We start from the raw sequence: 112,459 nt of genomic DNA on the forward strand, positions 1-112,459 counted from the left end.
CGTGTTATCCGGAGATCCAGATAAGATGTATTCCCGCGGCGACAGATCGATCTCGAGATCCGCGCGTTCTTCGGGCCTGAGATCGCCCAGACGCCGGTTGAGGATGGATTCCGCGGTCGTCACGAGTTGGAGAACGACGGACTGGCCATCGGCGATATGCGCGCGAACGGCCGCGATGACCGTCGGAAGCTTCATCGAGAGCAAGAGCTGGCCGAAGAAGCGCTGTTTCGTGGACTCGAAGCGCGAGCGCGCCGATGCCTTGGCGCCGCTGTTGAGCGTTGTGTTCTCCAGCCCGTCGACCACCGCCGTAAGCTCGAGGGCGCGCTCCATGTTGCGATGGATGATCGCCCAGGCATCGGCGTAGCTGTCGTAGATCGCGATCTGGTCGGGCGTCAGTTCGTGCCGGAGGATCTCATATTCGACCCCGGCGAAGCTCAGCGCGCGCGCAGTGTAGAGCCCCAGCGCCTTCAGGTCGCGCGCCACGAGCTCCATCGCCGCGATCCCACCCTTGCGAATGCCGGTGATAAACTGCTCGCGATTGGTGAAGGCGGTTTCCGGACCCCACAAGCCAAGTCTCACCGCATAGGCGAGATTGTTGACGTCCGAGGCACCCGTCGCCGAGGCGTAGAGCACGCGGGCGCCTGGAAGATGGTTCTGGAGGAGAACGCCGCAAATGCCTTGTTGCGAGCCCTCCTTCGGGCCGAGCGCGCCTTCGCCGCCCGCGACGCCGCCCATCTCGTGCGCTTCGTCGAAGCCGATCACGCCTTCGAAATCATCGCCGGCCCAGGCGATGACCTGCTGCAGCCGGCTGTGATCGCCGCGCGCCGAGCGGAGCGTCGGATAGGTGACGAACAACACGCCCTCCTCGAGCATGACGGGCTGATCGATCTTCCAGTTGGACAGGGGCTGGATGTCGGCGGCAAGGCCCCCGAGCGCGGTCCAGTCGCGCCGGGCATCCTCGAGCAGCGTCTCGTTCTTCGAGACCCAAATGTTGCGACGCCGGCCTTGCAGCCAGTTGTCGAGAATACACGCCGACACCTGCCGCCCCTTCCCCGCGCCGGTGCCGTCGCCCAGGAAGTAGCCCTTGCGATAGGCTCGGCCTTCCTGGTTCTCCTCGAGACCGACGCCTTCCTTGCTGGGCATAAACCGGCCGGGCAGGAACTGGGACCAGGCATGGCCCGCATAGACGACCGTTTCGAGCTGCGAAGCGGAAAGAAGCCGTTCGGAGACGGTGCGCTCCGGAAGGTTGGGCACATAATCGGGGATCGGCGCAGCGATCGATCCCATTGCGACCGATTCCACGAGCGCGGTCGGATGCTCGCCGGCCGCTTCGAACACGATGCGGCTGGGCCTGTAAGGCAGATAGACGCCGACCTGGTCGAGCAAGGGCGCTGGCGCCTCGAGCGCGGTGTAGCCGACCGGCAGGACATTATTGCGGACCGGTGCATGATAGGGCCTCGGCGCGGCCCGCATGCTCTTGACCGCGCGAAACAGCGACAGCCCGGAGGAGCGCTTCGGCGGCGGCGGCAACGCGGCCGTGCAAGCGCTGCGTTCGGGAACGGTCAGCGCTCCCAGCAATTCGCGGATCGACCCACGCTGGATGGTCGCCGGGCTCGATCCGCCCACGACCTTGTCGATGACAAACAGTCGGACCGCGATCGACGTGCCATGCTTGAGATAGCATTTCTCGAGCCGGACGGAGGTTCGGACGCTGACGTCGCGCAGCGTCGTCTCGAAAAGATCGCGCATGCGTGCATTGGGTCCAAACCAATCCGGCATGACCGCTACCAGCCTGCCGCCCGGTTGCAGGCGCCGCAGGGCCGCCTGGAGATGGCGGACGGCAGCGTAGCTGTCGGCGCCGAGACCCACGGAGCGGGAGAAAGGCGGGTTCATCAGGACGACGCTGGGGCGCGACGCGTCGGCGAGCGTGGAATTGATCATCGCACCGTCGTGGCCGGTGACCACGGCATCGGGAAAGGCGTGGGTCAGGCGCGTGCGGCGCGGCGCGGCATGTTCGTTGAGCTGGAGACCTGCATAATCCCGGCAATGGGCGACGAGAAGGCCGTTGCCGGCACTCGGCTCCAGAATGACATCGTCAGGCTGGATAGCCGCCAGGACGAACGCAACGGCGGCGAGATCGACGGGTGTCGAGAATTGCTGCCATTCGATCTGCTCTTCGCTGCGCACGGTCTGGGTGGGCAGACGGTCGAGCAGGTCGCAGGCCGCGCCGACATCGGCGAGCGAACGCAGCGGATAGGGACCGAACTGGAGATGGTGGGCGAGCGCGTGCTCGAGAATCTCAAAACTGTCGCGCTGCGTCCATAAGCCATCGGCATCGGAGCCGCCAAATCCGGCGACCATCGCGGCGTTGAGATCGGCGCGGGTAATGCGATCAGCGGACCGGAGCCGTTCGACAAGGAGGGTGGTCGCGCGGCGTTCAGCCGTCGTCGCGGCATCAGAAAGGTTGGTCATGTAGGGGTCTCCAGGGCGGCTACCCTTCCGGTAGCCTCAACCCTTCACACCCCCTTCTCTTTGTAGCGGCTGCACGGCCGCGCGTGTTCCCGCGCTTGAAATCCTTCACCGAAGGGGGTGCCCCAGTGCCTGATCGCACAGACCGTCGCCGGGCAGGTAGAATACCGGATGGTATCGGTGGGTCCCTCGCGCGAAGCTGCGCGGGTACGATCTCCCATACAGGTTCAGGGAAAGACCATGGCTGCGACTTTCGACACTTTGTTGGCGAGCGATTTCTCCGCACGATGCGACCGTCCGCTCGACCGGGCAATGCAGATCGCGCGCGATCATGACGGCACACTGACCATAGCGCATGTCCTGGAGCGGGAAGGCGCGCAGTCTGGGCCCGACACGGTCGCGCGGCTGCGTGCGGAACTGCCGCCCACGGCACAGAACGCCGATCTGATTGTGCGGGCCGGGTCTGCCCCCAAGGTTCTGGCGCAAATCGCGGCGGAACGCGGCAGCGATCTGATCGTGACCGGCGTCGCGCGCTACAACAGCATCGGCGATTATCTGCTGGGCACGGCCGTCGACCATATTGTCCGCAATGCACAAGCCCCGGTTCTGGTCGTGCGGCGTCGCGCAGCGGGTCCTTACGAGCGGGTTGTCGTTGCAACCGATCTTTCAGACTGTTCGCGCGCGGCTCTTCTTTCTGCCGCAAGACTCTTTCCAGGATCTGACCTCACCGTCGTCCATGCTTTCCATGTCCCCTACGAAGCCTGGCTGAAATCGGATGACGTGAAGGACTATGTGCGCACCGAAGCTCAGGAGGGCCTGGAGGCGTTCCTTGCCCAGGAGGAGCTTGCGCCATTGGCTTCCCGCATCGAAGCCATTGTCGATGAAGGTGAGACAGGCAGCGTCGTCATGCGCCAGCTTGAGCGCACGAAGTCGCCGCTTCTGGTGTTGGGTACGCATGGCCGCAGCGGCTTTGCCCATGCGACAATTGGCAGCCAGGCGGAGGCCTTGCTGTCGGCGGTGGGTACCGATGTGCTGATGGTACGCGAACCCAGGCCTTGATCGATCCAGTCGCCCAACAGCGCTATCGAGCAGCGCCTCCGAGCCGGGCGACGGTCCGTAGCCATTTTTCCCTGGACGATGCGTCTCCTTCCACGCTCCCGATAATCGAGTAGCGCACCGGCTGAATGCCGACAAAGCGCAGGAGATTGCGATCAAGGCTCTTGAGACTGTGGGCACGAAAAAAGAGGCGATAGATAGGCGCGGGCATTCCCATCGTCACGATGATCCGGGCGGATCGGCCGGTGAGAAGCTGCGCCGACATTCCTGTCGAGCCCTCATCAATCGCAAACCCGGGGCGCAGAATCTGTTCGAGAAAACCCTTCAGGAGGGCAGGAACGTCTCCAAGCCAGAGCGGATAAAGGATGACGAGATGATCCGCCCAGCGAATATCTGTCTGGGCCTTGTGGATAGCATCGACAGGCGCATTGTCACGCCATTCCGCTGCTGTTCGCAGGATAGGAAAATCCAGCTTCGCAATCTCGATCCGGCGCACTTGGTGGCCGGCTGCCTCGCCGCCTGACGCATAGGCATCCGCAAGCGCGTGAACATACCGGGTCCGGTCAGGGTCGGGATGCCCGTCAATGATCGTGATGCGGGTCATGGCGCCTCCCAGGTCGCAACCTGCCATCCACCTTCTTTCCTGCAATTGGGATTATCCCGGAGTGTCGGTGACGACAGACACCGGTGCTTGAGGAGCTCCTCGGCCGGTCTGTTGCATCGGGATCCACGGCGGACGGCATATGCCACGCATTTCGGAGAGCTGGTTAAATGGATGGCGGTCCTCCAATAGGGGGATATCCTGCGCGACGTTTGCGCGAAATGAGGAACCATTTCCCGCTGCCGAGGCGCCAGCAGCTTTCCCCAGAAATTTCTGGAAACTTTCATATTTTGGAAGTATCAGGAATTTTATGTCCTTCCTGGCACGAGCCGCTTCCACAGCCGGACTGGCTGACCGCATCCTGAGCGATCGCCGGCTTGGCGATCTGCTCGGCGGAGGTGACGCACGTCGCTATGGACTCGTGAACCGGGCGTTGAAAGACGGGTCGCTAATCCGCATCAAGCGGGGTGCCTATTTATTGGGACAGCAGTTCCGCAGTGAACCCGTGCACCCCTTCGCCGTCGCGCAGGGACTGGTGCCGGGGAGCTACGTCTCTTTTGAAAGCGCGCTTGCCCATCATGGCTGGATCCCCGAGGCCGTCTTCGTCACAGCGAGTGTTTCGCCGGGACGCAAGAGCCTCTCCTTCGCAACTGCGGACTTCGGCACCTTCGGTTTTCATCCTCTCGCCATCAAGGATTATCGCTTCCTGACAGGGGTCGACCGGATCAAGATGGGCAAGCTCACCGCCTTTGTTGCAAGCCCACTGCGCGCGCTCATGGACCTCGTCGCCCTGAGGAAGGAACGATGGACCGGGATCAACTGGCTGACGAGCAGTCTGCGGATCGAGGAGGACTTGCTCCTTTCGCTGAAGCACAGGGATTTCGCGAAGCTGCGGCCGGTTTACAAACACAAGGCCGTGAATGCCTTCCTCGACGCGCTGGAAAGCGCGGTCATGGAGATGGAAGCGGAAAGGTCAGACCATGATTGACATCATCAAGGAGAAGTTGCGGCGATATGAAGCATCGAACGCGCTCGATGAGGAGAATGCGGTCAAGGAAATATTGCAAGAGATTGCGCTCTATGCACTCTGGCGCGGTGACTTCTTCGATGTCGGCCTGTTCCAGGGCGGCACGTCCTTGCGTATCCTTCATGGCCTGCCGCGCTTCTCTGAAGATCTCGATTTTCTCTTGAGGGCGCCCCACCCCGATTTCGACTGGTCGCCCTATCTCAAGATCCTCGTGGAGGTCTTTGGACAGTTCGGCCTGCAACTGGAAGCCCAGCCCAAGGCCAGGATGGACAAGACCGTACGCCAGGCCTTGATCAAGGACGACTCGATCGCGAGCCAGCTCGACCTCTCCTTCGCCGGCTCCGGGCGCCCCCGCACGATAAAGATCAAGCTCGAAATCGACGTCAATCCGCCCGCCGGTTCCGGCGAAGCCTTCACCTATCTCGATTTTCCGGCCGATCATGAGGTACGGCACCAGGATCTTTCGTCGAACTTTGCACTCAAGATTCACGCCCTTTTGTGCCGCGAATTTCTCAAGGGAAGGGACTGGTTTGATTTCTCCTGGTATGTCGCCAAAGGAACGGTGCCCAATCTTGCCCTGCTCCAGAATGCGCTCGTTCAAGCTGGTCCGTGGGAAAGCGACGAAACCCTGATGGTCGACATGCCTTGGCTCCGTGACGCTCTGGCGACCACAGTCGGCAGGGTCGATTGGAAGGCCGCTTCCCGCGATGTGCAGCGCTTCCTGCGTCCAACCGAGATGAAGTCACTCGAGCTATGGGGGGAACGTTTCTTCCTCGCAAAAGTCGGGAAAATGGCGGAAGAATCCTGATTGCCAAAGATGCGGCCGAACGCAACGCGTGACTACTGCGACCATATTGCAGGAGTTCCCGCTTGCGGCTCCCCAACTTGCTTTTTCAGATCATTTTGATTGTATTTTAACCGGGATGATAGTGAGTGATAAACATGGCGGCCGAGACGAAGGTATTGACCGCGCACGTTCCCTTGGTGCTGGCGGAAAAGGTTGAAACAATGGCCGCGCGGCTCGAACGCTCGCGCGGCTGGGTGATGAAACAGGCACCCGCCGCCTGGGTCGATCAGGAGGAGGAGCGCCACCGGATGACGCTCGAAGCCCTGGCGGATGTCGATACGGGACGGGTGATCGACCATCAGGCGATCCAGGCATGGGCCGACAGCCTTGGGACGGAAAGGCCGCTGCCCTCGCCGGTCAAATGAAGATCCAATGGACCAGCAAGGCATCGTCGGCAATTACGAGATGCGCTACGAGATCGCGGCCGGAACCATCTTCATGCTGCGCATCTCGCATTGCCGCGAGAACCGCAACTTCGAATCGGAGGAGTAGCGGGGCTGGCCCAGGTGAGCGGGGTCGGAGATGCGGCGCGCGGCGGCAAAGTCGCCTTCACATCGCTTCTCGCGAAGAGCGGACGGGGCGTTCCCTATTTCGGGCATTCCCAAGTCACTGGTTCACGGCCCGACAGCGAGGATGCGATCGATCACCCCCGCGGCTGCATCTATCCTCAAATCGGACCGAAGTCCTGAAACACAATCTGTCGCGGTCGGCCGGGCAGCTCGTCCAGAATAGCTCTTACGGGTTCCACCAGTCCCGGTTGGCCAATGACGGCACCATGAATGCAGTCGGAGCCGATCCGTTCAAGGACTTGCACCTCGGCTTCAGGATCGGTGGGAACGTGAGGCGCGAGGTCTCGCCTCGCCGCTTCGCCGCCAGCGAACATCCGCGCGAACGCCCACGGGCCTCCACGATAGCCCCTATGGTTCTTGATCTCGCTCCTTGCCGCGTTGCGCCAGCAGAACCGGCATTCATGCGTCCATAGGATGGTGGCGGACAGGACAAGCACGATCCAGTCGGCATGACCACTTTTGCGCCGCTTCGCCGTGAACATCGCTTCGTTCACGCGTGAAATCGAAACAGAGACGGCGTCTTCGTTCCCGTCAAGCCGGCCGTAATCGCTGGCGTAGGCCAAATGGTCTGCCGCCGCCAGATCGCGGCGCGGCCATAGGCCATGCGCCACGATGCCGGCGAGATTCGCAGTCTGGGTGAAATGCAGCAGGAACCGCACGTCGCGGTTCTCAGCGATCGAGCGGATATGCGCACTGCTGCTCGACTTCATCGCAATGGCTCCACAGCCGCCTCCAATACGTTCGCCCAGTCCTTGACGCCCGGAGGCGCCATGCGGGTAATCTCCAGGTCCGGCCTTGCATAGCGCAAGGTCGCTCGACCGGCCGCGCGTTCGCCCTCCGCATCATTGTCGGCGGCAAGGATCAGCGATGTCAGGTGCTGCGGGAGCAAGATCTGATCGAGGCGCCTCGCACCAAGGCTTGCCCAGCAGGGTAGACCCTGTAGGAGGGTGAAAGCGCGCGCGGTCTCGAAGCCCTCGGCCAGCGCCAGGCAAGGCGATCCATGCCCGCCCCCTTGCCAGGCCCCCTGCCCTGGCCGCCCCAGCATGAGCTTCATGCGGCACTTGCCGGTTTCCGGGTCGAGAAAGATGCGCTGGATGGCGGTCAGCCGCCGCCCTTCACGCACGGCCACGAGCAATGCGGGATGGAACGTAGTCCACGGTTTGGGGCGATAAGGGCAGCGCGGATGGAATCGGAGATCGTCGGCGGGCGGTTCGAGGCGCCGCAATGTCAGGTAACGCTCGGCGAGTGTGCCGTGGATCGGAAGCCCCTCCTCCCAGAGCCGGGCGGCATTGCCCGATGCGCGCGCGGGCGTGTCACGGTAGGAATAGCGTTGTCGGACTGACACCCGGCGCAATTCCCGCAGGACGTCCTCGCGGTCACAGCCTGCAAAGCATGTGACGAGAATGCCGCGATCACCCTGTCGGATCGAAAGACTGGGCGTCCGATCGGCATGCGCGGGGCACAGGCACATGGCGGTGCGGCCATGCCAGGTACCGCCGAGAGTACCTACGAGATCGATGAGTTCCTGGGATGGCCGTCGGGCTGTAAGCGGCATGGGTATCCTCCTGCTTACACCCCCTGCCCCACTCCCTCTTTCGCTCGACCGATTGCCTGCAATGTTCGAGCGGGGTCTATAAGCAGACACCATTCTCCGCCGCGTAGCGGATGCTGTATCGCCCAAGCAGATCAGGCATGCCGGTCGCGACGGTTGCTCCCGCCGCGATCTTATTCATACTGAAGAGAAGGTCGGAAGCGATAAACCTGCCTCTGTCCGATTCGCAAACCCATCGCCCTTTCGAAGGTTTCTGGAGATGAACTTGCGGTCCCTTATCGAAGGTTGTGACGTGAATAATCTATACTTTCCCCGAATTCTGGTGATCACCTGATTCGTTTGGATTTTGGCGCTTGCCCGTGCGCCGGAAATGGTCCGGGACTCACCCTCCAGCGGAAGCCATGTCCTTGCATGATGCCATCAGAGCGGGCCTAATTGACTAACCACCCTCATTTTGGCATAGCTGTCCGGGATTAGGGGTCTTTTTGCGGCCTTTTTCACGAACCAAGGCCAATTCGGGTTGAGAAGGGGGACATTGCCCATGCTGTCGGGTCAGATTCTCGATGCGATGATTACCTCGTGCGAGAATGCAAAGACCGTTCTGCGGCAAGCCGCGATCGATCCCTCCGACAGGAAAACCCTCAATATTTCCATGGGCGCCTCGGTCGCCGCGGAGTTTCTTGGCCGGACGCCCGAAGCCTTGTCCAAGGCCGAGGCCCGCAAACGGCTTCCTGCGCCGAAAACGTCCGCCAATGGGCGCAGATTTTACACGGTCGAGGATTTGATCGCGATTCGCGAAGCGCTCGGCATCAAGATGGGCAAATTGCCGTCCGAACGGGCCGTCGTCGTGGCCGTGCAGAATTTCAAGGGCGGCGTCAGCAAGTCGACCACGGGCAAGCACCTTGCTGATTATCTTGCCTTGCGCGGCTACCGCGTTCTCGTCGTGGACTGCGATCCTCAAGCTTCGATGAGCGTGATGTTCGACGTCAATCTCGAAGCCCTGGTCGATGAAACCCACACGCTATCGAATTTCCTGTCGCCGCGCATCGACGAAGCGGATTCACTGCGCAAGACCATCCAGAAGACGGCCTGGCCCAATATCGACATTTGCCCGGCAAACCTCGGCCTCCAGGATACCGAATGGGAACTGACCGCAACGATCGAGGAAGGACCGACGGCGATCGCCGGCGCGTTCCGCATGCTGCGGATTGGACTGGAGGAAGTGCGACACGACTATGACGTCGTCATTCTCGACCCGCCCCCGGCCATGGGGTTCCTCGGTGTAAACACGCTGACCGCAGCCGATGGTTTGCTGATTCCCGTCCCTGCCCGGCAGCTCGACTATCTGTCGACGATCCATTTCATGCAGACCTGCCGGGAGGCGATGGATCTCGTCTCCAAGTTCGACACGTCGATCGACTATGGCTTCATCCGGGTCGTCTGCACGATGTTCCAGCCCAGTCGCACGAACGAGGCGCAGATGCTCCAGGTCATGGAGAAGACCTACGCCGGGCAAATGCTCTCGACGCCGATTCTGCTCTCGGAAGAGATCAAGAATGCCGGGCTTTCGATGTCTTCGATCTACGAGATCAACAAGCCCTACGGCTCGCATCAAACTTATGTTCGCTGCCGCGACAATCTCAACATGGTGTTCCGCGAGATAGAGAAAGACATCTGCAAGCAGTGGCCGTCGCGGATGGCGCAGCTTGGCACCGATCGGTTGACGGAGGCGGCATGAGCAGCGCGGGGGGCAGACGGCGGAGTCTCTTGGCAAACGCCATCGAAAGCATCGGTACGACACCTCTTCCGACGCCGGCAGCCGACGTCCCCGTCACCGAGGAACGCGCGGTCCGCGAGAAGCCCGCCGAAGACACGGCGACGCCGTCATTCCTCGAACGGCGCGGGATCGTGTTCGACGAGATCACACGCACCGTCAAGCGGCCGACCATTCGCCTCAAACCATCGGAATGCTCGATCTGGCCGGGCAACGCGCGCGATTACGCGGCGCTCAGCTATGATCGCTGTGCCTCCCTCATTGAATCGATCAGGGAGGAAGGAACCAATCGCGAGCCGGTGGTCGTTCGGCGAACGCCAAATGCCGAGCAGTCCTACGAACTGATCGTCGGCACTCGTCGCCATTTTTCGATTTCCTGGCTCCATGCGAACAATCACAGCGAAATCGATCTCGTCGCCCGGATCGAAACGCTCGATGACGAAGGCGCCTTCCGGCTCGCGGACCTCGAAAACCGGGAACGCGAGGACGTCACCGATCTCGAACGGGCGCGCAATTATCGCCATGCGGTCGAAGCCTATTACAATGGCGTCAGGACGCAGATGGCCGAGCGCCTGGCGATTCCCAAGCAGAACCTCCACAACCTGCTGCAGCTCGCGGAATTGCCCGACGAGGTGGTAAGCGCCTTTGCGGATCCCGGTGATCTGAAAGTCCGTCACGGCATGCGGCTGTCGCCGCTCCTCAAGGACGATCGCTATCGCGACGCCATTCTCGCCGAGGCCGCCCTTATCATCGCCGAGCAGGAAAAGCTGCGGGCTACCGGCGCGGACAAGATTGAGGGCAGCAAGGTCTGTGAACGCCTGGCCGCGGCCGTGACACCTGCCAGGCAGGCGCCTTCTCCGAAGGCGAAGCCGTCTCTGACGGCGGCTTCAGGCAAGGAAATCGGGCAGGTTCTCGCCGACACGAAGGCGAAGGGCATCACGATCAATATCAATCCCAAAGGCGGCGGCGCATCGGTCGATGAAATTCTGGACGCGCTGCGTCCGGTTATCGAAAGCGCGAGATTCGCGAGATAATGAGAATGGTCGACACTTTATCGTTTAATTTCATATATTTATAACGGAGTAAAACGCGTTTTACCCGCGTTGCAGGACATGAGATGCCACAAGACTACCGCGAAGACGGTCAAGTAGACCTCTTTCTGCCGCAACTGACGGCACTACCGCTTCGCGACCAGCGCGAGACGATGGAGCGGCCGTTCTTTTCCCTGTCCAAGCGCAAGCGTCTGAAGCCGATCGACTATATCAGTCCCGACCGAAAAATCACGGTCCACGTCTCGGCGAACTCCGAATACGGCCTTGCCACGATCTACGATCTCGACATCCTGATCTATTGCGCCTCGGTTCTCATCGAGCATAAGCGCCGCGGTGCGAACGACATTCCGCAAACCTTGAACGTCGTGCCCTACGACATGCTCAGGACGCTCAAACGCGAGGTCGGCGGGCGAGCCTATGATTTGCTGGGCAATGCCCTCGACCGTCTGCAATCGACGACGGTCAAGACCAACATCCGCTCGGGTGACGCGGTCGAGACCACCTTCTCCTGGATCGACAGCTACAGCCAGCTCAAGGATCGCACCGGCAACGTGCGCGGCATGCGCATCACCCTCGCGAAGTGGTTTTACGACGGCGTCCTGATGGAAGGCGGCGTTCTCGCCATCGACCCCGCCTACTTCTCGCTCACTGGCGGACGAGAGCGCTGGCTGTACCGGGTTGCTCGCAAACACGCCGGCGGCGCAGGGACGGACGGCTTCGCCATCTCCATGCCGACCCTGTTCGAAAAATCGGGCGCGGAAGGTGACTATCGTCGTTTCAAGTTCGAGATGACGAAGATCGCCAGAGAAAATGCGCTGCCGGGTTATGCGCTGGAGATAGAACTGCGCGGGGACGCCGAGCCGTTTCTGCGCATGATCAGGCGCGACCCCACCAGCGAACCGGGAGCCCCCTCCCCTGCCCCGGTTCAAGCCGCACCCGCGCACGGCCGACCCGCGCCTTCCCCGCAAGCCAAAGCGCCCGACGCGCCGGCGATCGCCTTTCCGGAATATGGCCATATCGCCCATAGTGCCTTCGGCGCCATCGCGCGTGCAAACCTGCCCGCACCACAGCGCGACCACGGCATGGTCGCCGATGACTTTCGTTCATTCCTGAGGCAGCGCGAGATCGCATACGACGCCAGTAACATCACGCAGATCTTCGCGACGTTCTGCTCGAAGCAACGCGCCGCGCTGTAGCGCGATACAGCGCCGCACCAGGCAGCGCGGTATTTCAGAAACAACGTCCAGCCCCTGACCCCAGCGGCATTGCCGCGTTCCTGAAGTACCGACTGCCAATGGCCGGCAATGGCGAGCCCCTCCCCACGAGCTTCGCCGCCCCATTGTGAAGTTCATTCAACACATAAGGCGGACTCATTCGTGCCAGCGGTCTGACACCGAGAGGGTGTCCCATCCCCATCACCAGCGACGCTACGCTGTCCGAGACCGCGGTTGCCTGGCCGACATCACCGGCCTTGCTCGTGGCATTGCGCCCTTCCTGAACGCCTGAAATGCGATCAACCCGCCACGTCAACGGGTGCGGCGCCACGCCAGCACCGGGTACATTGGGAACGGGAGCACAACCTGGCGGGAAGCGCAGCTCGTTTCCAATCCGCAGAAAGCATGTGGAATGAACCCAGGCGGCAGGATCGCGAAGTTACTGCGACCGTCGCAACGGGAGGGGAGGGGAGGGAACGCTCCAATGGCCGAGAGCGGCTTTCCGTGACAGACCCACAGGGCGTTCCTGAAATACCGTGCGAAGCAGAAGCGAACAGCTTTGATCCGCCATTGCAGGTGACACAAAATTCCGCAGGCCGGTAATTGGGCATTCTCGAAGTGCCTCGCCAACTTCGCAGCCGCGCCCCAGGCGAGCCTCCAAAAGGGGAACCATCGACGCCTTCCCGAAGTCGCGGTGGACTGCTCTCGTGGCCCCACAACGGCGAAACGTTGTTTCGGCAGCAAACCGGCGAACTCAGTCAGATCCCGCGTTCCTGAAATACCGTGAGAGAGTCGTGACAGCGAATCGGCTTCATGGATGCCAATCGCGCGAGCGCCTCGATCGCGACTGCCAAATGCACTGCTTGATGCTCTTCCCTGAATCCGTGGAAGACCAAATAGTCCCGGAAATCAGCCTGCTAACAGCGAGTAAAACGCGTTTTACCGCCTATTGGCGGCCCTGTGGGGTGTTCGATCAGGCACGGTATTTCGGGAACGGCTCACGGTACTTCAGGAACCGAATCACGGTCCAATGGGAACGCCCCACAGGGTATTTCAGGAACGCAGAGACGGTATTTCGGGAACGGCTCACTTTTCCCGACTCGCCTCGAATCCGTGAGTCGCGCTGCAAGCGCCCACAGCTTAACTTTGTATCCTATCTATTAAAGGAATTAACGGCGCCTGCGGCGCTTCCTCTCTTTAGAAGATTCTTGGAAGGGGAAGGGCACTGACCGAGTGAGTGTCGCGCGGGCCTGCCTAGCATTGCACTTCCCGCGCACCAAGGTAATCCACGGCCACAAATCCTGACCTTTCACATTACGCTGCGCCGAACAGGTCAAACTTCCAACGACTCGCAACTGTCATCACCAGCGGGGTTGGCCGACCAGGCCACATGGCCTTGCACTTCAATGCCGAGAGCGAAAAAGCTTCCTCCACCGCTTCCCTCCAAAGAAGCAGGATGAGTCGCCAGTTACAAGCTTCGCAAGCGGCCAACGGCACGAAGGGCTCGCTGAAAAAGAGAACAAATCACGAAATACCGCAAAAACGCCGGCTAAGGCGCCCTGGAGGGCATCCCGGGCCCCCGGATAGCCCGAACTACGTCGGGGGCCTTAAATCGCTCTGTGCGGGCTTCTGGCGGGGCCGGATTTAGGACGCCAGCGCACAATAATTCACACATATTCCTTCCGCGGGAGGGTTGGATCCACAGTGAGGCCCGGAGCTGAGACTCTGAGAGCCCACTTCAGTCCGATGCCAACGGCACCTGAACGATCCCGGAGAGCAACTTGTCGATCTCCGCCATCTCACGATCGAAAGTATCGAATGTGTCGACCAGCGCCCGACTAGCGGGAAGGGCAGGGGGCTCTTTCGCTGGGCGTCCGCGCTTCGACGCGGCGTAGCCAAATTCGACCGCCAGATCGTGGGGCAGGAACAGGCGCCAGCTCCGGCGCTGCGTGATCTCAACCAGCAGTTCGGCTGTGACTGCGCGTTCGAGCAGCTTGCTCGCGCCCGCGACACTAAGCCCAAGGTGATGGGCGACCGCTTGAGGCGAGAGCAGCGGCTGATGGACGGCGAGAGCCAGGAGCCGGGGCAGGGCGCCTGGCCGGAACTGCGCGACGATCGCCCGCTGCGCGTCGCGATGGAAGCGCTCAAGGTCATGGAGACGCTCGAGACCGTCGCGCGCCGCTGCTTCCACGGCCCGCACGGTGGCCAGCCAGTCCCCGACATCTGGCTTGCGCTTCAATCGGAACGCCTTTGCCCCGCCGGCGAGGCAGGGGAGGGGGGTAGCGGTAAGACCTATATCTCGAAGGGCAAAGGGCAGCCCGAGCCAGGGCAAGGCCGTGCCCTCGATCCGCGCATGCTGGCGCACCCGGTCGAGCGCGCGGATCAAGGCAGGGTGCTCGGCGGCAACCGGAGGCTCGCCGATAGCGGTGGGCAGGGCATCGCGCCAGGCGAGCGGGTCGCGATCGGCCAGCCCCGCGGCCCAGGCGTCGAAACGATCGAACAGATCGACGGTGGTTGAGCGCAGTGGCCGACCCGGGATCTGGAGCCCGCAGCCCCAGGAAAATACGTCGATCTCGTCGATCTCGGCGGACTGTAGTTGGAGCGCCCGCGTATAGCCGGACCAGGCCGCTCGCCTGGCCCATGCTGAAGCCACCGAACTCACGGAAATCCGGACATCGAGGCGAGCAATCGCTGCAGAACACGAAACCATGGCTGCGACCATTTTCGGGGTATAATCGGGGCCGAAACGGGCAGGGGAGGGCACGAGGTTCACACCTAATAGTGAACCGAAATAAACTCTGAGTAAACTATGCTCATACGCCTAGTGTTGATAATGGATCGTTATCGATACCCTATACATTAGAAAGCCGCCGCGCTAAGCCTCGTCGCCATGAGCCATCCCGTCCTCCGCCGCGCGGTTTTTGAAGATGTCGACGAGATCCGCGCGCTGGTCCTCGCGGCCCATGCCCGCTGGGAAGGCGTGACGCCGCGTCCGCCGCAGCCGGTGCGCGCCGACTATGGCCGCGCGTTTCGCGCGCATCGCTTCGACCTGCTGGTTGAGAACGGCACCTTGGTTGGTCTCGTGGAAACCGTGGCCGAGGGCGATGAACTGCTGATCGTCAATGTCGCGGTCCATCCCGACCGGCAGGGGGAGGGGCACGGGGTGCGGCTGCTGCGCCATGCCGACGATCTGGCGCGCGCGGGCAAGCTCAAGGGGACGCGGCTCACCACCAACCGGCTGATGGCCACGAACATCGCGCTCTACGAGCGCCTGGGCTATGTTCGCGAGAAGGAAACCGAGAGCGAACCCGGCATGGTCGCGGTGCATATGGTACGGAGCCTCGCGCCGTGACGGCGGGCCGTGCTCTCGTCGCGGTGGAGTCGGCCGATCTCGCCGGCGAGGTGCGGGCGCTGGTCGGGGCGTTGGCGGTGATGGACGAGGCGCTACTCGACGCGGCGATCAGGGGCTGGTCCCACAACACCCGGCGCGCGTTTCGCTCGGACCTCATTCTCTGGGGAACATGGTGCCGACGCCGGCGCATGGTGCCGGCGCGCGCGGGGCCGGACGATGTCGCCGCGTGGATCCGCGCGCTGTCGGGCGCCGATCCGTCGGAGGAAACCGTGCGCGCGATGGCGACGATCGAGCGCTATATCGTCAATGTCGGCTGGGCTTACCGGATGGCCGGGCTCGATGATCCGACCGCGCCGCCGCTGGTCAGGCTTGAGAAGAAGGCGGCGCGCAAGGCACTCGGCGCACGCCAGCGCCAGGCCCGCGCGATCCGGTTCAAGGGCGACGTGTCCGATTTCGACTGCCCCGCCAGCGGCGTCTGTCTGGCGCATCTGCTGAAGGCCTGTCGCCGCGACCTGCTCGGCCTGCGCGACGCGGCGCTGCTCCGCGTCGCCTATGACAGCGCGGGCCGGCGTTCGGAGCTGGTGGCGATCCGCGCCGAGCATATCGAGCGTGACGCGGAAGGGGCAGGGACGCTGTTCATTCCGTCATCCAAGACCGATCAGGCGGGGGAGGGGGCTTATGCCTATCTTGCGCCCGCGACCATGGTCGCAATCGCCCGCTGGCGCGATGCGGGACATATCGATGGGGGAGCGCTGTTCCGGCGCGTCGAGACGCATTTTGACGGCTCGGTCGCGGGCGTCGGCCGGGACGCGCTCCATCCCAACTCCATCACGCTGATCTACCGGCGGCTGATCCGCGCCGCCCATGCGAAAAAGCTGCTGGGGCCGATGAGCGAGGCTGAACTCGAGCGTTGGGTGAAAGCGGTATCGTCGCATTCAATCCGGGTCGGGGTGGCGCAGGATAATTTTGCGGCGGACGAAAGCCTACCGGCGATCATGCAGGCCTATCGCTGGCGCGATCCCCGGACGGTGCTGCGCTACGGCAAGAAGCTCGCGGCGAAAAGCGGCGCGGGCGCGCGCATGGCGGCGCGATTTGCCGACAGTTCGTGAAAGTGCGTTCGATATTCCGATATTCTATGTTTTGGGACCCAATAGCCATCAAAAGCATATGAACTGCAAATCGCTGTGCAGATTCTGCGAAAATGCAAAGAAAACCGGGAAATTTTGACACGTTCGAGCCGCTCTCGGGCGCGCAACAGGCTGGTCCGGAACGGGCGCCTGTTGACGGGGCGGATGTGAGCCGCCACCCCTCGGCCCGTCCGCCGCCGTTGAGAGCTTCAATCCGGTGACCGCATAGCGCGCGTCATAGGCTCGTAACACGACCCGCCGGAACACGTGATCGCGCACAACGCGCTATACGATCACAGCAACTCTTTCCCGCGCTTCCTCGAAAATGAAGGAGACCCGCGTTTCGCGAACAACCGGCTCGACGACAGCGAAATCCGTGCGCGGTAGAAGCTGATTTTCATCGGCCAGACCGGCTGCGACAATCCGGCTGAAGTCGCTCGGCGACAACCCCCGAACGGCTGCCTGAGGCCGCCTGGAAATATGCCCGGCCTCGTTGAGGATGCCCCGTTCAAGCGGGCCACTCTTGTCGGCAAACGGCACCGGCGCCGCGAAATTCAGGTAGCCGCCAGGCTCGATCAGGGCGAGAAACATTCCTGGCGTCGATGGGTCAGGAGTGACGCGCTCGACCTTAGCGCCCGCGTAATAGCCGTTTGTGCGGCGAATTGAGCTTTGTGATATCTTGCCAAATTTTGCCAAACACGCTAAATCATAGCTTATGTCGACGATGAACATCTCGCTTCCGGCTGCGCTCAAGGCGTTTGTCGACCAACAGGTCAACATGCGTGGTTACGGCACGAGCAGCGAGTATGTGCGGGAGTTGATCCGCAAGGATCAGGACATTCAGCGCCTTCGCGAAATGCTCCTTGACGGCGCCAGTTCTACCCCCACCGCGCCGGTCGATGCCGGATATTTCCAAGGCCTTCGTGACCGTGTGACGCAACGCGCGGGGTCGTGACTGCAAAACCGGTCATACCGCGCGCCAAAGCGCGGGAGGATGTCGCCCTTGCGGTCGAGTATTACGCAGACGAAGCCGGTGCAGATGTGGCTTTCAGCTTCATTGATGCACTTGAACAGGCCTATAGCTTCATCGGGGAAATGCCGGCGGCAGGGTCTCCGCGGTGGTCTCATGAACTGAACTTACCCGGTTTGAGGACCATGGGGCTGAAAGGATTTCCGTGGCTTATTTTCTACCTTGAATTCGAGACCCATGTGGATGTCTGGCGCGTGCTTCATGCCAAGCGGGACATGCCAGCCTGGTTGGCTGATGTAGATGATTAACCGCCGATAAAGGGGACGCTAAGCCACCAACTCGCCCAACGGACGACACAGTTGTCTGACCAAGCGTAAATATCAACTCTGCTCTCTGGAACATTCCAACATCCGCCCCTATCTACTGGAATTATAGGGGATTCAATCATTGGGGGGCATACATGGCACGTCGCGTATTTTTCAGCTTTCACTATCAGCGTGATATCTGGCGCATCAATCAAATCCGAAACATCGGTGAGATTGTCGGAGCATCTGCCGCAGGGTTTCACGATGCCTCACTCTGGGAAGAGGCCAAGAAGAAGGGCGATGCAGCGATCAAGGCCATGATCGACGAGGGGCTCAAGAATACCTCGGTTACTGTCGTATGCATTGGGGCCGCGACCGCCGGACGCAAGTACATTAACTACGAGATCAACCAGTCGATTGCTCGCGGTAACGGATTGCTCGGCATCCAGATTCACGAGTTGAAGGACAAGAACGGGCTGACCGATACGATTGGGGCCACTCCGACCTTGTTGGTTAATGCCGGTACGCCGATCTACAAATATGTCAGTCATGACAAGTTGAAGGAGCGGATCGAGGAAGCCGCAAAGGCGGTAGGCAAGTAATACGCATGGCAAAGACTGCGAAGGCCCGATTCCTTCAGGAATTTCCGGACGCCCTAGCGAACGAGGCTGGCGCCGTGTTCATCGGCGCCGGGGTCTCGATGGGAGCGGGCTATCCGTCCTGGGTGGAGTTGTTGAAGGACATCGGTGAAGAACTGGGGGTCGGATCGAGCGACATTCACGATCTCGCCGCCTTGGCGCAGTGGAGCATTCAGGAAAATGGCGGCGCGACACGGGTCCGCAATGTCCTGAAGGAACAGATCGGCAAGAACCACGATGTACCGGAGTCGCTTCGGATCATTGCGCGCCTTCCGGTCCGGCATATCTGGACCACCAATTACGACCGTCTCGTCGAACGGGCCTTCGAAGCAATAGATAGGCCGATTGACCCTATTTCAGGACCGAAGGATTTGGCGCTTCGTGCAACCCCTGGGGCAGCGCGGTTTTACAAGATGCACGGTTCCATCGACCGGCTCGATGAGGTGGTCATCTCGACGGATGATTACGAACTCTACCGCTCGACACGCGGCGCTTACCTGCCTTTGCTGCAAGCCCATCTCACCAGCATGTCCATGCTGTTCGTCGGACTGAGTTTCACCGACCCTAACGTCCGGCATGTACTATCACTCATTCGGGAGTGTTTTACGGAGGCGCCGCCCGAACATTTTGCGATCGTCCGGCCACCGCAGAAAGGGGACTACAAGACCGAGGAAGAGTTCAAGGCGCGATCCGCCCAGCACCGGCTCTGGGCCAAGGATTTGCGACGCTACGGCCTCGTAGCAGTGGAAATCGACGATTATGACGAGGTTCCTGAGCTTCTGCGCGCAGTCGAGCGGCGGGTTGCCATGAACCGTGTCTGGGTAAGTGGCAGTTGGCCTACCGAACCAGTCGATGGCGAAGCAGTCAGAATTTTTGCAGTCGCAGAGGGTGCCGGCCGTGCAATCGGTAAATTGGGGCGCTCTCTGGTGAGTGGCGCCGGGCTAGTTGTCGGGTCGGCAACGATCTCGGGCTTTCTCGACACGCTGCGTGCTGGCGGCGGATGGGACCTGGAACGCAGGTTGATTGCGCGGCCATTTCCCCAGCCTTTGGCTGGCCACCCTGCAAACCGCGCGCAATGGACCGCCTTGCGCGAAGAACTGGCGCGGCTGTCGGGTGCGGTGATCTTTGTCGGAGGAGCCAAGACGGTTGACGGTGCTGTGGTCATTGCTGACGGTGTGTTGGAGGAGGCCCGATTGGCTGAGGCGGCCGGTGCGTTTCTATTGCCGGTCGGCGCGACCGGAGGGGCAGCCAAGCAGCTTGCCGATCAGTTGATCGGCTCAGATCTCGAATGCGATGGTCCTGGCGCCCAGCGCCCCACCGATGATGAATTGTCTGCTCTCTCGAACGCATCGTCCAGCGTTGGTGATCTTGTCGATCTTGTCGGCACCATTCTCAAGCGAGTCGGAAAGACTGGCTAGCACTGGTCCCGAGACCCGGCGATCAGCTCAGCGGTACATAGTAGGAAGCCCATGTGGTCAGATTTGTCACCAAGGATGAACTTCGTGGATTTGCAGCGAAGCTGACCATCACTGAGCAAGCAAGCTTGCGAAAAGCGGCCGGCTCGCAACTGCTTGGAAGCGCAACCTTCCTGTCGCATTCAAGCAAGGACAAAGAACTGGTCGTCGGCGCGATCCAAGTGCTCGAAGGCCATGGTGCTAAGGTCTATATTGACGAGGTCGATCCGGAGATGCCGCCCTACACCAGTGAGGAAACTGCGGGCATCCTGAAGTCACGAATTCGGCAAACCCAAAGATTTGTTCTTCTTGCAGCGCGAACAGCAAGGACAGCCGCTGGGTTCCTTGGGAACTCGGCGTGGCGGATGGTTATAAGGGTCTGGAAAAGATTGCACTTTTTCCGGCGGCGGAGAATACTTCGGAACGTGACTGGGCATCATGGGAATATCTCGGCCTGTATCACCGGATAGTCTGGGGCGAAATGAACGGCCGACCCGACCCTTTGTGGATGGTACTCGACTACAAACGCTTTACCGCGATCCCACTGCGCGACTGGTTGAGCCGATCGTAACCGGCACATCGGCTCGCAGGCAAATTAACACTCCGTCTGGGTTTCGAATATGGCCTTCTACATGCCGATCTGTTCTTCAATTTCGCGCATGCTACGCTTCCTTGCCATCCGAACCTTCCAGCTGCCCGTCAATAAACCATCAGTCTTGGAACGGCTGCTTTACCAATTGCTGGTTCGTAAGCTGTCCTTCCGGATCGTCCAACCCAGCTGCCCCTCAAGATCTGCGCAACGCTCCGATGAGCCATAGGTAACGCTTTCATAAATCACGATTGGTCGATAATGTGATCGATAGAAAGGCGCTCAATCGATCATGCTCTGGAATTGGCAACTCTCCGACTGGCCCGCTTTCAGCTTCGACCCGGGGCTGTTGCGGGAAACCGAGGAGCGATTCCTCAAGGGTGCCGGGGTCGTCGTCGGATCGATGCACCATCTCGACGGCGATGCCCGGCAAGGGATCGTGATCGAGCTCATTTCGCAGGAAATGGTCGATAGCTCGGCCATCGAGGGTGAGGTTCTGGATCGCGCCAGTGTGCAGTCGTCGATCGCACGGCAGCTTGGCTTTGTTTCCGACAAGCGCCGATCGAACCCTGCGGAGGCGGGCGCGGCAGAGCTTATGGCGGATCTCTATCGGCGATATGCCCAGCCGTTGACCGACGAGCAGCTATTCGACTGGCACAGGATGTTGATGAACGGTCGCCGTGATCTGGCGGACATTGGTGCCTATCGCACGCACACCGATCCCATGCAGATCGTTTCGGGGGCGCTGCATGCGCCTCGGGTACATTTTGAAGCGCCGCCTTCGGATCGGGTGCCGGAAGAGATGGCGCGGTTCATTGCCTGGTTCAACGAGAACTCGCCGCAGGGCGGTGCGCCGATGCCAGCGATCACGCGGGCGGCGATTGCGCATCTGTGGTTCGAGACGGTTCATCCGTTCGAGGACGGCAATGGCCGGCTTGGGCGCGCCATTGCCGAAAAGACCCTGGCGCAGAGTCTGGAGGCGCCGACGCTGACGGCGCTCGCCGCGACGATCAACCGGCACAAGAAGGCCTATTATGCCGAGCTGCAACGGGCCAGCCAGAGCAACCAAATCGATGACTGGCTGAGCTGGTTTGCCGGCATCGTGCTGGAGGCACAGGGACGGACGATCGCGAGCATCCGGTTCCTGATCGAGAAGACGCGCCTGCTCGATCGCCTGCGCGGCAGGATCAACGCGCGGCAGGAGAAGGCGCTGATCCGCATGATGGCCGAAGGACCGGACGGGTTCGTCGGGGGCCTCAGCGCACACAACTATCGCACGATCACCGATGCCGCCTCGGCGACGGCTACGCGCGATCTGGCGGAACTGGTCGAACTGGGCGCCTTGGAGCGGGCCGGCGAGCGGCGCTATGCGCGCTATCATCTGGCGATCGCCACCAACGCGCGCGGTGTCACCGGATAGCCTGCCGCGTTCAGGTCAACATCGGCTGGATATCCTGCTTCACTGAAATGGCGAGGTGGGGGTCGTCATCGTCATCGACACCAAGTGGAAATCCCTGACTACGCGGCCTCTGCGATCAGCGCCATGATCTCAGCGCCGAGGCGCAAATCCGGGACATGGCCGAAATGCTGTACGCGGCGGTGGCCCTTGCGGTCGATCAGCACGAGGGTCGGTGTGCCCTGCATCCCATAGCGCGCCATCGTGATCGGCAGACCGCCCGGCTCGCCCGGCGCGTCGACGCCGACCGGGAAGGCGATGCGATATTCGTGGAGAAAGGCCTCGAGCGATGTCGGGTTCTGGGCTTCGTGATGCTCGAAGACGCTGTGCAGGCCAAGCACGACGACATCGTCACGGCTGAAGGTTTCATGGATGCGGGTGGCTTGCGGCAGGCCGTGACTGACGCAGCCGGGACACAGCATCTGGAACGCCTCGATGACGACCACCCGGCCGCGCAGCGCATCGAGCGATGGCGGCGTATCGGTGTTGAACCACTGAACTGCCTCGATCGCGGGCGCAGGGCTGGTCGGTGCTGTCATCGCATGCTGTCCGAAGAAGGGCGGTCCCGGCGAAACGCGCCGCCGGGACTGCGGTCTATCAGGCCGAACCTTTCACGTCGGCGAGCGAGGCGCCGAAATTGATGTGAAAGGGCTGGCCGGCGATCACCAGCGCCGGGGCCGAGGCGACGCCAGCCGCCTCGGCCTCCGCGATCCGTCCTGGCGCGTCGCCGAGATGGACGACCTCGACGTCATATTGCGCGGGATCGAGCGCATGGGCGAGGCCCTGTTCGGCGCTGACGCAGACCGGGCACCCGGCATGGTAAAACGTCGCTTTCTGGGGCATGATGAGATGTTCCTTCCTTGCTTTCGAGGGTGGAGAACCGAGCGCCCCGTTCGTTGCCGCGAGCGGGGCGCTCACATATGGGCAGGCTCCTTTAAGAAGCGAGTCCAGCTTTCAAGCCGCGCGGATGCGTCGGCTTCGACGTGATCGCCGCAGTCGAGACGCAGCGAAGCGTCGCCGAAAGCCGCGTCCACGAAGGCGCAGTGATGCGGCGTGGCCGCATCGGAATGGACATGGGGTCGGAAATGCGCGCAGGAGACGCACATGCGCTGGACGGGGATTGCGCCGCGTGTCTGGAGCGCCCCGATCATCTTGGTGAGTCCTTTGAGGAAGGCGGCGCGTTCTCTATCATCGAGCACATCGACGGCGCCCAGCAGGGCATCCGGCCAGACCGCCACTTCACTGGCCAGACGCTGTCCCGCATCGGTCGGATGAAGCTGCACCGCACGGGCATCATCGGGATCTCGAAGCTTCTCGACATAACCCTTGCGGACCAGCGCGGCGACGGCGTCGCTCGCGGTCGGATGGGTCACGGCAATCTCGGTTGCGATTGCACCGACGCGCGCGGGGCCACGAGCGACGAGATGAGCGAGGATCTGCATCTGGGTCGGCGTGAGCCCGGTCGCTTCCGCCTGCCGCCAGCCTTCCGCGCGCAGCAGCATCCCGATCCGCGACAGTCCGGTCATGATATGTGCGTCGGCGGTCATCGGTCCTCGGCTCCAATATCGTAGGAGTCCTATATATAATTCGCCGGCAGGTCAAGGAAGGCTGCGTCCGTCCAGAATGAAGGAGGGATGATCGATCCCTTGAACCGACTGGCGCATAATCGCGGCGACTTGCGCAAGCTGGTCCAGCCCCTCTCAAACGAAATAGTCACCGAGTTGCGTCGACGCCAGCGGGCGCAAGATCATGGGTCGCGCCGTGATCTCTGCCGCACAGGGCTGCGGTGAATGACACGAAAGTTTGGCATCAGGCCCTGTAGGAATGTCGAATGCTCAACTCGTGCCTGATCAACGCTGCGCTTTCGACGCTCGGCACGTCGTTGCTCTGGACCATGGTTGCGCTTTATGGCTTGGTTTGGGGCGCCAAGTTCGACAGAACAAGATTTCGGTGCTTCGCTTAATCAGAGAATTGATCGAAGGCTTCGACAGCCTGTGCGGCATACATGAGGCTGGGACCGGCGCCCATGTAGAGGGCCATCCCCATCGTCTCCATCACCTCATCGCGGGTCGCGCCTTTCTTGACCGCCCCTTTGGCATGAAAGGCCACGCAGCCGTCGCAGCGGATCGCCACGGAGATGGCGAGGGCGATCAGTTCCTTGGTTTTTTACGTCAAGTGCGCCCGCCTTGGTCGCAAGCCTACGCCATCGCGTAGAATGCTGCGATCACTTTAGGCGTGCCGAGCCGCACTTCCTTGATGGCGCCGTCCAGTTCAGCGGCCATCTGGGACCAGTCCTGGTGTATATGATCCCTCATGGAAAAATCAGCGCCCGATCAGGGCGAGCAGCCGGAAGGCTGCCGCGATACGATCGCCTTGTGCCCTCACCTCGCTGACCGCGGCCGCAGTCGCCTCGCGTTCGGCATTGAGCAGATCGAGTTGGGGTTTCATGCCCACTCGGACCTCATGGCGGACGCTGTCACGGGCCTGTGCGGCGGCTAAGGCCTGTTGCCCAGCGGCAGTTTCGACGAGCATGGCAGACCGTACGCCCTGGAAGGCGCTGATCGTCTGTTCGTCGACCGCTGATCGCGCCGCGCGGACGCGCGCGTCGGCCGCCCTGACGGTGCTGTCGGATTCGGTGATCTTCGCGGAAACGCGCCCGCCTGAGAACAATTGCCAGCGCGCGCGCACGCCGGCCGTTGCGCCATCGGCGCGATAGTCGGGGAAGAACTGATCGCGGATCGTCGAGCCTTCAGCGAAGGCCCCGACCGTGGGCAGACGTTCGGCCCGCGCGCCTCGAGCAGCCGCACGCGCGGCTTCCAATACCGCTTCGGCCTGGGCGAGGGCTGGATTGTTCCTTCGCGCAATGTCGAGCGCTTCATCAAGCGAGCCGGGCAGGGGGGGATTTGCCGGAAGAGGCTGAAGGTCTCGCGGCGCAAGGCCGGTCAGATTGGTGAACCGTGCGTTGGCCGAGACGGCGACGCCGCGCGCCGCTTCAAGGGCGGCCTGCGCTTCGGCAAGACGTGCCGCGGCCTGCGCGACATCGGTGCTGGGGCTTTCTCCGGCCTTATATCGGAGCCGCGCCTGACGCTGAATCTCCTCCATCTGCTGGGTCATTTGTTCGTAGAGAGACACCATGCGATGTGTGGTCAGCACGTCGCCATAAGCTTGGACCGTCGCGACGACGATCTGGCTGCGCGTCAGGTCCTCGCCAGCGTGCGCGGCTTCGCTGCCGGCTTTCGCCTGCGCGATGCCCGCGCTGACCCTGCCGCCCATGAACAACGGCTGTTCGATGGTGAGTTGCGCCGCGCGCGGTGTGACGTTCGCTGCTGGAAGCCCGAAATAGCCCTGCGGATCGAGGCGGCCATAGCCGATCGACCCACTCAGCATCGCGCTGGGAAGGCCCTGGCCTCTGGCTTCCCTGATCCGGGCATCGGCGGCATCGGCATCGGCACGTGCCGCTTCGATCTCGGGCGCGTGCCTCATGGAGGCGGCAATCGCTTCTTCCAGCGTCGTTGCCTGCGCGGGCAAGGCAATGCTAGTGAGCAGGAAGGTGAAAACCCACTGTCTGGGTTTCATTTGAAGGCGGTCCCCGAACGGACGCCGAACGCCTTGAACAGCTTGGCGGCGGGGCAGAAACCGGTGAAGCTCGCCTGAATCATGTTGAGGCCGGCGAACGCCGTCAGCGCGATCCACCAGGGATGTACAGTCAGCGACAGTACGACACCCAGAAGCACGACACATCCGGCGAACGCCATCACGGCACGATCGAGAGTCATCTTTTGCACTCCTTCGCTCGAGGACAATCAGAAACGCAGCTTGCGGATACCCATCGCGTGCATCGCCAGCCTTTCGTAGAAAGGCTCACTCTCGCCCTTGCGGATCTTGCGCAGGAAATATTTCTCGAAGCCGATCTTGGCCAAATGGACCCATTTGCCTTCCGACGCCCAATTGACGTTGCGCGGTGGAAGCTGGGGTTGGGCGACGAAGGCTACGCCGCTATCGCCGAAATCGGCGAGGCAGACCGCGTTCCATGTCGCTTCTGCGATCGGCTCCTTGCCTTCGAGAATCGATGCGAGGTTGGCCGCGATCGCTGTCACCATGCTCTCGATCATGAAGCCGGTCTTTGGCACGCCCACCGGCACCGGGGTAGGACCTGTCGGCGGGATCGCGACGCAGACGCCCAGCGCGAAGATTTCGGGGAAGGTGGGATTGCGTTGGTGCTTGTCGACGATGACGAAACCGCGCGGGTTGGTGAGGCCTTCGATGTCACGGACGGCGGGAACGCCCCGGAAGGCAGGCAGCATCATCGAATAGCCGAACGGCAGATCGTGGGCCTTCCTGACCGAGCCGTCCTCGTTCACTTCCTCGACGTGCATGACGCCGGCTTCGACCTTGGTTACGCGCGCATTGGTGATCCATTTGATATGGCGGTCGCGCATCTCGCTCTCGAGCAGGGATTTGGTATCGCCGACGCCGTCGAGACCGAGATGGCCGATATAGGGCTCGGGCGTCACATAGATCATCGGCACCTTGTCGCGGATCTTGCGGCGGCGCAGTTCAGTGTCGAGGATCATCGTGAATTCATAAGCCGGGCCGTAGCAGGATGCGCCCTGGACCGCACCGACGATGATGGGGCCGGGATTCTCCACGAAGGCGTCGAAGGCATCGGCCGCGTCGGCGGCATGGGCAGTCTGGCAGACCGAGACGGTATGGCCTTGCGGCCCCAGTCCTTCGATCTCATCAAAAGCCAGGTCGGGTCCGGTGGCAATTACAAGATAATCGTAATTGAGTGAGGTTCCGTCATTGAGTTCGAGTCGCTTTTCGCTGGCATGGACCCGCTTCGCGCCGACCGAGTTGAAACCGATCTTCTTTTTCGCGAACACTGGAGGGAGATGGACCTGGATGGCTTCCGGCGCGCGCCAGCGCACCGCGACCCAGGGATTGGACGGAATGAAGTTGTAGGTATCCGTATCGGATATGGTCATGACATCGGCGCGGCCTTTAACCGCAGCCTTGATCTCATAGGAAGCGATCGTGCCTCCGAGACCCGCGCCCAGCACCACGATCAACGGCTTGCCCATCTGCGTGTCCTTCCTGATTCACTAACATTGACTAATATAAGGATTACACGTTATATGCAATCGTCAAACTGAAGGAGGGCCTCATGCTCGGATTCAAGAAGCGCAATCCTCACCGCGAGATCGGTCCCGCCGAACTGGACGCCATGCTGAAGGAGGGCAAAGCGCTCCTGATCGACGTGCGCGAAGCGGATGAGTTCGCAACCGGCCACATTACGGGCGCAATAAACATGCCACTGTCGGGCTTTTCACCTCGTAATATCCCGGATCCCCAAGGACGAACGGTCGTGCTGCAATGTGCGGGCGGGAAGCGTTCGGGGCAAGCGCTGGACCAGTGCGCGCAGGCCCAGAGCGCGATCGACACCCATCTCGCTGGTGGCATTGGTGCCTGGAAAAATGCGGGATTGCCGGTGGCCGGCGGCTAGGTGCGTAAGAGAGGGCCAGGCAGAGGGGTATGAACGGTATGGGCAAGTGGCTCTGGTTGGCGAGCGCCGCGCTGGCGCTATCGGCGTGCGGTAGTCAGCCGGAGCAAAATGAGGTGGCAGCGACACTGCCTGCGGGCGACATGGTGCGACTCGCCCCCAGGGAGATTCCCGACATGAAGGCGGTGGGCGCGGAGGTCGCCACGCGCGATCAGGCTGAAGTGCTCGCGCGTATTCCCGGCATCCTGACGTCGCTTTCTGTACGTGCCGGCGATACGGTGCAGAAAGGCCAGCGGATCGGCATGATCGTCGACTCGCGGCTCGGCTATGAGACCAGCGCTTACGGCGCGCAGGCGGCTGCCGCGCAGGCCGAAGCCGCGCGTGCCAATGCCGATCTCGCGCGCATCCGCGATCTCTACAACAACGGCGTCTATGCCAAGGCACGTCTCGATCAGGCGGTGGCTGCCGCGCGCGCGGCCGACGCACAGGTCGCCGCCGCCCGCGCGCAGCAGGGCGCGAGCGCCAGCATCGCGGGGCAGGGGGCGGTGATTGCCCCTGCAAGCGGCCGCGTGCTCCGCGCCGATATTCCCGCAGGCTCGCCGGTGGCGCCGGGCATGTCGATCGCGACCGTCACCGCGGGCCCTCCGGTCCTGCGCCTGATGCTGCCGGAGGCGGTTGCCGGGCAGGTCCGCCCCGGTGCGCGCGTGATCGTCAATGAAACGGTTTTCAGTGATTCCGGGATGCCCTCCGGGTCGCGCGAGGGCAGTGTGACGCAGGTCTATCCCGCGATCACTGGAGGTCAGGTTCGCGTCGATGCGGCCCTGCCGGGCCTTTCAACGCAATTCGTTGGCCGCCGCGTGAGCGCATCAGTCGAGATCGGCACGCGCAAGGCGTTGGTGGTGCCGCGCGCCTTTGTCACCACCCGCTACGGGATAGATCAAGTACAGGTGGTGAGTGAAGGCAAGCGTCTCAGCATGGTGCCGGTCCAGATTACGCAGACGGCCGATCCCGCCATGGTTGAGATATTGAGCGGGGTGTCTGCCGGCGACACGCTGTTCGCGGGCCAAGTGCCGACCAAGGCGCCGGGCAAATGAAGCTCGGCATTTCCGGACGCCTAACAAAGGCCACCATTACCTCGCCCCTGACGCCGCTGTTTCTTCTCGCGGCGATCGCCGTTGGTCTGCTGGCTCTTCTTTCCATCCCCCGGGAGGAGGAGCCGCAGATCAGCGTGCCTATGGTGGACATTCAGGTGATGGCCCCGGGTCTGTCCGCCGCCGATGCGACCGAACTGGTCGGCATTCCGCTGGAGACGATCGTCAAAAGCGTCGATGGCGTCGAGCATGTCTATACCCAGGCGCAGGATGATGGCGTGATGGTGACGGCGCGCTTCCTCGTCGGGTCAAACGCGGACGATGCGGCGATCCGCATTGAGGAGAAGCTGCGCGCCAATTGGGACAAAAAGCCCATCGGCATTCCCGATCCCAAAGTGACGGTGCGCGGCATCAATGATGTTCCCGTCGTCGTTCTGACCCTCTCCCCCAAGCCGGGCGCGGCAGGCCAGTGGAATGATGCCAGCCTTTATGAGTTGGCCGCCAAGCTACGCACTGAAATCGCCAAGGTCGATAATGTCGGTCTCACCTTCCTTGTTGGCGGACGCCCCGAGGAAATCCGCATCGCGCCCGATCCTGCCAGGCTGCGCCAATATGGCGTGCCGCTGGGCAGCGTGATTGAAGCGGCGAGCCAGGCCAGCCGGAGCTTTCCGTTGGGCAATATCCGCGAGGACGGAAAAGCAGTCGGCGTGACTGCGGGCCGCACACTGTCTTCGGCGCAGGAAGTCGGGCTTTTGACTGTGCGGTCGGCCGCCGGCGCGCCTGTCTATCTGCGCGATGTCGCAAGTGTCACCCAGGGGCCGCGCGAGGAGCAGGCACGGGCCTGGCGCTGGGCGAAGGCGGATAATGGCAAATGGAATTCGGCGCCCGCCGTCAGCATCGCCTTCGCGAAACGCGCCGGGGCCAATGCGGTCGTGGTGTCCGATGCCATTCTTGAGCGGGTCGAGAGCCTGCAAGGCAAGCTGATCCCCGATGATGTCGAGGTCGCCGTGACCCGCAATTATGGCGAGACGGCGAACGAGAAGGCGAACGAACTGCTGTTCCACCTGGCGCTGGCGACGGTTTCCATCGTCGTGCTGATCGGCTTCGCGATCGGCTGGCGCGAGGCTGGCGTGACTGCTGTGGTCATCCCGACGACGATCTTGCTCACCATGTTCGCCTCGAACCTGATGGGCTACACGATCAACCGGGTCAGCCTATTCGCGCTCATCTTCTCCATCGGTATCCTTGTAGACGATGCTATCGTCATGATCGAGAACATCGCCCGTCATTGGACGATGGACGGCGTTGGCGACGAGGGTGGACGAAGCCGCACCCAGGCCGCGATCGAGGCCGTGGCCGAAGTCGGCAATCCGACCGTAGTCGCCACCTTGACCGTGGTCGCGGCGCTGCTCCCGATGCTGTTCGTCTCCGGATTGATGGGACCGTATATGGCGCCGATCCCGGTCAATGCTTCGGCCGCGATGATCTTCTCCTTCTTCGTCGCTGTCGTAATCGTCCCGTGGTTGATGATCCGCTTTGCGAGGCGGACGCTGGCCAATGGTCACGGCTATGATGAAAGCGGTGGCAAGCTGGGGAAGCTCTATGCCCGCGTTGCGCATCGCGTGATCGACACCCGCAAGTCCGCCCGCAACTTCCTGATTGCGGTCGGCGTGGCGACGCTCGTTGCCTGCTCGATGTTCTATTTCAAGGCCGTCACCGTGAAGCTGCTCCCCTTCGACAACAAGTCGGAGGTTCAGGTTGTGGTCGACATGCCCGAAGGCACGGCGCTCGAAAGCACGGGCCGCGTGCTGGAGGATGTCGCCGGCATCGCGCGGGGTCTCCCCGAGGCGACGTCGATGGAAGCCTATGTTGGCACGTCGGCGCCATTCAACTTCAACGGCCTTGTCCGGCACTATTTCCTGCGCTCACAGCCCGAACAGGGCGATGTGATGGTGACACTGCTGCCCAAGGGTGACCGCAGCCGATCGAGCCATGACATCGCGCTCGACCTGCGCGAGCGGCTGAAGGCGCTCAAGCTCCCGACAAGCGCCTCGATCAAGGTCGTCGAGACGCCACCGGGGCCGCCGGTGCTCGCGACATTGCTGGCGGAGGTCTATGGCCCCGATGCCGCCACCCGCGAAAAGACGGCGACCGAGCTGGAAAAGATTTTCAGATCGGTTCCTTTCATCGTCGACGTCGACAACAGTTTCGGCACGCCGCGTCCGAAGCTACGCCTTGATATCCAGCGCGACCGCATCGACTATTATGGCCTGTCGCCGCGCCAGGTTGCGGACAGTATCGGAATGCTTATGGGCAGCCAGACGGTGGGCTACGCCCCGCGCGGGGACGGGCGGTCCCCGCTCCCGATCACCATCGCGCTCGAGCAGAAGGACAGGAGCTGGACGCAGGCGCTTTCAAGCACGCCGGTCGCACAGGCGCCGGGTGGCCAGCTCATCGACCTGGGCGCCGTGGTTGACGCCCGCACCGAGACGGGAAGCACCGCTATCTTCCGCCGCGATGGCCGCTATGCTGACATGGTGACCGCCGAACTTGCCGGGGCCTATGAAGCGCCGATCTATGGCATGTTGGCGGTCAACGGCGCAGTGGACGGCTATGATTGGGCGGCCAAGGGACTGGCGAAGCCGGAAGTCCGGCTCAACGGTCAACCCAAAGATGAGAGCGTATCTTCGCTTCTATGGGACGGCGAATGGGAGATCACCTGGGTTACGTTCCGCGACATGGGCGGTGCCTTCATGGTCGCCTTGCTGGGGATTTATATCCTTGTCGTCGCGCAGTTCAGGAGCTTTCGCCTGCCGCTGGTCATTCTGACCCCGATCCCGCTGACCCTCGTCGGCATCGTCATCGGCCACATGCTGTTCCGCGCGCCCTTCACGGCAACGTCGATGATCGGTTTCATCGCGCTGGCCGGCATTATCGTGCGCAACTCTATCCTGCTGGTCGACTTCATCCGCCATGCGGCTTCGCCGGACAAATCGCTGCGCGACGTGCTGCTCGAAGCCGGCACCATAAGATTCAAGCCTATCGTTCTGACGGCTGCTGCGGCGATGATCGGTGCCGCCGTGATCCTGACCGACCCGATTTTTCAGGGCCTTGCAATCTCGCTGCTGTTCGGCCTTGCGTCCTCGACGCTGCTGACCGTGTTGGTTATTCCGGCCATCTATGTCGTGCTCAGAGACGATGGGAAACCTGCGACCAGATGATGCCGCTCGATACGTCCCTTGCGCAACTCGCCCAGCATGCCGCCCATGCGGCGAGCGTGCTGAAGCTGCTCGCAAATGAACAGCGCTTGCTGATCCTTTGCCGGCTGACCCAGGGCGAATTCGCCGTGGGACAAATGGTGGAGCTGTGCGGGCAATCGCAATCGAGCGTATCCCAGCATCTGGGGCGGTTGCGCGAAGGCGGCCTGGTCAAGACCCGGCGTGATGGAACGACGATCTACTACAGTCTTGCCGATGATGGCGTTCGCAAGCTTGTCGACATGCTGTGCGACCGTTTCGGTCCGTCCAGTGGAGTATCGTAAACTGCCCGACGCGGCGCGCTGCCCCTCCGTTACTGAAAGCCCTGTCGCTTAGCACCTGTGCATCGCGCGAGTTGGTGGCCGGGTTCACGGCGGCGATGTCGGCCGAAGGGGTGCAGGGCGCGGTTGGCGTCTGTTTCAGCATCGCTCCGGCACTCGCCGCGCAGTTCTCGAAGAAGGACGAGGCGAGCGTCGGGCGCACGATCTAAAATCTGGGCGGCCTCGCTCCGCTGACATTATCCGCACGATCAGGCGACCGGCTTTGTACCGGGCCAGCAATGCCGGCGCGCTATGCACGGAATTGGTTGAAAGACCCGTCCTGGTCGATAGATTGGGAAATGCTGGAGTCCTTAACAAAAGGAAGATCAAATGGCTGAGAACTGGCTTCCATCCCTCAAGACGGCGACGCCGCAGGAAGGGTTTGAACTCGCCACGAAACTTGCCCGCGTCGGCGTCAAGCTGACCCAGCCATCGGCGGACGTGCGTGACAAGCTCCGCGCCACCTATGAACAGGATGCGGCGCAACTGATCGCTTCTTCGCAGGTCATCGCCATCCATTTCCAGACGGTAGCTGCCGCCAATGATTACTGGCGCGGCTGATCCGCTTGTCGCGAAACAGGGCAAGCATCTTGGCAAAATATGCGGTCGGCGATCATGTGCGCTGGAACTCCGAAGCCGGCCATGTGACCGGCAGGATCATCCGGGTTCATCATGCGGATTTCGACTATAAGGGGCATCGGCACCGGGCTTCGAAGGACGATCCGCAGTACGAGATCAAGAGCGACAGAACGGATCACATCGCGGCCCACAAGGAAGCCGCATTGACCCGGATCGGATGATGGCCGTCCAATTCGTCACGATTGGCCACTCTAACCGAAGTCTCGACGAATTCCTTGATATGCTGCGCGCCGCCCAGGTCGGTGAGGTGATCGACGTCAGGCGGTTTCCGCGATCGCGGACCAACCCTGCCTATAATATCGACCGACTGCCCGAAGCCCTTGCGCCACTACAGATCGGCTATCGTCACTGGCCCGTTTTGGGCGGTCGGCGGCCAAGGCAGCCAGGCGTCGACGAGCAGATCAACGCGCTCTGGCGGGTGCAAAGCTTTCACAACTATGCCGACTATGCCTTGAGCGATGAATTCGCCGCGGCACTCGGCCGACTGGAGCGCCTTGGCCGGAATCGTCGCCTGGCCTTGATGTGCTCGGAGGCAGTCTGGTGGCGGTGCCACCGCCGTATTATCGCCGACCATCTCCTGTTGGATGGCTATGCCGTCGATCATTTGATGGGACCTGGTCATAGCGAGCACGCCACGCCCACGCCGGGCGCGGAGAAAACCACACAGGGGAAAGTTGTCTATCCCGCATCGAGTCCGGCGTCACATGCAGATGATGAGACTTGATTTCTGGCAGGCGGATTGACGGGGGAGGTATAATGTCGCGTTATTTCGTTCTGGCTCTGGTCGTTCTGCTTTCGCTGGTTAGCGCGATCCTCGCCAATGCCGTCCATCCGGCATTGGGATGGCCACTCGTCCTTTTGTTGCCGCTCGCTCTTCTGGGAGCGCATGATCTCATCCAGCGACAGCATGCAATTTGGCGGAATTATCCGATTATCGGACATATGCGCTTTCTGCTCGAAACTTTCCGGGCCGAGATCAGGCAGTATTTTATTGAAGGGGAAAAGGATCAGTTGCCCTTCAGCCTGGAACAGCGCTCCCTCGTCTATCGGCGCGCCAAACAGGTGAACGACGCCCAGCCCTTCGGAACTATTCATAATGTCGATATGCCGGGCTATATGTGGATGTCGCATGCGGTACAGCCTACGACGGTCGAGGACCCTGATTTCCGGATTACGATCGGCGGTCCAGATTGCCGGCAGCCCTATCGGGCGTCGGTTTTGAATATTTCGGGAACCAGCTTCGGGTCCTTCGGCGCACGGGCCATCATGGCTTTCAATCGCGGAGCGAAGCTGGGAGGATTTGCCCATAATACCGGCGAAGGGTCTATCAGTCCCTATCATCGTATCCATGGTGGTGATCTGATCTGGCAGATCGCTTCGGGCTATTTCGGGTGCCGCACGGCTGAGGGGGCTTTCGACCCGGAGCGCTTTCGCCTGCAAGCTGCCGATCCCCAGGTGCGCATGATCGAGATCAAGCTCAGTCAGGGGGCCAAGCCGGGCCATGGCGGCGTGTTACCCCAAGCCAAGCTGACACCAGAAATCGCCGAGACCCGCGGCGTACCGCTGGGGCAGGATTGCGTTTCTCCCGCGCGCCATTCTGCCTTCTCCTCACCATTGGAATTGATGGCTTTTGTGGCGCGCTTGCGCGAATTGTCGGAAGGCAAGCCGGTCGGCTTCAAGCTTGCTATCGGCTACCGCCATGAATTCATGGCTATGGTCAAGGCGATGCTGGAAACCGGCGTGACGCCTGATTTCATTGTCATCGACGGCAGCGAGGGCGGCACCGGGGCGGCACCGGTGGAACTGAGCAATCATGTCGGCATGCCCGTTGCCGATGGTCTGAGCTTTGTTCATGCGATCCTTACAGGCGCGGGCCTGCGTGACCGGGTGAAATTGGGAGCAAGCGGCAAGGCGATCAGCGCATTCGATTTGTGCCGGTTTTATGCACTGGGCGCCGATTATGTCATGGCGGCGCGGGCATTCATGTTCTCGATCGGGTGCATCCAGGCGCGTCTGTGCCACACCAATCGGTGCCCCACCGGCATCACCACGCAAGATCCGCTACGGCAAAAGGCGATCGACATTATCGAAAAATCCGATCGGGTCGCGGCCTATCACCATAACACCATGCACGCTTTGGCGGAGTTGCTTGGGGCAGCCGGGCTTGAGCATCCTGGAGACGTGCGTCCGCACCATATCCACGTCCGTGCCGACGACGGGCAGATCGTGCGCGGTGAGCCGCGCGCGGTGCAACTGAACCGCTCCGGGTTTGCCGGAGGCTCCAACTTCTGAGTAAGTGGAGCCGATATGAGCAAGACGACGAACAAGTTTGCACCCGAGGTTCGGACACGGGCGGTGCGCATGGTGCTGGATCACGAAGCCGATCATCCATCACGCTGGGCGGCCATTGTGTCGATCTCAGAGAAGATCGGCTGCGTTCCGCAGACGTTATTTGAGTGGGTGAAGAAGGCCGAGGTGGATAGCGGCAAGCGTGCTGGCGTGCCGACGGAGATGGCTGATCGCCTCAAGGCGCTGGAGCGCGAGAACCGCGAGTTGCGCCAGGCCAACGAGATTCTCCGCAAGGCGTCAGCATATTTTGCCCAGGCGGAGCTCGACCGCCCGTTCAAGCGATGACGGCTTTCATAGACGAGCATCGGGATGTTTATGGGGTCGAGCCGATCTGCAGGGTGCTGCCGATTGCCCCATCGACCTACCACGAGCGTGTCGCGCAGCGACGAGATCCGGCGCGGCTGTCGACCCGTGCCCGGCGTGATCAGGATCTGAAGCCTGAGGTGGTGCGCGTCTTTGCCGAGAACTTCGGCGTTTACGGGGCGCGCAAGGTCTGGCGGCAGATGAACCGCGAGGGCTGCGCTGTGGCCCGATGCACCGTCGAGCGGTTGATGCGGGAGCTGAGTTTACAGGGGGTGATCCGTGGCAAGCCTGTGCGGACCACGATCAGCAACAAAGCTGCGCCGTGCCCGCTGGATCACGTTAACCGGCAGTTCCATGCTCCGGCGCCCAACATGCTCTGGGTGTCGGACTTTACCTATGTCGCGACATGGGCGGGCTTCGTCTACGTTGCCTTCGTGATCGACGTCTACGCCCGCTACATCGTGGGTTGGCGGGTCAGCCGGACTGCTCATGCCAGCTTCGTGCTGGATGCCCTGGAGCAGGCTATCCACGAACGGCGCCCGGTTCATCGTGGCGGACTGGTCCATCACAGCGATCGCGGCAGCCAATATGTCTCTATCAGATACTCGGAGCGTCTTGCCGAAGCTGGGATCGAACCATCGGTCGGCAGCGTCGGCAACAGCTATGACAATGCTTTGGCTGAGACGATCAACGGTCTCTACAAGGCAGAGGTGATCCATCGCAGGGGACCGTGGCGATCCTTTGAGGCCGTCGAATATGCCACGCTGGAGTGGGTGGACTGGTTCAACAACCGGCGTCTGCTCGAGCCCATCGGCAACATTCCACCCGCTGAAGCCGAGGAACTATATTACGCCATGCTGGACGACGTCTCCATGGCTGCGTAACTTAAACCAAATAGCCTCCGGCAAACCCGGAGCGGTTCAAACTGGTTCGAGGTGGTTTGTTTGGTGACGCCGTCCCAGAGGTCTATCGAGGAGATTGGCAGGGCGCTCGAGCAACCTCATTCAATCTTGTCTCGGCGTAAATCCAAAAGGTGCGCCGGGTAAATTGCTTGCCCTGCCCGGGCGGGAGCATCATTCTCTCTTTGGAAGTTCCGCCATGTCGTGCGCGGAACGTTTCAAACTGTATATCGACCTTCCCGCACGCGCAGAATTTCTCCTGCTGGCAGACCTGCTTTGGAAAGAAACCTGTATGCCCATAAAAACGATCATTGCCGGGGTGGCATTGGAGGCTGACACGGACCCCGTGCTTGAGAGGGCTCTGCAATTGGCGCAAGTACATGAAGCGCGCCTGATACTCGTACATGTGCTGGAGAATCTTCTCCTTGTAGAGGAGGACATCGGAACGTGGTCAACGCTTGGTACATTGCGTCAAACGTTGGAAGATAATGCCCGCGCGCATATCGCTCTTCTGCTTGGAGATAGGGACTGTCGGAATGTCGATGTTATCATCGACCATGGACGAGCGCATGAAAGCATCGAAGCTGCTGCACGCGCTGAACAGGCCGATCTGCTGGTCATCGGCCCCGGCAATCCCAATACGCTGCGCGAAAGGCTGTTTGGTTCCACCGCCGACAGATTAACCCGCAACGGACGTGTCCCGGTCCTCGTCGTCAGAAGGCAACCGGATGAGCCATACCGCCGTGTCACGATTGCGATGGATTTTTCACCATCCTCACAACAAGCGCTGGAAAAGGCTGTTGCATTGGCACCGACCTCCATGTTTGAGATCATCCATGTCGTTGAGCTGCCCCTTTCCTTCGAGCAGGCGATGTTGAAAGCGGGCACGCCGGCGAACGAAATCGAAGCATATCGCAGAAGCAAAGCGAATGCCGCACGGTTCAAACTGAACGACTTGCTCGCTGCTATGGGACTTGAACGGCTTACTGGTGGGATCCGCCTTTTTGATGGCACGCCGGCTGACATAGTGGCCGAGCTGTCTCGCGAGGAAACGCGAGATTTGCTGGCATTGGGATCCCACGGACGCAATGTTGTCTCGCAAGTCTTGCTTGGGAGCGTGACCCGGTGCGCATTGCACAGCGCTAATCGCGATATTCTCGTCGTTGCCGCGGCTTGACGGCGGGTCTCGTGCTTATCGTTGTCTTCCCATAATCACGTAAACCCATTAGCCAGGCGCTTTGGATGCTGCGTCTGTCATATCGCCCGCCATCGCACGCAGTTCGATTGTCCTTAAGGCACCGTGCGTGTTGCACTGGCAATGCTGAAATAGATCAGCACGCGGGTAGCATTCGCGCTCGAGGTCATCAGGGGATGCTTGCTGTTGCCGGTGCCCTGCTCAGAATGAATGCAACATGCTGATGAGGCTGCCAGCGATGACGATCAGGATCAGACCGAGCGAAAACGCCGCAGCTCAGAAGCTTTCAGCCTAGTGTGGTGGATTTGAAATACGCATCATTCTAGCGGCTAGGCTTGGAGCGTATTTCAAATCCATCAACCACACTAGAATCGTATATTTGCTAGTGACCCTGATGAATCTGAAGTTCGTTCGGCGCCTACCACATAGTGTGACGAACTTCAGATTCGGGTCACTAGTCTCGGCAGCGATCGGATGGAAACGCGCGTAAGTGCGGAAAATCGTTCTTTTTTATGTATTCTCTTTCTGCCGATGTCGACTGCCTGCCGAGAATCTGATTACGATGCGGGTGACGGCTAAAGGCGGAAATGACCTGACGTACATCTTCAGCCTGCTTCTCCAGAGAACGGTAAATCTGCTGTAAGTGATCCGGGGCGTTGGACGTAATGTCTCCACGTAGGCGAATGAGAAGGTCGATACGCTCGAGGTGATCAGGGCCTTCGCAGTGGCCTAGCGGTTGGGTGTGGGCGATCTTGAACCATGGCATTTTGAGAGCTTCGTAGTGACCGTTCGCAAACCCTTCCATCGCCAGCCTCAGAGCGGCAGCATCCTGCGCGAATGCCCGCGCTTTGCTCCGCCAGAGTGACCTCGAGAACTGGTCTAGCACGATGATGAGTGACAGCCGCCCCTCCGGATCGTCCGCCCAATGATTAAGCTTATTTTCTGCTCCGCGCACCGTGAGTTCCGAAAATCGGGTGACAATCGCTTCGTCGGCGCCGCCCTGCATCCGCCAGGACCAGTGCTTGCGATGGATCTCGAGGCCCACGTCAGCATTGCGCCCTTCTGGAAACCAGAAATCCAAGACGTCACGCCAAGGCTGAGCTGGGCTTGCGGTCACGCCGGCTGCATCGGATGGCGACATCCGATTTTATCGGAACCGTGGATATTCTGCCTCCGACCGTAGCGAAGACTCTGTGGGACAGCGATTTTCTGCAAGAAATGCGCCCGGCGGTCCTGTCGCTGTTCAACATTACCGAAAGGTGGGGCGTATTCTGGATCTCGTGTCCGCATCAAAAGGCTTTGCATCTCGTGAAACCTGTCAGCGTCAGGGCACCAGCGCTTATGATGAAGGCTGGCGATCAGACTGCTGCGTCATCGTCGGGGTCAGAGTGGAATTCATGCCACATGCCGTTCAAGATACCGAACCCGACGGCGAGGCCGACGCCTAGAACCCAACTGAAATACCACATGGTAGTCGTCCTTTTCAGTAATAGTCGGGGTTGGTGTCGACGTCGCGCAGTGTGATGCGGCCGAACAGCACCTTATAGACCCATGCGGTATAGATAAGCACGATCGGAAGGAGGACGACCGTGACCGCTAGCATGATGAACAGCGTCACATGGCTGGACGAGGCATTCCATACGGTCAGGCTCGAGGCCGGGTCGATCGAGCTTGGTAGGATGAAGGGGAACATTGACAGGCCGACAGTGGCGATGATGCCGACCGCGCCGATCGACGAGCCGCCAAAAGCCAAAGCTTCGCGGTCCTTGCGGATGCCGATCCACGCCAGCAACGGCCCGGCAAAACCGAGAACAGGTGCGATCAGCATCCAGGGATATTTGCCGTAATTGTCCAGCCATGCCCCCGGCGCCGCGATGGTGGCTGAAAGCAGCGGATTGGAGGGGCCAAGCGGATCAGCGCCATGAGACAGGCGGAAGCCATAACCCATGGTAGCGACCATTGCGCCGCCAAGTGCAAACAGAAGGATCGAAGCCGCCGCTGCGATTTGGCCGACGCTGCGGGCGCGATCATGGACCGCGCCGCGTTCAATCTTGATCGCAAGCCAACTCGCCCCGTGCAGCAGGATCATCGCAACCGAGAGCAAGCCAGCGACCAGAGAGAAGGGATGGAACAAGCCGAGCAGGCTGCCCTCATAGAAGGAACGCAGATCGCTATCGAGACGGAAGGGAAGACCCGTCAGCACATTGCCGACCGCGACGCCGAAGACCAGCGCGGGCACGAAGCCACCGATGAACAGCGCCCAATCCCAACGCGTGCGCCACGCGGCGTCGGGCTTCTTGGAGCGATATTTGAACCCCACGGGCCGTAGGATGAGCGCGGCGAGGACGATGAACATCGCCAGATAGAGACCGGAGAAACTGACCGCGTAGACAAATGGCCAGGCCGCGAAGATCGCGCCGCCACCAAGGATGAACCAGACCTGGTTGCCTTCCCATGTCGCGCCGATCGAGTTGATGACCAATCGGCGTTCGGCATCGGTCTTCGCCACGAATGGCAGCAATGCGGCGGTGCCGAGGTCGAAGCCGTCCGTCAGGGTGAAGGCGATCAGAATGACGCCCATCAGGAGCCACCAGATGAGCCGGAGCGTTTCATAGTCGATGGGAGGCGCCATGACCTGTTCTCCTTATTCGGCGGGAATGGGGGCGTAGCCATTGGGCGACGCCAGCGCCGGGGCGCGATGCTCGGCAGGCCCTTTGCGGATCGCCGCCAGCATCAGCCGCACTTCGATCACCGCGAGTAGGCCATAGATTACCGTGAAGCCGATGATCGTTGTCCAGAGCTGCGCTACGGTCAGGCTTGAGGCAGCAAGGAAAGTCGGCAGAGTCCCTTCAATCGCCCAGGGCTGCCGGCCGACCTCCGCGAGGATCCAGCCAAATTCGATCGCGATCCACGGTAATGGAATGGCCCACACTGCCGCGCGCAGGAAATTGCGCCGGATGCCTTCGCGTACGCCGAAGCGCTGGATCGATGCCATGTAGAAGGCAAAGGCGAAGAAGGCGATGAAGAAGAAGCCGAGACCCGCCATCACGCGGAACACCCAGAACATGACCGGGACATTAGGTACGGTCGACCAGGCTGCCTGCTCAATTTGCTCCTGCGTTGCGTTGCGCGGGTCCGCCACGAAGCGCTTGAGGAGAAGCGCGTAGCCGAGATCAGCCTTGGCTTTCTCGAATTGTTCACGCGCGGCCATGTCGTTCTGGTTGATCTTCAGTTGTTCGACCGCGTCATAAGCCTTGATACCATGTTCGATGCGATGTTCCGCCCTGGCGACCAGTTCGAAGATGCCCGAGACTTCGCCTGTCAGGCTGCGTGTGGCGATCAGGCCGAGCACATAGGGGATTTTGACCTCGAAATAGGTTTCGCGGTCCGCGACGCTGGGAAAGCCGACGATGGCGATACCTGCCGGCGCCGGCTCGGTATGCCACATGGCTTCGAGCGAGGCGAGTTTCATCTTCTGGTTGTCGGTCAGCGCATAACCACTTTCATCACCCAGTACGACAACCGAGAGCGAGGAGGCGAGGCCGAAGGCGGCCGCCACGGTGAAGCTGCGCTTCGCCACTGCCGTCCATTTGCCCTTGAGCAGATACCAGGCCGAGATGCCGAGCACGAAGACTGATGCGCAGACATAGCCCGCGCTCACCGTATGGACGAATTTCGCCTGCGCGACCGGATTGAACAGCACTGCCATGAAGTCGGAGACTTCCATGCGCATGGTCTCGGTGTTGAAGCGCGATCCGACAGGATTCTGCATCCAGCCATTGGCAACGAGAATCCACAGCGCCGATAGATTCGAGCCAAGGGCGACCATGAAGGTGACGAAGAGATGCCCCAGCTTGGACAATTTGTCCCAACCGAAGAACATGAGGCCAACGAAGGTCGCCTCGAGAAAGAAAGCCATCAGCCCTTCGATCGCCAGCGGTGCACCGAAGATATCGCCGACATAATGGGAGAAGTAGGACCAGTTGGTGCCGAACTGAAACTCCATGGTGATGCCGGTGGCGACGCCGAGTACGAAGTTGATGCCAAACAGCTTGCCCCAGAAGCGCGTGACCGTCCGCCAGATCTCCCGGCCCGTCATCACATAGATGCTTTCCATGATGACCAGCATGAAAGAGAGGCCAAGGGTCAATGGAACGAACAGGAAATGATAGAGTGCGGTCAGGGCGAATTGCAGCCGGGAGAGTTCGATCACCGCCATGTCCATGGCAAGACTCCTTGCATGCCGGCCCGGCTTTATACGATCGCCTTGAGTCGGTTGAAAAGATAATGATTAGCCATTACGCGTAACTGAGTATATGAGCAACCCATCAGATCGATATGGCGCGGCCCTTTTCTGGATCGGGGATAGTGGCGCAGCGGTCCTCATGGCGGCAGCGCTGGCGGTAGCCGTGGCGTCGGCGGGGCAAGGCGAACGTGCGACATTGCTGCTCGCAGTGGGGAGCTTGATTGTGGCGGCTCTGATGCGCGCCGCGACCCAGATTGGGGCGGCCAATGCCGGCGAGGCGGGTGCGGTCCGAGCCAAGACACACTGGCGACGACGGATACTCCCAGGCGTTCTTGTCGCGGCGCCGGGGGATCGCCGGATGCTGGGTGAAGCGGTCGCTGATGCCGTCGATCGGATAGAGGATCTGGGCGGCTTCCACGCCCGCTTTCTGCCTCTCCGCCGGGCGGCGGTGTTGTCGCCGCTGATTATCGCAATCGCAGCCGCTTTCGGCAGTTGGGTCGCCGGTGCGATCATGCTCGCGACTCTCCTTCCCTTCGGCCTGGGCATGGCGCTCGCCGGCACGGTGGCGGCCAGCGCCGCGGCCCGCCAGCTCGATGCGCTCAGTCGATTATCGGGCTTGTTTGTCGACCGCGTGCGTGCGCTGCCCGTGATCGTGGGTTTCGGCGCGCAGGCTCGTATCGGTCGTCACCTGGCAGATGCGACACGCGAGGTCGCGGCGCGCACGATCGACGTCCTCAAGATCGCGTTCGTATCGAGCGCGGTCATTGAATTCTTTGCCGCGCTGTCGGTGGCGCTGGTTGCCCTTTATTGCGGTTTCAATCTGCTGGGGATTCTACCTTTTCCGGCTCCGGAACAGCTGACCCTCGGAGAGGCCCTGTTTGTCCTCGTCCTCGCCCCTGAATTCTATCTTCCTATGCGTCGTATCGCTGCCGCTTATCATGACAAGCAGGTCGGGGAGGCAGCCACCGAACGGCTTGAAGCCATTGCTCCCGCATTCGGACCTTCATCGAAACCCCCGCTCGTATCTCCGCCCTCACTGTGCTTCGACAGCGTGGTGATCGATTATGGCGAAACGGCTATCGGTCCATTCACGCTGGAGGTGGCCGCAGGCTCTATTTTCGCGCTGCGCGGGGCCACCGGAATCGGAAAATCGAGTCTGCTCCATGCACTTCTCGGGCTTGCGCCAATCGGCAATGGGCGCATTCTCGTCGACGGCAGGGACGTGGGCGATATCGCGCTCCCTGGCAGCATAGGCTGGGCCGGGCAATCGGTGGCATTCGTGCCGGGTACGCTCGCCGACAATATCCGGCTTGCGCGCCCCGATGCCGATGACACAGCAGTTGAAGCGGCTGCGCACCGCGCCGGTCTTGGCCCGATGATCGAGACGCGAGGGGAAGGGATGGCTTTGCCGCTCGACCATCGCGGATCGGGCCTGTCGGGAGGCGAGCGACGGCGTGTTGGGATCGCGCGTGTCCTTTTGAAAGACGCCCCGCTCTGGCTGCTCGACGAACCGACCGCGGATCTCGATGCGGGATCTGCGGCCGATATTGCCGGGATATTGGTAGCTGCCGCTAGCGGGCGCACGGTCCTCATGGTGACGCACAGCGCCGAACTGGCCGCGATCGCGGCCAGTGAAATGGTGCTCGCGTGAGCCGCGCGGATATAGAGCGGCTGCTTGTTGAGGCCATCGGCCCGGAGCGCCGCACTTTCCGCATCGCGGGCGGGCTCGCCATGATCGCGACCGCCGCCGGAGTATTGCTGCTTGGCCTGTCGGGATGGTTCATAACCGGCGCCGCGCTCGCTGGGCTTGGCGGTGTGTTGATGGTTCAGGCCTTCAACTACCTACTACCGAGCGCGATGATCCGGCTGCTTGCGATCATTCGCACAGCGGCACGTTATGGCGAACGCCTCACCGGGCACCGGGCCGCCCTGATGGCGCTCGCTGCGGTTCGGGCGCGCCTATTCGACCACATCCTGACCACTCATGACGTGCGGGCGGTATCGGCGGGCGATGCTGTGACGCGGCTCGTTCAGGACATCGACGCGCTCGAAGACAGCCTGATCCGAAAGCCTGCGCTCCCGGCTGCCCTGGTAGGAGCCGCCATCGGCTTTGGCCTCACATGGCTTGCCAGTCCTTGGGCTAGCTTCTCTCTGCTCATGTTGCTCGTCGGACTCGTCATGTGGGCGCACCTGGCGACGCCGCGGCTGCTGGCTACTGCTGCTACCGACATGGCCACGGCGCAGGCACGGCTCAAGGCGAGTATGGTAGATCATGCGTCGGCCTCGCCCGAAATTCTTGCTTATGGCTTGGCGCCGGCCATCGCGCGAAGTCTTGAAGCCGAGACGTCCGCGCTGGACAGGGCGCGTCGCCGCTTCGCAAGGGGTGAGGCGATCATTGATGCGGGCCTCACCTTTGGCGGCGGTATCGCCATGGCAGCCATCCTGTTCCTCTCTCATGCGGCGCTTCCCATGACGGTGCTGGCGGTGCTGGCGACGGCGGGTGCGGTCGAAGCTCTTTCCGGCTATGTACGTGGTGTATCGCGAGGCGCACTGGTGTCGACGGCCCTTGCGCGATTGGAAGATATAGCGGAGCAGAGTTCTTCGCTTGCGCGGACGGAGGGATCACCCACGCCGATTGGACGAACGATCGCCTTTGATCGGGGTGGCGTGCATATCCGGCTCGAAGCGGGTGAACGCCTGGGGATCGCGGGACGATCCGGTAGCGGCAAGACCAGCCTGCTCGAAACGCTGGCCGGGATTCGTCCCGCCACCGCTGATTGTGGCATTAGCCTCGATGACCAGGCTCTTGCCGTGCTGCCGCCCGGAGCGGTGCGTGCGGCTTTTGCGCTGTCGCCGCAGGATGCCCAGCTCCTGTCAGGAACGGTTCGCGACAATCTGCGCGTCGCACGCCCGGGTCTCAGCGACGAGCAGCTTTGGGCGGCGCTGGAAGTAACCTGCCTCGCGGCCGACGTCCGCGCTATGCCGCAAGGGCTTGATCAATGGGTGGGCGATGGCGGCGCGCGCCTGTCGGGCGGGCAGCGCAAGCGCCTTTCCATCGCGCGCGCCATCCTTTCAGCAAGGCGATGGTTGCTGCTCGACGAGCCGAGCGAAGGCCTTGATAGGATGACGGAAGCGCGGCTTGTTCGCGGGCTCGATAGCTGGCTTCGCGAGACGGAGGCGGGTCTTGTCGTCGTCAGCCATCGACGGGCCTTGCTGGCTCTCGCGGGCGAGGGACGCGTTATCGAGCTTGGAGACTGACGGCACCAACTATTCGTGATGTACGATTACAATATTCGAGCGAAGGTCGCCGCCGATCCCCTTGCGCGCGATCCGGCGCCCTTCGTTCCCGGTCGCACGTTCCTGGGCGAAATTCCCGCCAGAGCGCAGAGCAGTTTCGCGGTGTTTTCCAGCATGTCCGGCGCGAGGCTGTAAAGGACGAGCTTCGCATCGCGGCGTGTCTCCACCAGCTCCGCTTTGCGCAGGATGGCAAGCTGCTGCGACAGGCCGGGTTGGCCGATCCCCGTCATGGTTTCGAGTTCGCCCACCGATTTCTCGCCATTCTCGAGCAGTGTCCGCATCAGTTTCAGGCGTACGTCATGGGCGAGCGCCTTAAGGACGTCAGTGATCGTGCCGAGTTCGGTGTCGGTGAAGCTCGTCACTTGCCTGCCTCCGTGTCCTGGTCGGGGCGCGTCCGATGGAACCAGCAGGTATCGCCCGCGGCATCGAGTGCCGAGGCCTGATCCTGGTAGGGCGGGAGTAGTACGTCGTCGCCGGGGCGCCAGCCTTCGGGCGTGACGACATTGGTTTTGTCGACCCTTTGCAACGCGGCGATGACGCGTAGCAGTTCTTCCACCGATCGGCCGATGGTGGCCGGGTAGCAGAGCCTGGCGCGAATGATGCCATCGGGATCAATAAAGAAAGTCGCGCGCAGCGTGGCCGCGTCGGGCGCATCGTCCGCAAGCATCCCGTAGGCGCGGCCGATCACCATCGACGGGTCTTCGACGACCGGAAAGCTGACGGTTACACCGAAATGCTCATGGATCGCGCGTACCCATCCCAGATGCGAATAGAGGCTGTCGACCGAGACCGCTACCAGCGCACAATTAAGCGCCGCGAACCGCTCGCTGGCGCGCGAGAGGGCGATGAATTCGCTGGTACAGACCGGCGTGAAATCGGCAGGATGCGAGAACAATAGCACCCAGCGGCCACGATAATCGGACAGATTCATTTCGCCCATGGTCGACCGCGCCTGGAAATCGGGCGCGGCATCGCCGATCTGGAGCGGCGAGCAAACGGCATTCTCGTCTGCGTTGGAACTCAACTTTTCTACTCCTGGAGGCGGTAAGCCTTGTAGCCCTTTTCTTACACGGTTACATCATACGGGTAAACGATTAAGCGGCGTTTGCGTTTCACAGGAGAGACGTCCACATGTCCGATGCCCAGCTTGTGGTTTGCCCGGTCTGCGCGAGCATCAATCGCGTTCCGGCTGCGAAGATTGGCGCCGCGCCAAATTGCGGACGATGCTCGATGCCATTGTTCCAGGGTCAGCCCATCGATGTCGATGCGACTGCGTTTGATCGCCATGTGGGACGCGGAGACCTGCCGGTTCTCGTGGATTTCTGGGCGAGCTGGTGCGGGCCGTGCCGTGCGATGGCGCCAGCGTTCAAGGCAGCGGCTGCCGATCTGGAGCCTTATGTCCGGCTGTTGAAGGTCGACACGGAAGCCGAGCAGGGCATTGCGGGGCGATACCGTATCCAGTCGATCCCGACGCTCATCCTGTTCAGGGGTGGCCGTGAGATCGCGCGACAGGCCGGCGCCATGGATCGCGCGCGACTCGTCGGATGGGTCAGGCAGGTTCTTGCTACCGTCTGAGGCGTCGGCCGCTCATCTGATAATTATAATTACTCTAAATGATGCTCTGGTACGGGCTTGTGCCAAGATGCCTGCGTACGGGATGGGACTATAATTCCAGTTTTCGGAAGGGATTGAAAAATCCGGTCAGAGCAATTAGGTCCACAAGTATAACACGATTAATATAAATATGTATCTTTTTCCTGTCGTTCTCGCAGTCGCAGGAGACGATAGAATGACAGACGAGGCTGCTCCCACCATGCCCGGGATCAGCGAACCGGCGCGCGCCGCCCCACAAAGCCGGCACCACCCGCGTATCAAAGGCCCGCGTATCAAAGGAAAGATAAGGCCATGACCGACCCGCATATCCGTGAAGCCGCCCGGATCGTCGAGGCCGCGAGCAACGCGCGGCCCGCGGTCATCCGCAGCTTCTTCGACGAGGACACATTCACCGTGACCCACGTCATCTCCGATCCCGCCACCGCCAAAGCGGCGATCATCGACAGTGTGCTGGATTTCGACCCGGCGTCGGGGCGCTCCTCCTTCGCGTCCGCTGACAAGGTGATCGACTATATCCGCAAGGGAGGTCTGGAGGTCGAATGGCTGCTCGAGACGCACGCTCATGCCGACCATCTGTCGGCCGCGCCCTACTTCCAAGAGAAGCTGGGCGGCACGCTGGCGATCGGCCGCCATATCCTCACAGTGCAGGAGGTCTTCGGCAAGATTTTCAACGAGGGCACACGCTTCGCGCGCGACGGCTCGCAGTTCGACCACCTGTTCGATGATGGCGATCGCTTCAAAGTCGGCTCGATCGAGGCGATCGCGCTGCATGTGCCGGGCCATACCCCTGCTGACATGACCTATGTGATCGGCGATGCCGCGTTCATCGGCGATACGCTGTTCATGCCCGACTATGGGACCGCCCGCGCCGACTTTCCGGGCGGCGACGCGCGCACGCTCTATCGTTCGATCCGGCGCCTGCTCTCGCTGCCCGACCAGACGGCCCTGCATCTCTGCCACGACTACAAGGCCCCCGGGCGCGATACCTATGCCTGGGAGACGTCAGTGGGCGAGGAGCGGCAGCGTAACGTCCATGTCCGCGACGGCGTGAGCGAGGACCAGTTCGTCGCCATGCGCGAGGCGCGCGATGCGACACTCGGGATGCCCCGGCTGATTCTGCCGTCCATTCAGGTCAACATGCGCGGCGGCCATATGCCGGAGCCGGAGGATAACGGCACCAGCTATCTGAAGCTGCCGGTCAACACGCTGTAACGCGATGACGCTCGAACCCATCCAATATCTGCTTGGCGCCGGATCTGGTTCGCTCGTCGGCTTCACCCTGGGTCTCGTGGGAGGCGGCGGGTCGATCCTCGCCGTCCCCCTCATGGTCTATCTGGTCGGCGTTGCCTCACCGCATGTCGCGATCGGCACCAGCGCCCTCGCGGTCGCCGTCAGTGCCGGGGCCAATCTCGTGCCCCATGCCCGCCAGCGCACAATCAAATGGCGCTGCGCTGGCATGTTCGCGGCCGCGGGTGTTGCCGGCGCCTATGTCGGATCGACACTGGGCAAGGCGTTCGACGGCCAGAAGCTGCTTTTCCTGTTCGCGCTGCTGATGATCCTCGTTGGCGCGTTGATGCTGAAAAGCCGCGGCGATCCCGGCAATCCCGATGTCCAATGCGAGCGTGAGAACGCGCCCAAGGTGATCGGCTATGGTGGCGCCACCGGCCTATTCTCGGGCTTCTTCGGCATCGGCGGCGGTTTTCTGATCGTTCCCGGGCTTATGGCCTCTACGGGGATGCCGATGCGCAACGCAGTCGGCTCATCGCTGGTTGCCGTCACCGCCTTCGGCCTGACGGCCGCGCTCAACTATGCCTTTTCCGGTCTGGTCGATTGGTGGCTTGCGGCGGTGTTCATCGGCGGCGGCATAGTCGGGGGCGTCGTCGGCGCGGCGCTCTCGCAACGGCTGTCAGCCCACAAGGGCGCGCTCAACACGATCTTCGCCTTGCTGATCTTCGCGGTCGCCGCCTACATGCTGTGGCGCAGCGCGGCTGCCATCTGGAACGGAATTTGAGCAATCCAGAAACTGCCGGACATCGGCTTTCGGCTGCCTCCTGTCTCGCTATGGAAAACGCGGTGCTGACCGGGAATTTCAATCCTCCTTCCCGCCGCGCGGGACCGCCTTCAGGAAATCCTTGAGGTCCATCGGGAAGGGAAAGACGATGGTCGAGCTGCGCTCGTTGGCGATCACGTTGAGGGTCGAGAGATAGCGCAGCTGCATCGCTTCCGGCCGCTGGCCCAGGATTTCGGCGGCCTCGAGCAGCTTCTGCGCCGCCTGCTGCTCGCCCTCGGCATTGATGATCTTGGCGCGCCGCTCGCGTTCGGCCTCGGCCTGGCGGGCGATCGCGCGGACCATCGATTCATCGATGTCGACATGCTTGATCTCGACATTGGCGACCTTGATCCCCCAGGCGTCGGTCTGCGCATCGAGGATCTTCTGGATATCGGCATTGAGCTTGTCGCGTTCGGCCAACATATCGTCCAGCTCATGCTTGCCGAGGACCGAACGCAGCGTGGTCTGGGCCAGTTCGCTGGTCGCCTGCATGAAATTCTCGACCTGGATGGTGGCCCGCTCGGGATCGATGACCCGGAAATAGATCACCGCGCTGACGCGGACGGAGACGTTGTCGCGCGAGATCACATCCTGTGTCGGCACATCGAGCACCACCGTCCGCAAATCCATCCGGACCATCTGCTGGACATAGGGAACAAGCAGGATGAGGCCGGGCCCCTTGACGCCCGTAAAGCGTCCGAGGGTGAACACCACGCCGCGCTCATATTCGCGCAGGACCTTGATCGCTGCTGTGAGGAACAGGAGGATGAGGACGAACGCCGGAATGTAGAAGGCCAGACTACCGAGCATATCCATCCTGATTCTCCTTAGTTTTCCATGGAACTGGCGAAATCCGTATCGGCCTGTGTGACGTCGAGCGTCAGGCCTTCAAGCCCTGTGACACGCACGGGCATGCCGGCTTTCAGATCGGCGGCGCCCGCCGCCTGCCAGCGTTCGCCATGCGCGAAGACATGACCGGTTCCGCCCGCCCAGTCGAGCACCGTGCCGCTGGCCCCGATCATCTCTTCCCGGCCGCTGACGATTTTTCGTCGCCGCGAAACCAGCGCCAGGCGGGCGATCACGACCGTCAGTGCCAGGCTCGCGATGGCCACGCTTGCGACGGCTGGCCAACCGATCTGGAACTGCGGGACGTCGGTGTCGATCAGGATCGCCCCGCCAAGCATGAACGCGACCAGTCCGCCAATGCCCAATATCCCGAAGGATGGCGAGAAGGCTTCCGCCGCCATCAGGGCGATGCCGAGCAGGATGAGGGCAGCGCCGGCGTAGTTCACTGGCAGCGCCGAAAAGGCATACAAGCCGGTAAGCAGACAAATCGCCCCGATCGTTCCGGGGTAGAGCGCGCCGGGGTTCATGAACTCGAACATCAGGCCATAGACGCCGATCATCATCAGGATCAGGGCGACGTTCGGATTGGTGATCGCGCCGAGAAAGCGCGTGCGCCAGTTCGGCGGCGCATCGACCAGCGTGAGATCGCGGGTTGCGAGCTTGGCCTCGTTTTCCCCCACGACGACCCTGCGCCCGTCGAGCTGGGCGAGAAGATCGGCGCGATCTCGGGCGACGAGATCGATGACATTCTGCGCGCGGGCGGCATTCGCGGACAAGCTGGCCGCAGTTTGCACGGCTGCCTCCGCCCAGTCCGCATTGCGCCCCCTGAGTTCGGCGAGCGAGCGGATATAGGCGATGGCGTCGTTGCGCGCCTTGGCCTCGCTCGCATCCTCCACTTTGGGCGCGGCCGTTTCATCCTTTTCGTCCCCGTCGCGGGGCGGCGACAGCGGATTGCCGCTGCCGCCGATCTGCACGGGCGTCGCCGCGCCGAGATTGGTGCCCGGCGCCATCGCCGCGACATGGCTGGCGTAGAGGATGTAGGTCCCGGCGCTTGCGGCCCGTCCACCGCTCGGGCTGACATAGGTCACCACCGGCACCGGCGAACGCAATATCTCCCGGATGATGTCGCGCATCGCGCTGTCGAGGCCGCCCGGTGTGTCCATCTCGATGATGACCAGCGGCGCGCGCTCGGCGGCGGCGCGCTCCAGCCCCCGAACGACATAGTCGGAGGTCGCGGGACCGATCGCACCCTGCAACGACAGTACCGGGGCCGTACGTGCAGGCTGCGCCAAGCCCGGAGCCACCCAAAACAGCAGGCCCGCCAAGAGACCCAACAGAACCAGGACAAACGACGGACAGACGGTGGAGCGGATGCGCGTTATGGGCCTCTCCTTTCCCGGCGATTTACCCGGAAGCGTTCATGCTGGACGCAAGTGTCGCGAACAGCAACCTTATGCGCAACACGCTTCCTTGCTTTTTCGGGCCATGGTAGCCTCTCATCCAGTCTTGCCGCGGGAAGTATAGCAAGAGCGCATGCGACATTGCGGGTTCGATCCCACCATGTCGCTACGTGAGTTTCCGTAGCGTCGTTCCATGCGTGGAACCGACGCGCAACGAAATTACGCTAACAATTTCGCGTTCACTCTGGCGAGGCACGCCGCGCGCCTCCGTCCGGGGTGCAGCCGCACCAAAGCTATCGATGGAGGGGCTGGGAAACGGTCGCTATCAAGCTTTCGGCACAGCGTGGTTCAGGGCCGCCTACACCCAGTTGCTGGGCCGATGAGAAGACCTCGACCATCTTGAGCGTATGGATCTCCTCGTCAGACTGCGTGACGGGATTTTCCCATTTGCGAGCATTCCAGATGGGGCGATGCGCCACCCTCTATCATGAATCGAGATACTTCGCCTTCAGGTCCTTGAGCATGTCGTGCAGCTGTTCGTGACGACCTGAGCCCATCACCTCCTCTTCATGTCGATCAAAGGCGGAGACCAGACCATCCATCACTTCCGGTGCGACGATGCGATCAGCCATCGGGAACAGGACAGTATTTTCCTTCTCGATATGCGCTCTCATGTGGCCGGCATAAGCCGTGGCTGCTTCTGAAAATTTCGCCGGTGACATTGCTGGTTCGGTTGCATTGGCCATTGCCGCAACAAGCGCGCGGCCTTGTTCATGTTCCGACAGCATCACCGATATCGGGCCGCCATCGGCCGGTAGACCGGCCTCAATCATGGCGGGAAACAACAGGCCTTCCTCTTTGCCGTGGTGGCATGTGTCGGCAAATTCCCGTAGAAACCCCAGAAATTGCATGACGTCCGCTGATGCCGCGCTCCCCTGTCTGGCTCCGTCCGAGATTTGATCGAGGATCTTGAGGGCCATCAGGATGGCGTCATGTTCGTGCTTCAGAACATCAATAGCCTGGCTCACCATCGTCTCCCGCTGATTCATTGCATGGATGGGATGATCAAACATGGAATAGACGGTGCTGTCGACCAGATTTTAGAGTCCCACTGGTGGAGGAACCCCTCCGACTTCAGTCGAAGGCTGTCACACGACTTTTCATCATCGCTACCATATCGTGTGGGCGCCCAAGTATCGCTTCAAGGTGCTGCATGGCGAGGTCCGTTTGCGGGTGCGCGAGATCATCCGGCAGGTCTGCGCCGAGATGGGCGTGACCATCATTAACGGCGCCCTGTCGCGCGATCACGTCCATATGTTCGTCGAAATACCACCGCACGTCTCGGTCAGCGACTTCGTGCGCCGGGCAAAGGGACGCTCATCCCGAAAGATCCAGCAGGAGTTCGAGCATATCCGCAAACGTTACTGGGGCCAGCGGTTCTGGGGCAGGGGCTACTTCTCGACCACTTCCGGAAACATCACCGATGACATCATCATGGGCTATCTCGACCGGCATATCCGCAAGGATGGCTTCAGCCCCTCCCCATGATCCTACCGGCGTCAGCCGGTCAGTCATTCAGGACTATTGAGGACTATTGAGCGGCTTGGTGAGGCGCGCGCCAACCATCACTGCCACCTGGAATGCGCTGCCAAGCTGCTTCGCCATGAAGAAGGGTTGCCGCCGCCAGGACGCGTTCCAGCAGTAGTTTCTGGTGTGCCGCCCGGTGCCGGACCGACAGGATCCTGCTGAACAGAAAGAAATGATCATGAAGGTCACGGCAAGAAAAGCGGAAAAATCGGTTTCTGGAGAGCAGACGCGTCTCGGTTATCCGCTGTTTGTCTTTGCCTTTTCGAATGCCGTCGACACGGTAATCACTCCGGTCGACAGGGCGCGGTGTGAAGCGGCTGACTACCCAGCCATGATGCAGCCCATTCACAGCAACCATTCGATCGGCATTTTTGACAGAATGGAGATAGCCCCGCGTTGCCACCGGCTGGTTCCCGGTTCGCTGGTGTGCACATGCACGCCATCGGACGTCCGTTCCAGCCAGTTGAGCCGGCCATCTTCGGCAAGGACGACTTCATAGGCGTTGGCCGGAATATCGGTCAGGAACGCGTTCGAGACATTGGCGGCGAGGCTCGGGCTTTCGATCACGAACCCCAATTCCGTGTTGAGATGTATCGAGCGGGGATCGAAGTTGAACGAACCGACAAACAGCCGCTGGCCATCCACCGAAAAGGTCTTGGCGTGCAGCATTGAGGCGCTGGAGCGGAGCACCGGGCCATCACTGCCACCGCCGCTGCCCGAGCCGGTGCTGATCAGGCTGCGCCTGGGCCGCTTTCCATCGGCGCGATCTGGTCCGCGCATTTCGAAAAGCCGGACACCGGCCTTGAGCAGCGGCTTGCGACGCTCCGCATAGCCGGCATGGACGATCCACACATCGGTCGACTCGAAGGCGTTGGTGAAAATGGCCACGTCCACGCCGCGAGCCGACAGCGCGGCGAGAGCATCGACCCCGGCGCGCCCTGGCACGAAATAGCCCGAGATCAACCGGGTGTCGCGTTGCGGTTCTCCAATCGTATCGTGCACCGCCGCGGCGAGCAGCGCCTCTCGTCGCGCCTTGCCGACGCCCTTGGCGGGATCGTCGCTCACCATCCGGACCGGCGCCCATTCGAGCGGCAGGGTTCCAGCGAGCGTCTGGTCGATAAACGGTAGTGAACGAATGGCCTCGACATAGGCACGAGCCGCCGGATCGCGCTCGACCAGAGACGCCTGGCGCGAAAGCCGTTTTAGTTCTTCCGAGGGAACCTCCAGCAGGATGCGCGCCGCCGGATAAGCTGACTCGCTGGACCAATAGCGATCGAAATCCCGAGACACGTCTTCGACGATGGGGCCGATGGCGAGCACGTCGAGGTCGAGGAACAGGCCCTCGTCGCGCGCGCCGAAATACTCATCGCCGATATTGCGCCCGCCGATGATGGTCGCCTGATTATCAGCGGTGAAGCTCTTGTTGTGCATGCGCCGGTTGAGCCGGGGGAAGTCGGCGAGATAGCCGAGCATCTTGGGGCGTCGCAGCACGAAGGGGTTGAACAGGCGGATTTCGATATTGGGATGCCGGTCCAGTGCCGCCAGCACGTTGTCCATTCCGGCGATGCCGTTGTCGTCAAGCAGCATCCGTACCCGCACCCCGCGGTCGGTGGCCTCGTGCACGGCTTCCAGCAACAGGGTGCCCGATCGGTCGCCGTGCCAGATATAATATTGGATATCGAGGCTGCGGACGGCGGCGCGCGCCAGCAATATCCGGGCAGCGAATGCGTCACGGCCATCGTTCAGTTGGTGGATGCCCGAATGGCCGTCCCGATCACGGGACAAAAGCGCAACGCCGCGCCCGAGCGGCGTATCGCCGGTATCCGCAATGTGCGCCGACGCTGCCCGCGGCTCGAGCGCGGGCAGCGGATAAGCCAAGCGGATGGCGATACCCACCGCCAGCAGAAGGAGCGCCAGTCCGCCCAGCCATTGCAAGACCAGAACCATATATTTGCGCAGGCGCAGCGACGGGATCAGGCGCGCGCCACCCTGCGTAACCCCAAAGCCAGTATGACGAGGAAAACGCCCCGAAACAGGAAGCTGATTCCGACGCAAAAGGCGAGGAAGACGAGGCCTGTGCCCGGTCCGCTGAACAGCAGCAGCCCGCCCAGGACAACGTCCAGAACACCCAGCAGCAGCCGCCAGACCCGGTCATGGGCGATCCTGAACGCGCTCACGATCTCGAAGATGCCGCTGACCAGCAGCCACGCGCCGATCAGCAGCACCAGCGAAAGCGCACCGGCAAAGGGGTTGAAGATCGTGACCACACCCGCAAGGATCGACAGTACGCCAAGCAGCAGTTCGATCCAGCGCGCGCGGCCGGACAGGGACGACAGGCCGGCGATGATCGCGAAAATGCCGTAGACGACCAGCATGATGCTGATCAGAACGCCGGTCGCCATTCCGGTCGCGATCGGATTGAACAGCGCCAGCAGGCCGACCAGAATCACGATCACGCCATAAGCGAGAATCCAGCCCCAGCCCGTTTTGTGGCGAATGTCATGGCTGCCCGACCCCATTTGTTGACCCATGGAAGTATCGCCCGTCATACAATCGATCTCCGATTTCTCAGCAGTGCGTGTGGGATTGTTTATGCTTTTGCCTGTCGGAGCAATGCCGTTAACCTGCCCGACCAATCCTTAATGGCTCAGAAGGGCAATCGCGCGTGCGAGTTTTTCACGGACGGTGTCGGCGGCTTTCAACAACCCGGGATTAGCGATGGCCTGCATTGAGGCCACAGGATCAATCGCCGCGACTTCAACGTCATCAGAACCGGACTGCTGCACAATGACATTGCATGGCAACATCAGGCCGACCTTATCCTCCAGCTGCAGCGCTTCATGAGCCAACGACGGATTGCAGGCCCCGAGGATCGTATACGGACGGAAGTCGACGTCGATCTTTGATTTGAGGGTCTGCTGGATATCGATCCGACTAATGACGCCAAAGCCTTCAGTTTTCAGCGCCGCCTCGGTGCGGACGATGGCGTCATCGAAGGGAACCTTTAACTTGGCGGCAATATAGTAGGTCATCGTCTGTCCTTTCATTTTGCGGAACCGGGCTTTTCCAGCCGATACGCTTGCGGTCCCCGGGGCGACAGTTGAACCCATGAATTGGTCAACCCGGTAAACCTGCAACGGCCGGGGTCGTAAAATCTTCTTCTCGAAGGAACAGGGGGCCGGGTGATCGGCTGCTAGTCTTCGCGACTTCCGCCCTCATGCTCGCCTTCTGCCTCGCCATGCGCGCTGCGGTGGCAACGGACACAGTTTTCGATGTTGGTTATCCCTTCCTCGCGGTGCTTGGTGATGATTTTTGCCGGCTGATGCTCATGGCATCCGTAGCAGGTGTACTGCTTGTAATTGCTATCCAGGTGACAGGTCGTGCAGGCTGTATTGTGATCGCGGTCGAGCAGGAAATAACGGCTGTGGTCGAATGTTGCCGGCTTCCAGTGCGCTGGCTGGTGACACGTCGCACAGGCCAGGACCTGGCCGCGATGCAGATCATCGTGCGGAGCCATGTGACAGGACTGGCAGTTCGCGCGCGCGTCGGCTTTCAGCAGGGCGTGATCAAATCGGACTGAGCTGGCCTTGGTCAGCCTCGGTCTTGGGTGATCGCTGTGGCAGGCCATACAATCGGGCTCGGTCAGCGCCTGATGGAAAGCCGGCCTTCGTTCCGATTGCCGGATCTCGACACCCTTTGTTGTGCGCAGGCCGATATCAGCCACGACATGGCAGCTGGTGCAGCGTTCGGCTGACGCCCCCTGAAACGGGGCATGGCACGCGAAGCAATTGTTCTGCAGCGCCGAATGCGCCGGGATCAGGTTGCCGGGACTGACCATCTCATGCGGGCGAAGGAAGCTCAGGCAGATGATCGCCGTCAGTATCAGCGAAATCCCGATCCAGAGGGAGCGTTTCATTTCCACCCCCAGAAGAGGAAGGTCGAAAGGATGTGGGCGGCGGCAAGTACAGCGAAGGCCAGCGCAATCGGCAGGTGAATGGTCCGCCATTTGCGCACCAGCCCCGCCGCCAGGCTGTTCCAGAACAGCTGCTGATCGATTTCACTGTCGGTGAGCCCTTCATCGCGTAGCTCAGTCTTGGCCTGCTTCATCCAGCGCTGTGAACGCTGGACGAGATACTTGCCGGTCAGGCCGCTGGTGATGTTCACCGCCATGGCGGCGACAGCGAGCCAGGCGAGGATGGCATTGAAGTGGATACCTGCGTGGACGAGGACGAGCGTGGCGCCGATCCAGGCCAGCCATTCGTGAAGCCGTAGCAGGCGGACCGGATTTGAGCTCTTGATCACGCCGCGCTTACGCAGCGAATGGCCAAATGAAAGAAGGATCAGGATCACGCCGGGGATCCCAAGGTAGCGTCCGATCCAGACCAGATCCGTCAGGTGAAGGATAAGATCGATGAACAGGGTGACCACGGCAAGGACGACCAGCCTGAAGTAGAATGGCAGAATCTCTTTTAGGATAAGGCGGATTTTCATGTTGCGCGGCCGATCGACACGCCGACATCAATGCCGGCCCGGCAGCATGCGGCGCAAGGTATCGTCTTTGACGACATAATGATGGTATAGGCCCGCGAGGGCATGGAGGCCGATCAGTAAATATCCTATCGTCCCGACCGTCTCGTGTATCTTCTTCACCTGCTCCGCCAGAGTCTTGCTCTGGCCGACCAGAGCGGGGAGTTCCAGGCCAAAGAATGGGATGGTTTTGCCTGAGGCGCTCAGGATCACCCAACCTGCGACGGGCATTGCCACCATGAAGGCGTAAAGCGCAAAATGCGTCGTACTGGCCAGCAGCGCCTGCCAAACTGGCGGTTCCGGCGTGATCGGCGGCTGACGGCTGGCGAGGCGCGCCATCAAGCGGATGACAATCAGGGCCAGCACAGCCAGTCCGAGCATGAAATGCCAGGTTTTCAGCCCCTCACGTATGTCGGTTCCCTTGGGGTAGTTCTCCCGGAGCAGGATGGTCGCATAAACGGCGGAAATCAGCAGCACCGTGACCCAGTGGAGAGCGATCGACAGGGAGGAGAAACGCTGACGGCTATCGACTGGATTCATTGCAAGCCTCACATTCATGTTTCATCATGGGAGCTACAAGCACGAAATGCATTGTTCTTGATCAAGGGGTTGTCGTCGCCAAACGACCGTGCCGAAGATCGCGCCAATGCCAGACCGTAAACGCACTGTCCCCTTCCGAGAACAGGAAGGTACCCGCGATCGCCGCGACGAGAGTAGTCAGTGGAAGAGCCTCAGCGGCGCGTCCCAGACCTTGAACCTGTCCTTGCCAGCGAGTTTTGCCATGAACATCGGAATCTCCCTTGTCCATGTTGCATAAAGCAGCTTGCTGACGGCAGTCTGACCGCAGTGACACACCCCGATGCAGGCCGAGATCCTCAAGCAACGCCGGCCCCATCGGGATCATTGTTACGACGAGGTTCAGCCATTCGAGACGCCGCAAGGTGAGCAGTTCGAGATCGTCGCCAGTGGATTGAGTGAAATGCTGATGCGCAGCGAGGAGCTGACCGGGGCGCTCTTTAACTATTCAACATTAATCTGAAGCTGGAAGCCGGTGACAAGGGAGGGGTGCATGGATGAATTCGCAATATGCTTCCTGGCTGGCGCGGCCGCGTGGCTGGTGCTTCAGGTTCTGGCTGTATGGAAGCTGCGCGGGATGTGGAAAAAAGCTGCATGGCTATCCGGTATTACCATGGCCCTTGCTCTGGTCGTGGCCATATTGGGCGTTCTGTCTGGTTCCAATCTCGCACCGATCTGGGTCGTCTTTGCCATGCCCGTTTGTCTCTTGTGGATCGTGTCGCTCTGGACTGTGCGCGGCGTCGTCTGGGTGGTCGTCCGATAATTTGTGGTGATATCCTTCTGCTGTAAGCAGCCACACGGAGCTAATTTTCAGCATAACCGCCGAGGATCAGTTCGTCAGATCTTGCGCCCCCAGCACAGGGGAGGTGGGACGGACTGCGTTGACTGCCAGTTGCACAAGGGCTTCTTCAACCCACAAGCTTCCTGCCCCGCTTGCGGGGCGCCCCATGCGATGAGTGCGGCCTCGACATCGGCGTATTGGATCGCGGGCGCGATCCTGATCCAGAGACGGGTACCTTCCGGACCGACCGTGGCATCCAGCGCGGTGCCGGCCGGAAGGCGGCGCCCGCTTTGGGGTTCGAGCGCTTCGTGGTCGATCGTCAGGCTTCCCGACAGCACGAGAAATTCCAGTCCACGTGCATTTGCGACGGTTATGCCTCGTCGTCAGCATTTATCTATGCGTTCCGGACGGAAATGGGAGCGAGTCCGCAACTCTACATGCGCGGCGACGCGTTCAGGCTCTGATTCTCTACGCCCCCGCGGACATCTGGATCTGCGAATTTTCGTTACGGCCAGCTCATATCGACGGGGATGTGCCGATACGTAATCTTCCCGATGTCAGAGCCGGCGAGGTCCTGCGAGCCTGACACACCCACAGCGGGATTGCGTCTGCGCAAACAGGAGGAGAAAGGGACTATGGATACATCGCATGCGAATGCGCTGCTGCAAAAGCATGCAGTCCTCGACCGCCAGATCCGGGAAGAGATGAGCCGCCCCATGCCGGACGACGTCATGATTCAGCAGCTTAAGAAGCAAAAGCTACGCCTCAAGGAAGAACTGGCCAGGCATTGAAGCCTGCCCCGGGCGTGAGCCATGAACCGGCCCGATCGTTCTGGCCGGTTCTCGATCCAGCCCAACTCCGCGTCTGAAGCATCGTGGACGCTTGGGCGCGCAGCGGCCCAAGAGATCAGAGACAGTCGAAACGGGGGAGGGGGCGCCTTTTGCTCCATGAAGGATAACCGTCCGCCCTCAATCGTCCATGCCCGCCATGATCGGCCTGGCACCAGTCGCTCGCCAATGTCGTCGATTGACTCCCCAATATATGATTCATATACGAACCATATATTGTGAATAGCGGCGAAGGGCATCCATGGGCATTGTGAAAATCAACGACGAGCTGCACGAAGAGGTCCGCAGGGCCAGCACCGTGATGTGCCGTTCCATCAATGCGCAAGCCGAATTCTGGATGAAGATCGGTATGCTCGCCGAGGCAAGCCCCACCTTGTCATTCAATGACATCGTCAAGACGCAATTGTCCGCAGCACATGTTCGCCTCGTCGAAACGGCCCCTGTCTGACATGGTGAAGACATCTGACGAACTGGCGCTGATGCGTGTTTCCGGCAGGCTGCTGGCGTCCGTCTTCGAGATGCTGGACGAGCAAGACCTCGCCGGCATGTCGACATTGCAGGTCAACGATCTGGTCGATCGCTTCATCACCGTGGAGCTCGCCGCGCGTCCGGCGAGCAAAGGGCAGTACGGCTTCAAATTCGTCCTGAACAGCTCGATCAATCACGTCGTGTGCCACGGGGTTCCGGATGCAGACGAGATCGTCCGGGACGGCGACATCATCAACCTCGACATCACGCTGGAGAAGAACGGCTTCATTGCGGACTCGAGCAAGACCTATCTGATCGGCACCGTCTCATCTGCTGCAAAACGGATGGTGCGTGTCGCCCAGGAGGCGATGTGGAAAGGCATAGGGCAGGTGCGGCCTGGCGCCCATATCGGCGCCATCGGCTTCGCAATCGAGCGGCACGCCAAAAAGAACGGCTATTCGGTTGTGCGTGAATTTTGCGGGCACGGCATTGGTCGCGAGATGCACGAGGAGCCGCAAGTGATGAATTTCGGGCGGCCGGACGCGGGCGTGCGCCTGCGCGAAGGCATGGTTTTCACGATCGAACCGATGATCAATCAGGGTACGCGCAAGGTCACTACCCAAGACGATGGATGGACGGTCGTGACCAACGACCGGAAGCTATCGGCCCAGTTCGAGCATACGGTCGCGGTTACCGGGAACGGTGTCGAAGTCCTGACTTTGCGGCGCGACGAAATGCCGATGCTGGCACGCGTAGCGTAGTGCCCTCACGGGGGCTTCGTGGCAGTTTCTCCCCGGAAGCGGCCCGAGGACTAACCAAGAAAATCGGGCGTTCACGCCTGCGATGCCGATCAGATCCCTTGGTCTTAAATCGTCGATCCGGTCGATCAGGGCACTCTCGCCGATACTGTCGGGCACGTCGGCCAGCCATTCCAGCAGATTACGGACGCCATCCCGCGGGCCGCGTTCCGTTGAGGCACGCCTGGCGGCGTGCCTGACGAGAGTTCCACTGGGGATATTGCTTAATTACGCGCGCGGGGCATGCGCTTAGATGCATTCGACGGCCGATGAGGGCTGTGCCCTGCTGTTTCCGTCTGATGTGCATTGCGCCGAGGTCGAACTATGTGCCCGTATTCATCGACTGCAGGTCTCGAAACTGGACAACATATGACCAAGGAATCCCTTATTGAGAGCCCGCTGGACGGTTTGTCCGCAACGCAGGTTCGCGAGCGGCTCGACCGGGACGGGCCGAACGAGCTCCCGCGGCAGAAGAAACGCTCACCATGGCGGATTGCGCTCGAGGTGCTTCGCGAGCCGATGTTGGCGCTGCTGCTTGCCGCAGGGCTCACCTACCTCCTTCTGGGCGACACGGGAGAGGCGTTGATCCTGCTTCTGTTCGCGTGTTTCTCGATATTGCTGACCGTGGTGCAGGAAGCCCGGACCGAGAATGTGCTGGAAGCGCTGCGGGATCTTTCAGCGCCGCGTGCGCTTGTCATGCGCGATGGCGGGACCGTGCGGGTGCCGGGCCGCGAGGTCGTTCAAGGCGACATCCTCGTTCTTGATGAAGGGGACAGGATCGCGGCGGACGCGCTGGTGCTGCGGACCCAGGGGCTCGAATGCGATGAATCGCTTCTGACAGGGGAATCCGTTCCAGTGCGCAAGCGCAGCGCTCTTCAGGGGGATGCGGTCGCGCATGAACCTGGCGGGGACGATCTGCCTTATGTCTTTGGCGGCGCGATCGTTACGCGCGGTGGAGGCCTCGCCTGTGTGACGGCCACGGGTCCCCGCAGCCGCATCGGCGAGATTGGCAGGTCGTTATCCAGCGTCGAGACCGAAGCGCCCCGGCTGCAGCATGAGATGCGCAGGATCGTGCGCATCTGCGCGGCTGGTGGCATCGCGGTCGCTGCCCTGGTGGTTCTCCTCTACGGGCTGGTGCGCGGGGGATGGCTCGATGCATTGCTCGCCGGCATCGCGATCGGAATGTCGCTTCTGCCCGAGGAGTTCCCGGTCGTCCTTGCGATCTTCATGGCAATGGGGGCCTGGCGGATCGCGCAGGTCGGCGTGCTCACCCGGCGGGCGTCGGCGATTGAGTCCATGGGTGCGGCGACGGTCCTTTGCACGGACAAGACCGGAACGCTGACCCAGAACAGGATGGTTGCAGCCGAACTCTGGATGGCATCCGGCGAAACGGCCGATCTTGGAGCCGGGATGGCCAGCGATCGTTTCGATGAGCTATTGCGATATGGTGCGATGGCGAGCGCCCCGATCCCCGTCGATCCGATGGAGGTGGCCTTCCACGAAGCTGCCGTTTCGGCGGCCTGCCAGGACGTACGCGGATGGACGCTGGTCCATACCAACGCTCTGCGACCTGATTTGCTGGCAATGTCGAATATCTGGGAGAGTCCCGGGGAGGAGGCGACATTCGCCGCCGCGGCCAAGGGCGCGCCCGAGGCGATTGGCCGCCTGTGCAGGCTCGACACGGAGGGCCAGGCCCGGCTCGAGGCGGCGGCCACCGCGATGGCGGTGCGCGGCATGCGTGTCCTTGGTGTGGCGGCCGGACGTATCCCGCGCGAGACGGCGGCGCAGGACCATCTCGAGCATGATTTTGAGCTGCTTGGACTTGTTGGATTGAAGGATCCGCTCCGCTCTGGTGTCAAAGAGGCGATTGCCCAATGCAGGACTGCCGGGATCCGTGTGATCATGATCACGGGTGACTATGCGGCAACAGCGCAGGCGATCGGCGCGGAAGCGGGTCTCGATGCCGGTGAAACGCTCACGGGACCGATTATCAGCACCCTGAGCGATGAGGAATTGTCGGAGCGGATCAAAACCGTCTCGATCTGCGCGCGGACGATGCCCGATCAGAAATTGCGGATCGTTTCGGCGCTCAAGGCTGCTGGTGACATCGTCGCCATGACGGGTGACGGCGTCAACGATGCACCAGCGTTGCGGGCCGCACATATCGGTGTCGCCATGGGCAAGCGCGGTACCGATGTTGCGCGGGAGGCGTCCTCAATCGTGCTGGTGGAGGACGATTTTGGCGCGATCGTCTCGGCGATCCGGCTCGGGCGGCGGATCTATGACAATATCCGAAAGGCGATAGGCTTCATTTTCGCGGTTCATGTGCCGATCGCGGGGCTTGCGCTATTGCCGCTGCTCCTGGGTATGCCGATTTTGTTGGGCCCCATCCAGATCGCCCTCCTCGAGATGATCATCGATCCGGTCTGCGCGCTTGTGTTCGAGGCAGAGCAGGAAGAGGAGAATTTGATGCAGCGGCCGCCGCGTGCGCCGCAGGAGCGTTTGTTCAACCTGCCTTTGGTGGCAAGTTCCATGTTTCAAGGGGGGCTGGCCCTCGCGGTGCTCGGTGCGATCCTCGTCGCCTCGGGTCGTATTTCGTTGCCGGTTGAAGAATTAAGGACATTCATGTTCTTTGCTCTTGTCGCCTCGGTGATTGCCCTGGTTCTCGCCCATCGGTCGTTCAGTGCGCATATCAGCCAGGCGGTTGTCCGGCACAATGTGGCGTTCCGCTTTGTCCTGGGATTTATCCTGGCCGGGACGGTCCTGATCTTCGGGGTTGAACCGCTTCAGCAGCGTTTGGGTTTTGCGCCACTGGGCTGGGTTGAGGTCGGCTTGATCATATTGACAGGCGTTGCGTTGCTCGGCGCCTTTGAACTGATCAAAGCGGTCGGCGCACACCTGGCGCCGTTGATCAGGTCGGGGGGTAGCCGTCGCCTATCTTGAATCTGGAACTTTTATGCGGCGCGCTTCCGGGTAGCGGCGGACGGTGGCCGAGGCGGTGCAATCGCGGCTGGCCTGACAGTCTTCACCCTGTTCATGGAGCGTGGAACGGTTGAGGCATCGCTCGATTGCAGGGGGGAGCGGATGGCGCGGTAGGTGCAGATACGCACGCGGATTCGGGTCAACGATGCCGGATGGGCATGCGTCGGCTCTTCGTTGGATCCAATTGCGCGAATGCTCGTTCCGAAGGTTTTTGCGAGCATGATCCAAGCGCGCATTTGGCCAGCGGTCGCGCTTTCAGCGCCGCGGCTTCGCACTGCCGAGCATAGCGCTCGTTGATAAACTGGGCGGTTTCAAGCCCGATGCTGTCGCCGGGAATGAGGCACCCGAGCATCGCCCCAGGTCCTTATCGCGCCGATGGCGACGTGCTTTGACGCGGGGTCCGGTGCGTCGGCTCGAGACCGATGACATCGGTCGAGGCAAGCAGATAAACATCCTCTCCCCCGAAGAAGGCCTCGACGCGTTCGTCGTTGTTGTCCGGACGAGGGATCTGGCCGAAGCGGCCTTGCCAACGCTGATCAACAAACTCCAGCAGTGCATCCCAAGCGGCGGAATCGGTGTCGTAGACCGCAAGCGTCTCTTGCCCCTGATAGAGAATGATGAGAACTATGGCCTGCATGGGCGCGTCCAGTCGGCTGCGCCGACATGGCGCGTGGGGGCGTCCTACCTGCTAGTTTCGGCTCACACCTACCTTCAATAAGTAATCTTCCCAATCTTGAATTCGATCTGTCCTCACCCGATGCAGATGTTTTTATAGAAGAACATCCCAAAAGGTGTAAATATTCTGTTAATAATATTTATTTGATTTCGTTATGCGCTATAGCATGACGTTGTCTATGCTGTCCGGATGGGCAACATTCCCGTGTCCGTCTTGTCATATTCTTGTAGAGCGCATTGCCGGGCCTGCTTTGCTCGATCCCGTCCGCCAAGGCCGATGGGTATTGGGTCGATTGCCCGGATTTGCCCGCTGCGTTAGGCTTTTGCTGAACGACAGGCCCGGTGGAACCGAGATGGGACAGCTGACGACAGTCGAAGCGGCCAACTGGATGGCATTGTATCTGGCGACCGGGATCTGTTGCGCGATGGCGTTCGCGCTCTCGATCGGGATGATGCTATGCGCGGTGTACCGCGAACGCAGCTGGACCGCAGTGACCTCCTGGCAAGCGGCGCTGTTGTTTGTGCCGCGAACCTGGTGGCGTTGGCAGAAGCTCTATTTGACCTCAATGCCCGTGACCCTCGCGATCGTCATCTTGTTCGCGGCCTCGATGAACTGGGGCTAGAGGCCGAAGCCGCGCAGGACGGCTGGTGCAATCCGGTTCCGCTCGAGATCGAGCGGTGAGACGCAGACGAGCGGAGCGAGTTGCTCCATTTGCGGGTGCGTTGCGGCTTTCGAAAGCAGGTACATCTCGTCATTCGAGCCCATGGCTTCGACCATGACGTGCCGGATTTCACCCGTGGATCTCGATCGCGCCTCAAGAAGGAAATCCGGCCGGCAGGGACCGATCTGGGTCAGGGTGTCGAACACAGGCTTCTCGATCATCAGGTCGATATCATAGCGGTCAAATGTCACGCGTAGCTTGATCAAATCGCGCAGCACCGCGCGCTCGAATTCGGAGTCGACGGGCATGAACCGTCGGCCCGAAAGGATCGGCTGGGCGTATGCGCGAAGCGGCGCATATCCATGCGCCTCGGGATATTGTCCGGCCACGATGAGGACCAGATAGGGACCCTTGATGGTATTGCCGCGCACGGAGGGAGATTGCACGCGGTTGGCGATCACGACCGGATCCGAGCCCGACACCTGGATCGTCGCGCCGCGGAACTCATGTGCGAAAAGGGCCAGGAAGGCCTGGGGCGCATGGCCACGCGGCCAACGGCGGGCTATTGCGCGCAGGCTGGCATAAACGCGTTTGCTGTGGAGCGCCTGCGCATGGGTCCAGAAAGCGCGACCGAGCTCGATCCCTGGCGCGATTTCGATTCTTGTCGCAGCGGCGGACAGGGTTCGGAACTCATCGCTGATCGAATGGCCGACATGATCTTCGCCAAGCGGCGGGACGCGGTTGAGACCGGAAATATGGAGGAGGCGCCAAAGCAGGCGGGCGAGCCGGGGGACTGAACCCTGGCGCGTCCGGTCGTCGCTACTGTCTTCTTCGGGCTTTTGCGCGAGCTTCTCCGGTGCCGGGCGCAGCACTTCGAAATAACCCATTGGCGGATCGGCGGCGCTTTCATGGGTGCGCACCTCGCTGAGCCGATTGGTGGCCTGCTCACGGAAAAAAGGGCAGTCGGGATGGTGCTCGGGGCGGTCGGTGCTGGTGAGCCGGCGAAGATAATAGGTTTCAGCCTCGGACAGGAAGGCGGGGGTCAGGATCGGCGGTGAAGCGCCGGGCTGCAGACAATCGCAGGCGATCCATTTCTCCCCAATGCGGGCTTGCTGGACGAGGGTGATGCCGGCCTCTTCGTCATGCCTTGAGCCCCTGCCGGAATACCATCGGACAAGGGCGTCGCGCACAGGTTGGGGCAGCGGAATTCTGCCCGTGCCAAGGCCATTGGTGCGGCGAGGGATCAGCCACATGCGCTGCCGTCCCAGGCCCTCATCGTCCGACTCTGATGGCGGCGGCGCGGATTGACAAGGTTGGATTTGATCCTCTCCACTTGGCTCAAGTGCGAATTGGAGAGGATCTCATGCGAGCATTTCTGATCGGCATCGCGGTCGCCGCGATAGGGTGGGGAACCAATGGTGTGGCTGCGGAGCCGCCGCTGGCGGCGCGTAGCGTACAGTTGATTTCGATGGGAGCCACCAGTCCGCAGAGGCCGCTCCGGGCGGGCGAGGATGTCGAGGATGAGGCCCCTCAGGCGGCTGATCACGCGGCGTTGCCGGCACTGCCCCCCGCGTTCCGCATCCACGATCTGAGCCGCCGCTGGGTGGAGTTTCAGATGGTTGACAGTTTCAGCGCTGCGCCGGAGGTACCGGCGCGTACCAGTGTGGCGCAGCCGTCGGTGCCGCCCTCCACAGGTCTGCTCCCGGCGGCAGGATCGATCCCCGTCCCGATCTGGATGCGGGGCGGACCCATATTTGCGTCCGCTTCGCCGCGTTACGTGCCGGAATGTTCCGCAGCGCCCTACCGCCCGACCGGCTTCCTGCGGTCTGATGCGGAGTTCCGCCGGGCGACCTATTATGGATTGATGAGCAATATTGCATGTGAACATGGCATCCCGGTCGGTCTGTTCGACGCAATGATCATCCGGGAAAGTCAGTATCAGCCCAACATTTATTCGCCCAAAAATGCCTTCGGGTTGACCCAGTTGATGCCGGGAACGGCGGCGCAGCTGGGGGTCGACCGCTACCATGTGGAGAGCAACCTTCGAGGCGGCGCCAAATATCTGCGGCGGCAACTCGACCGCTTTGGTCACTATCACCTTGCCCTGGCGGCCTACAACGCTGGACCCGGCCGCGTCCGGAACGGGGCCGTGCCGCGGATCCCGGAAACGCGGGAGTATGTCGACAATGTGCTGATGAACTGGTCGCGGCTGAGCGGTTATGAGCGCCGGGCAACCATAGTCCCCCAAGTGACCGCTGTCCCGGCAACGGCGGCACGTCCTGCCGGGCGCGCTGCGACAGTGTCGACCTTTTGAACCAGGGCGTGCGGCGTGCGGTGCGTCGTTGGCGCGATAGCCGCGCCTAGATCTGGAAATCATCGCCATCTGTGATCCGTGCCCGTCGTTCACGGATCTTCACGACTTCTTCGGCGACCCGCTTGACGACCGCCTTCTGGAGCGGGGCGCCCCAATCGCGTTTCACCTCCGATCCGTCGATGCCGTTGATCTCATCGAGCGCCTCGATGATCTTGCGGGGCAGGCCGGCGAACATCTCGCAGAGCATCGAAATGACGGTCGCATATCGCTCCCTGTCGGGCAATTCGAGGCCTTTGAAGGTCTCGATGCAGATATACGCCTGCAGGATGTTGGTGCCGAGCGCGTGAAGAATTTTCTCAAGTTCAGGCAGGGTCATCACCGACCGTTTGTCGGGATCGCTATGAAGGAGGAGGCCAAGGCGGGATTTGCTGATCCCGGTCATATGCGCCAGCCTGCGCTGCGCGGTGTCCCGCACAGCCATGGTTTGAAGGATCAGGGGTACGTAATCCCGCTGCGGTTCGTCGCGTTCGACGGCCTCCACAACTTACGCCCCCACTTTGGCAAGAGATGACATTTCGATCTCGCATTGCCGCCTGGATCAAGGGAGACAATCATAGGCGAATCGGCAATGCAAGCCTGGTTTGAGCCATGTGGGCGGGTAATTGGTTGGCTAACACACTGTGGACCAAGCCGTTTAACTGGAATGACCGTTGGCGAATCCGTTACGTCCGAATGGGTCTGGGCCGCTGAGATCCAGCTTGTCCATGACCTGCGCGGCCTTCTGTTCGACCACATAATCGAACAAAAGGAATGATAAGGCATCCGCCACAGTCAGCTTGGAGTCGAGCTGGCGGCTCAGTAAATCCTTCACTTCATCAAGGCTTGTTGCGCTCGTTCTGGAAATATTGAGACGAATTCGAATGGTCCCGTCCGATGGAATTGAAGTAAGATGTTCCTTGAGAGTGCGGGTATCGTGGCTTCCGATCTTTTCGGTACGGGAACTTCTATGGTCGATCAGATTCGAAAGCGTCTGATGATGCAGGGTTTCATTTGAATGCAGGCGGATGCCTTCGGTTGTCAGCCGGAACAGGGGTTCGGAGATATTGAGGGTGATGTCTCGTGAGTCTGCGGCGCCCATAGTGCCCACGTCCTGAAGTTGCGATCCATAAGAAGCCCGATCTACGCGTCTGGCTTACGGCAGCGATTATGAACCGAGAATGGTTAAGTTCCGATAATCGTGCCGCCGAATCTACCGCGATTGCCGCGTGCCCGCAAATGCGGGGCAAGCCGCCCCGCAATCACGGGCATCTTGCCCCGTTTTGACGGGCAGCCCGCCCCGGATGTCGGGGCACCGTGCCCCGTGGCCATGATAAAAAAGTCGAGAATCGCAAAATGATGGGCGAATCGAGGGAACCTCCTCGGGCCGCCCGTTGCGACCACGCAAGGCATCTGACCACCCTTTCACTTGGGCGCGGATCCGTCGCGTCTCCATGTGAAGGGAACCCAACATGCAGTCAGTCCTGAAAAAGAGCGGACGCACGGAGCGGGCGATCGTCGCCATCGCCCTCCTCCTGTTCGCCTGTCTCTGGTTCGCGGGGCCAGCATTCGCCGGCGCCGATACCACCTTCGATACCGCGCTCACCAAGTTCACCGACTTCCTCGAGGGTTCGGGCGGCAAGATCATCACCGTGCTCAGCCTTGCCGGCGGCATTGTCGCGCTGGCGTCGGGTCGCTTTTCCATGGGGCAGATCGCTATCCCGGTTGGGGTCGGGGTTGGTGCCGGGACCGGCATTCCGATCGTCACGTCCACTGTGACGGCGACGATCTGAGCGTTCCTGCGGTCGGACGAAGTAGCAGCTTCGACCGATCCAAGGAGAGGGTGGTGCAATGGCCGCGGACAAGTACGTTATCCCGACTCATCTGGATGATCCCGAGCTGATCGGGCTGTGGACCCTGGATGAGTTCCTGGCGATGATCATACCCTTCGCGTGGGGGATCCTGTCTCAGCATATTCTCATCGGCATGGCGCTTTCGGGTGCAGGCTGGTGGGGTCTCAGAAAAGCTAAGGCAGGCCGGGCGACATCGTGGCTTCTCCATCTGGCCTATTGGTATCTTCCGGCCGGGTTCACCGGTCTGAGAGCCACGCCACCCTCGTACCTTCGATTGATGGCGGGGTGATATGGAACTTTCCTACAGTCATTCGCACAGCCAGCGCATCCTGCGACAGCGGAACATCCTCGCGATCGTCGCGAGCGGGCTCGGCGCGCTGACCCTGTTGCTGTTCATCTTCACCGTGTCGAGGGACCGGGAGGTCGTGCTGCAACCCATTTTGCGCTCGCCCGTCACGGTGAGCTCGGCCGGGGTCAGCCGCGAATATCTCGAGATGATCACCCGCGATACCGTGGTGCTCACCCTCAATCGCAGCCCGCAGAATCTCGAATACTGGATGAATTCGGTGCTCGATATCACGGCGCCGTCCGCCCAGGGCAAAATCAAGGCCGATCTGCTCAAGATCGTCAACGAACAGCGGGGATCTTCGATCTCCCAATTCTACACCATCGAGAAAATGGACCTCGACACGAAGAACCTTCGCTCGGAGGTGACGGGCAGTCTGCACACCATCGTCGGCAACAAGGTCATTTCGAACGAGCGTCGGACCTTCCGGTACGACTGGGAATATTCAGGCCTGTCCCTGAAGCTGATCGGCTTCGGCATGGTGGTGGCCGAGCAGGGGAAGGAAAAATGATGTCGGTCTATGTCATCGGCAGTGCCGCGGCCGGCACGGCCTTCCTCTCGCGCGTCCATTGCCATTTGAGCCGGTGCATGGGCGCAGGACTGCTGGCGATCGCCGTGCTTCTCGTCGCAGAACCGGCGAGGGCGGACCAGACGATCATGGCGTCGGACAGTGCCCAGGTCGACTGCCAGGCGTCGGCCAAGGACCTCACGCGCATCAGCCTTGTCGAGGATGAGTTCGCGTCGGTCTCGAAGATCTCGACCGGCAACCCGATCGATGACTTTTCGGTCGTCAACGAGCCTGTCCGCGGCGATATTTATCTATCCGTTCCTGATGGATTTGCCCGCAGCGCCCTCTCATTTTTCGCCACGAGCAAGCGCGGATATGTCTACAAGTTCGTGTGCCGGATCGGTGGCGACCAGGCCGCGCAAGTCTTCGTTTCCAATCCGGCGATCGCGAATGAACGAGCCGCTGAGAACGGTCCGGCGGAAAAGCTCGGGACGCGCGATGCCGCTGTCGAGCTTGTGCAGGCCATGTACTCGAATGCGGTCGCCGACGGCTATGAGATGCGGCAGCGCGCCTTGCGACCGGTCTATGTCGGTACGCTCCAGGTGCAGATGATCGCCGAATACCGGGGTTCGGAACTTACCGGCAAGGTTTTGCGCATCGAAAACAAGGGCGCGTCCGAAATCGAGCTGACCGAAGCCATGGTCGCCCCCGCCAGTGCGCTGGCCGTGTCGATTGCCGAGGGCCGGCTCGCCCCGGGCAAGGTCACGACGGCCTACCTCGTCTCCCAGAACGCCCAATACGCGCAGACACAAAGGTGAGGACATGGCCCTATCCGATTTCTTGAACCGTAAGCGTCCTCCCCTCGATGGTGGGACGGGCGAGGGCGTCTCGCCGCTTTCGGGCGACCTTGCCGGGAACGAGGCGGTTCGACGGAAGCAGCGGCTGCTCCTGGCAGGCGCGGCGGGCGGCGGCCTCATCCTGTCCTCCTTCTGGATTTTCAGCGGTGGGGACAGCGAGAAACTCGGTGAGGATGGCGTCAGCGAGGTCACCGTCTCGACCAAGGATCTGGTAAATCGCAACCTCTCCCAGCAGGAGTGGATGGCGCTCTCGGAGAACAGATTCCAGTCGACGGAAAACCAGCTCAAATCGATCGACGGGCAGAACCGGCGGCTCGAGATGCTGACCGCGCAGGTCGAGACGCTCAAGGGTCAGAATCAGGCGATGCAGGCCGATGGTCAGCGGGTTTTGTCGGCGTATCAGTCAGAAAATGAGCAGCTGAGGCGGCAGATCAGCGAACGTCAGGTGGCCGCCGCTCCGGCGCCTGGGCCGGCGGCGCTCTATGGCCCGAACGGGCCCCAGGGCTATCAGCGGCCGGACGGTCCAGCAGGGGGTCCGGGCCGCGGCGCGATCGGTGGGCCGAGCGAGGTCAAACTTGTCAGCTTCTCGACGGCTGAGACGGGTAACGCCACGCGCGTCGCCAAGGGGAATACTACCTATGCCGACAGCATCAACTATCTGCCGCCTAACAGCTTCGCACGGGCCAAGGTCATCGTCGGCGTCGACGCCAGTGCCGGCGTCAACAGCCAGACAGACCCGCTTCCTGTCGTCCTGCGCGTCACTGGTCCGGCCCGTTCGGTCTACCAGAACGGGCGGTTGCTCACGACCAGGATCGATGGGTGTCTCGTCAATGGCGCGGCGCGTGGCGACCTCTCGAGCGAGAAAGTCTATGTGAAGCTGCAGAAGATGACCTGCCCGCAGCCCGGTGGCCGTTATGCGGTGTCCGAGGTGAAGGGCTTCCTCGCCTTCGGCGGGAAGACCGGGGTGCGAGGCAGGGTTGTGTCCCGCGAGGGTTCGCTTGTCACCCAAGCCTTCATCGCGGGTCTGGCCGGCGGCTTTGGCCGCGGTTTCTCAGCGAACGCGAACAGCGTGTTCCAGGGCACCAATATCACCACCAACGGAAAGCGCGAGAAGCTCTCGACCGGCGAGATTCTGGAGGGAGGCTTTGGCGAGGGCATGGCCCAAACGGGCGACATGGTCTCGAAATATCTGATCGAGCGCGCCGAGCAATATCAGCCGGTCATTGAAATGCCGACCGGAATCGACGTCGAAATTGTCTTCCTGGAGGGTGTCTATGTCCGCAATTGACCGTATCCGCTCGCTTACCCGGCGATCGCGCCTTTTGGTCGCGACCGCCGCGGGCCTGAGCCTGGCTGGCATCGCGCTTGCTGCCGATGCCAGCAGTGCCGAGGATCGTGTCCGGGCGTTGTTGAAAACGCGGCTGCCCAAGACGTCTGTAACGGCGATCGACTGCGGGAAGGTCGGCGGACTGTGCGAAATCACCGCAGGCGAGAATCTCTTCTATGTCGATTCCGGGGCTCGCTACCTCGTGATCGGCCGGGTCTACGACATGGAGACCCGGCAGGACATCACGGCAGCGCGGCTGCTCGAGATGAATCCCGACATGCTGGTCGGGTCTGCGGCGCGCGCGAATGCGCTGGCAAGTGGCGGGGAGGAGGAAGGGGCGCAGCAACTGGCGGCTGCGCCGACACGGATTGAGCGCCCCGTCGCCCCCGCGCAAGCGCGCAAGCTTTCACTGTCCGGCTTGCCGCGGGATGGCGCGATTATCTGGGGCAATCCGTCGGGCCAGACCGTTACGGTCTTTTCCGACTTCCGGTGCGGATATTGCCGCGCTCTGACAGGCGTTCTCAAGGACATGAACGTGCGGGTCGTTGAGCGACCGATCTCGGTGCTGGGCAGCCGGGATGTCGCGGCCCGGGTCTATTGCGCGAGGAACCGCGAAGCCGCGCTTCATGCCGCTTATGCCGGGGAGCCGATCAAGGCGGGGCCTGCCTGCAACACCTCGGGCCTCGATGCGAACGAGGCCTTCGCGCACCGGCACGGGCTCAGTGGCACGCCGGTGATCGTGCGCGGCGACGGGGCGGTGCTCGAGGGGTATCGGCCGCGCGCCTTCCTCGAGAAGTGGCTCAAGGAGGCGCAGTCATGACGAGGAGCGCATCTCGGCGCCGGCGCTTGTGCCAGGCTTCCGCTCTCACGTTGTGCAGTGCTGTAACGCTCGGTGGATGCGCGACATTCGGCGGGAACATTCGCGGCGACTTTTCCTGTGCCGCGCCCGATGGCATCTGCGCTCCGAGTTCGACCATCGATGATCGTGCGCTTGCCATGATCTCCGCCGAAGGGGCGGATGGCGATACACGTCCCGCGGCGAGTACCCCGCGTGGTTCGTCGCGCCGGGTCAATCGCGTCGCCGCGCCGCAGACTGCCAGGATTGCTGCGGCTGATCCCGCCCGGACGCGCGAGAAGGTGCTGAGGATCGTGTTCCAGCCCTATATTGATGAACGGGGCCGACTGCATGAGGCAAGCGCTGTCCGCGCGGTTGTCGCGAACGGAGAATGGCAACAGGCGCTTGGGCAAGCTGTCGTGCCTTCCGCCCGACTGAGCTATGGGTCCGGCAGCCCCGAGACGCTTGCCGATGCTGTCGATCGCGTGGACCCGCCTGGCGGAACGCTCGCTGCCGTTGATCCGGGCATGCCGGACCCGGCGGTTGTGGCGGCTGCCCGCACGCGAAAACCTGATCCCGTTGAGGCGATCAAGGCTGATGTCGCGAACCGCCTCGCTCCCAAGGCAGGCATCGCACGTGGCGCTGCGACGGTGGATGATGCAGCGCATCCTCCGTCCGCGGCCGTCTCGCCGGCGCTTCCGACCCCCGCGGAGGTGCCGGCGAGCGGTAGCGTAGCTGCCGACCCGGACCCGGGAAAACCCCAGGTCGGCGTTTCCGCAGCGGGCGTTCAGGCGGTCGAGCGCGTGAAGGAATATCCGGTCTACCAGGGGATAGCGGGTTCTGCGGCCCAGGGTGCGCGGGATGCGACCGCGCAAAGCGGCGCCGTTCCAACCGCGCCGTCGGCGGGCACATCCACGGTTCGCGCCGCTGATTTTCCGGCTGCTGTGCAGGAGGACAACTGAGATGGCGGGCAAGGCCGGTATGATCGAGAGCTTGATGTCCGGCATTCTCGGCGACAGTCGGCGGCCTGATGCCGATCGGCCCGCGCTTGGTGTTCCCATGTTGGCCGACTGGCTACCCTATCGCAGCTTCGACGCAAAGACGGGCATCTTCTACAACAGCGCGTCGCGGGGTTTCGTCGTCGAGGCTGCGCCGCTCATCGGCGCGGACGAGCGCACGGGCGAGATCCTCACCCAGTTCCTGTCTGAAGCGATCCCCGAGCCAGGCTGCCTCCAGTTCCACCAGTGGATGAGCCCGCGCATATCGGAGCGTCTCTCGCGCTGGTATCTTCCGCGCTATTCGGCGCGCGGCGTCTATGAGCGCATGGCCAAGCACCGGGTGGATTTCCTGACCGATGGTGTCTGGCAGTCGCTGTCCGCCGACGCGCCCTTTTGCCTGCGTAATCACCGTGTTGCGATATCCTATTCGACACCGGAATCGTCGAACGTGTCGGTCGAAGAGATTGTGGCCGTCATGGACGGCCTGATCTCGGCGCTCGCGTCGATCAATGTCTTGGCGCGCAAGATGGATCCGACGGATCTCATTGGTTGGGTCGATGACATCACATCACCGACGACGGCCGCTGGCGAAGACGTGGTCAATTACAATCCGCTCGATCCGATCGCGGACCAGGCGGTCCGCCGGGATGTCGAGCTGCACATCGAGCCCGATCGCATGTTGCTGCGCACCGAGCGATTTCGGCCGACCGGGCACACGGTGGATGAAGCGCCCGAGATCGGTGAGATCCTGCCCGACGTCTTCGACGTTCGGTCCTTCTCGGTACGGAACCTGCCGACCCGCTGGGCGCCATGGGACGTCGCGCGGCTGATCGGCGACATGTTCACGGACAAGCTCCGGATGCCGTGCCCGGTCGCGACGAATCTGTGCGTCGAATTCCCCGACCTGCAGGCGTCTACCAATAAGGCGAGCTTCAAGTTCATGCGGACGACGAGCCTCGCGGATTCCAAATCGGCCCGGTTCCTGCCGCAGCTGCGCGAACAAAGCCAGGAATGGCGCTATGTGAACGACGAACTGCGCCAGGGGCGCAAGCTGGTGCGCGTCTTCTTTTCGGTTACGGCATTCTCGCCCAAGGGAAAAGGTGACGCTAACGAACGCGTGCTGAAATCGGTGTATCGGGCGGCGGGCTGGGATCTGCTCGACGACCGCTACCTGCAGATCATGGGCCTCTTGTGTGCGATGCCCATGACGATGGCGAATGGCCTCTCGCGCGATCTCGAACGCATGAAGCGGATGCGCACGCTGTTGACGACCACGGCCGCGAACCTCGCGCCCATCCAGGGCGAGTTTCTGGGTGGGCAGGTGCCGCATCTCATGCTTATCGGCCGGCGCGGCCAGCCATTTTTCTGGAGTCCGTTCGAGAATGCGGCCGGTAACCATAATGTCGCGGTGTTCGGCAAGTCCGGGTCGGGCAAATCGGTAACCCTGCAGGAGCTCTGCGCGTCGCTGTGCGGTGCCGGCGCGCGTGTTGTCGTGATCGATGACGGGCGCTCGTTTGAGCATTCGGCGAAGCTCCAGGGCGGGGCGTTCGTCGAGTTCACGCTTGGCTCGGGCTTTTGCCTCAACCCGTTCAGCATGATCGACGAAGAGTTGGCCGCCACGGACGAAGACTATCTGCTCGACTGCATGGCGATGCTGAAGGCGATCGTGAACCAGATGTCGCGCCACATCGACCGGCTGAACGACACCGAGCGAGGCCTCATCGACGGCGCCGTCAACAGCGTCTGGGTCGAGAAGGGGCGGCACGGATCGATCGACGACGTGATCGCCGCGCTTGACGCCACCGGCAACGGACTCGCCATGGATCTCGGCATCGCCATGCGCCCTTTTTCGTCGGGCGGTACGTATGGACGGTTTTTCCAGGGGGAGGTCTCGTTCGAGCTGTCCGCACAGCTGACGGTATTCGAACTCTCGGATCTGTCCTCTCGCGAGGAGCTGCGCAGTGTCGTGCTGACCGCCATCATGTTCATGTCGCAGCAGATGATGCGCAAGGTCGATCGCGCGACCCCGAAGGCCCTGCTCCTCGACGAAGCCTGGCAGATGCTCCGCGGCGGCGCGATGGCCGACTTCATCGAAACCTATGCGCGCACCTGCCGCAAATATGGCGCGTCGCTGGTCACCGCGACCCAATCGCTGAACGACTATTACAAGTCGGCCGGATCGATTGCCGCACTCGAGAACTCGGACTGGTTCGTCATCCTTCAGCAGAAGCCCGAGACGATCGCCGATTTCAAGAAGCACGACCGCTTCGAGATGGACGATTACACCGACGCCTTGCTGCGGTCGCTCAAGATCAACGGCCGCGAATATTCCGATATCCTGATCAAGGGCCCGGAAACGCTGGCGGTCGGCCGCCTCGTGCTCGATCCTTTTTCGGCCACCGTCTTTTCCTCGAGTCCGGCGGTCTACGCGGCGATCGAGGGACTGGTGGCCCAGGGGTTCAGCATGGACGAGGCGATCGAGCGCGTTGCCTACCCCGAAAATCCGGAAAAATGGGCAGCCCGTGCGGATGACGGTATCGCCGAGGCGGCGGAGTGAGCCATGGGGACAGCAAGCCCTCCGCCGGACGCCGCAACCCGAAAGCACGCCCGCCTGCCGGACCTTCGGGCGATGCTCCACTTCTATTTGCATCTGATTGGTTTCACTGCGTCCACATTGCTTCTTACCTGGGGCCTGTTCACGCTTCTCTTTCTCGCCCTGGGCGGCTTCTCGCTCGACGGGCTCATGCATCAGCTGAACAACCTGACGAGCCGCTATGTCCGCGCGAGCCCTGAGCGGATCGCGTCATTCAAGCACCTCTTTATCGCCGCGCATCTCGTCGTTGCGTCCGGACTGATCGTCCTGCGGCGCGAGAAAATCGTGCCCGCGGCATTGCCAGAAGGGAAATCCGATCATGGCTGAACAGACAGAACTCGACCTGCCGAATCCCGCTCCGCAGCCGGCGCGCCGCGCAAAACGCGCGATTTTCGGGGGCTTCACCCGCCTGCAAATACTGGTCGGCCTCATGGTCCTCGCCGCGCTGATCTGGGGCATGTGGGTCACCAAGCTTTTGGTTACGCCGAAGCAGGAGAGCATCGTCTCCGCGCGGCTCTCAACCATTGTCGGCGAATATGTGCAGGCCCAGGCGAGATCCACGTCGCCACCGGCCCAGGTCGAGGCGGAAATGCGCAAATTCATGGCGTCGCTTGACGATGAGCTCCAGCGTCGAGGTTCGAGCGGTCAGATCGTCCTCGTCGGCGAGGCGGTCCTCACAAAGAATGTCCCGGACATTACCGACAAGCTCAAAGAGGCGGTCTATGCGTCGGGTGTGGCGCGGCCGAAGCAGGCGTCGGCTCTGGAGCTGCAGCAGCTTGAGCAGCAGGCCATGCTGGCAGCGCAGCCGCAAGCGGTGATACCGGGTCAACCTGCGGAGCCCGCCGAATATATCGACCCCATGACCTCGGCGCGGATGCCGCAAGCGTCGCCCATGGCCCGGCCACAATATGGACAGCCAGGGGCGTCGGTCTCAACCTTTGGAGGCCCCGATGCCAGCGGCGACCGCTAACCGGCCGGTCCGGCGCTGGCGCCCCAACGGGCAGCTCTGGCTTCTGCTCGGAGCCTTCATCATGGGCTGCGTGGTTCTACAGGCGCTCGCAGAGTGGCGCGACAAGCATCTCTTTTTGATCAACACGACGCATTCCCTGCCGAACTGGGCATTTCTCATCGATCGGGCGCGCATGCCGGCGAAGGGCGAATTCATCTTCTTCGATCCACCGGCGAGCCCGCTGCTGCGACGTCATTTCGGACCCAAGCCAAGGATGTTCGGGAAGAAGGTCTATGGTGTCGGCGGCGATGTCGTGGGTCACGATGGCTTCGAGGTCCTGATCAATGGCGTGCCGACGGTTCGCATGAAACCGTTCACGAAGGCTGGAGAGCCGCTGACGCCTGGCGCGACCGGGGTGGTTCCCAAGGGGTGCTATTTCGCGGCAACGCCGCACATGGACGGCTTTGACAGCCGCTATGCCGAAATCGGCTTCGTCTGCGGCAAGCAGATCATCGGTACGGGGGAGCCGATCCTATGAAAGCCATTCTGACAGCCAGCGCGGCAATTGTGCCGATGGCCGCGGCCCTGCTGTTCATCGGGCCGATGCGCAGTGAAGCCAGGGACTATGGCCATGCTGGCCAGACCTTCCCAGTGATCGAGCCCGATCTTCTTTCGACGATCGAAGCGCGCTTGCGCGGGGCAGAAGCGAGCGGAGAGCTGGCGCGGATGAATGAGGTGTTCGCGAAGCGCGTTGAGCAGCGTGTTCGCAGGCCAAAGCCTGTCGAGGGGGTCACGCCCGCACGGACTGCCCGGAGCTGGGATTATGACCCGAGCATCGCCATCGAACGGGATATTCGCGATCAGAAGGGTAACCTCATCGCCGCGGCCGGGCACCGGGTCAATCCGCTCGACTTCGTTGCGATCAAGCAGGACCTGGTCTTTGTCGATGGGGACGATGCCGCGCAGCTCGCCTGGGCAACATCGCGCTATACCGACCTCAAGGCGAAGATCATCTTCGTGAACGGTTCGCCGATCGAGCAGATGACCGCGAAGCAGCGGCGCTTCTACTTCGACCAGGAAGGCAGGCTCACCGGGACCTTCGGCATCGAGCACACGCCCGCCGTCGTCAGCCAGAACGGCAGGACGATGCGGGTGTCGGAGATCGTCGTGAAGTCGGGGAGGCCCGGATGATGCCGCTGTGGCTGGACATGTTGCGGACGCCCATGGCGGCTCCTGAGACGATCAGGCTGCGGGTGATGCGTCTGGCCTGGCTGTCGCTTTGTGTCGCGCTGGCTGGCTCGGTAATCCTCCTGGAGCCGCTGCAGGACCATCTGGGCAAGGCGGCGCCGTGCATGATCGCGCTTCTGCTCACCGCGACGCTGACGCTCGCGGTCGTCTATCTGCGGGCGAAGCAGCGCGCCGACGCGGCCTATCTCGATCAGCTGGGGGAGGGGGACTGATGCGCGCCGTTCGCACGATCTTCGGTGCGCTGCTCATCGCAATCTGCGCCATGGCTTTCGCGCCGAGCGCCCAGGCGGCCGGGCCTACCTGCAACGGCAAATTCGTGAATCCGATCACCGACGTCTGCTGGTCCTGCCTGTTCCCCCTCTCCGTCGGCGGCCTGAAGATCTGGCCGAGTGGCCGACCGGACACGAACAATCCCGCCTCACCGATCTGTGCCTGCGCAGATCCGTTGCCGCGCATCGGGATTTCGGTGGGATTCTGGGAGCCGGCGCGGCTCGCGGACGTTACCATGAAGCCTTGGTGCTTCCCCAATCTAGGCGGGGTCCGCATCGCTCCGGGCTTCGATATCGGCCAGGGCTATCTGGCAGGGCCTTCGATGGTCGGGGGACGATCGCAGAGCACCGCCAAGTGGCACGTCCATTGGTATGTCTATCCCCTGCTTTACTGGATGGAGATACTGACCGACTTCGTGTGCTTCGAGCAGGCGTCGTTCGACATCGCCTATATGACCGAGGTCGATCCCCTCTGGCAGGATGACTCCCTCGCGGCGTTGATCAATCCCGAAGCGATCATCTTCGCCAACCCGCTGGCCAAAGCCGCCTGTGCCGGAGACTGCATCGCCGGAACGGTGAACCTGCCGCTCGACCAGCTGTTCTGGTGCGCCGGCTGCCAGGGCGGGATGTATCCTTTGAACGGGAACATCCCAGCCTCGATCGGCCATGTGCAGTCCTCGCGCCTCGCGCTGTCCCGCTTCGCCTACAAGATGCACCGGCAGGCGCTCGCCTGGGGCACGATGGGCTCGGCCGGCCTCTGCAAGAAATATCTGATGCCGGTGATGCGCAAGCAGCAATACCGGTTCCAGATGACCAATCCGATCCCGACCGTGAACGGGCGTTTCGCCTGTTCGGCGATCGGGGCCTCGACCATGCCGCCGGATGCTGGCCGCGCCTACCCCGCGGGTGGCGAGGACATGGGCTATCTCGTCTGGCGCAAACGCAACTGCTGCGTGTTGTGAAGGAGGGGGCGATGCGACTTCTCACCTTGGGTGCATTCGGCCTTGTCGCCGCGGCCAGTATGACCGCCCTTCTTGCCCAAACCGTCGACGGGATCGACGTGCAGGCGATCAAGAAAAAGTCGGCGGATCTGCAGGCAGACGCACAGGCCTTCGTCGACCAGATCAAGGACCGCGGCGATGCGTTCCGGGACGAGGCCGTCACGGTGCGCGATGGCGGCATGGAGAACATGCAGCGTGTGGCCTCTACCGATCTGCCAACCGGCCCGGCCGGCCCGATCGACTTTGACGAGATCGTTCAGGGCGCGGCGACGAACGCCGCGGCGAGTGGCGGCGAGGCCCCGCGGCTGATTGCCTTTGCCAGCCTGTCGATGCCGCCAAAGGCACTTCGGCAGCTCATCCAGGACACGGCGAGGGCAGGGGGCGTGGTGGTGTTCCGCGGCTTCCCGAACAATTCGATGAAGGCGTTCTCGCAAGCGCTTGGCAAGATCGTCGAACGACAGGACGATTTTGCCAATATCGGCATCGATCCGAGGCTGTTCCGGGCCTTCGACGTCCAGGCGGTGCCGACGTACATCGCCGTCTCGTCGGATTTCGATCTTTGCGCCGGCTTTTCCTGCCGGACCCAGGTTCCGCCTTACGATCGGATGATCGGCAATGTGACGGTCGAATATGCGCTGACGTCATTCGCGGACGGGAATGGCCCCGGTGCGCGCGTTGCGGCGGTGGGTCTCGCCAATCTCCGGAAAACCACGCCGTGAGGATATGGGCGTCCGTTGCGGCATTGCTTGTGGTCCTGATGGCCAGTTCGCCGGCGGTTGCCCAGATGACCGTCGAGGAAGCGCGCCAGGAGGGGAGGGCGCTCGGCAACGAAAAGCGGCAGGATTCGACGCTGGTTCCCACGGATAGCGCCCGGGCGGAGGCGGTGCCGGGATATGGCGGGACGTCGCTTCCACAGGGCGCCTACTTTGATAACCCCGAGAGGATGGAGGCTGAGGCCGCCGCGACGAAGTCTTCGAACGAGCAGTACCGCATCACCACGGACGCCGATCGTACGCGCCCGACCTTCAGCAATGCCGAGATCCTCGAAACGACGGCACGCGCCACTGCGGTCGAGAAGGACCCGGCAGCCTTTTTGGAGGGGGAGGAGATGAGCAGCGCCTCGGGTAGCTGTACGCCCTTGCCACCCGCAACGGGTGGTGCGGGATATTATGAGGCGACCTGCAATGCGGGCACCAAAGTTGAGGAGCGACCACGTTCGTGTTTCATCCGAATGGTCCCGGATGTCACGACGATTACGTCATACAAATATTATGTCGTGCCCGATAATGCGTACGGGACGCCGTTCGCGCGCCGTGCAGCCATGGTCCCTCATGCCGCATCCGGTGTCTGCAAGCCGACCGGCGTGGTCAAGCAGGCGTGCGCCGCCCATCGCGATTATGGCTGGCCGTGGCCCGATAACAAATATTGCGACGATTATTATGCGACTGAATATGAATGTTCAGCCGACCTGCCAATCGCCATGGAAGTCAGTCCGGTTACCGGTGCCTCGTGGCATGCCAAGGGCAGCACCAATCAGATCGTCAACAGACGGGTCGATAGCTGCGGCGACCTTGCCGGCGACGGGATGTGCCTGCCCGATGGAGGCGCAGAAGTCTGCGTTGAGGGTCCCGAGACCCGCATCATAGACGGCGTGCCGATCACCGAAGCATGCTGGGCGTGGAAACGCGATTACATGTGCCACGCGTTCTCGAGCGGAAATGATTGCACCGCACTCGAGACGAATGCGAGTTGCAGCTTCCTGCGGACCGAATGCCTGGATGAGGAGCTGAACGGCGCGTGCCAGGTTGAAGAGTGGATTTACCGCTGTCCGACCCCTGGCGGCGCGGTGAGCGATGTGCCGCAATATATCTGCGGCGATGATGTCTACTGTATCAACGGTGACTGCGAACCGATCGTCCGCGAGGCATCGACCGAGTTCAAGGACGCGCTGGTCGCGCTGCATGCGATCGATCAGGCGGGGAAGGAGTTTGACGAGAATAATTTCACGGTATTCCAGGGCACGCGCGAGACCTGCCACAAGCCGGTGTTCGGGCTTATCAACTGCTGCGCCGGCAAGGTGTCCGGCCTATTGACCGTCGGCGCCGGGGCGGCGGCACTGGCCGGTGGTCCGACTGCGGTCGCGGCGCTGGCAACTCCATTCCTGACGCTCTTCGCTTGCTCCCAGAGCGAGATGAGGCTCGATATCAAGGACCGCATGGGCTTCTGTCACAAGGTCGGGACTTATTGTTCGTCGAGCTTTCTTGGCATCTGCAAGACCCGGCGCACGGCCTATTGCTGCTTCGAGAGCAAGCTCAGCCGTATTCTTCAGGAGCAGGGACGGATCCAGCTCGGCAGGCCTTGGGGCGCGCCGAAGCGCGAGCAGTGCCTAGGCTTCACCATCGACGAGTTTGCGCGCCTTGATCTCTCGGTGATGGATTTCACCGAGGTCTATGCCGAGTTCGTGGATGCCGCACGGCTCCCGGACGAGGTCGAGACGATGACCCAGATCCAGCAGAAAATTCAGGGCTATTATGACCTGCACGGCAAATAGCAGGCCCGCCCGGTGCGCAGGCCGATATCGGCTCCAAGCGCCGGATCATCCCCGCGCGCCTCGAGGCGCGCTGCTGACCTCCACGCGCGGCACCACACGCGCCATCCCAATCACTTCTTCCTTCCGCGCCTGTCCTCCGAGCCGCGAAAGGAATCTCCGGAAAGGAAGTTCGTCCATGTTTCGCATTGTGGTTGCGCCATTGCTGGCGCTTTCGCTTGCCGGTGTCGCGGTACCGGTTCTGGCGCAATCGCGGGGCGCGACAACGGACGGTGTCGAAAGGACTGATGCCAGCGACGACTTCTACTGTGCCGAGCGCCGGCTGGGGCAATGGTTCTATTGCAGCAAGCCCATGCCTGCCGAGCAGGAAAGGCAGGTGTCCGCCGGTCCGCAACAAAGTTCGGTCGAGCGCATGGCCGCGATCACGCGCCAGCTTGACGAACTGAAGGCGAAAGCAATCCTCGATCCGAGCGAGGAAAACGTCATCGCCTATGTTCGCTTCCAGCGCGAACAGCTCGACCGTGCGTCGACCTTCTCGGATACCTGGCAGCGGGCGCTCTGGCAGAACCCCGACCTCGATTATACGCTGCAGCGGCCGGTTTCGACGGTCGGCAAGCGCGCCTGGCTCGACAACCGGCGTGCGGATCGCGATGCCGTGTTGGCCAGCCTCAGCCAGCGCTACGGCCTTTTCTACTTCTACGCTCAGAGCTGCGGCGCCTGCGACCTGTTCTCACCGATCCTGCGCTCCGTTGCGGACAGCCATCGGATGGCGGTCATGGCTGTCTCGATGGATGGCGGTCCGAGCCGGGATTTCCCGAACTATGTGGTGGACGCCGGTCAGCGAGCGCGAATGGGAATCCCGGGCAATGAAACACCGGCGCTGGTGCTGTTCGACACGGCCACCAAGCGCACCATCCCCGTAGGCTACGGGATTCTGAGCGCCGACGAGATCATGGACCGAATCTTCGCGCTGACCAACACCAGAGTGGGGAGCGACTTCTGATGGGACAGGATCGCGGCAGCGGCATTATTCGCCGCGTCATTCGCAGCACTGCCAGTTGGGCTGGCATGGTCGCGGTCGCCAATCTCGCTGTCACCGGCACTGCACACGCCGATGTCGCCTCCGAGATGAACAGTTTCTTCTCGGACGCCGGGGGCGCTGCCAACGTCACGGGACCATCGGCATTCCAGGGGCAGTCGGCTGGCTATTATTCGCTGGGCAATGTCTGGACGCGTTTTCCGCAAAAGAGCGTGCAGCCTTTCAACCTGCAGCTTCCCAGCGCCCGCGCCGGGTGCGGGGGCATCGATCTGTTCAGCGGAAGCTTTTCGTTCATCAACGCCTCCGAGATCATTGCCATGCTGAAGGCGACCGCGAACAACGCGCTCGGCTTCGCGTTCAAGCTCGCGATTGATTCTGTATCGCCCGAGATCGGCAAGGTGATGGATGAGTTCTCCCAGAAGGCACAGCTGCTCAACCAGATGAATATCTCGAGCTGCGAGACGGCGCAGGCGCTGGTCGGCGGGATCTGGCCGCAGATGGAGACGACGCGCGCGACGATCTGCGAAGCGGTGGGCAACAGCCAGGGTGTCTTTTCGGACTGGGCCGCTGCGCGGCAGGGCTGCAACAACGGCAACCGGCGGGATTCGACGATTGCCGGGAACACCGATGCCTCGATGAAGGATCAGCTTATCGGGGAGCCGCACAACTACACATGGGAGGCCCTCAGGAAATCGGCGAAATTCGGAGCATTCGACAAGAATTTCTCGGAATATGTCATGACCCTGGTCGGAACGGTCGTGACAACGCCGTCGACCGATCCGAGTGTCGGCGGCAAGGTGGTCATGTTCGGGCCCGCCGAGGAAGCGGTGGTAACCGCGCTGCTCGATGGCACGGCGGATGCCCCTCCCGTCAGGATCCTCAGATGTAACGACGAGAACTGCTACGATGTGGGTGAGCAGACGCTCTCGGTGCCGGCTTCCTCGGCACTTCGTCCGCGGATCGGCACGATGATCCGGTCGATGAGCGACAAGATTCGCTCCGACACGCCGCTCGATGCGGCCGAAAAGCAGCTCCTCAATCTCGCGACGGTGCCGATCTACAAGATCCTGAGCGTTCAGGCCTATGCCCATTATGCGCTGACCGAAGGCGAGATAGAGACATTGTCGGAGATCGTGGCGGTCGATCTGCTTTCGGCCATGCTCGATAATATGCTCGACCGGGTCGAGCAGGCGAAGGTTCATTACCAGACCTTCGACCAGGAAACCGCGACGCAGTGGAAGCAGCAGATCGCGTCGACACGGGCCAGGTTCAGCCAGCGTGACGTGCGGCTGAACAACAAATTGCAGGTCACCATGCAGATCATAAATCGCAGCATCATGCTGGAATCGACGCTTCAGAATTCGATGACGCCGGGGATGGCGGCTGCGCTCAATTTCTCGCGCGGTCTCAACGCACAGGGTCTGAACTAGGCGCGGGGGCAGGCCATGCTTGAGGTTTTCACGGTCGGTGGCGGCGAGTATCTCGTAAACATCTTCAACGCGGTCGCGGCCTGGTCGGGCGGCGGAGGCTATCGCTCTCTGATCCGCGTCGTCATGGTGATGGGGCTCATTTACTCGTTGCTCGTGGTGGCCTTCACGCTCAACTACAAGGCGTGGCTGAACTGGTTTCTGCAGGCGACCGCGATCTACCTGTGCCTGATGGTGCCGACCGTCGACATCAAGGTCACTGATCGCATCAACCCGAGCCTCGCGCCGGCGACGGTCGACAACGTGCCCATGGGATTAGGCATCCTCGCCAGCTTTACTACCCAGGTCGGCGATTGGTTGACCCGGACGGCGGAAACGGTGTTCGTCATGCCAAACGAGCTGAATTATTCGACCAACGGCATGGTCTATGGCGCGCGGCTGTTCGATGCGACGCGCAATTTCATCATCCGCGATGCCGAGTTCTCGACCAATCTCGAAAACCACTTCAAGAACTGCCTGTTCGGCGATGTGATGCTCTATCAGAAATCGCTCACCACGCTGGCGAAGGCGACCGACCTCTGGGCCGCGGTAGGGCCAGGGTCGCAGGCTCGGTCGCAGCAGTGGCTCGAGCGTCAGGGCGACGGAACAGTCCATAGCTTCATCGTCACCTGCCGGCAGGCCTACCAGGCGCTCGATGCTCAATGGGGGCCGATGATCGAGGCCAACACACCTCTCTGGGGGAAGGAGGCCTATCCCAAGCTGAGCAATGCGCTGGCGGCGGACAAGTTGAAGCATGACGTACCCATCGTCAGTGCGGCCTTCACCGGCGCAAGTGGCAGCTATGCGGAGGTGATGCGCCAGAATACAGCGATCAACGCGTTCATGCAGGCCCGCAATGGTATGTCCGGTGGCGCCGGCGCGGCCGCGATCGACACGTTCGCGCAGACCCGGGCGGACATTCAAGCGCGCAACACCTATAACTCGATCGCCCAGCAGGCGATGGCCTGGGTGCCGATCCTGAACATTGTCCTGACGGTCGTCTTCTTCGCGATGTTCCCGGTGATCTTTCCCCTGTTTCTCATGCCACAGACGGGCCTGAGTTCGCTCAAGGGTTACACGATGGGGTTTTTCTATCTCGCAGCCTGGGGCCCGCTTTACGTCATCCTCCATATGATCTGCATGACGCGTGCGACATCGGCGGCGACCGGGGTTGCCGGGGGCGGGGTGTCGCTTGCGAGCTATGCAGGGATCGGCGCGGTGAACGGCGAAACCGCGACCATCGCGGGGTTCATGCTCATGAGCGTGCCGTTTCTTGCCGCGGGGCTGGCGCGCGGCGCGATGTCGATCGCCGGCCATTCCATGTCGATGCTGGCGCCGGCGCAGAACGCCGCGGAAGCAGCCGCGCTCGAGCAGACCACTGGAAACTACGCCTATGGCAATGTGAGCTGGGCGAACGCGACGTCGAATATGCGCCAGGCCGATCAGTGGTCGACAGCACCGACCTATATGGGCGGAGGCGCGAGCTTTGGATGGCGGCAGGACAATGGCGCGATGGTGACGGGCTTCGGCAATGGGCAGGAGGTCTACGATACATCCACGGCGATTTCGCGGCTCGGCTTCACGCCGACGATGACCACGGGTTCGGTCGCCGAATGGCGTGAGATGGCGAGCGAAGCGCACCGGCAGGCACAAGCCTATGAGAATGCGGCCAACGAGATCCTGACGGCGACCCACGCCAATCGTAGCGCGTTCGGAACCTCGGCCGAGCACACCCGAGGGTGGGATTCGAGTAGCGGGAGTCAGGCGAATAGCTCGGTCGAGCAGTTCGATCGGCGCACAGGTAGCAGTTCTCAAGGGACCGAGGAGCGCTCGACAATTTCGCAGACCGAGCGGGTGTCGGGACGCCACGACCGTCAGGCGCAGATTTCCGATCAGGTGAGCGGAACCATCGGTGCCGGCGTTGGTGGTCGGGGTAAAGGTGGAGGCGGCGGTAGAGGGCTACCCGGCATTAGCGGCAATGTCACAAAGGCGGGCACTCAGACAGATTCGATGAATTGGACCACGGACGATTCCCGGAGCAGCGAAAACGGGAATACATCGTCCAGTGGGGTCCGTGACGAGCACGCGAATGGGACGGGTGCTTCGACGTCGGACGGCACCTATGCCCGTAGCGGTGTCTTCGCTCGCGCGTCGACGACGAATTCCTCATCGACGAGCACCGAGGATTCGCTGGCGCTGGCCAAATCCTATTCGGAAACCGCGCGCCGGCTTGATGAACTGTCGCAACAGCTTTCGCGTGACGCGAGCTATGCCGAGACACACGGCATGCAGTTGAGCGAGAATCTAAGTCAGGATCTCGCGCAATGGTATCGGCATCAGCAGGTCGCGAACCCTGGGCTTGATGCGCCGGAACTCTGGGCCACCGATCTGACGGATCAGCAGCGCGCCGTGCGCCAGGAGATGATCACGCGCTGGATGCATGACAAGCAAACCTCGATCCGCTCCGAGATCGAAGGCCAACTCCATGCTCCTGAGTTGGTCGACGTCCACCGCCCCTCTGTGGACAGTGCGGCCGATGTGCGGGCGGCGTATCGGCCGCAAGGTGTTGGCGGCCTGCCCGCGGGGCCGGGGAGCGGGCAACCATCGGGCGCGGCGGATATCATCGAAGCCGGCAAGGCGGAGCTCGAAGGCACACGCACAGCCGCGCAGACCATGCGTGGGCAACGCGTCCAGGGTGCGGTCGATGTGCAGGGCGAAGTGAGCCGCGGCAGGGACCACGGCTTCTTCCATGATCCCAAGCTACGCGAATGACACCGCTCAGATGAACAGGACGAAGTAGCCGATGAAGCCCGCCATTAGCGCATAGGCCAAACCATAGCCAATCCTACCGCCCAGCGTGGGATTGCCCTCGCTGTCAGTGATCATCTCGATATCAGGCGTTTCTTCTTCGACGAACGTATAAATCGGAGAGTCGGAAAGACCCTTTGTGCGATTGTACGTTTCAACGTCGAATTTTACGAAGGTGACCATGACATTGAAATGTCTACCACAACGCCTGCTTGTTCACAACTGAGCGCGCTCGTTCTTGGAAGAATTCGCCCTGACCCGGCCCAGGCTCCAATCCGGCGATGCTCCTTGTGGGAGCGGCCTGACGAACACCGGCTCACCTCGCGTGAGGCATGGATCCTTTCACACGCACCCCTCACAGCGCCAGCGCCCGGGTGAGGTCACTGTGTGCGAAGGCGCTGGCCATGCGCGTGATCTCGGCCGAGCGGGCGCCGACGGTCTTGGCGGTATCGCGCCACGTAGCGGTGACAACCGCGACTTCTTTGATGATGGCGCGTGCCTGCGGCAGCGGGAGTGCAAAAAAGCCGATGCAACCTCCAGGAGGTCGATGTTCGTCGTCAGCACTCGCGCCTTGAGATCGGCCGGGACTGGATTGAGGTCATAGGCGGGAGAGAGCGACCAACCTGCCTTGCCACGCCAGAGGAAGCCATGGTTGCGCAGATGATCGTCGACATTGGAAATGAGCACGTTGAAGGCGACGCGCCGATAGAGGGCATGAGCGTCCGTCTTCCCTTGCGAGCCATGTTGCGCGAGGGCATCGACGATCTCCGGGTATCCTTACCAAGCTTGCGCAGCGCACGTCGCACAGCGGCGGGTGGATTATGCGGTGTCGGCATTTGCTGCCTTCGCACTTCAGATTGGCATATTATGTAGCACGAAGATTACAATATCTCGATCCTGATTGGACTGAAGGGTAGCGAGAGGGCGGGGCGTGGAGAGGACGACAAACAACACCAAGCGAGAACAAATCCGGTCCGAGGAATGATTGCGCAGGTCGGCTATCCACGATTTCCGCCTGAAAGCAGGTTAACCGGAAGCGACCCAATTGTGGTCGAAACGCCGCTCCGTCATGCCGTCCGACAGCGTTTTTCACCGCGAATTCTTGCAAAATCCGGGTCAGTGCGTCTAAGGGCCAGCCATTCGCAAGGACCCGGTGGAAACCCGGGTGGCTATCCTGGCCGCCGATCCGCCGGGCAACATCATGCACGTTCATCTCCCCCGCGCGTTCCCGCGCCGTGTGCCTTGTTGTGGATTCCCTTTTTCGATGACCGAACATGTTTCCCGTTACCGCCAGGAATGGTTTGGCGGTGTGAGCGCGGCGCGCGCTGACATCCTCGCCGGGATTGTCGTTGCGCTTGCGCTCATTCCTGAGGCGATAGGCTTCTCGATTATCGCCGGCGTCGACCCTCGGGTCGGACTTTACGCATCGGTCGCTATCGCCATGGTGATCGCTTTCACGGGCGGGCGACCTGGCATGATCTCGGCCGCGACGGCGGCTGTCGCTGTACTTGTGGGACCGCTCGTGCGCGAGCATGGTGTCGAATACCTCTTCGCGGCAACGATCCTCATGGGTCTTATCCAGATCGTTGCCGGCCTGCTTCGACTGGACCTGCTGATGCAGTTCGTGTCGCGCTCCGTCATCACCGGCTTCGTCAACGCACTGGCCATCCTCATCTTCCTCGCGCAGTTGCCGCAGCTTATCGGCGTCGGCTGGGAAACCTACGCCATGGTCGCGGGCGGCCTGGCGATCATCTACCTGTTTCCACGGTTGACGACCGCCGTGCCATCCCCGCTCGTCGCCATTCTTGTGCTGAGCGCAATCAGCATCGGTCTTGGCCTTTCCGTCCATACCGTGGGCGACATGGGCAAGCTGCCCGAGGGGTTGCCGAGCTTTGCCTTTCCGCAAGTGCCGCTGACCCTGGAAACGCTGCAGATCATCTTTCCTTATTCCATTACAATGGCCGCAGTCGGCCTTCTGGAGTCACTGCTCACTGCGCAGATCGTCGACGACATGACCGATACCGACAGCGATAAGCGCCGGGAATGCGCCGGCCAGGGCAGCGCTAATATTGTCGCGGCGTTGCTGGGCGGCATGGGTGGCTGCGCGATGATTGGGCAGTCCGTGATCAATGTCACCTCTGGCGGGCGCAGGCGCCTTTCAACGTTCGTGGCGGGGGCGTTCCTGCTATTCCTTCTTGCGGTGCTTGGCCCGTGGGTCGGCAGGATTCCCATGCCAGCGCTGGTTGCGGTGATGATTATGGTGTCGATCGGCACGTTCAGCTGGAATTCGATCCCAAACCTTCGCCGCCATCCGCCGGCCTCGTCGGTGGTAATGGTCGCCACAGTTGTGGTGGTGGTGGCGACGCACGATCTTTCGCTTGGGGTGCTTACGGGCGTATTGCTCTCGGGCATCTTCTTTGCCGGCAAGGTCCGCCGTATGTTCGCGGTCGAACGTTCGATGGTCGAGGACGGCGGCGCGGTGCTCTACCGCGTTAGCGGCGAGATTTTCTTTGCCTCGGTGGACCGCTTCACCAGTGCCTTTGACGCAGAAGCGGGGCGACCCGTCATCATCGACGTATCGGCGGCGCACTTTTGGGACATTTCCGGCGTGGGGGCGTTGGACAAAATCATCGCGCGCCTGCGGCGCGACGGCTCGGATGTAGAGGTGATCGGCTACAACAAGGCTAGCGCGGACCTGGTGGATCGCTTCGCGATGCACGACAAGACCGGCGTCGAGCTGGGTGCCGTGCCACATTAAGCAGCAGGGAATTGCGCTTGCGCGCAAATTCCTCGTGGGCAGACGGTCCGTTTGCCATCCCAAAATGATCATTGATCGCGAGGAAAAGTGTGCTTGAAAGCGGACTTCTCACCGACCTAAAGATACCGGCCAGTGCCCATGCCGTAAGGAACTGGACAGGTTGGACACTCGACAGCCGGTCGGTGTCGGCGCGGCTTGGAGATTACAGCAGGGTTTTTCCGAGCCAGCGGATAAAGGTGCCATCCGCCCAGTTCGCCGACGTCACCAGAAAATCGATTGGCGGGGGATTGACGGCGGACTGGTCGGGCCGTTCATCGCCGGTGACCCCCAGGCGAATTTCGCGGATCGTACGGCCCGGCAAGGAGAGGCTCAGCGTGAGCCGTGTCGGCCCTGTGCCAGAAAACGGTAATTCGCGCCGGATTGCGCATTCGGCGCCGTGGGCGTCAAGCGCCACCTGGAGATGCTCGAGCGCACGGAGCACGTCACGGTCGAGGCTTGTGGATACGGGAACGAAGCGGCGGGCATGGTAGATCGGCATCGCACAGGCTTTGACGGCCTGTGCCCGGCCATCCGCGGTGGCCTCGCACCGGATGAGGGCCAGAAAGGGGCCGCCGGCTGCTTCATGGGCTATCTCGATACTATCCCGGACGCGGAGAGGTTGCCTTTGCGGTAAATAGAGCAGGGGCGACCGGGCATCGACCGCGTAGAGGAGCAGAAAGCCTGGGATGGCGTGCCCGGGAGGTCCGCCGCGGATCAGCGTTGACGCGACCTCGCCAGAGCGGAGGGGCGCGGCGTGGGTCCACAGATGGTCGGCCAGGCTCATACCGGGGACCACTTCGAAATCCCGGGCGGCCACACGCAGCGCGTCGAACGCGTCTGTTATGGACGGATGGTCTGGAGCAGCGGCGGGCGCTGGAATGATGTGCCGGCCGGAGGCGCCAATCAGACCTTCGAGTAGCGCAGCGAGGTCGTTTGCGGGGGAGAAATTGTTCACTCCGGGAAGGGGAGGAACGCCGTCGTCCACCGACAGAAAGAATGGTCGTCGGCGAGAATCCGGCGGTGATGGATTCTTTTCGATCACGTTGGCTGCCCATCTCGCTCTGAAGATTTGAGCCTGGGGCCTGGTTCGTGACTCACAAAATGTAGCCTTGTAGTTCGGTCGCGGCCTGGGCCGCGAGAGGCCACCGGTCTGTTCACAAGATGCGCTGAAAGGTGGTCACTGCTCGCTACGCGCGCATTCGATGCAAAGCGCCGCCTCGGGTCGGACCGCGAGGCGTGCGGCTGCGATGGTGGCGCCGCAACGGACGCATTCACCGTAGGTGCCCTTCTCGATCCTTTCGAGAGCGCGGCTCACAGATGCGATCTGGCGGTCGATGAGGGCGGCCTGGCCCTCGAGCGCGGCATCGTCTTCCATTTCCACCGCCTGTTCGGAGGAATCGGCATTCAGCGGTTCCGCGAGGTCGGTCTCGACCCGAGCCTGCCTGCCGCGAAGTTCGGCGAGTTGTTCTTCAAGCCGGGTCTTGACGGCGGCGAGGTCGCTCATTCGGTCGTTCCTTCACATGCGTACGCCGTCCACCGAGGGTGGGGCTAAGGGCGCGGAATTGCAGCGGGCAGGCCGCTCAAATGGCCTGCTTCAGGCGCTGATATGCGGCGCGAAGTTCATTGCCGAGGCTTTGCAGGGCTGCCTTGATGCCCTCGCCGCTCTTGTGAAGACCAGCCTCCGCGACGAAGCGGTTCCACTTGGCTTCGATTTCTTCCCACTCTTGCTTTGTTTCCATGGTCCCGAGGTGGACCTGAACCTTGGCTTCGTCCCTGAGCTTGGCGAGATCCGCCTTCAGGCCATCAAGTGCGCTCATGTCATTTCTCCCTGGCCGGCAAAGCGCCGCAGCCTCATTTCACTACCGAACGAGGACAACGGACGCGCTACGTAATGCACCGGATGCCGGTGCCACCAGCCTGCCGCCGCTTGTTCATCCGATGCGCGCATGTGGTGCCCAATCGTCGATCCGGCTCGGGAAAGTGCCTAGCGCTTCGGAGGTTTGGGCTGCTGCAAGCGGATTGCGGAAAGCAGCGTGCCGAGTTGCTTTCGTGCTTCGGCGGCCTGGCTTTCGGGGTAGGCTGCGGTCATTCGTCCGCTCCAGTAGCCATAGTTTACGGTTGTAAGACTGAAATGCCAGGGTTTGCTGTCCCGCGCCCCGGTGAATGTGCCGCGATAGGCGTCGAGACGGCGTTGGTTGGGGATTTTTGTGGGACCCTGCGAGAGCAGTGTCGGGGCCGAGAAATGGGACATCGTGGACTGCCGCATGATCTCATAATGATCATGCGCGGACATATCCTCGATGTGGACTACGGCGATGCGCACGACGATGCGGTCGCTACCTGCACCCAGTGGCCGATCATAACCCACAGCGATATATTCGCCGCCAGGGTCGAAGGCACGTTCGCGCAGTCGGATGAATCCAGCGAATTCGGTCGGAAAACGAAGGCCGCTTGCGGTGTGGACAAGAGTTGTCCCATCAGGCGCGAGGACGAAGCCATCCGGAATCTCGGTCGCGGCCGCGATGGCCGCCAGCGGTTGTTCGGCTGCGATGGATGGCGTGGCCAGAAACAGGCTGGAAAAGGCAAGTGGTCGGAGAGCGGAAAATAGCGTCACGGCGAGATCCTGGCTGGAAGGGCCTGCGGGCAGCGGATATTTTTCCTGTTATCGGCGGCAAGGCGCAATCGGAACTGGGAACTATACGTAGCGTCGCGCTGAGTGCCAAGCTTTGCCGGGTACTGGCGGCGGGATTTCACCAAGTTTGCGGTACAGTGGAGGTGGATGCGATGCTTGCAGGAACAGTACAATCGTACTTGCCAGGCTCGGTCTCGGTTGATCCGCCCACAATTTTGTCGGCGCCATCTACAGGCGGGGCCTATGCCTTGATGCTTGAGCTTGCCGAACCCGTGATCTTTTGTCGATCGAATGAACTGCATCAATTTGAGCCCGGGCGCTATGTTTATGCCGGGAGCGCCTATGGCCCGGGCGGCATGAGAGCGAGAGTGGGTCGCCACTTTCGGAAAGGCGAGGTGATCCGATGGCACATCGACCATCTCACCCGTCGGGCCGCGACGCTGCAGGCGATCCTGATCGAGGGCGGGCCCGAATGTGATATCGTCAAAGCTCTGGTTGCTACCGGAGAATGTCGAATTCCCCTGCGAGGCTTCGGGAGCACCGATTGCAGGCGCTGTCGTTCCCATTTGCTCCAGTGGCGCACTGGAAGCTGCGGGTAAACGGGCGAGGACCAATTGGCCTGACCTTGCTTCAGGCATCTGTCCCATATGCGGAATACTGGCCCCAGGGGCGATCCAATCGCCCGGCAGGTATGTGATGGGCGTCAGGCTCCGGAACTTTACGGATCGGTTGGTCGCCAGCCATGTGCCACAGGAACGGGGAAGTTGGAGGAAAACGATGACCGTGCGAGATATTCTGCTGCAGGCCAACACGCATCCCGAGCCGACTCCGGAGTGGGCGATCGACAGGGTCAGGGAGCTTGCCGCTCGCCTTGGCGCGAGGGTGTTCCTTGGGGTCTGCCAGGTTCACATTCCTCGCGTCTCGAACTGGCTGGCGAACAAGCTGCTGAACATCGATGGCATGATCGCCGGCGAGAACAAGAAGAGCGGGGTCAATGCGGACGCGCTCATGGAAACCTTCAAGGCCAGGGTGCCCGCCGATCAACTCGGCGAGACATTCGTCATAAACTGCCCGGGTACGGTGACCCATTGGCAGCTTGCCGTGCGGGCGAGGACCCATGATCTCACTGTCGTTCCGGTCTATGGGCATGCGGAGACGATCTCGGTGGCCGAAGGCCTGGTCTTCGAAAGCGGCCGTCCGGTTCTGTTGCTGCCCGAGGTGACCGTGCCCGAGTTCAAGTTCGACAGGATCGCCGTCGCCTGGGATGGGAGCAGCGTCGCGGCGCGGGCCCTGTCTGACGCGATGCCGCTGTTGCGGCAGGCAAGTTCGGTGGCGATCGTGCAGATCACGGGTGAGAAGGATCTGTCGAAGGCTGCGGACCCGGCGGAGGCGGTCCGCAATCTGAAGCTCCACGGCATTGCGGCCGAGGTGGTGGCAGTCGAACTGGAAGAGCGCGATGCGGCGACAACGCTCCAGGCCTATTGCGAACGCGACGGCCGCGAACTGCTGGTCATGGGTGCGTTCGGGCACTCACGGGCGCGTGAGTTCGTGCTGGGGGGCGTGACGCGATCCGTTCTCGATGCGCCGAAGCTGCCGATATTTATCTCGCACTGACCTTCAGAACCCTTGCGAGAAGACCTGGCACGTTGCCCATTTGCGGGGCTGGAAGGGCGCCGCCGCTTCCAGCCACACCGCGACCAATTCCGACACCCGCTGTTCCGCCGCAGTGGACGGTGGCGGCTCTGGCCTCTTGAATTTCGCAAAGGGACCGGAAAGGCGGTGGTAGCCGAAATTGGTCTACCGCCCCGCATACAAGAAGTGATGCTCTATCGGCGTCTTGTCTATCAAGCGGTTCTGAAACGGCCCAGCTATTATCGGCCGGGGTCGCCGTCGTCCAAGAACCGCCATCTTCGAAGCCGGATGTTCACCGTCATGCGCTATGAGTTTGCCGTGATGATACGATATCGACCGTGTGAAGCGCGAGCCGTTGCAAGAGGATATGCATGGCGGATGAAATAGAATTGAAGCTCGACCTGACGCCGGAGGCGGCGGATGCGCTCGAAGCCGCCACCGTGCTGCCGGGCGATCCCGGCATCGCCGAGCAGCGGTCGGTCTATTTCGATACGCTCGACCACCAGCTGTCGAAGACCGGGCTTTCGCTTCGCATCCGCCGTTCAGGCAGCAAGCGCCTCCAGACGATCAAGGCGGACGGTGCCAGCGCCGCCGGGCTGTTCGCGCGCTCTGAATGGGAACGCCCTGTCAGCAACGATACGCCGGTTCTCGACGACACGACACCAATCCGGGCGGTGCTCGGCGATGCGGCGGATGCCATTACCCCGGTGTTCGAGGTGCGGATCGAGCGGCGCACATGGATCATCAGCGAAGGCGGCGCGACGATCGAACTGGTGCTGGATAGCGGCGAGGTAGTGGCCGGCGAGAGAACCTCTCCGATCTGCGAGATCGAGTTGGAGCTGAAGCAGGGCGACCCCGGCGCGCTCTTCGCGTTCGCCCGCCGCATCGACGCGGTCGCGCCCGCCCGTCTCGGCGTGCAAAGCAAGGCCGAGCGGGGCTATCGGCTCACCGGCCCAGCCCCGACGATGGTCAAGGCTGAGCTGGTGAAGCTCGCCGCCGGGATGACGGCGGCTGATGCGTTCCGGCATATCGCCCAGAGCTGCGTGCGGCAGTTTCGGTTGAATGAGGCGTTGCTGCTCGCTGGCCGGGACGCGGGCGCGCTGCACCAGGTGCGGGTGGCGCTGCGGCGTCTGCGCTCCGCCTTCTCGATCTTCAAGCCGGTGATCGGCGGAGATGCTCATACGCCACTGGGCGATGAACTGCGCTGGCTTGCCTCGGAACTGGCCAATGCCCGCAATCTCGACGTGTTGCTCGAACGCGCCAAACCTGGCGCGTTGCGTGACCGTATCGCGGCGGCGCGCGAGGCGGCCTATGACGCGGTCGGAGAGGTACTGGCGTCGGCGCGCGTGCGGGCGTAGATGCTCGACCTGGCGGAATGGGCCGCAAGCGGCGACTGGCAGGGCGCGCCCGACACCATGACGGCCCCCGATCAGCCGGCGCGCGACTTCGCGATCTCCGCGCTCGACCGGTTTCGACGCAAGGTGAAGAGGGACGGGCGCGATCTCGCCCATATCGAGGACGAGGCCCGCCACGAGGTTCGCAAGGATGCCAAGAAGCTGCGCTATGCCTCGGAATTCTTCACAAGCCTGTTCGACCGCAAGCGCGAGCGGCGGCGGCACAAGAAGTTCGTCGCGGCGCTGGAAGGCGTCCAGGACAAGCTCGGCGCGCTCAACGATCTTGCGACTGCGCCGCAGCTATTGGAACAACTTGGCCTTGCCGATGATCCCGATGCCGCCCGGCTGCTGGCCGGCGGTAAGCGCAAAGCGCTGCTGGAGGCGGCCGCCGAGGCCCATGAGGATCTGATCGACGTGAAGCGCTTTTGGCGCTGAGCGCCGATCGTGAGCGTTCCTGTGATGCGGGCCTTCCGCGCTGGGGACGCTCGAGGCTCAATCTCGTCGCCCGCTTCAGGTCGCGGTCCCAATCGGCGGATGAACGTCACGCGGCGCGATCCAATCGAACAGCGGTCGCTCCACAGCCCTTCACGATCCGCAACTGCGCCAGCGCCTGCTGGTCCGCTACAGCATTGAACGGCTTGTCATCGAGACATGATGAACGAGGACAAAGCCTGATAGCCGCTCCACAAGAGGGGTAGGGTCGATGCCGCTGCCAGAAACACGCATTCGATTTCGAGAACTGTGGGGCGGCGCATCATTCAGCTTTTCAACTGCCGAGTGGCAATATTGCGCAGTCCGCTTCGTGCCGGATATGCCTCCATGACGAGCATTATTCTGGATCCTCACCCGTGATCACGGTGACCGGCGCGCCCGTGCTTCCACTCTGCAAGCTATCCGCTGTCACAATAAGCGTGCTTCCCGGCTTGAGGATCGTCAAAAGATTCTGGCGGAACTCCTCGGGCAGTGTCAGCCGCTCACGCTCCTGTCGGGATACTTCGCCCGCCCGGGCGCTCCCGAGCAAGGGCAGATACATCCAATGTGTTCCGTGTTGGTCGATGGAGGAAAGCGTGAAGGCCTGCAGCCCCGAGATCCGTCCGCGGATCGCGATGGGCGTGGAGCCGATCTCGATCCCATTGCGCAAGACCACGGCCCGCTCGTCGGAAGCGCTGAGAATGATGGAGACCGGGCCGGTGGGCGCTTTTTCCGGTTGCCAGGTCGTGGAGAAGGCGCTCTCGAATGAAGAGGGCGGGCTTCCTCCATCTTCCAACACGTTCGGGGCTGGAGCGAAACGCGGAATGTCCGACGATTGGGTAATGATCACCGTCAATCCGAGTTGGGTAACCCCATAGAGGCGTTCAGCAAAGTCCAGGGGCAGCCGTATGCAGCCATGCGATGCAGGATAGCCTGGGAGATTGCCGGCATGCATGGCGATGCCGCTCCAGGTGAGCCTTTGCATGTACGGCATAGGCGCATCATCGTAGAGGTTTGATTTGTGATCGACCTTCTTCTGCAGGATCGTGAAAATCCCCGTCGGCGTCTCATGGCCGGCAGTACCTGACGATATGGTCGAAATCCCGATCAGGACACCGTTGCGGTAAACATAGGCGCGCTGCTTGCTGAGGCTGACGACGATGATGACGGGGCCTTCCGGAGCGGCTTCGGGCGCCCAGAGAAATTGTCCCGGTCGCAGGTTCTGGGCGGTTGCTGCGATCGAGCCTTCATCAAGCCTTGCCTGGGCGAATGCCGGCGGAATTGCCAAACCAAACACGCTCATCGTTGCGGTTGCCAGCAAGGAACGGCGCGTGAGGTGCGAGGCTGAGCCTATTGTCATTCAACATCTCATTCATGGAACAATGCGTGGGCAGGGGATGAAATAAAGCAGATGGAAGATCGTCGACCAAAGCTGGTGCCGGCTCATAGCTATATGGGCAAACACTATATGGTCGGGGAGCGTGGAAAGCATTTCAAGCACCAAGCCGGAATTGGTAGATTACCGGATGGCGTGCGAGGGAGGCGATGTGTGCCTGACGTCACGCGGGCCGAGCAAGCCGGACGAGGACGTTGCGCGTTGCCCCGCCTTCAGGAAACGGAACTCCGGGCGCATGCCACTCCGCGCCATCGACGAATATCCGCGCTTCCTGATCGAGATCGTGATCAACCTGCAGCGTCACGGTAATAACCGCCGACCCGCGACGGAAGGTCATCTCCGCTCGATCCCAATCTCGCGGCAAGCTCGGGCGGATCTGCAATTCATTCTGGATGAGCCGTACGCCAAGGATTTCCTCGACGGCCAGGCGCCAGGTCCAGGCAGCCGCACCGGTGTACCAGGTCCATCCGCCGCGACCCAGATGGGGTGCCACACCCGCAATGTCGGCAGCGACCACATAGGGTTCGGTCCGATAATGTTCCGCAGACTCTCGGGTTGATGTGTGCCGGATCGGATTGATTCGGTCGAACAGAGACATAGCGCTGTCGCCATCGCGCGTGCGCGCAACGGCGATGGCGAGCCAGGCTGCGGCATGGGTGTATTGGCCGCCATTTTCACGAATGCCGGGCGGATAGGCCTTGATGTAGCCCGGTTCGCGCGGTGTTCGGTCGAAGGCGGGGTCAAGGAGCCGGATAATGTTGTCGTCATCCCGGACGAGGTGTTTTCTCGCTGATGCGATAGCCTTCTCCGTCCGCTCAGGATCCCCGGCGCCCGAGAGTATGGACCAGGACTGCGCGATCGAATCGATGCGGCACTCTTGCTCTTCGGACGTGCCCCAAGCCCTGCCGTCATCGTCGAATGCGCGCAGATACCATTCGCCGTCCCATGCGGATCGTTCGACGGCGGCCGCGAGAGAGTCGGCGCGCCCGTTCCAGCGATCCCGAAACCCGGTTTGGTTTTCGTCGAGACAGTTTCGCGTGAAATTTCGGATGGTCGCGATGATAAACCAGGCGAGCCATACGCTTTCACCGTGTCCCCGGCTACCCACGCGGTCCATGCCGTCATTCCAGTCGCCGGCACCGATCAAGGGAAGCCCATGCGGTCCGAGACGATAGGCATGCGAAAGCGCCCGGTCGCAGTGGTTAAAGAGGGACCGGGTGTATGTGCTGACGTCAAAACGCGCATAGCGGTCGCCTTCATCGGCCGCGAGCGGCGGCGCTTGCAGATAGGAAATCCGCTCTGCAAGAATCCCCGTATCGCCTGTGGCTTCCACATAATGTGCAACGGCATAAGGGAGCCAGGCGAGATCGTCCGAACACCGGGTCCGTACGCCCCGGTCAAAGGGCGGATGCCACCAGTGGAGGACATCGCCTTCCTCGAACTGATGGGCGGCCGCGGCCAGGATATGGCGCCGCGTCGCCGCTGGATCGACGTGCAACTGGGCGAGGACATCCTGGAGCTGATCGCGGAAGCCGAATGCTCCGCTTGCCTGGTAGAAGCCGGCGCGGGCGCGCACGCGGGCGCTGATTGACTGGTGGGGGAGCCAGCGGTTGACCATGAGGTCAAAGGCCGGGTCGGGTGTCGTGACCTGGACGCGGCTTAGCCTTTCGTCCCAGGCGGCGGCACAGGCGCTGGCGGCAGCTTCGATGTTCGCCGGATCCTGCCAGGTGTGCACCAGTTCACGGGCATGATCCCAATTCTCGCCTTGTCCGAGAACGAAGCAGACATCCGCGGTTCCATCGGCCGGAATGTCGAGATGGACCTGAAGCGCCGCGCAGCAATCGTCGGCGGCGGCAGCCGGCCTGTTTCCGAGATCCCAGCTCAAAAGTGCTCCCGGGCGTGCGGGATCGGATTGGCCGCCCTCGAAATCCTGGCGAGAGGTCGTGAAGCTGTGGACCGGATGCGTGGTAGCGAGGAAGGCTACCCGGTCACCGAATTCCTCGGTCCAGGGGTTCCGCGCGAGAATTGCGTGGCATGCCGGATCGTAATCGGATGTGCGCAGAGGCGCCTGCTCGCCGTGGACTGCGCCGAGCAGCCATTCCGCATAATAGGTCGCCGTGATCCGGCGAGGGGTCGGCGTGAGGTTGCGCAAGCGCAGGCGGACCAGTTTGACGGGGGCGGCGGTGGGAACGAAGACCGAGAGCTCCTGTTCAAGTCCCTCGCTGCTCTTCCGCCATGTGGTCTGGCCCGGGCCATGCTGAATTTGACATGCCGAATGCCTGCCTGCCGGCAAAGGCGTGGGGCTCCACAGGCGGACATTTTCTTCGTCGCGCAGGTACAGTCGTTCGCACTGGGGGTCGCGGATGGGGTCGTTGAACCAGGGCGTGAGCCTGTTCTCACCGCTGTTGGCCGCCCAGGTGAACCCCAGCCCGCCTTCGGTCACGATCGTACCGAAGGCGTCGTTGGCGAGGACGTTCGACCAGGGCGCCGGAGTGGTGGCGCCGGGCTCCAGACAGATGACATAGTCTCCGCTATTGGGAGCAAAACCACCCCAGCCATTGTCGAATCGCAGATCGGACGGCCTCGGCAGCGGAGAAGAGGAGTGTATCGCTGCCGTGCCATCGACGGGGGTGAACGACGGCCCCTGGTGGCATGGCTGCTCCTGGCGGGTGAGTTGATTGCCGAGTGGCCCGCCGCCCTCGTCGAGGATCACCCGCGAAACCCGATCGAGGAGCGCCGCGCGTTCGCCATCGCCGGGCCCGATACCGATCACGTGGATGCCGCCGTTCGTCCCGAGGCGATCCTGGGCGTTCTGGTCTCTGAGCACCTCAAGAAGCTGCTCGCGCACAGGCTCGATATAGCCTGACGTTCCTTCGTGCGTGATCACAAGATCCACGCTTATTCCCCGTTGCCGCCAGAGCGCCTGCGCCGAGATGACGAAACGCAGCAGACCGGTCTGTTCCGCGGTTCCGGCGCGCAGCAGGAGGACGGGGTGGTCACCCGAAATGCCAAGTGCCCAAAGATCACCACGGCGGAATCCGTGAGAAGCCGATGGAGGAGGATTGGTGCGGGCAGAGAGGAGGAAGGACAAGAGTTCCTGTGCTTGCGGTACCAACGCTGGCGACAGGCCGAGGGCGTGCATGTCGCGCGCTGTTGCGGTCGCGGCATCGCTAACGGCCCACTCGAGTGAAGCGAGGGTTGTGTAGCGCTCGGCGATATCGAGCGTGGACTGGTGGGACGCGGCGGCGATTGTCACAAAGGCGAGTTCGCGCCGGCCATGCGGCGGAAGTTCGATCCTGAGCCTGACCGCACAAACCGGATCGAGCGTCCAGCCCAGCGTTCCGCTGAGCGCTTCTCCTTCCATCCCGGCCGGTCGGCTGGCGCTGCCGTGGCGGCCGAGGAAAGCCCTGCGATCGGCCTCCACGCCAAGGCGCGTGAAGCCATCGTCATCGCCGATCACCCGATGGAGCATGACGGGGGGCTTCTCGGCGGGATTCCGGGGGCGCCGGGTGAACAGCAGCCCGTCACCACCCGGCAGTGCTTCCGCGCCGACGAATAATTTGCTGAAAGCAGGATGGCGCGCCGCGTCTTGGGCCGGCGCCAGCACGATCTCGGCGTAGCTGGTGATTTCGATGATGCGAGGACGGTCTTCTTCATTGACGAGGCTGAGGCGCCGGATCTCGAGGTCATCACCATTGGCGATGGTGATCGTCGTTGTGGCCGACAGGCCATGTGCACGCCGATGGAATTCGACCTGATGGGCGTGGAAAACCACCTGTGGCGGCTCTTCCGGTTGAGGAAATGGACCTCCCGTCGCCGCCCAGACATCGCCGCCGTCGATGTCGCGCAGATAGAGCCAATGGCCCGCCTCCGGATCGTCCGGGGCGACCCTGGTGAGCGCGTTCTGGTTCCAGCTGGTGCTCCCAGCGCCGTCCGTGCGGATTCGGGTTGAGAGGCGACCATTCCCGAGCACCTGCCAGGCAGGATTGCCGTAACGGTGGTTTGGCGTCCAGCTGTAGAGGCCGGGAATTGCGCTTTCGGGCGTGGCTTGCGGTTCCCGGATCTCGACCCGTGCAATTTCGGGGGGCAGTTCCCACGGGATGCGCTCGTTGAGGAGGAGATCGACGGTTCGCACATGAGGGTCTGTGTGGAACCAGCGAACATGCAGGTTCTCGAACAGGACATTGCCAAGAGCCCCGAGGCTCATGCCATGGTGGTGCGCCATGTAGGAGCGCACGAGGGCGAACCGCTTTCCTGTCGGCACGCGCTCGGGCGTGAAGTCGATGGCCTCATAGAAGCCGTAGCGGCCGATGACGCCCAGCTCCTCAAGCACCCTGAGATTTCGTACGGCGACTGCGGGGCGTGTCGTCAGCGCAAGGGCGGTTGCATAAGGTGCGACGACGAGATCGCGGCCCAGGCCGCGTTGCAGCCCGAGTTCCGGGACGCCGAAGGCGTGGTACCGATAGACACGGTCCTGACTCATCGAGGCAAATGAGGACTCGGAAATTCCCCAGGGGATCGCCTGCGATCGACCGAACGCGATCTGGATGTCGATCGACGTGCGATCGCTCATGCCGAGAAGAGTGGTTGGATCGCTGTGCAGGAAGATATTCGGCATGAGGTATTCGAACATCGAACCGTTCCAGGACACCAACGCCAGTCCGGTATCCTTCCTGGTGATCGGGCGGCCCAGGTGGAACCAATGCTCCGGCGCTATGTCGCCCTTGGCGATTGCGAAATAGCTGGCAAGTCGGGCTTCGCTGGCCAGGAGGTCATAGTGATGGGGATCGATGCGGTCGGCGCTGAGATTGTAGCCGATGTGGAAGAGCCGGGTGGCGGGATCGAAGAGCAGCGCAAAATCCATCTCGTGGGCGAGTGTGGTCGCGCGGTGCGCGAGGCCCTCCAGGCGATCGGAAAGCTCCTGCGCGGCCAGGCGGCCCTCCGCGATCGAAGCGCGGAGATCCTGTATCCATTCCCGGACGGCATCAGGAACCGCATCTCGTGAGAAGGCGTCGAGGGCGTCGAGGGCTTGCGCCTCCCCGGCGCTGACCGGCGATGTCATGCCGTAGGTCATGAGAGCCGCGACCCGGGCCGCGATTTCGGCGCAGCCTGACGGCGGAGATGCAAGGCGCTCGGTCCAGGGGGCGAAGATGCGAAGATCACGCCGCATGCCCAGCAGATGATGCTCCAGCCGCTCAAGCCAGGTCTGAACGTCCCGAAGGGCGGCGATATTGTTCTCGGCAGCGCTCTCGGCAAGCAAGCCGGCCTGTTCTCGCAGCCTCTGCATGTCGATCGTGATCAGATCTTCGATCGCCCAGATCCATTCGGGTTCATTGTCCCACGCGTGCTCGGCGGTTTGACGCATGGTAGCGAGAGTGGTGCGGATTCCTTGAGCCGCCTCCGAATCGAGTGCATCCAGCGCTCCGGCGAGCAGGCCGATGGTGTCTTCGAGCCCGTGCCACAGATCGAGGCCAACCGGTGGTGCGTTACGCGCATCGCGCAGAGCTTGCGTGACGGTGATCAGGCTGACCGCCAGATTGCCGCTATCGACGGTTGAGACGTACCGGGGCTCGAGAGCGGCCAGCGTTCTGGTCTCGTACCAGTTGAGAATATGGCCTCGATAGCGTTCGAGGCGATCGATCGTCTCGAGTGCGTTGCGCAGGCGCATCTCGAGTTCATTGAGGCCGATATGTCCGAACCGCCAGGCGGTCAGGGATGAGATCAGCATCATGCCGATGTTGGTTGGGGAGGTACGGTGCGCGGTCTCTTCGTTCGGCGGTTCCTGATAATTGTCGGGAGGGAGCCAGTTGTCCTCCGGCCGCACGAAAGTTTCGAAAAAGAGCCAGGTGCGGCGCGCCACAAGCCGGAGGAACTTCCTGTCCGCTTCGGAGATGGGTTCCGTGCGCCGGGGGAGAATGCGGCTGATCGAAATCGCAACTTCTGGCGCAACAAACCAGAGCAGCAGCACAGGTGCGGCGGCCGGCAAGGCGGCAGGGGCGATCATGACAATGGCGCCAGCAACAAGCACTGCGAGCACTGGAGACGCGGCCATATCACGCCAGGCGGCGAGCCGGGGATGCCGGGCGGCGATGCGGCCCGCCATATGTGCAGCCGAAGTCCATTCGAGCCTCTTTCGCCCCGATCGCAGCCGCCAGAGGGTGACGAAGATCGCGTGGAGCGCGATAAATGAGTCGCTGACGAGGAACGTGATCGCCAGCGCCCATCGGCCGAGTTGATCTGCTTGTTGCCGAAGAACGCGTTGCATGACACCGCGCCGACGGCCCCGGGCGACGCCGGTGACGAGATCGGTGAAGAGATAGGCAGCGGGCGCAGCAAGTGCGAGGAGCGTCCATACCCAGGGCTGGCCATGGAGCAGGAACCAGCCGCCCAGCAGAAGCGCGACGATGCTGAAGGGGATCAGACTGCGGCGCAGATTGTCGAATATCTTGAGGCGGTCGAGCCAGCCGAGCCGGTTGCGGAGCCAGCGTCCGTCGCGGCCGGGTACGAAGGGAAACAGCCAGGGCAGGATTTGCCAGTCGCCGCGCACCCAGCGGTGCCATCGCCACGCGAAATCGAGGTAGCCGGTCGGGAAGCTCTCGTAGACGATGATATCGCTCGCCAGCGCTGCGCGGCCATGCAGGCCCTCGAACAGATCATGGCTGAGCAAAGTGTTCTCAGGGACGCGGCCATCGAGACTGCGCTCGAAAGTGGCGACCTCATAGATCCCCTTTCCGACGAAGACACCGGAGCCAAGGAGGTCCTGGTAGACGTCCGATACGGCGCGCGAATAGATGTCGATCGCCGTGTCTCCGCCATAAAAGCGGGAGAAGAGCGACTGACCGGTCGTGTCCGGCGCCAGTTCAACGCGAGGCTGGATGATCGTGTAGCCGCGTTCCACGCGACCTGAAGCGGGATCGAAACGGGCTTTGTTGAGCGGATGCGCGAGCGTGCCGACCAATCGGCGAACGACCCCGTGCGGGAGACGGGTGTCGGCATCGGCGGTCACGACGAAGCGACATTTGCGCAGGGCGTCGATCCGACCGGCGATCACGCTGAAAGGCGTGGAAATCCCATGGAGGATGTACGCATTGAATTGTTCAAGTTTACCGCGTTTGCGTTCCCAACCCATCCAGGATCGGTGTGTCTCATTGTAGAGGCGAGGCCGGTGGAGCAGGTGAAACGGACCGTCGCCCCGGGCGCCCGGGTAGCGCTTGTTGAGCTCGTCGACACCCGAGACCAGCGCCTGCGTAATGTCGTCATCGGTCGGCATGTCCTCAGCATCTGCGTCCGCGAAGTCGCTGAGCAGGACGAACTGGAGAGCTGTATCGGAATTTGCCAGTCGATGCGCCTCAAGCCGTTGCAGGAGGGAAGGGATGTCGGAGGCGTTCGCAACGAGGACAGGCATGGCGACGGCAGTGGCGCAGTCCTTGGGGATTCCTTTCTTGAATTCGAGCTTGGGGAGGACCCGTGGAGGGACGATCTGGGTCACGAGCCAGTTCACGAACGTGATGCTCAGGATCGACGCAGGGAGCAGCGTCAGGGCGATGCCGAGCAGCCAGGAGCCGATCGAGGCCTCTGTTGACGCGAGATAGGCGGCTGGCACGGCGAAGGCGGTGAGTCCTGCCAAGAGTAAAGCGCACGCGTAGAGGACGCCAGGGTAACGGCGTATGCGGCGCAGCATCGGGCCCAAAGTCCAGGGGCGCGGATCGATGGCATCCGAAAAGAAGGCCCGCCCTTCGTCGATCAACCAATAGCCGACATGGCCCGAGGGCGAGTTCTCGCTGCTATGGCATTGTCGCAGGGCTCGCTCCGCAACCTCCCATTCCGCCAACCGTGACTGCTCGGCAAGTTGCTCAACGGCGTGACGGTATCGGTCGCGGGTATCGAAATCCATGCGCGGATAGACCCCGGCCGGATCGCGCCTGAGGATTGCCTCGACCCGGCTCGTCCGATCGAAAAAGTCATTCCACTGGATGGTCGCGATCACCGCCAGGTTGGCGATGGCGCGTGCCACATATTCTGTATCGTCGAATGCCGCTGCGCATGCGTCCGGGGTCTCGACGATCTGGAACGGTGGCTCAACTTCGGGGAAGAGCCGGCTGAACGCAGTGACCAGAAGCTCCAGGCAGACGATGCGGAGCATCGTCGGGAAGGCCCAGATTTCGGCGATGCTGAGCGGCATCTGCTCCTGATAGCGGTCGACATAATGGACCGCCGTGTTCAGCGATACCTGAAGGTGGGAAGCCTGCAGGAGCGAGTGGGCCAGTTGATGGATGCGCGGGCGCGCGAGGCCGCCTTCGCCGAGGCCTGGCAGTTTCGCGTAGAATTCCTGCGGAAGATCCTCACGGATCTGGAGGATGGCTCGCTGGATCTGATAATCATTGTCCAACAGCCACTCGGCCGCCGAACTGGCCTGTGGTTCGGCCTTGCCCGCGGCGAGCCGTGCCTTGGTCAACCATCCTTTCATCGCATCAAGGCGGGTCCAGGCCATGAGAGGGGCCGAGCGGCTGATCAGGCCGGTGAGCTGGTGGCGGGCCGCAGTGTCGGCGGCGGCCCCGCTGATGGGATCGCGTTCCTCGAGATCGGCCATGATCAGCCCAGGCCGCCGACCGGCAACCGGAGCCTTTCGTGCACAGTTGGGAGGGATGTCTGCGCCGGGCGAACTGTGGTCGGCAGAACGAGCATCGGTACGCTGCAGTGCGTCATCAGGTAGGAGGCGACCGTGCCATAGGGAACGTCCGCCACATGCTCGTGGCTATGGCCACGGGCTGACATCACGGCGAGATCCACGGCTTCCTTTTGGATCAGTTCGTTGAGCGCCTCGCGGACATCGTCTGCGCGGGTGGACAGGATGCGAACGCGAAGGCCGGTCGCTGTCAGGTTGGATTTGACCCGCTGAAGATAGCTGCACGCGGCCTGTTCGTTGCGCTCGATGAGACTTTGGCGAAGCTCCTTGTCTTCCATTTCCAGCGGCCGTGCCTCGATCATTTCGGGGGCAGGGACGACATGGGCGAGGAGGATTTCCGCGTTGGCGGCGCGCGCAATGCGTGCGGCCAACGGCAGCACGCTCTCTGCCCAGCGGGAACCGTCAAGTGGCACGAGAATTCGCTGGTAGCTCTGGTCCGGCGCTTGAGCCTCGACGGGGACGAGCAGAATGGGACTGGGCGCGTGGGCCAGGATTTTCTGAGCGGTGCCGCCAATCCCGCTCTTGCCCAACTCCTTCCTTCCGCGCCTTCCCAGCACGATCAGGCCATCGCTCCGTTCGCCGATGAAGCGACAAATCTCCTCTGCCGTTTGTCCTTCGGCGAGTTCGATCGTGGTATGGGGTGTTGGCGTCCGAGCAGCGTTGGCGCATCGATCCAGCGCGCGCAATGCTTCCCGGCGCCGAAGATTCCACTCGATAGGATCGGGGCGCACGTCAGGAGACGCCTCGGCGTCGAGAACCTGAAGGAGTGTTACCGGGAAATCGAGTGCGTCCGCGAGCGCAGCGGCGTGCGGATAGACCCAGGCATTGCGATCCGCGCAGTCGATACAGGCAACGATGCCTGGGTCGGATGCGGGCGGATGGGGCTGGGGTGGGAGAGGAAACGCAGCGACGGCAGACATGAGACACAACCTCCTGTTGCCGTTCGTCCCCCGGCGATCGGCGGCTTTGAGTGCTGCGGACCCTCTTGGTGCGCTGCGTGGACCAGCTCTTGCTCCCTGCCGATTCGAGCCAGTGTGGGGCACGCTATCGGGGCCAGTCAGGGGATGACATTAGGGCTTTTACGAATAGGGATGGCTGGGGGTGGAGGAGCTGAACCGGTGTGGCGGCAAATGTCGCGACATACACGCTGGTCAGGCAAGTCGGAGATCAGCTCGTCGAGAGGCCTTCGGCTGCGGAAACAGCCTGCGCCGTCCGCACGAAGCTGTCCGGGTTCAGCGATATGGAGTCGATACCCTCAGCAACGAGGAAAGCAGCGAAGTCGGGATGATTGCTCGGTGCCTGGCCACAGATGCCGATCTTGATGCCGGCCGCGTGAGCCTTGCGAATGGCCTCGGCGATCATCCGCGTAACGGCCTCGTCGCGCTCGTCGAACAAGCTGGCCAGAAAGCCCGAATCGCGATCAACGCCAAGCACCAGCTGGGTGAGGTCGTTTGACCCGATTGAAAAGCCGTCGAAGCGCGTGGCGAACTGCTCGGCCAGGATGACGTTTGAGGGAATCTCGCACATCATATAGATTTGGAGGTCGTTCTCGGCGCGGCGCAGGCCGTTCTCGGCCATGGCTTCGAGGACGCGATCGGCTTCGGCCGGGGTGCGGCAGAACGGGACCATCACGATGACGTTGCGGAAGCCCATGGTTTCACGCACCCGTTTGAGGGCGCGGCACTCGAGCGCAAACCCTTCGCGATAGCGTTCGTCATAATAGCGCGACGCGCCCCGGAATCCGAGCATCGGGTTCTCTTCCTCGGGTTCGAAAACGTCACCGCCTACAAGGTGGGCATATTCGTTGGTCTTGAAGTCGCTGAGGCGAACGATGGCGGGGTGCGGGTGATAGGGACTTGCGAGCTTGGCGATACCGCGAGCGAGGACATCGACGAAATAGTCGGACGGGTGTGCGTATCCGCGCGTGAGGTCCCGGATCTGGCGCTGGGCTTCCGGGCTCGCCCGCTCGGGGTGGACGAGCGCCATGGGATGGACCTTGATGTGGGCGTTGATAATGAATTCCATACGGGCAAGGCCGACGCCCTTTGCGGGCAGCCTCCACCACTGGAAGGCTGCTGCCGGGTTGGCGATATTGACCATCATGTCGGTCCTGGTGGCCGGCAGGGCGCCGATATCGACCTCGGTCGCCGAGAAATCGAGGATGCCGTCGTAGATCGTGCCAACGTCGCCGTCGGCGCAACTGATCGTGATGTCCTGATTTTCGGCAATGACCTCGGTGGCGTTGCCTGTGCCGACGATCGCGGGCACACCAAGTTCGCGGCTGACGATGGCGGCATGGCTGGTGGTCCCGCCATGGTTGGTCACGATACCCGCAGCCCGTTTCATGACAGGGACCCAGTCGGGATCTGTCGTCTCGGTCACGAGGATCGATCCATCGCGGAACTGTTCGATGTCGGCGGCGGTGCGGATCACGCAGGCCTTGCCGGCGGCGATGGCTGTGCCGATGGCGGCGCCGGTCGTAATCGCGGCGCCTTTCGATTGGAGGCGGTAATGCCGGAAGGCGGTGGCGCTGGATTGCGCCTGGACTGTCTCGGGCCGGGCCTGGACGATGTAGAGTTCGCCTGTCTCGCCGTCCTTGGCCCACTCCATATCCATCGGGCGTTGATAATGGTCCTCGATCGCGACGGCCCAGCGTGCGAGTTGGAGGATATCGGCATTGTCGAGCACGAAGGACCGGCGTTCCTGCACGGTCGTCTCGACGATGCGCGTGCGGTGGCTTCCGCCCTCGCCATAAACCATGCGGAAGGCTTTGCCACCGAGCTCCTTGTCTATAATCGGCTCGTTTTCCGGCTGCGCGAGAAGCGGCTTGAAAACGACATATCTGTCCGGATTGACGGTCCCCTGAACCACGGTTTCACCAAGGCCCCAGGCGGCACTGATGACGATGGCGTTGGGAAATCCGGTTTCGGTGTCGATCGAGAACATGACGCCCGAACCGGACAAATCCGAACGCACCATCTGCTGGATGCCGATCGAAAGGGCAACGTCGAGATGATCGAAGCCCTTCGCTTCGCGGTAAGCGATCGCCCGGTCCGTGAACAGCGAGGCGAAACAGCGCCGGCAGGCATCCTGCAGTGCGAGCTGCCCTTTCACGTTCAGGAAGGTTTCCTGTTGTCCCGCGAAACTTGCATCCGGAAGGTCCTCGGCGGTGGCGCTGCTACGGACGGCAACGGCCGGACGATCGTTTCCCGTGCGACGGCCGAGTTCCAGATAGGCAGTCAGTATTTCTTCCGCGATGTAGGAGGGCATCTCACCCTCCAGAAACAGGCTGCGAATAGCCTGCCCGGTGTCCTGCAGGGTGTATTTTCCGGAATGGAAAGCGGCGAGATATTGGGCGATCAGCGGGGCAAGCTGGTTGTGACGAACAAATGCGCGATAAGCATCGGCGGTTGTGGCGAAACCGGATGGCACCTTGACGCCCTTTTGAGAAAGAGCCGCAGTCATCTCGCCGAGAGACGCGTTCTTGCCGCCAACGGCCAGCACGTCAGCGATGGCGATTTCCTCGAACCACAGGATCAATGGCTTGGGCATGGCTTTCCTCCAGCTTGGGCATGGCGCCAGGCGAGCTGCCGCCTTGATCGCCTCGTTTTCGGGGCAACCATCGCCGGGCAGGAGGTGAGGGTCATTACGTAAGGGTCCTATGCGTGGGTTGCACAGGAGGGTCCGTTGGTCAGGGCGCCATTGGAGGTCTTCGCGGGTTTTGCCGTCAGTCGGCCTGCTTCAGGCGATCCCCGTGCGCCGTCCGCAGGATGGTGATCGCAATTCAATCACCGAAGAACTGGGGATTGCGAGCGATGAAGCGTCTTGCCCAGTTGTCCAGGTAGGAGGATCGGGCGCGACTGAGATAGCGCCAGCCAGCCACGCTGATCGCGAGCGCGCCGATGGCGTTGACGATGAGATCCCACATTGTGTCGGTGAGGCCAGACGGGTCGCCGAGCATGGGCTTCTGCATGGTCAACCCGAAAACCTGGTCCATCGTGAACTCGAATATCTCCCAGAGAGCGCCGATCGCCTGGGAGAAGCAGAATGCAAAGACCGCGAGAAATGAAGGCCTCATATGGAGGTCCACATGCCGATCCTCATTGAGGATGTAGACCGTCATGAACCCCTGAAGTCCCAGCAGTAGCCCTGCCGTTGCATGGAGGATCAGATCCCACCACCAAAAGCGCTCGTAATAGTCGCGCACCTCTCCGAGGAAGAGCGCCGCGAAACCGAACAGAATGGCAAGTATCTGTACTTCGGGCGGTATGTGAACGGAAAAGCGGGCTTTCAGCACGATGGGCATCGCCATCGTCAGCATGATCCCGGCCACCAGGAAGACGTGGATCCATTGCTGCTCGATGGTCAGGAGAATGAGCTCCGCTGCCATCACGGACTGTAGGGCGACGAGGATGACGAGATGAGCGAGCCTGACTCGCCTTTCTTCATCTCGCTTGTTATCCCGCATCGTCAGGTGCGATTCCCTGGATAATGCGTTGCGCTGGTTCGCTCGCCCGGCTGTCCTGTGGAACAAGCAGTACGTCGCATTCAAGGCAGCCGACAAGGGCTCGCGCCGTGCTCCCGAGCATCGCTGTCGCTAGCGCCGAGCGTCCATGGGTTCCAATGACCGCGAGATCGACAGCGTTCGCCTGCACATGGTCGCGCGCAACCCGGCAGACGTCACCATAGTCCACGCTGACATCGAGGAGTGCTTGCGTCGCAGGAGACAGGGCGGTCGCGCTCAGGAATGCGTCCAGCTCGTATGCGATATCCGCCTGTTGCGCCGCGGCAGGGCCCTCGCGACCGCGCAACGTCTCGAGCCGAACATGATACGCGTGCAGGAGCGTGATTGCCGCCGTCGGGAACAGGTCGACCGCGGTTGTAAGCGCAGTTCTTGAGCATTCCGAAAAATCCGTGGCCGCCATCAACTGCCGATACTCTGCTTCCGCGCGTCCCTTGACGATCAGGAGCGGCAAGCCTGCCCGCCGTGCCAAGCGTTCGACCGTGGTTCCAATGAGGAAATCTCCGAGCTCATCCTTGCGGGAAATGCCCGTGACGATGAGCTCGACCGAGAATTCGGCAGCGACATCGAGAATGGTCGAAGTGACATCGCCGAACGCGACCCTCGTGCAAATCGCAATATTATCGTCTTGCACTTCGCTCTCGAGCTTCGCCTGGGCCCGATCCATGGCTTCTTCGCGATCCCAAGGTATCGTCGCATCGTTCTCGAGGACGTGAAGAAGCACTAACCTGGCGCCCCAGGCGCGTGCCAATAGCACCGCCCGGTCGCGGGAGCGATCGCACCGGCCGGTAAAGTCGGTGGGCAGCAGGATAGTTCGTGGCGTGACCATAAATTCAACCGAGGAGACAAGCAGGTACCATGGACGGGAAGGTATCAGCGGTCGTCGACGTCTGCAAAGGGACTTGCATCAGCTTGTCTCAACTTCAGGATATGGGCCGGTTCGATTGCGGCGCGTGCGCGGCGATATCCCGAG

General features: G+C 61.9%; 108 protein-coding genes, 2 pseudogenes and 2 other annotated features. Of the genes and pseudogenes, 63 read left to right on the forward strand and 47 right to left on the reverse strand.

All coding sequences use genetic code 11. The features are described 5' to 3' along the window. The coding region (locus SGR02S_RS00005; RefSeq protein WP_067104867.1) for a strawberry notch family protein at positions 1-2,472 on the reverse strand (2,472 nt) is incomplete at its 3' end. A 237-nt stretch (positions 2,473-2,709) separates the two neighbouring features. Between SGR02S_RS00005 and SGR02S_RS00010 the strand changes: the two genes are divergently transcribed. Next, the gene (locus SGR02S_RS00010) at positions 2,710-3,528 is read left to right on the forward strand and encodes a universal stress protein (RefSeq protein ID WP_067104869.1); all 819 of its coding nucleotides are present in this window, start codon (positions 2,710-2,712) and stop codon (positions 3,526-3,528) included. A gap of 22 nt (positions 3,529-3,550) precedes the next feature. Here SGR02S_RS00010 and SGR02S_RS00015 read toward each other — a convergent pair whose 3' ends face one another. Then, positions 3,551-4,129, reverse strand: a complete 579-nt coding sequence (locus SGR02S_RS00015; RefSeq protein WP_067105125.1) for an NAD(P)H-dependent oxidoreductase — start codon at positions 4,127-4,129, stop codon at positions 3,551-3,553. A gap of 307 nt (positions 4,130-4,436) precedes the next feature. Between SGR02S_RS00015 and SGR02S_RS00020 the strand changes: the two genes are divergently transcribed. From SGR02S_RS00020 to SGR02S_RS00030, 3 genes are all read left to right on the forward strand, one after another. Beyond that, positions 4,437-5,114, forward strand: coding sequence for a type IV toxin-antitoxin system AbiEi family antitoxin domain-containing protein (locus SGR02S_RS00020; RefSeq protein ID WP_067104871.1), 678 nt, complete (start codon positions 4,437-4,439; stop codon positions 5,112-5,114). Next, positions 5,107-5,961, forward strand: a complete 855-nt coding sequence (locus SGR02S_RS00025) for a nucleotidyl transferase AbiEii/AbiGii toxin family protein (RefSeq protein WP_067104873.1) — start codon at positions 5,107-5,109, stop codon at positions 5,959-5,961. Before SGR02S_RS00020 ends, SGR02S_RS00025 begins: the two co-directional genes overlap by 8 nt. A 134-nt stretch (positions 5,962-6,095) precedes the next feature. After that, the gene (locus SGR02S_RS00030) at positions 6,096-6,365 is read left to right on the forward strand and encodes a CopG family ribbon-helix-helix protein (RefSeq protein WP_067104874.1); all 270 of its coding nucleotides are present in this window, start codon (positions 6,096-6,098) and stop codon (positions 6,363-6,365) included. 302 nt (positions 6,366-6,667) lie between these two features. Here SGR02S_RS00030 and SGR02S_RS00035 read toward each other — a convergent pair whose 3' ends face one another. Both SGR02S_RS00035 and SGR02S_RS00040 read right to left on the reverse strand, forming a co-directional pair. Next, positions 6,668-7,279 (reverse strand): DarT ssDNA thymidine ADP-ribosyltransferase family protein, encoded by a 612-nt coding sequence (locus SGR02S_RS00035; RefSeq protein ID WP_067104876.1) that lies wholly within the window; start codon positions 7,277-7,279, stop codon positions 6,668-6,670. Then, positions 7,276-8,124 carry a DUF7146 domain-containing protein gene (locus SGR02S_RS00040; RefSeq protein ID WP_067104878.1) on the reverse strand — a complete coding sequence of 283 codons (849 nt, stop codon included), beginning with the start codon at positions 8,122-8,124 and terminating at the stop codon, positions 7,276-7,278. The genes SGR02S_RS00035 and SGR02S_RS00040 overlap by 4 nt, the downstream gene beginning before the upstream one ends. Before the next feature lie 538 nt (positions 8,125-8,662). Here SGR02S_RS00040 and SGR02S_RS00045 point away from each other — a divergent pair. The 3 genes from SGR02S_RS00045 (at position 8,663) to SGR02S_RS00055 (ending at position 12,143) form a co-directional block, all read left to right on the forward strand. After that, positions 8,663-9,859 (forward strand): AAA family ATPase, encoded by a 1,197-nt coding sequence (locus SGR02S_RS00045; RefSeq protein ID WP_067104880.1) that lies wholly within the window; start codon positions 8,663-8,665, stop codon positions 9,857-9,859. Continuing rightward, complete coding sequence (locus SGR02S_RS00050) at positions 9,856-10,929, forward strand: ParB/RepB/Spo0J family partition protein (protein WP_067104883.1); 1,074 nt, start codon at positions 9,856-9,858, stop codon at positions 10,927-10,929. Before SGR02S_RS00045 ends, SGR02S_RS00050 begins: the two co-directional genes overlap by 4 nt. 83 nt (positions 10,930-11,012) lie before the next feature. Beyond that, positions 11,013-12,143 (forward strand): replication initiator protein A, encoded by a 1,131-nt coding sequence (locus tag SGR02S_RS00055; RefSeq protein WP_067104884.1) that lies wholly within the window; start codon positions 11,013-11,015, stop codon positions 12,141-12,143. A 1,756-nt stretch (positions 12,144-13,899) separates the two neighbouring features. Here SGR02S_RS00055 and SGR02S_RS00060 read toward each other — a convergent pair. After that, positions 13,900-14,883 (reverse strand): hypothetical protein, encoded by a 984-nt coding sequence (locus SGR02S_RS00060; protein ID WP_067104885.1) that lies wholly within the window; start codon positions 14,881-14,883, stop codon positions 13,900-13,902. Between the two features lie 168 nt (positions 14,884-15,051). On the opposite strand from SGR02S_RS00060, the gene SGR02S_RS00065 reads away from it, so the two are divergent. Together SGR02S_RS00065 and SGR02S_RS00070 are read left to right on the forward strand one after the other, a co-directional pair. Next, a complete protein-coding gene (locus SGR02S_RS00065; protein ID WP_067104886.1) occupies positions 15,052-15,513 on the forward strand; it encodes a GNAT family N-acetyltransferase in 462 nt (153 codons plus the stop codon). 80 nt (positions 15,514-15,593) lie between these two features. Then, positions 15,594-16,622 (forward strand): site-specific integrase, encoded by a 1,029-nt coding sequence (locus SGR02S_RS00070; RefSeq protein WP_439951046.1) that lies wholly within the window; start codon positions 15,594-15,596, stop codon positions 16,620-16,622. A 303-nt stretch (positions 16,623-16,925) separates the two neighbouring features. On the opposite strand, the gene SGR02S_RS00075 is transcribed toward SGR02S_RS00070, so the two are convergent. Continuing rightward, the gene (locus SGR02S_RS00075; RefSeq protein ID WP_156482893.1) at positions 16,926-17,372 is read right to left on the reverse strand and encodes a hypothetical protein; all 447 of its coding nucleotides are present in this window, start codon (positions 17,370-17,372) and stop codon (positions 16,926-16,928) included. Here SGR02S_RS00075 and SGR02S_RS00080 point away from each other — a divergent pair. The 6 genes from SGR02S_RS00080 (at position 17,365) to SGR02S_RS00100 (ending at position 22,016) form a co-directional block, all read left to right on the forward strand. Continuing rightward, positions 17,365-17,595 (forward strand): ribbon-helix-helix domain-containing protein, encoded by a 231-nt coding sequence (locus SGR02S_RS00080; protein WP_369691220.1) that lies wholly within the window; start codon positions 17,365-17,367, stop codon positions 17,593-17,595. The two genes, SGR02S_RS00075 and SGR02S_RS00080, sit on opposite strands and share 8 nt — an antisense overlap. Further along, positions 17,592-17,918: a type II toxin-antitoxin system RelE/ParE family toxin gene (locus tag SGR02S_RS00085; protein WP_067104892.1), complete on the forward strand. Its 327-nt coding sequence runs from the start codon at positions 17,592-17,594 to the stop codon at positions 17,916-17,918. Before SGR02S_RS00080 ends, SGR02S_RS00085 begins: the two co-directional genes overlap by 4 nt. A 152-nt stretch (positions 17,919-18,070) precedes the next feature. After that, the gene (locus SGR02S_RS00090) at positions 18,071-18,517 is read left to right on the forward strand and encodes a TIR domain-containing protein (protein ID WP_067104894.1); all 447 of its coding nucleotides are present in this window, start codon (positions 18,071-18,073) and stop codon (positions 18,515-18,517) included. 5 nt (positions 18,518-18,522) lie between these two features. Beyond that, positions 18,523-19,971, forward strand: coding sequence for an SIR2 family protein (locus tag SGR02S_RS00095; RefSeq protein WP_067104895.1), 1,449 nt, complete (start codon positions 18,523-18,525; stop codon positions 19,969-19,971). A gap of 53 nt (positions 19,972-20,024) precedes the next feature. Then, positions 20,025-20,477, forward strand: coding sequence for a toll/interleukin-1 receptor domain-containing protein (locus SGR02S_RS20455; protein ID WP_255211338.1), 453 nt, complete (start codon positions 20,025-20,027; stop codon positions 20,475-20,477). Between the two features lie 411 nt (positions 20,478-20,888). Then, positions 20,889-22,016, forward strand: coding sequence for a Fic family protein (locus tag SGR02S_RS00100; protein ID WP_067104897.1), 1,128 nt, complete (start codon positions 20,889-20,891; stop codon positions 22,014-22,016). A gap of 98 nt (positions 22,017-22,114) precedes the next feature. Here SGR02S_RS00100 and SGR02S_RS00105 read toward each other — a convergent pair whose 3' ends face one another. The 7 genes from SGR02S_RS00105 to SGR02S_RS00135 form a co-directional block, all read right to left on the reverse strand. Further along, positions 22,115-22,591, reverse strand: coding sequence for a redoxin domain-containing protein (locus tag SGR02S_RS00105; RefSeq protein ID WP_067104898.1), 477 nt, complete (start codon positions 22,589-22,591; stop codon positions 22,115-22,117). Positions 22,592-22,649: 58 nt separating this feature from the next. Continuing rightward, entirely contained in the window at positions 22,650-22,895 is a 246-nt protein-coding gene (locus tag SGR02S_RS00110) for a thioredoxin domain-containing protein (protein ID WP_067104899.1), read from the reverse strand. Between the two features lie 71 nt (positions 22,896-22,966). Continuing rightward, entirely contained in the window at positions 22,967-23,599 is a 633-nt protein-coding gene (locus SGR02S_RS00115; RefSeq protein ID WP_067104901.1) for a MarR family winged helix-turn-helix transcriptional regulator, read from the reverse strand. Positions 23,600-24,011: 412 nt separating this feature from the next. Then, the gene (locus tag SGR02S_RS20460) at positions 24,012-24,185 is read right to left on the reverse strand and encodes a carboxymuconolactone decarboxylase family protein (RefSeq protein WP_255211339.1); all 174 of its coding nucleotides are present in this window, start codon (positions 24,183-24,185) and stop codon (positions 24,012-24,014) included. A gap of 189 nt (positions 24,186-24,374) precedes the next feature. Then, positions 24,375-25,628, reverse strand: coding sequence for a TolC family outer membrane protein (locus SGR02S_RS00125; protein WP_067104903.1), 1,254 nt, complete (start codon positions 25,626-25,628; stop codon positions 24,375-24,377). Further along, positions 25,625-25,828, reverse strand: a complete 204-nt coding sequence (locus SGR02S_RS00130) for a YgaP family membrane protein (RefSeq protein ID WP_067104905.1) — start codon at positions 25,826-25,828, stop codon at positions 25,625-25,627. The genes SGR02S_RS00125 and SGR02S_RS00130 overlap by 4 nt, the downstream gene beginning before the upstream one ends. 27 nt (positions 25,829-25,855) lie before the next feature. Beyond that, a complete protein-coding gene (locus SGR02S_RS00135) occupies positions 25,856-27,133 on the reverse strand; it encodes an NAD(P)/FAD-dependent oxidoreductase (RefSeq protein ID WP_067104907.1) in 1,278 nt (425 codons plus the stop codon). A gap of 83 nt (positions 27,134-27,216) precedes the next feature. On the opposite strand from SGR02S_RS00135, the gene SGR02S_RS00140 reads away from it, so the two are divergent. From SGR02S_RS00140 to SGR02S_RS00190, 11 genes are all read left to right on the forward strand, one after another. Then, a complete protein-coding gene (locus SGR02S_RS00140) occupies positions 27,217-27,555 on the forward strand; it encodes a rhodanese-like domain-containing protein (protein ID WP_067104909.1) in 339 nt (112 codons plus the stop codon). Positions 27,556-27,593: 38 nt separating this feature from the next. Next, positions 27,594-28,646: an efflux RND transporter periplasmic adaptor subunit gene (locus tag SGR02S_RS00145; protein ID WP_174521632.1), complete on the forward strand. Its 1,053-nt coding sequence runs from the start codon at positions 27,594-27,596 to the stop codon at positions 28,644-28,646. After that, the gene (locus tag SGR02S_RS00150; RefSeq protein WP_067104913.1) at positions 28,643-31,864 is read left to right on the forward strand and encodes an efflux RND transporter permease subunit; all 3,222 of its coding nucleotides are present in this window, start codon (positions 28,643-28,645) and stop codon (positions 31,862-31,864) included. The genes SGR02S_RS00145 and SGR02S_RS00150 overlap by 4 nt, the downstream gene beginning before the upstream one ends. Beyond that, entirely contained in the window at positions 31,861-32,184 is a 324-nt protein-coding gene (locus SGR02S_RS00155; RefSeq protein ID WP_067104915.1) for an ArsR/SmtB family transcription factor, read from the forward strand. Before SGR02S_RS00150 ends, SGR02S_RS00155 begins: the two co-directional genes overlap by 4 nt. A gap of 74 nt (positions 32,185-32,258) precedes the next feature. Beyond that, a complete protein-coding gene (locus SGR02S_RS20465; RefSeq protein ID WP_255211340.1) occupies positions 32,259-32,390 on the forward strand; it encodes a hypothetical protein in 132 nt (43 codons plus the stop codon). 160 nt (positions 32,391-32,550) lie between these two features. Continuing rightward, positions 32,551-32,781: a hexameric tyrosine-coordinated heme protein gene (locus SGR02S_RS00160; protein WP_067104917.1), complete on the forward strand. Its 231-nt coding sequence runs from the start codon at positions 32,551-32,553 to the stop codon at positions 32,779-32,781. A gap of 29 nt (positions 32,782-32,810) precedes the next feature. After that, positions 32,811-33,020, forward strand: coding sequence for a hypervirulence associated TUDOR domain-containing protein (locus SGR02S_RS00165; protein WP_067104919.1), 210 nt, complete (start codon positions 32,811-32,813; stop codon positions 33,018-33,020). Further along, positions 33,020-33,583 carry a DUF488 domain-containing protein gene (locus SGR02S_RS00170; protein WP_067104921.1) on the forward strand — a complete coding sequence of 188 codons (564 nt, stop codon included), beginning with the start codon at positions 33,020-33,022 and terminating at the stop codon, positions 33,581-33,583. The genes SGR02S_RS00165 and SGR02S_RS00170 overlap by 1 nt, the downstream gene beginning before the upstream one ends. A gap of 32 nt (positions 33,584-33,615) precedes the next feature. Then, positions 33,616-35,151 carry an FMN-binding glutamate synthase family protein gene (locus SGR02S_RS00175; RefSeq protein ID WP_067104922.1) on the forward strand — a complete coding sequence of 512 codons (1,536 nt, stop codon included), beginning with the start codon at positions 33,616-33,618 and terminating at the stop codon, positions 35,149-35,151. A gap of 15 nt (positions 35,152-35,166) precedes the next feature. Continuing rightward, positions 35,167-36,395 (forward strand): IS3 family transposase gene (locus SGR02S_RS00185; RefSeq protein ID WP_156482894.1). Its coding sequence is split into 2 segments (ribosomal slippage): positions 35,167-35,455 and positions 35,455-36,395, totalling 1,230 coding nucleotides; the frame shifts between segments, so codons are not numbered across the junction. Beyond that, positions 35,448-35,564, forward strand: a sequence feature (AL1L pseudoknot). It overlaps the preceding gene by 117 nt. 94 nt (positions 36,396-36,489) lie before the next feature. Further along, positions 36,490-37,587: a universal stress protein gene (locus SGR02S_RS00190; protein WP_156482895.1), complete on the forward strand. Its 1,098-nt coding sequence runs from the start codon at positions 36,490-36,492 to the stop codon at positions 37,585-37,587. A gap of 472 nt (positions 37,588-38,059) precedes the next feature. Here SGR02S_RS00190 and SGR02S_RS00195 read toward each other — a convergent pair whose 3' ends face one another. The 4 genes from SGR02S_RS00195 to SGR02S_RS00205 form a co-directional block, all read right to left on the reverse strand. Next, positions 38,060-38,686, reverse strand: a complete 627-nt coding sequence (locus SGR02S_RS00195; protein WP_255211341.1) for a DUF924 family protein — start codon at positions 38,684-38,686, stop codon at positions 38,060-38,062. Positions 38,687-38,963: 277 nt separating this feature from the next. Beyond that, positions 38,964-39,074 (reverse strand): cytochrome bd-I oxidase subunit CydX, encoded by a 111-nt coding sequence (gene cydX / locus SGR02S_RS19330; RefSeq protein ID WP_082796841.1) that lies wholly within the window; start codon positions 39,072-39,074, stop codon positions 38,964-38,966. A 14-nt stretch (positions 39,075-39,088) separates the two neighbouring features. Next, a complete protein-coding gene (gene cydB / locus SGR02S_RS00200) occupies positions 39,089-40,237 on the reverse strand; it encodes a cytochrome d ubiquinol oxidase subunit II (protein WP_067104930.1) in 1,149 nt (382 codons plus the stop codon). A gap of 12 nt (positions 40,238-40,249) precedes the next feature. Continuing rightward, the gene (locus tag SGR02S_RS00205) at positions 40,250-41,830 is read right to left on the reverse strand and encodes a cytochrome ubiquinol oxidase subunit I (protein WP_067104931.1); all 1,581 of its coding nucleotides are present in this window, start codon (positions 41,828-41,830) and stop codon (positions 40,250-40,252) included. 91 nt (positions 41,831-41,921) lie between these two features. On the opposite strand from SGR02S_RS00205, the gene cydD reads away from it, so the two are divergent. Then, positions 41,922-43,502: a thiol reductant ABC exporter subunit CydD gene (cydD, locus tag SGR02S_RS00210; protein ID WP_067104932.1), complete on the forward strand. Its 1,581-nt coding sequence runs from the start codon at positions 41,922-41,924 to the stop codon at positions 43,500-43,502. Further along, positions 43,499-45,109 (forward strand): amino acid ABC transporter ATP-binding/permease protein, encoded by a 1,611-nt coding sequence (locus SGR02S_RS00215; RefSeq protein ID WP_067104933.1) that lies wholly within the window; start codon positions 43,499-43,501, stop codon positions 45,107-45,109. The genes cydD and SGR02S_RS00215 overlap by 4 nt, the downstream gene beginning before the upstream one ends. A gap of 26 nt (positions 45,110-45,135) precedes the next feature. Here the strand turns inward: SGR02S_RS00215 and SGR02S_RS00220 are convergent, their stop codons facing one another. Both SGR02S_RS00220 and SGR02S_RS00225 read right to left on the reverse strand, forming a co-directional pair. Beyond that, the gene (locus SGR02S_RS00220; protein WP_067104934.1) at positions 45,136-45,510 is read right to left on the reverse strand and encodes an ArsR/SmtB family transcription factor; all 375 of its coding nucleotides are present in this window, start codon (positions 45,508-45,510) and stop codon (positions 45,136-45,138) included. Further along, complete coding sequence (locus SGR02S_RS00225) at positions 45,507-46,172, reverse strand: peroxiredoxin (protein ID WP_067104935.1); 666 nt, start codon at positions 46,170-46,172, stop codon at positions 45,507-45,509. The genes SGR02S_RS00220 and SGR02S_RS00225 overlap by 4 nt, the downstream gene beginning before the upstream one ends. Before the next feature lie 107 nt (positions 46,173-46,279). On the opposite strand from SGR02S_RS00225, the gene trxC reads away from it, so the two are divergent. The 3 genes from trxC to SGR02S_RS00240 all read left to right on the forward strand — a co-directional run bounded on the left by trxC (position 46,280) and on the right by SGR02S_RS00240 (position 48,773). Further along, on the forward strand, positions 46,280-46,723 hold the full coding sequence (gene trxC, locus SGR02S_RS00230) for a thioredoxin TrxC (RefSeq protein WP_067104944.1): 444 nt from the start codon (positions 46,280-46,282) through the stop codon (positions 46,721-46,723). A 330-nt stretch (positions 46,724-47,053) separates the two neighbouring features. Beyond that, complete coding sequence (locus SGR02S_RS00235; protein ID WP_067104945.1) at positions 47,054-47,974, forward strand: MBL fold metallo-hydrolase; 921 nt, start codon at positions 47,054-47,056, stop codon at positions 47,972-47,974. A gap of 4 nt (positions 47,975-47,978) precedes the next feature. Then, complete coding sequence (locus SGR02S_RS00240; RefSeq protein ID WP_067104946.1) at positions 47,979-48,773, forward strand: sulfite exporter TauE/SafE family protein; 795 nt, start codon at positions 47,979-47,981, stop codon at positions 48,771-48,773. Between the two features lie 78 nt (positions 48,774-48,851). Here the strand turns inward: SGR02S_RS00240 and SGR02S_RS00245 are convergent, their stop codons facing one another. The 3 genes from SGR02S_RS00245 to SGR02S_RS00255 form a co-directional block, all read right to left on the reverse strand. Further along, complete coding sequence (locus SGR02S_RS00245; protein ID WP_067104947.1) at positions 48,852-49,628, reverse strand: slipin family protein; 777 nt, start codon at positions 49,626-49,628, stop codon at positions 48,852-48,854. Between the two features lie 11 nt (positions 49,629-49,639). Then, positions 49,640-50,983, reverse strand: coding sequence for an NfeD family protein (locus SGR02S_RS00250; RefSeq protein WP_255211342.1), 1,344 nt, complete (start codon positions 50,981-50,983; stop codon positions 49,640-49,642). A 560-nt stretch (positions 50,984-51,543) separates the two neighbouring features. Continuing rightward, positions 51,544-52,131 carry a hemerythrin domain-containing protein gene (locus SGR02S_RS00255; protein WP_067104950.1) on the reverse strand — a complete coding sequence of 196 codons (588 nt, stop codon included), beginning with the start codon at positions 52,129-52,131 and terminating at the stop codon, positions 51,544-51,546. A 70-nt stretch (positions 52,132-52,201) separates the two neighbouring features. On the opposite strand from SGR02S_RS00255, the pseudogene tnpA reads away from it, so the two are divergent. Next, positions 52,202-52,606: pseudogene (gene tnpA, locus SGR02S_RS00260) on the forward strand (IS200/IS605 family transposase); the annotation flags it as partial. Positions 52,607-52,649: 43 nt separating this feature from the next. Here tnpA and SGR02S_RS19780 read toward each other — a convergent pair. From SGR02S_RS19780 to SGR02S_RS00290, 7 genes are all read right to left on the reverse strand, one after another. Beyond that, positions 52,650-53,003, reverse strand: coding sequence for a hypothetical protein (locus SGR02S_RS19780; RefSeq protein WP_156482897.1), 354 nt, complete (start codon positions 53,001-53,003; stop codon positions 52,650-52,652). Then, positions 52,991-54,592, reverse strand: coding sequence for a phospholipase D family protein (locus SGR02S_RS00265; protein WP_082796843.1), 1,602 nt, complete (start codon positions 54,590-54,592; stop codon positions 52,991-52,993). Before SGR02S_RS00265 ends, SGR02S_RS19780 begins: the two co-directional genes overlap by 13 nt. 26 nt (positions 54,593-54,618) lie before the next feature. Next, positions 54,619-55,176 (reverse strand): HdeD family acid-resistance protein, encoded by a 558-nt coding sequence (locus SGR02S_RS00270; protein ID WP_067104955.1) that lies wholly within the window; start codon positions 55,174-55,176, stop codon positions 54,619-54,621. A gap of 108 nt (positions 55,177-55,284) precedes the next feature. Further along, positions 55,285-55,677 (reverse strand): DUF302 domain-containing protein, encoded by a 393-nt coding sequence (locus tag SGR02S_RS00275; protein WP_067105128.1) that lies wholly within the window; start codon positions 55,675-55,677, stop codon positions 55,285-55,287. Between the two features lie 161 nt (positions 55,678-55,838). Then, positions 55,839-56,561 carry a cytochrome c3 family protein gene (locus SGR02S_RS19335; protein ID WP_082796844.1) on the reverse strand — a complete coding sequence of 241 codons (723 nt, stop codon included), beginning with the start codon at positions 56,559-56,561 and terminating at the stop codon, positions 55,839-55,841. Beyond that, entirely contained in the window at positions 56,558-57,136 is a 579-nt protein-coding gene (locus SGR02S_RS00285; RefSeq protein WP_067104958.1) for a hypothetical protein, read from the reverse strand. The genes SGR02S_RS19335 and SGR02S_RS00285 overlap by 4 nt, the downstream gene beginning before the upstream one ends. 27 nt (positions 57,137-57,163) lie before the next feature. Beyond that, positions 57,164-57,730 carry a cytochrome b gene (locus tag SGR02S_RS00290; protein ID WP_255211343.1) on the reverse strand — a complete coding sequence of 189 codons (567 nt, stop codon included), beginning with the start codon at positions 57,728-57,730 and terminating at the stop codon, positions 57,164-57,166. 301 nt (positions 57,731-58,031) lie between these two features. Here SGR02S_RS00290 and SGR02S_RS00295 point away from each other — a divergent pair, with 301 nt between their 5' ends. Next, positions 58,032-58,211, forward strand: coding sequence for a hypothetical protein (locus SGR02S_RS00295; RefSeq protein WP_067104960.1), 180 nt, complete (start codon positions 58,032-58,034; stop codon positions 58,209-58,211). A 30-nt stretch (positions 58,212-58,241) separates the two neighbouring features. Further along, positions 58,242-58,511, forward strand: a complete 270-nt coding sequence (locus tag SGR02S_RS00300; RefSeq protein ID WP_067104961.1) for a hypothetical protein — start codon at positions 58,242-58,244, stop codon at positions 58,509-58,511. Positions 58,512-58,585: 74 nt separating this feature from the next. On the opposite strand, the gene SGR02S_RS19785 is transcribed toward SGR02S_RS00300, so the two are convergent. Further along, on the reverse strand, positions 58,586-58,867 hold the full coding sequence (locus SGR02S_RS19785; RefSeq protein WP_156482898.1) for a hypothetical protein: 282 nt from the start codon (positions 58,865-58,867) through the stop codon (positions 58,586-58,588). Between the two features lie 297 nt (positions 58,868-59,164). Between SGR02S_RS19785 and SGR02S_RS19340 the strand changes: the two genes are divergently transcribed. The 4 genes from SGR02S_RS19340 (at position 59,165) to SGR02S_RS00320 (ending at position 63,585) form a co-directional block, all read left to right on the forward strand. Continuing rightward, positions 59,165-59,320 carry a YdcH family protein gene (locus SGR02S_RS19340; protein ID WP_082796845.1) on the forward strand — a complete coding sequence of 52 codons (156 nt, stop codon included), beginning with the start codon at positions 59,165-59,167 and terminating at the stop codon, positions 59,318-59,320. 298 nt (positions 59,321-59,618) lie between these two features. Beyond that, positions 59,619-59,825 carry a ParD-like family protein gene (locus tag SGR02S_RS00310; RefSeq protein ID WP_067104963.1) on the forward strand — a complete coding sequence of 69 codons (207 nt, stop codon included), beginning with the start codon at positions 59,619-59,621 and terminating at the stop codon, positions 59,823-59,825. A 1-nt stretch (position 59,826) separates the two neighbouring features. Continuing rightward, the gene (map, locus tag SGR02S_RS00315) at positions 59,827-60,606 is read left to right on the forward strand and encodes a type I methionyl aminopeptidase (protein WP_067104968.1); all 780 of its coding nucleotides are present in this window, start codon (positions 59,827-59,829) and stop codon (positions 60,604-60,606) included. A gap of 405 nt (positions 60,607-61,011) precedes the next feature. Continuing rightward, positions 61,012-63,585, forward strand: a complete 2,574-nt coding sequence (locus tag SGR02S_RS00320) for a cation-translocating P-type ATPase (RefSeq protein WP_067104969.1) — start codon at positions 61,012-61,014, stop codon at positions 63,583-63,585. A 178-nt stretch (positions 63,586-63,763) separates the two neighbouring features. On the opposite strand, the gene SGR02S_RS19790 is transcribed toward SGR02S_RS00320, so the two are convergent. Together SGR02S_RS19790 and SGR02S_RS00325 are read right to left on the reverse strand one after the other, a co-directional pair. Next, positions 63,764-63,976: a hypothetical protein gene (locus SGR02S_RS19790; protein WP_156482899.1), complete on the reverse strand. Its 213-nt coding sequence runs from the start codon at positions 63,974-63,976 to the stop codon at positions 63,764-63,766. A gap of 12 nt (positions 63,977-63,988) precedes the next feature. Next, positions 63,989-64,261, reverse strand: coding sequence for a hypothetical protein (locus SGR02S_RS00325; protein ID WP_067104970.1), 273 nt, complete (start codon positions 64,259-64,261; stop codon positions 63,989-63,991). A gap of 391 nt (positions 64,262-64,652) precedes the next feature. Here SGR02S_RS00325 and SGR02S_RS00330 point away from each other — a divergent pair, with 391 nt between their 5' ends. Further along, positions 64,653-64,922 carry a hypothetical protein gene (locus SGR02S_RS00330; RefSeq protein WP_067104971.1) on the forward strand — a complete coding sequence of 90 codons (270 nt, stop codon included), beginning with the start codon at positions 64,653-64,655 and terminating at the stop codon, positions 64,920-64,922. Here the strand turns inward: SGR02S_RS00330 and SGR02S_RS00335 are convergent. Beyond that, entirely contained in the window at positions 64,919-66,214 is a 1,296-nt protein-coding gene (locus tag SGR02S_RS00335) for a DUF8535 domain-containing protein (RefSeq protein WP_067104972.1), read from the reverse strand. The genes SGR02S_RS00330 and SGR02S_RS00335 overlap by 4 nt on opposite strands. Before the next feature lie 35 nt (positions 66,215-66,249). On the opposite strand from SGR02S_RS00335, the gene SGR02S_RS20470 reads away from it, so the two are divergent. Then, on the forward strand, positions 66,250-67,275 hold the full coding sequence (locus SGR02S_RS20470; RefSeq protein ID WP_255211344.1) for a lytic transglycosylase domain-containing protein: 1,026 nt from the start codon (positions 66,250-66,252) through the stop codon (positions 67,273-67,275). Between the two features lie 46 nt (positions 67,276-67,321). On the opposite strand, the gene SGR02S_RS00345 is transcribed toward SGR02S_RS20470, so the two are convergent. Further along, complete coding sequence (locus SGR02S_RS00345) at positions 67,322-67,816, reverse strand: hypothetical protein (RefSeq protein WP_067104974.1); 495 nt, start codon at positions 67,814-67,816, stop codon at positions 67,322-67,324. A 153-nt stretch (positions 67,817-67,969) separates the two neighbouring features. After that, positions 67,970-68,413, reverse strand: a complete 444-nt coding sequence (locus SGR02S_RS19350) for a hypothetical protein (protein ID WP_255211345.1) — start codon at positions 68,411-68,413, stop codon at positions 67,970-67,972. Positions 68,414-68,783: 370 nt separating this feature from the next. Between SGR02S_RS19350 and SGR02S_RS00350 the strand changes: the two genes are divergently transcribed. From SGR02S_RS00350 to SGR02S_RS00440, 19 genes are all read left to right on the forward strand, one after another. After that, positions 68,784-69,104, forward strand: a complete 321-nt coding sequence (locus tag SGR02S_RS00350; protein WP_067104976.1) for a TrbC/VirB2 family protein — start codon at positions 68,784-68,786, stop codon at positions 69,102-69,104. 58 nt (positions 69,105-69,162) lie between these two features. Continuing rightward, complete coding sequence (gene traL / locus SGR02S_RS00355) at positions 69,163-69,453, forward strand: type IV conjugative transfer system protein TraL (RefSeq protein ID WP_067104978.1); 291 nt, start codon at positions 69,163-69,165, stop codon at positions 69,451-69,453. Position 69,454: 1 nt separating this feature from the next. Then, complete coding sequence (locus SGR02S_RS00360; protein ID WP_067104980.1) at positions 69,455-70,021, forward strand: type IV conjugative transfer system protein TraE; 567 nt, start codon at positions 69,455-69,457, stop codon at positions 70,019-70,021. Further along, positions 70,018-70,836, forward strand: coding sequence for a type-F conjugative transfer system secretin TraK (locus SGR02S_RS00365; protein ID WP_067104982.1), 819 nt, complete (start codon positions 70,018-70,020; stop codon positions 70,834-70,836). Before SGR02S_RS00360 ends, SGR02S_RS00365 begins: the two co-directional genes overlap by 4 nt. A 4-nt stretch (positions 70,837-70,840) precedes the next feature. Continuing rightward, positions 70,841-72,163 carry a TraB/VirB10 family protein gene (locus SGR02S_RS00370; RefSeq protein WP_067104984.1) on the forward strand — a complete coding sequence of 441 codons (1,323 nt, stop codon included), beginning with the start codon at positions 70,841-70,843 and terminating at the stop codon, positions 72,161-72,163. After that, positions 72,150-73,022, forward strand: coding sequence for a DsbC family protein (locus SGR02S_RS00375; protein WP_067104986.1), 873 nt, complete (start codon positions 72,150-72,152; stop codon positions 73,020-73,022). Before SGR02S_RS00370 ends, SGR02S_RS00375 begins: the two co-directional genes overlap by 14 nt. After that, positions 73,019-73,999 carry a TraV family lipoprotein gene (locus SGR02S_RS00380; protein ID WP_067104988.1) on the forward strand — a complete coding sequence of 327 codons (981 nt, stop codon included), beginning with the start codon at positions 73,019-73,021 and terminating at the stop codon, positions 73,997-73,999. Before SGR02S_RS00375 ends, SGR02S_RS00380 begins: the two co-directional genes overlap by 4 nt. A 1-nt stretch (position 74,000) precedes the next feature. After that, positions 74,001-76,592 carry a type IV secretion system protein TraC gene (gene traC, locus SGR02S_RS00385; protein ID WP_067104990.1) on the forward strand — a complete coding sequence of 864 codons (2,592 nt, stop codon included), beginning with the start codon at positions 74,001-74,003 and terminating at the stop codon, positions 76,590-76,592. A gap of 3 nt (positions 76,593-76,595) precedes the next feature. After that, positions 76,596-76,955, forward strand: coding sequence for a hypothetical protein (locus SGR02S_RS00390; protein WP_067104994.1), 360 nt, complete (start codon positions 76,596-76,598; stop codon positions 76,953-76,955). After that, positions 76,948-77,598, forward strand: coding sequence for a type-F conjugative transfer system protein TrbI (locus SGR02S_RS00395; protein WP_067105002.1), 651 nt, complete (start codon positions 76,948-76,950; stop codon positions 77,596-77,598). Before SGR02S_RS00390 ends, SGR02S_RS00395 begins: the two co-directional genes overlap by 8 nt. Next, positions 77,579-78,115, forward strand: a complete 537-nt coding sequence (locus SGR02S_RS00400) for a S26 family signal peptidase (protein ID WP_067105007.1) — start codon at positions 77,579-77,581, stop codon at positions 78,113-78,115. The genes SGR02S_RS00395 and SGR02S_RS00400 overlap by 20 nt, the downstream gene beginning before the upstream one ends. A 35-nt stretch (positions 78,116-78,150) precedes the next feature. Then, positions 78,151-78,768, forward strand: coding sequence for a type-F conjugative transfer system protein TraW (gene traW / locus SGR02S_RS00405; RefSeq protein WP_439951047.1), 618 nt, complete (start codon positions 78,151-78,153; stop codon positions 78,766-78,768). Beyond that, positions 78,768-79,037 (forward strand): hypothetical protein, encoded by a 270-nt coding sequence (locus tag SGR02S_RS00410; protein ID WP_067105129.1) that lies wholly within the window; start codon positions 78,768-78,770, stop codon positions 79,035-79,037. The genes traW and SGR02S_RS00410 overlap by 1 nt, the downstream gene beginning before the upstream one ends. Beyond that, positions 79,037-80,056: a conjugal transfer pilus assembly protein TraU gene (gene traU / locus SGR02S_RS00415; protein WP_067105011.1), complete on the forward strand. Its 1,020-nt coding sequence runs from the start codon at positions 79,037-79,039 to the stop codon at positions 80,054-80,056. Before SGR02S_RS00410 ends, traU begins: the two co-directional genes overlap by 1 nt. A gap of 11 nt (positions 80,057-80,067) precedes the next feature. Continuing rightward, entirely contained in the window at positions 80,068-80,814 is a 747-nt protein-coding gene (gene trbC, locus SGR02S_RS00420; RefSeq protein ID WP_067105130.1) for a type-F conjugative transfer system pilin assembly protein TrbC, read from the forward strand. A gap of 38 nt (positions 80,815-80,852) precedes the next feature. Next, positions 80,853-82,646, forward strand: a complete 1,794-nt coding sequence (locus SGR02S_RS00425) for a conjugal transfer protein TraN (RefSeq protein ID WP_174521633.1) — start codon at positions 80,853-80,855, stop codon at positions 82,644-82,646. Positions 82,647-82,821: 175 nt separating this feature from the next. Beyond that, positions 82,822-83,646 (forward strand): conjugal transfer protein TraF, encoded by an 825-nt coding sequence (locus SGR02S_RS00430; protein ID WP_067105015.1) that lies wholly within the window; start codon positions 82,822-82,824, stop codon positions 83,644-83,646. Beyond that, positions 83,646-85,112, forward strand: a complete 1,467-nt coding sequence (locus SGR02S_RS00435; RefSeq protein ID WP_376699491.1) for a conjugal transfer protein TraH — start codon at positions 83,646-83,648, stop codon at positions 85,110-85,112. Before SGR02S_RS00430 ends, SGR02S_RS00435 begins: the two co-directional genes overlap by 1 nt. A 15-nt stretch (positions 85,113-85,127) precedes the next feature. Then, positions 85,128-87,920 (forward strand): conjugal transfer protein TraG N-terminal domain-containing protein, encoded by a 2,793-nt coding sequence (locus SGR02S_RS00440; protein WP_067105019.1) that lies wholly within the window; start codon positions 85,128-85,130, stop codon positions 87,918-87,920. 6 nt (positions 87,921-87,926) lie between these two features. On the opposite strand, the gene SGR02S_RS00445 is transcribed toward SGR02S_RS00440, so the two are convergent. Continuing rightward, complete coding sequence (locus SGR02S_RS00445) at positions 87,927-88,139, reverse strand: hypothetical protein (RefSeq protein WP_067105020.1); 213 nt, start codon at positions 88,137-88,139, stop codon at positions 87,927-87,929. Positions 88,140-88,298: 159 nt separating this feature from the next. Beyond that, positions 88,299-88,721, reverse strand: a complete 423-nt coding sequence (locus SGR02S_RS19355) for a HipA domain-containing protein (protein WP_255211351.1) — start codon at positions 88,719-88,721, stop codon at positions 88,299-88,301. A gap of 378 nt (positions 88,722-89,099) precedes the next feature. Beyond that, positions 89,100-89,155: a sequence feature (sul1 is cis-regulatory element that is thought to sense ions involved in sulfur or methionine metabolism; They are found in Alphaproteobacteria), on the forward strand. A 65-nt stretch (positions 89,156-89,220) separates the two neighbouring features. On the opposite strand from SGR02S_RS19355, the gene SGR02S_RS00450 reads away from it, so the two are divergent. Then, complete coding sequence (locus tag SGR02S_RS00450; RefSeq protein WP_067105021.1) at positions 89,221-90,714, forward strand: SulP family inorganic anion transporter; 1,494 nt, start codon at positions 89,221-89,223, stop codon at positions 90,712-90,714. A 202-nt stretch (positions 90,715-90,916) separates the two neighbouring features. Here SGR02S_RS00450 and SGR02S_RS19360 read toward each other — a convergent pair whose 3' ends face one another. The 4 genes from SGR02S_RS19360 to SGR02S_RS19365 form a co-directional block, all read right to left on the reverse strand. Continuing rightward, positions 90,917-91,795: a DUF8535 domain-containing protein gene (locus SGR02S_RS19360; protein ID WP_255211346.1), complete on the reverse strand. Its 879-nt coding sequence runs from the start codon at positions 91,793-91,795 to the stop codon at positions 90,917-90,919. 135 nt (positions 91,796-91,930) lie between these two features. Continuing rightward, entirely contained in the window at positions 91,931-92,257 is a 327-nt protein-coding gene (locus SGR02S_RS00460; RefSeq protein WP_067105024.1) for a TraR/DksA family transcriptional regulator, read from the reverse strand. A gap of 76 nt (positions 92,258-92,333) precedes the next feature. After that, positions 92,334-92,570: a hypothetical protein gene (locus SGR02S_RS00465; protein WP_067105027.1), complete on the reverse strand. Its 237-nt coding sequence runs from the start codon at positions 92,568-92,570 to the stop codon at positions 92,334-92,336. A gap of 167 nt (positions 92,571-92,737) precedes the next feature. Continuing rightward, complete coding sequence (locus SGR02S_RS19365; RefSeq protein ID WP_255211347.1) at positions 92,738-93,367, reverse strand: hypothetical protein; 630 nt, start codon at positions 93,365-93,367, stop codon at positions 92,738-92,740. Positions 93,368-93,636: 269 nt separating this feature from the next. Here SGR02S_RS19365 and SGR02S_RS19370 point away from each other — a divergent pair, with 269 nt between their 5' ends. From SGR02S_RS19370 to SGR02S_RS00480, 3 genes and pseudogenes are all read left to right on the forward strand, one after another. Then, positions 93,637-93,984, forward strand: coding sequence for a GIY-YIG nuclease family protein (locus tag SGR02S_RS19370; RefSeq protein WP_255211348.1), 348 nt, complete (start codon positions 93,637-93,639; stop codon positions 93,982-93,984). Between the two features lie 178 nt (positions 93,985-94,162). Next, a complete protein-coding gene (locus tag SGR02S_RS00475; RefSeq protein ID WP_067105032.1) occupies positions 94,163-94,999 on the forward strand; it encodes a universal stress protein in 837 nt (278 codons plus the stop codon). Between the two features lie 389 nt (positions 95,000-95,388). Further along, a pseudogene (locus tag SGR02S_RS00480) lies at positions 95,389-96,846 on the forward strand (CYTH and CHAD domain-containing protein). 394 nt (positions 96,847-97,240) lie between these two features. Here the strand turns inward: SGR02S_RS00480 and SGR02S_RS00485 are convergent. The 6 genes from SGR02S_RS00485 to SGR02S_RS00510 form a co-directional block, all read right to left on the reverse strand. After that, positions 97,241-98,203, reverse strand: coding sequence for a L,D-transpeptidase (locus tag SGR02S_RS00485; protein ID WP_255211349.1), 963 nt, complete (start codon positions 98,201-98,203; stop codon positions 97,241-97,243). 238 nt (positions 98,204-98,441) lie between these two features. Continuing rightward, positions 98,442-106,868 (reverse strand): GH36-type glycosyl hydrolase domain-containing protein, encoded by an 8,427-nt coding sequence (locus SGR02S_RS00490; protein ID WP_067105034.1) that lies wholly within the window; start codon positions 106,866-106,868, stop codon positions 98,442-98,444. 2 nt (positions 106,869-106,870) lie between these two features. Further along, positions 106,871-107,884 carry a universal stress protein gene (locus SGR02S_RS19375; protein ID WP_082796849.1) on the reverse strand — a complete coding sequence of 338 codons (1,014 nt, stop codon included), beginning with the start codon at positions 107,882-107,884 and terminating at the stop codon, positions 106,871-106,873. A 247-nt stretch (positions 107,885-108,131) separates the two neighbouring features. Continuing rightward, a complete protein-coding gene (gene ppsA / locus SGR02S_RS00500; protein ID WP_067105035.1) occupies positions 108,132-110,516 on the reverse strand; it encodes a phosphoenolpyruvate synthase in 2,385 nt (794 codons plus the stop codon). 232 nt (positions 110,517-110,748) lie between these two features. Continuing rightward, complete coding sequence (locus SGR02S_RS00505) at positions 110,749-111,432, reverse strand: DUF2238 domain-containing protein (protein WP_067105036.1); 684 nt, start codon at positions 111,430-111,432, stop codon at positions 110,749-110,751. Further along, on the reverse strand, positions 111,422-112,315 hold the full coding sequence (locus SGR02S_RS00510) for a universal stress protein (protein WP_067105037.1): 894 nt from the start codon (positions 112,313-112,315) through the stop codon (positions 111,422-111,424). Before SGR02S_RS00510 ends, SGR02S_RS00505 begins: the two co-directional genes overlap by 11 nt. Between the last annotated feature and the right edge of the window lie 144 nt (positions 112,316-112,459).

It is taken from the genome of Sphingopyxis granuli NBRC 100800, assembly GCF_001591045.1.
In the GTDB taxonomy this organism is placed as follows: domain Bacteria; phylum Pseudomonadota; class Alphaproteobacteria; order Sphingomonadales; family Sphingomonadaceae; genus Sphingopyxis; species Sphingopyxis granuli.

What these genes read in the sequence shown, in the direction of transcription:
- SGR02S_RS00010 (WP_067104869.1), top strand. Translation starts at nt 2,710, where the DNA reads ATGGCTGCGACTTTCGACACTTTGTTGGCGAGCGATTTCTCCGCACGA.
- SGR02S_RS00015 (WP_067105125.1), bottom strand. Translation starts at nt 4,129, where the DNA reads ATGACCCGCATCACGATCATTGACGGGCATCCCGACCCTGACCGGACC.
- SGR02S_RS00020 (WP_067104871.1), top strand. Translation starts at nt 4,437, where the DNA reads ATGTCCTTCCTGGCACGAGCCGCTTCCACAGCCGGACTGGCTGACCGC.
- SGR02S_RS00025 (WP_067104873.1), top strand. Translation starts at nt 5,107, where the DNA reads ATGATTGACATCATCAAGGAGAAGTTGCGGCGATATGAAGCATCGAAC.
- SGR02S_RS00030 (WP_067104874.1), top strand. Translation starts at nt 6,096, where the DNA reads ATGGCGGCCGAGACGAAGGTATTGACCGCGCACGTTCCCTTGGTGCTG.
- SGR02S_RS00035 (WP_067104876.1), bottom strand. Translation starts at nt 7,279, where the DNA reads ATGAAGTCGAGCAGCAGTGCGCATATCCGCTCGATCGCTGAGAACCGC.
- SGR02S_RS00040 (WP_067104878.1), bottom strand. Translation starts at nt 8,124, where the DNA reads ATGCCGCTTACAGCCCGACGGCCATCCCAGGAACTCATCGATCTCGTA.
- SGR02S_RS00045 (WP_067104880.1), top strand. Translation starts at nt 8,663, where the DNA reads ATGCTGTCGGGTCAGATTCTCGATGCGATGATTACCTCGTGCGAGAAT.
- SGR02S_RS00050 (WP_067104883.1), top strand. Translation starts at nt 9,856, where the DNA reads ATGAGCAGCGCGGGGGGCAGACGGCGGAGTCTCTTGGCAAACGCCATC.
- SGR02S_RS00055 (WP_067104884.1), top strand. Translation starts at nt 11,013, where the DNA reads ATGCCACAAGACTACCGCGAAGACGGTCAAGTAGACCTCTTTCTGCCG.
- SGR02S_RS00060 (WP_067104885.1), bottom strand. Translation starts at nt 14,883, where the DNA reads ATGGTCGCAGCCATGGTTTCGTGTTCTGCAGCGATTGCTCGCCTCGAT.
- SGR02S_RS00065 (WP_067104886.1), top strand. Translation starts at nt 15,052, where the DNA reads ATGAGCCATCCCGTCCTCCGCCGCGCGGTTTTTGAAGATGTCGACGAG.
- SGR02S_RS00070 (WP_439951046.1), top strand. Translation starts at nt 15,594, where the DNA reads ATGGACGAGGCGCTACTCGACGCGGCGATCAGGGGCTGGTCCCACAAC.
- SGR02S_RS00080 (WP_369691220.1), top strand. Translation starts at nt 17,365, where the DNA reads ATGAACATCTCGCTTCCGGCTGCGCTCAAGGCGTTTGTCGACCAACAG.
- SGR02S_RS00075 (WP_156482893.1), bottom strand. Translation starts at nt 17,372, where the DNA reads ATGTTCATCGTCGACATAAGCTATGATTTAGCGTGTTTGGCAAAATTT.
- SGR02S_RS00090 (WP_067104894.1), top strand. Translation starts at nt 18,071, where the DNA reads ATGGCACGTCGCGTATTTTTCAGCTTTCACTATCAGCGTGATATCTGG.
- SGR02S_RS00095 (WP_067104895.1), top strand. Translation starts at nt 18,523, where the DNA reads ATGGCAAAGACTGCGAAGGCCCGATTCCTTCAGGAATTTCCGGACGCC.
- SGR02S_RS00100 (WP_067104897.1), top strand. Translation starts at nt 20,889, where the DNA reads ATGCTCTGGAATTGGCAACTCTCCGACTGGCCCGCTTTCAGCTTCGAC.
- SGR02S_RS00105 (WP_067104898.1), bottom strand. Translation starts at nt 22,591, where the DNA reads ATGACAGCACCGACCAGCCCTGCGCCCGCGATCGAGGCAGTTCAGTGG.
- SGR02S_RS00110 (WP_067104899.1), bottom strand. Translation starts at nt 22,895, where the DNA reads ATGCCCCAGAAAGCGACGTTTTACCATGCCGGGTGCCCGGTCTGCGTC.
- SGR02S_RS00115 (WP_067104901.1), bottom strand. Translation starts at nt 23,599, where the DNA reads ATGACCGCCGACGCACATATCATGACCGGACTGTCGCGGATCGGGATG.
- SGR02S_RS00125 (WP_067104903.1), bottom strand. Translation starts at nt 25,628, where the DNA reads ATGAAACCCAGACAGTGGGTTTTCACCTTCCTGCTCACTAGCATTGCC.
- SGR02S_RS00130 (WP_067104905.1), bottom strand. Translation starts at nt 25,828, where the DNA reads ATGACTCTCGATCGTGCCGTGATGGCGTTCGCCGGATGTGTCGTGCTT.
- SGR02S_RS00135 (WP_067104907.1), bottom strand. Translation starts at nt 27,133, where the DNA reads ATGGGCAAGCCGTTGATCGTGGTGCTGGGCGCGGGTCTCGGAGGCACG.
- SGR02S_RS00140 (WP_067104909.1), top strand. Translation starts at nt 27,217, where the DNA reads ATGCTCGGATTCAAGAAGCGCAATCCTCACCGCGAGATCGGTCCCGCC.
- SGR02S_RS00145 (WP_174521632.1), top strand. Translation starts at nt 27,594, where the DNA reads ATGGGCAAGTGGCTCTGGTTGGCGAGCGCCGCGCTGGCGCTATCGGCG.
- SGR02S_RS00150 (WP_067104913.1), top strand. Translation starts at nt 28,643, where the DNA reads ATGAAGCTCGGCATTTCCGGACGCCTAACAAAGGCCACCATTACCTCG.
- SGR02S_RS00155 (WP_067104915.1), top strand. Translation starts at nt 31,861, where the DNA reads ATGATGCCGCTCGATACGTCCCTTGCGCAACTCGCCCAGCATGCCGCC.
- SGR02S_RS00160 (WP_067104917.1), top strand. Translation starts at nt 32,551, where the DNA reads ATGGCTGAGAACTGGCTTCCATCCCTCAAGACGGCGACGCCGCAGGAA.
- SGR02S_RS00170 (WP_067104921.1), top strand. Translation starts at nt 33,020, where the DNA reads ATGGCCGTCCAATTCGTCACGATTGGCCACTCTAACCGAAGTCTCGAC.
- SGR02S_RS00175 (WP_067104922.1), top strand. Translation starts at nt 33,616, where the DNA reads ATGTCGCGTTATTTCGTTCTGGCTCTGGTCGTTCTGCTTTCGCTGGTT.
- cydX (WP_082796841.1), bottom strand. Translation starts at nt 39,074, where the DNA reads ATGTGGTATTTCAGTTGGGTTCTAGGCGTCGGCCTCGCCGTCGGGTTC.
- cydB (WP_067104930.1), bottom strand. Translation starts at nt 40,237, where the DNA reads ATGGCGCCTCCCATCGACTATGAAACGCTCCGGCTCATCTGGTGGCTC.
- SGR02S_RS00205 (WP_067104931.1), bottom strand. Translation starts at nt 41,830, where the DNA reads ATGGACATGGCGGTGATCGAACTCTCCCGGCTGCAATTCGCCCTGACC.
- cydD (WP_067104932.1), top strand. Translation starts at nt 41,922, where the DNA reads ATGAGCAACCCATCAGATCGATATGGCGCGGCCCTTTTCTGGATCGGG.
- trxC (WP_067104944.1), top strand. Translation starts at nt 46,280, where the DNA reads ATGTCCGATGCCCAGCTTGTGGTTTGCCCGGTCTGCGCGAGCATCAAT.
- SGR02S_RS00235 (WP_067104945.1), top strand. Translation starts at nt 47,054, where the DNA reads ATGACCGACCCGCATATCCGTGAAGCCGCCCGGATCGTCGAGGCCGCG.
- SGR02S_RS00240 (WP_067104946.1), top strand. Translation starts at nt 47,979, where the DNA reads ATGACGCTCGAACCCATCCAATATCTGCTTGGCGCCGGATCTGGTTCG.
- SGR02S_RS00245 (WP_067104947.1), bottom strand. Translation starts at nt 49,628, where the DNA reads ATGGATATGCTCGGTAGTCTGGCCTTCTACATTCCGGCGTTCGTCCTC.
- SGR02S_RS00255 (WP_067104950.1), bottom strand. Translation starts at nt 52,131, where the DNA reads ATGTTTGATCATCCCATCCATGCAATGAATCAGCGGGAGACGATGGTG.
- SGR02S_RS19780 (WP_156482897.1), bottom strand. Translation starts at nt 53,003, where the DNA reads ATGGTTGCTGTGAATGGGCTGCATCATGGCTGGGTAGTCAGCCGCTTC.
- SGR02S_RS00265 (WP_082796843.1), bottom strand. Translation starts at nt 54,592, where the DNA reads ATGGTTCTGGTCTTGCAATGGCTGGGCGGACTGGCGCTCCTTCTGCTG.
- SGR02S_RS00270 (WP_067104955.1), bottom strand. Translation starts at nt 55,176, where the DNA reads ATGGGTCAACAAATGGGGTCGGGCAGCCATGACATTCGCCACAAAACG.
- SGR02S_RS00275 (WP_067105128.1), bottom strand. Translation starts at nt 55,677, where the DNA reads ATGACCTACTATATTGCCGCCAAGTTAAAGGTTCCCTTCGATGACGCC.
- SGR02S_RS19335 (WP_082796844.1), bottom strand. Translation starts at nt 56,561, where the DNA reads ATGAAACGCTCCCTCTGGATCGGGATTTCGCTGATACTGACGGCGATC.
- SGR02S_RS00285 (WP_067104958.1), bottom strand. Translation starts at nt 57,136, where the DNA reads ATGAAAATCCGCCTTATCCTAAAAGAGATTCTGCCATTCTACTTCAGG.
- SGR02S_RS00290 (WP_255211343.1), bottom strand. Translation starts at nt 57,730, where the DNA reads ATGAATGTGAGGCTTGCAATGAATCCAGTCGATAGCCGTCAGCGTTTC.
- SGR02S_RS00295 (WP_067104960.1), top strand. Translation starts at nt 58,032, where the DNA reads ATGCAGGCCGAGATCCTCAAGCAACGCCGGCCCCATCGGGATCATTGT.
- SGR02S_RS00300 (WP_067104961.1), top strand. Translation starts at nt 58,242, where the DNA reads ATGGATGAATTCGCAATATGCTTCCTGGCTGGCGCGGCCGCGTGGCTG.
- SGR02S_RS19340 (WP_082796845.1), top strand. Translation starts at nt 59,165, where the DNA reads ATGGATACATCGCATGCGAATGCGCTGCTGCAAAAGCATGCAGTCCTC.
- SGR02S_RS00310 (WP_067104963.1), top strand. Translation starts at nt 59,619, where the DNA reads ATGGGCATTGTGAAAATCAACGACGAGCTGCACGAAGAGGTCCGCAGG.
- map (WP_067104968.1), top strand. Translation starts at nt 59,827, where the DNA reads ATGGTGAAGACATCTGACGAACTGGCGCTGATGCGTGTTTCCGGCAGG.
- SGR02S_RS00320 (WP_067104969.1), top strand. Translation starts at nt 61,012, where the DNA reads ATGACCAAGGAATCCCTTATTGAGAGCCCGCTGGACGGTTTGTCCGCA.
- SGR02S_RS19790 (WP_156482899.1), bottom strand. Translation starts at nt 63,976, where the DNA reads ATGCTCGGGTGCCTCATTCCCGGCGACAGCATCGGGCTTGAAACCGCC.
- SGR02S_RS00325 (WP_067104970.1), bottom strand. Translation starts at nt 64,261, where the DNA reads ATGCAGGCCATAGTTCTCATCATTCTCTATCAGGGGCAAGAGACGCTT.
- SGR02S_RS00330 (WP_067104971.1), top strand. Translation starts at nt 64,653, where the DNA reads ATGGGACAGCTGACGACAGTCGAAGCGGCCAACTGGATGGCATTGTAT.
- SGR02S_RS00335 (WP_067104972.1), bottom strand. Translation starts at nt 66,214, where the DNA reads ATGTGGCTGATCCCTCGCCGCACCAATGGCCTTGGCACGGGCAGAATT.
- SGR02S_RS20470 (WP_255211344.1), top strand. Translation starts at nt 66,250, where the DNA reads ATGGCGGCGGCGCGGATTGACAAGGTTGGATTTGATCCTCTCCACTTG.
- SGR02S_RS19350 (WP_255211345.1), bottom strand. Translation starts at nt 68,413, where the DNA reads ATGGGCGCCGCAGACTCACGAGACATCACCCTCAATATCTCCGAACCC.
- SGR02S_RS00350 (WP_067104976.1), top strand. Translation starts at nt 68,784, where the DNA reads ATGCAGTCAGTCCTGAAAAAGAGCGGACGCACGGAGCGGGCGATCGTC.
- traL (WP_067104978.1), top strand. Translation starts at nt 69,163, where the DNA reads ATGGCCGCGGACAAGTACGTTATCCCGACTCATCTGGATGATCCCGAG.
- SGR02S_RS00360 (WP_067104980.1), top strand. Translation starts at nt 69,455, where the DNA reads ATGGAACTTTCCTACAGTCATTCGCACAGCCAGCGCATCCTGCGACAG.
- SGR02S_RS00365 (WP_067104982.1), top strand. Translation starts at nt 70,018, where the DNA reads ATGATGTCGGTCTATGTCATCGGCAGTGCCGCGGCCGGCACGGCCTTC.
- SGR02S_RS00370 (WP_067104984.1), top strand. Translation starts at nt 70,841, where the DNA reads ATGGCCCTATCCGATTTCTTGAACCGTAAGCGTCCTCCCCTCGATGGT.
- SGR02S_RS00375 (WP_067104986.1), top strand. Translation starts at nt 72,150, where the DNA reads ATGTCCGCAATTGACCGTATCCGCTCGCTTACCCGGCGATCGCGCCTT.
- SGR02S_RS00380 (WP_067104988.1), top strand. Translation starts at nt 73,019, where the DNA reads ATGACGAGGAGCGCATCTCGGCGCCGGCGCTTGTGCCAGGCTTCCGCT.
- traC (WP_067104990.1), top strand. Translation starts at nt 74,001, where the DNA reads ATGGCGGGCAAGGCCGGTATGATCGAGAGCTTGATGTCCGGCATTCTC.
- SGR02S_RS00390 (WP_067104994.1), top strand. Translation starts at nt 76,596, where the DNA reads ATGGGGACAGCAAGCCCTCCGCCGGACGCCGCAACCCGAAAGCACGCC.
- SGR02S_RS00395 (WP_067105002.1), top strand. Translation starts at nt 76,948, where the DNA reads ATGGCTGAACAGACAGAACTCGACCTGCCGAATCCCGCTCCGCAGCCG.
- SGR02S_RS00400 (WP_067105007.1), top strand. Translation starts at nt 77,579, where the DNA reads ATGCCAGCGGCGACCGCTAACCGGCCGGTCCGGCGCTGGCGCCCCAAC.
- traW (WP_439951047.1), top strand. Translation starts at nt 78,151, where the DNA reads ATGGCCGCGGCCCTGCTGTTCATCGGGCCGATGCGCAGTGAAGCCAGG.
- SGR02S_RS00410 (WP_067105129.1), top strand. Translation starts at nt 78,768, where the DNA reads ATGCCGCTGTGGCTGGACATGTTGCGGACGCCCATGGCGGCTCCTGAG.
- traU (WP_067105011.1), top strand. Translation starts at nt 79,037, where the DNA reads ATGCGCGCCGTTCGCACGATCTTCGGTGCGCTGCTCATCGCAATCTGC.
- trbC (WP_067105130.1), top strand. Translation starts at nt 80,068, where the DNA reads ATGCGACTTCTCACCTTGGGTGCATTCGGCCTTGTCGCCGCGGCCAGT.
- SGR02S_RS00425 (WP_174521633.1), top strand. Translation starts at nt 80,853, where the DNA reads ATGGCCAGTTCGCCGGCGGTTGCCCAGATGACCGTCGAGGAAGCGCGC.
- SGR02S_RS00430 (WP_067105015.1), top strand. Translation starts at nt 82,822, where the DNA reads ATGTTTCGCATTGTGGTTGCGCCATTGCTGGCGCTTTCGCTTGCCGGT.
- SGR02S_RS00435 (WP_376699491.1), top strand. Translation starts at nt 83,646, where the DNA reads ATGGGACAGGATCGCGGCAGCGGCATTATTCGCCGCGTCATTCGCAGC.
- SGR02S_RS00440 (WP_067105019.1), top strand. Translation starts at nt 85,128, where the DNA reads ATGCTTGAGGTTTTCACGGTCGGTGGCGGCGAGTATCTCGTAAACATC.
- SGR02S_RS00445 (WP_067105020.1), bottom strand. Translation starts at nt 88,139, where the DNA reads ATGGTCACCTTCGTAAAATTCGACGTTGAAACGTACAATCGCACAAAG.
- SGR02S_RS00450 (WP_067105021.1), top strand. Translation starts at nt 89,221, where the DNA reads ATGACCGAACATGTTTCCCGTTACCGCCAGGAATGGTTTGGCGGTGTG.
- SGR02S_RS00460 (WP_067105024.1), bottom strand. Translation starts at nt 92,257, where the DNA reads ATGAGCGACCTCGCCGCCGTCAAGACCCGGCTTGAAGAACAACTCGCC.
- SGR02S_RS00465 (WP_067105027.1), bottom strand. Translation starts at nt 92,570, where the DNA reads ATGAGCGCACTTGATGGCCTGAAGGCGGATCTCGCCAAGCTCAGGGAC.
- SGR02S_RS19370 (WP_255211348.1), top strand. Translation starts at nt 93,637, where the DNA reads ATGCTTGAGCTTGCCGAACCCGTGATCTTTTGTCGATCGAATGAACTG.
- SGR02S_RS00475 (WP_067105032.1), top strand. Translation starts at nt 94,163, where the DNA reads ATGACCGTGCGAGATATTCTGCTGCAGGCCAACACGCATCCCGAGCCG.
- SGR02S_RS00490 (WP_067105034.1), bottom strand. Translation starts at nt 106,868, where the DNA reads ATGGCCGATCTCGAGGAACGCGATCCCATCAGCGGGGCCGCCGCCGAC.
- SGR02S_RS19375 (WP_082796849.1), bottom strand. Translation starts at nt 107,884, where the DNA reads ATGTCTGCCGTCGCTGCGTTTCCTCTCCCACCCCAGCCCCATCCGCCC.
- ppsA (WP_067105035.1), bottom strand. Translation starts at nt 110,516, where the DNA reads ATGCCCAAGCCATTGATCCTGTGGTTCGAGGAAATCGCCATCGCTGAC.
- SGR02S_RS00505 (WP_067105036.1), bottom strand. Translation starts at nt 111,432, where the DNA reads ATGCGGGATAACAAGCGAGATGAAGAAAGGCGAGTCAGGCTCGCTCAT.
- SGR02S_RS00510 (WP_067105037.1), bottom strand. Translation starts at nt 112,315, where the DNA reads ATGGTCACGCCACGAACTATCCTGCTGCCCACCGACTTTACCGGCCGG.